This is a genomic window from Paraburkholderia sp. LEh10 (assembly GCF_017814945.1).
Classification (GTDB): Bacteria; Pseudomonadota; Gammaproteobacteria; order Burkholderiales; family Burkholderiaceae; genus Paraburkholderia.
The window spans coordinates 1-114,169 of sequence record NZ_JAGIPX010000014.1 but is presented as its reverse complement, the minus strand read 5'-3'; the positions used below and the strand labels follow the sequence as shown (position 1 = coordinate 114,169).

Genomic DNA, 114,169 nt, shown 5'->3' with positions numbered 1-114,169 from the left:
GTATCGATGCAGCAATACGAAGGCCGAACCGCTGTCGTGCATTGATGGCGCGGGCTACTCGCCGTGCTCGTTCAGCTTGAATCCCGACGACGACGGACCATACGAGAACGGGTGAATCAGCAAACGCACGTCGTACTCGCGCAACGCCGAAAGATAGGACGGACCGTGGATGATGGCGGGCGACGGCGTCGACGCCCGATGCCGGTCGCGACGCTCCGGCTGCGTGAGAGCCGAATCGAAGTCGGAAGGCGTGCTGGCGAGTGCGATGATGATCCCGCTGCCTGCGGGGCCGTTCGCGCGGGCCGAATACACGCCGGCTGCGCTGAACGCGGCCATCCACGCTGCTAGCAGAACGACGTAAGATTTCATTTGCGACGGGACCGCGTGAGTCTGATGCCGGCGTGCCGTCTGCGCACGATGCGCCGATCCGCCGCTGTAAGTCGATATTAGTCACGCGATGACCTATTTGCAAACCACCCGACATCAGGAGTCTCCCCATGGCAGCACGTCCCACCGCTGCGGTCCAAGCCCCGACCAAGCAGGATCTGGAGGCGATGTCCGAGTTCCGGTACCAGTTGCGCCGCTTCCTGCGGTTTTCCGAAGAGGTCACGCACACGGCAGGCGTCACGCCGTTGCAGTATCAACTGATGCTGCATGTGCAAGGCATCGCGGGCCGCGCGTGGGCGACGGTCGGCGAACTCGCCGAACGTTTGCAGGCGGCGCCTCACGGCACGGCGGCGCTCGTGTCGCGCTGCGAGTCGGCGGGGCTCGTCGTGCGCAGGGCGAGCCGCAGCGACCGCCGGCAGGTTGAAGTGCATCTGACGCCGAAAGGCGAGCGGCTTTTGCTCAGGCTGGCTACCCTGCACAAGTCCGAAATCCAGGCGTTCGGCTGGGCGTTCAACGGCGAGGCCGAAAGCGCATGAGTTCCGTTTTTGGCGCCGCGTGCGTTGCGGCGCGATATGGCACGGCATGACCTATCGCTGAACGCCGACGCGCGGCCAGGTGAGCCATCAGGTGAGCTCTTCGATCATCAGCCGCGTGGCGGGCGACAGCGCGGCGCCGCGCCGCGTCACGATGCCGTACGGCTCCGTGCGTGAACGCACTTCGATCGCCAGCGGCCTCGCGAGATCGTGATCGGCGAGCAGGAGCGCCATGTCGCGTGGCATCAGGGAAACGAGCGTCGGATCGCGCTGGAGCATCAGCACGGTCGTCATCGTCGATGCTGTCTCGATGGGATGAGGCGGCACGGGCAGCCCCGCTTCCTTGAACTCGCGCTCGAACAGGCCGCGCAGCGGCATGATCCCCGGGTACACGATCCAGCGGCTCGACGCGAGATCCGCGAGCTTCACCTGCTTCGCACCCGCGAGTGCATGCCTGGGGCTCGCGACGATCGCAGCCGGCTCGTCGCGCAGTTCGACATAGTCGTAGTGATCGGGTTGACGCGCGACGGTCGTGCGGCAGATGGCCACGTCGAGCCGTCCCTGGTCGAGCAGCGCGAGCAGGCGCGCGCTGGTGTCTTCGACGACTTCGACGGTCAACGTAGGCTGGCGCTTGCGCAGACGCGTCAACGCGTCCACCAGCACGCCGGACACCGCGCCCGTGATCGCGCCGACCGCGAGCCGTCCACCCGAGCCTTGCAGGATGCCCGCCATTTCTTCGCGCAGATGCGCGACGTCCATATGAATCAGTCGCGCGTAGCGGACCACGCAGCGCCCGAGCTCGTTCGGCTGGATGCCTTGCGGCGAGCGCATGAAGAGCGTCGCGCCGAACGTCGCTTCGATCTCGCGCAGCGCCTTGGTCGCGCCGGGCTGCGTGAGCGCCATCTCGTCGGCGGCGCGGTGAAGCGATCCGTGTTCGTCCAGCGCGATCAGAAGGCGCAGTTGTTTGAGGCGCAGACGGGCGACAATCGAATCGACGTTCGGCAGCATAAATCGTGAAGGAGAATGGCTCAACGGTTCAACAGCGGGGACGCGCCGCGCGCAAGCCGCGACGCTTTTTAGAGGCGTGACCAGTCGTCAGCGCCCGGCGGCGCGTCGAAGGCTTCACACTCTGAGCTTTTCCATCAGGAAGTCCACGAAACAGCGCACGCGCGACGACAGATGGCGAGCGTGCGGGTAGAGCAACACGAACGGCCGTGTGCACCCGCCGTACGGCGTGAGCACTTCGCGCAGCGTCCCGTCTTGCAGGTCTTTTTCGACGACGAAGCGATAGGTCTGGAAAAGCCCCGAGTCGTGATGCGCAAGCGTGGCGCCCGCGAGTGCATCGCCCGACGTGCTGCACCCGCCTTGCGTCGTCATTTCGACGTCGTCGCCTTCGAGCCGGAACAGCCACGGGAGGTAGCGGCCCGTGCTCGGCAGCGCGTACTGAATGCACTCGTGATGGGCCAGATCGTCGGGCGTCTCCAGCTTGCCGGCCGATTCCAGATAAGCAGGCGACCCGACCACGACCAGTTCGGCATCTTCGAGCTTGCGCGCGATCAGGCCCGAGTCGTCGGGCGCGCGGCCGCGAATGGCGAGGTCGAAGCCTTCGTCGGCGAAATCGATATTGCGGTTGCTCAGATGCGTTTCGATGGTGACACCAGGATAGAGCTTGCGAAATTCGGCGAGCAACGGCAGCACGCGATAGTGGCTGTACGGTGTCGGCATGCTGATGCGCAGCACGCCCGTGGGCGTGCTCTGCTGCCCGGTCACTTCGCGCTCGGCATCGGCGAGTTGGGCGAGCGCCTGACGGCACTGCTCGAAGTAGCGGCGTCCCGCGTCCGTCAGTCTGATTTGACGCGTCGTGCGCACGAAGAGCCTCACGCCAAGGCGAGCTTCGAGGCGCGCGACGGAACGGCTCACGGCTGCGGGCGTCACGCCGGCGGCCGTCGCCGCGTCCGTGAAGCTTTCCAGTTCGGCCGCGAGGCAGAATAGTTCGATGCTGCCGAGGAGTAGGTCTTCGAATTGACGCTGCATGGCTTGTCCATCATCGGCCCGTGCCGGGCGCGTTGCCTGATGCACGGGCACGCGCTGCCGCAAAACGCAAAATGTGGCGCGGCGCAATGGCCGCGCGGCGGGTGCGGACAGCATATCAGGTCTGTCGCGCGTTCTGCGCCCGAGCGACGCGCGCGCAGCGCACGCCGCTCAGCTTCGACAGGCAATCGCCAGCGCGTTCGTCACGCCAACTGGTATTTCTCGCGGACCAGATGGCCGATGCCGATCCTGTCGAGAATGTCCATCGGAACGAGCAAGGTCACGCGCACGGTGCCGGGCAGCCGGCTGATCTCGATCGAGCCGGCGATCGTCGCGCGATTGAGCACCTCTTCATAACGCAGGCCCGTCACGGCGGCGGCGCGGCGCAGACCGTTCTCCGTGGCCTCGTTGAGATTGATGCCGCTGCCGATGAACGTCACCGGTCCATTCCGCTCGATCTCGTGCTGGCCCCATCGCGCGCCGAGCTCGGCCACTTTCTGCCGCTGCACGGCGCTCATCGGGCGGGCCATCGGCGGCAGATCGTCGAGGTTCTGCAGCAGGATCGGCCCTTCGAGCGTCAGGTTCCTGATGACCTCGACGGTGAGCTCGGTTTCGCCGGAGACATCGGTTGCATGACCGGCGATCTCGCCGTTGCCCTGCTGCGCGTGCATGTCGCCGAGGTAGACGCCCGCGCCTGGAACCTTGACGGGGCAAATGACGATGCAGCCTTCGCGCACGGAATTCGTGTCCATGTGCCCGTCCGTCTTCGCGGCGTGCAATTCTTCCGTGGTCATGCTGAAGCGGTGCGGCGCGCCGACGAGATACCGGCCGAAGTCGGCGCAGTTGTGTGAGTCGGGCAGATCGCGCGACGGCGTGGTGCCGATGTTGCCGAGGAAGGGCCTCATGTGCGCGCCGACGCCGGGCATGTCGGCGCGCGCCATCGACAGGATCGAATGCTGCGCCGCCAGCTCCGGCAGCGCGGACATCGCCGACGCTTTGCCCGCGAGGCGGTTGCCGACTTCCTGGTTCACGGTGAGGCTCACGCCGTTTTCCTGATCGAGCACGATGACATAGCCGTGCCTGAACTGAAACGCGCTGACTTCGGCGCCGCAATGATCGCAGCGAATGGCCTCGGGGCCGATGCCTTCGACATGGCTGGCGGGGTGCTCGGCGCCGCAGGACGCGCAGAACTTGGCGACGAACGGATCGCCGTGATACCGGCCCTCGACGAACTTCATCACGCCGGAGGACGTCGCGTGCGACGTGACGCGCATGCGCTGGATTTTCAGCGCGACGGCGTCGCCGACTTGCGCGCCTTCGATGGCGACGGGCTGCGTGACCTCATGGCCACCCTGAAACGCGGGCGTGATCATCGGCCCCCAACAGCCCGGCGGCGTGCCCGCGATCAGCGTGCCGCCATCGGCGAGCGGGCCGAGCATCGGTTGGCTCGGGCCGAGAATGCCGTTCGTGTAGGAATCGACGCGAAGGCGCTTGACGGGCAGCGTATTGTTCTGTGCGTCGGTGTGGGTGATCGTCATTGTCAATCTCCATGTCTATCGTGAATGCGGGCGTATCCGGGGTCTGTGTTTGCCGCGCGGTCTGCGCAGCGTTCATAACCGCTGCGGCGGAATGATCGCGATATAAATCGCATGCGATTAAAGCGCGCTAGCCGAATCATACGCATAGTGCCGGCCGTGTCAATCCTGTGCGATACAATCGCGTGCGATATATATCGGCGGAAACGCCGTGTGAAGGCGTGCGTCGACCGTGTTTTCCGCTCCGGAATCAATCCGGCGAAGCTGCGCGCGGCGGGCAATAATTGCGTCTGCCCGCAACCGTGTCCTGGGCGCGGCTCTCAGCCGTTGCCCTGGAGACAACGCGCCGTGAACCTCGTTGCTGTTGGTCGCGGCGTCGATTATCTGTAGGCTTGGCGGCATCGGCTTGGAAACCAGGAACCAGGAGTTCAAATGCTTTTACATCTATCGACATGGGCAGAAATCGAGCAATACCTGAAGCGTAGCCGTGCGATCGTCGTGCCGATCGGCTCGAACGAACAGCACGGCCCGACGGGCCTGCTCGGCACCGACTGGCTGTGCCCCGAAATCATCGCGCGCGAAGCCGAGAAGTCGGCCGATATCCTGATCGCGCCGACGTTCAATATCGGCATGGCGCAGCATCATCTGGGCTTTGCCGGCACCATTTCGCTGCGGCCTTCCACCTTCATGGCCGCCATCGGCGACTGGGTCCGCTCGCTCGCGGCGCATGGCTTCGAGAAGATCCTGTTCCTGAACGGACATGGCGGAAACATCGCATCGATCGAGGCCGCCTTCTCCGAGGTATATGTCGAGGCGAGCTTCGCGAAGCGCCGCGCCGGCTTTGCAATGAAGCTGTGCAACTGGTGGGATCTGGAAGGCGTCGGCGAACTTGCGCGCAAGCAGTTTCCCGAAGGCCACGGCGTTCACGCCACGCCCTCGGAAATCGCGATTACGCAGTGGGCATTCCCCGACAGAATCAAATCCGCCGACTACTCGCCGAAAATCGCACCGTCCGGCCCCATCCGCGAGGCGCTCGATTTCCGCGCCCGCTATCCCGACGGACGGATGGGCTCGGACCCGAACCAGGCATCGCCGGAGAAAGGCGGCGAGCTCGTGAGGCTCGCGGCATCGAGCCTCATTCGGGAGCTGGCTGCATTCAGCAGCGAGCCGCTGCCTGCATGATGCTCAAAGCAAAGCGGGGACGCGTGGAACAACGCGTCCCCGTTTGCCTGTTACGCGGCCGCAAGGCCGCCATCGACGAGATAGATCGCCGCGGAAAACGTGATGATCGACAGCACGGTACTGACGAGAATCGAAGTCGCGGCTTCGCTCTGATACGCACCCGCCTCGTTCGCGAACATCGCGGGAATGGTCGCTGACGGCAGCGCGCAGAGCAGGATCATCTGTTGAGCGTAAAGCCCGTGAACACCCAGCATCACGGTCGCTGCGAACATCAACGCCGGGTGGATGAACAGCTTGAGCCCGAGGTTGGCCCATACTTCGCTCGACAGCTTCAGCTTCACCGACGACATAATCAAGCCGAGGCACAGCAGCGACACGCCGGGCGTTGCCTTGCCGAGCAGATTGAATGCCTCTGCGAGCACAGGCGGAAACTTGATCTGAAGCAGCGAGCAGACGATGCCCAGCGCGGGCGCCCACATCAACGGACGGCGCACCGCGCTCCTGACGCTCGCCACGAACGCCTGAACGCCGCTGCCTTTGCCGCTCGCGACCGTCAGCAACATGGTCGTCAGCGGAATCATCAACAGGCTTGCGATCAGATTCAGGATCAACACCGAGTAAATGCTGCCTGCGCCGAACATCGCCTGCAGGATCGGAATGCCCATGAACGCCGCATCCGGATAGCCGCAGACAAAACCCTTGAGCGTCGCCGCCTTGAGCTCGCGATGCCGCCACCAGCCGATCAGCAGCGCGGCTGCATACATGCCCATGATGCCGATGAACGTCGCGACGATCAGCTTGATATCGAACAACTGCGCGCGCGGCGTGCTCGCCATGCCGACCAGCAGCAGCGCCGGAAAGATCCAGCCGAGCACGAGCCGGCTGATCAGCAGGCTGTCCGAGTGATTGAGACGTCCGCGCTTGCCCGCTATGTAGCCGAGCACGATCACGAAAGCAACGGGTAAAAGGGGACCAACGATCCTGTCCAACATCTCCTGACTCCTGGTTTTGTTATGCAATTGCCGCGAGCGGCTTTCCTTCGCCGCTCGAAGCGCGGTTAAAGATCGATGCGATAGTCGCGGATCACGTCGGCGTTCGGCTCGATGCCGAGCCCGGGGCCTTGCGGCACGTCGATGCGGCCGTTGCGCGGGATGATGGCGTCGCCATACAGCTGCGCTTCGAGATCGAAATAGCGCCATTCGACCAGCGCCTTGGGGCCGCCGAGCGCCGCGCTTGCGTGGACGCTCGCCAGCAGGCCGGGGCCGTCGTAGAACGTGTGGACCATGACGGTGACGTTATGGGCGTTTGCAAGTGCAAACACCTTTTGCAGTTCGGTGATGCCGCCCATCTTCGCGGGGCTGGGCTGAATGAAATCGACGGAGCCGGCTTCGAGCATGTGTTGAAAGTCCATCAGCGTCGAAGCGTTTTCGCCTGCTGCGACGGGAATGCCACCTTGCTTTCTCACGGCCGCGAGACCCGCATGGTTTTCCGGCGGCCACACGGGTTCTTCGATCCATCGCAGATTGAACGGGCGAAGCTTCTCGGTCATATCGAGCGCTTCGCGGACCGTCCATGGGCAGTTCACGTCGAGTGTGATTTCGATGTCGGGGCCCGCCGCCTCACGCGCGGAGCGGACGGTCTCCACATCGACTTCGTGCAGTTTCAGATGCCGATAGCCGCTGCTTACCGCGCGCTGCACGTTGACCCGGACCAGTTCGGGGTCCGCGTAGCGGATCAGGCTCGCGTAGCACGCCAGCGATGTGGCGTCGCTTCCGCCGAGCAGTTGATGGATCGGTTGGTTCGCCGCCTTGCCGGCGATGTCCCACAACGCGATATCGATCGCCGACAGACCGTAGATGAACGCGCCGCTGCGGCCGAAGACGTGGAATTTCTTCTGCAGATCGAGCATCGACTTCTCGCGCAGCGCGACGTCGCGGCCGATCAACTCCGGCGCCAGGATCTTGTCGATGACGAGCTTGACGGCGGGAATCGCCGTAAAGCCGAAGGTTTCACCCCATCCGACCGTGCCGTCGTCAGTCGTCACCTTGACGACGAGCGAGTCGACTACCTGCAGGTCCTTGGGACCCCACACGCCACCCGCCGACTGTCCTCCCGTCGTGAACGGGACACGCAGTGGGATGGTCTCGATGCTGGCGATTTTCATCTGGATGTACCTCAGTCGGATTGCGAAGCAGGCGATCGAAAGCCGCCTGTGTGCTTCGCATGGTATGAGACATCCGGTTGTACTGCAAGTGAACAACTTGTACTTTTTTCGAAATACAGCTGAGCGCCCGGTGCGACAGACGTGGCCAACACGCGCTTGAACGGGCGCTGATGGCCCGAAAGCGGCACGAATGATGGGAGCCACCAGCCGATCCGGATGTAGAATAAGAAGACAAGGAATAGGCAGAGGCGACCATGAGCGAACTGAACGTGCGGCCAGTTGAACGGCGGCCCCATCTCGCGGAACACATCACACGTTCGCTGAGCGAAGAGATTGCGTCCGGGAGGCTCAAGCCCGGCGATCGTCTGCCTACCGAACATTTCCTGTCGGAGAATTTCGGGGTCAGCCGGAATGTCGTTCGAGAGGCGATTGCGAGCCTTCGCGCGCAAGGGCTGATCGAGTCGCGCCAGGGGATCGGCGCATTCGTCGCGGCGGCGCGCCAGCCGTCGGAGCCGCTGCAAACCGTGAGCCCGCAGTTGCTCGAAGGGGACAACACGATCCGCAACATGTTCGAGGTGCGCGCTGCCCTCGAAAGCCAGGCCGCCGCGCTCGCAGCGGCGCACATGACGGCGCGCAGGCTCAAGCCGATCCAGGACGCCGTCGAGCGGATGCGCTACGAAGGCGCCCCGACCGCGGACACCGTCAACGCGGATCTGGACTTCCATCGCGCCGTGGCGGCCGCTGCCGGCAACGACTATCTCGCGACGATGATTCGCACGGTGCTCGAACCCATGCGCCCGCTGATCGCGGCGAACTTCGCGCGGCAAGGTCCGATGTTCGGCAATATCCCCAACGCCGCGCGCGCAGAACACGAGACGCTCATTCAGGCGTTCATCGACAAGAATGCCGCCGCGGCGCGCGAATTGATGGGGCAGCATATCGTCAGCGCTGCGTCCCGTTTCGGCTACGACATTTCGTTTTTCTGAATCCGCGCGCTGTTGTCGCCGCGCAGGTTGTTCTACAACCTGAGTAGCTCATACGCACTTACACGGTGTAAAGAGTGATTTGCGGCACACGCTGTTCATTGCCTCACGCCTCACCTCTATAGTCGGCGCTCAGTCAGCGGCTCGAGCAAGGCGACTTGCGCCGCGCGACGCATTGAAGATTCGCGCGTGCAGCAAGGCCGCGCGCCCAGCTACTTGAAGGTGGAACAGCGTATGAAACTGATATTTGTCGGCGATCCGATGTGCTCGTGGTGCTACGGCTTCGGCAAGGAAATGAGCGCGATTGCCGCGAGCATGCCGGATCTCGAAGTGCAGGTCGTCGTGGGCGGCATGGCGGCCGGGTCGACCCAGATACTCGACGATGCAGCCAAGCAGTTCAGGCTCACGCATTGGGCTCGCGTCGAGCAGATGAGCGGCGCGCAGTTCAACCGCGAGGCGCTGATGGCGCGCGAGAACTTCGTCTACGACACGGAGCCTGTTTGCCGCGCTGTCGTGACGGCACGGATGATCGCGCCTGACAGCGATCTGCCAAAGGTGTTTCGCGCATTCCAGCGCGCGTTCTACGTCGACGGGCTCGATACGACGGATGGCAAGGTGCTCGCTGAGATCGGCGCGCGGGCTTTGGCGGCGCAAGGTTACGACAGCAACGCTGATGCGTTCTTCGAAGCCTGGGCTTCGGACGCCGCAATCGATGCCGCGCAGCAAGACTTCGCACTCACCCGCCGTCTGGGCGTGCGAGGATTTCCGACGCTGTTCGTCGAAGTCGATGGGAAGATCGGGCAGCTGAGCTCCGGCTATGCCAAGGCTGCGCAGATCACGCAGGCGCTCAAATCGTTGGCGGCGTAATCTGGCGGGTCGCGTCCAGCATCGACGCACTGATGTTTCCCGTGCGGAATGAGTGCCTGTCATTGTGGCGCGATGGGCAATATCGACGGTGCGGGTTGCGCCGTCGAACGCGTGCGATCTGTTCCGGACGCTCAAGAGTGTATTGCCTGCGTCAGGCTTGACCCATCGTTCGCTGAAAAACATGATCTGTCGTATAGATACCGTGCGAGAGGTGCGGTGCGGAACAGGCGTTGAACGTGCACCTATGCGATCGCCTCGATCGCCGGCATGGTCTAACCGATTTGACGAGGACACGACATGAGCAATCCTTCAGAAGGCAGGCGGCTGTTGAGCCTGCTCGGCATCAGCAAGCCGATCATTCAGGCGCCGATGGCGGGTGTCAGCACGCCGGCGCTTGCGGCGGCCGTATCGAACGCGGGCGGCCTCGGCTCGCTTGGCGTGGGCGCGATGAACGCCGAGGCGGCGCGCAAGACGATCAGGGACACGCGCGCATTGACGGGCGCTCCGTTCAACATCAACGTTTTCTGCCATACCCCTGCAGTCGCGGATGCGAAAGTCGAAAGCCAATGGTTGAAGTGGCTCGCTCCGCAATTTGCGCAGTACGGCGCGAGCCCTGCGGAAAAGCTCAACGAGATCTACACGAGCTTCGTCGAAGACGGCGCGATGCTCGACGTGTTTCTGGAAGAGAAGCCGGCTATTGTGAGCTTTCATTTCGGCTTGCCTTCGAACGAGGTCATCAACGCGCTGAAGGGCGCCGGGATCAAGCTGCTGGCCTCGGCGACCAATCTGGACGAGGCGAAGGCCGTCGTCGATGCGGGCGTCGATGCGCTGGTTGCACAAGGTATCGAAGCGGGCGGCCATCGCGGCATGTTCGATCCCGAAGCGTTCGACGAAGGCGTCGGCACGTTCGCCCTCACGCGTCTGTTCGCGGAGAAGTTCGATCTGCCTTTGATCGCGGCGGGCGGCATCATGGACGGCGCAGGCATCGCAGCCGCGCTCGCGCTCGGCGCGCAGGCCGCGCAACTCGGCACCGCGTTCGTCGCGTGCCCTGAAACGTCGATCGACGATGGCTATCGCCGCGCCATTCTCGGCGATCCTGCTTACCACACGACGTTGACCTCGGCGATTTCGGGCCGTCCGGCACGCAGCATGGTGAACAGATTTACGGAACTCGGCCGGAGCGCGGATCGTCCGGCGACACCCGCCTATCCCGTCGCATACGACGCCGGCAAAGCGCTGCACGCGGCGGCCAAAGCGAAGGGAGAATTCGGCTTTGGCGCGCAATGGGCAGGCCAGGCGGCGGCGCTGGCGCGTTCGCTGCCCGCGGCCGAACTGGTCGCGCAACTCGACGCCGAACTGGGCGTCGCCATTCGCCGTTTGCAGCAGTTCGCGTCCTGACGTATCGAAGCCGTCGATGACGATGCAAGCCATTGGCGGCGGCGCCAATGGCTGCGTCGTCGTTGCGCATGGCCGATCAGACCTGTTGTGTCGCACGGACAGCAAGCACGGACAGCGAGCGCGCACAGCAGACGAATGCACATGGAAGAAGGAACGGACGGGCGTCCGATGGAAGATCAGAACGCTTATGCAGTCAATGGCGGCGCGGCGCGTACGGCGGACGCCACGTTGCTGTCGATCAACATCGGTTGCGTCAGGCCGCTGGAAATCGGCAAGGCTTCGGGTGGCCTCGTCGTCGAGTCGGCCATTCGCAAGCGCTCTGTCAGCACCGCGAGCGAGGGCGCCGTCGTCGAGGTGAAGAAGCTGGGTCTAGCCGGCGACGAACAGGCGGATTTGAGCGTTCATGGCGGACTCGACAAGGCCGTCTATCTGTATCCGTTCGAACACTACAGGTGGTGGCGGCAACGGCGCATCGAAGCCGGCGTGCCGGACGCGGACAGGCCGCTGCAATTCGGCGCGTTCGGCGAGAACCTCACCACGCAGGGCATTTTCGAAGCGGACCTGTGGATCGGCGATACGCTGGTTATCGATCAGGTCAGGCTGCGCGTCGAGGCGCCCCGCAATCCCTGTTTCAAGCTGAATGCCGTCATGGGCTACAGAAGGGCCGTCAAGCACATGTATCTCAGCGGATACGCGGGTGTCTATCTCAGTGTCGTGCAGCCGGGATACATCCAGGCAGGCGCACGCATCGACATCGCGCCGGGACGCAGAGAAGAGCCGATAAGCGGTGTTCTCGAATGGCGGCGTATCAGGGCTCATCGAGAGCCTTGATTTCAAAGCCGCAAGCGCGCACAACGGCAAAGCGCGGAGAATCCGCGAGATTCTCCGCGCCGTGAACCGTATCGTGCTGCTTCATCGCGCGATAGCGCTCAGTCCGACTTCTTTGCCTTCTGCCGCCGATACGCTTCGACAGGCAAACCGCCCCATCCCCAGTTCTCGGTCTCGACTTCCTGGATGACGACGAACGTCGCTTCCAGAGGCTTGTTCAGCACATTGAGCAGCAGCTCGCTTGCGCCCTTGATGAGTTGAGCCTTTTCTTCCGGCGTCACTGCGCTCGTGCCGGGCTTGTTTCCTTCGCGGGTAACCTGAATCGTGACGATGGGCATGGGAATCTCCGTGATGTCGTGCGTATGAGGCGCCGTTGCCGGCGCCGCGTCATGCTTAGTGGCCTGCGCTCTGGCCGCCGTCCACGTGCAGAATCTCGCCCGTCACGAACGCCGCGGCGTCGAGGTACAGCACGGCGTCGACGATATCGCGCATCTCGCCCATATGGCCGACGGGATGCAGCGCGCCCAGCGCTTCATGGGTTTGCGGCGCGTGCATCGGCGACTTGATGATGCCCGGCGAAACAGCGTTCGCGCGGATGCCCGTCTTCGCGTATTCGATCGCGAGCGACTTTGTCGCGGCATTCAGCCCGCCCTTGGTCAGCGACGCGAGAACCGACGGCACGCCTGAAATCGCGTGGTCCACGCGGCTCGTCGTGATCTGGACGACGTGGCCGCTCTTGTTTTTCTCCATCTCGGCGATGGCGAGCTGCGTGATATGGAAAAAGCCGTTCAGGTTCACGTTCAGAACGGCCGCATAGTCTTCAGCCGTGTACTGCGTGAAAGGCTTGGCGATGAAGATGCCAGCGTTGTTGACCAGCGTGTCGACGCGCCCGAAGCGCGCGACGGCTTCGGACACGGCGCGCTGGGCCACGGCGCGATCGCCGATGTCGCCGGCGATCGAAACGACGTTCGGATCGTCGGAAGGCTTGATGGACCGCGCGACAGCGACGACGCGATAGTCGCGCTGACGGAAACCCTTGACCAGTTCCGCGCCGATGCCTTGCGATGCGCCCGTGACGATAACGACTTTCTGCGAATTGCTCATGATTGACCTTGTATCGAGTTGATCGGCTTTGTGTCGGGATCGACAGCGCCGTTAGGTCGTCAATCTAGGCTTCCTCGACCCGATTGCGTACACCCACAGTAGACAAACAGTTGTGAGCGGCGGGAACAAATGCGCTTGCGGCACAGGCGTGGCTCGTGCGACGTGCGGCGCCCAACGGCAAAAAGCCGGCACCCGCAGTCGGGCGCCGGCTTTGTCGAAACACGACAGACGGTCGGATCGAACGGCTAGTCGTTGGGCGGAAAGTACGGCAGCACATCGCGATGAAGCTCATCGAGGATCTGCCTGTAGTTGCGCGGCGTCACGCGCGGATTCAGCGCGACGTGCGATACGCCGAGCTCGCGCGCCTCATCGAGAAAACCGCGCAGCGCGCGGCTGCCGATCGCGAAGCCGCCTCTGATGCGCTTGAACGGAAAGTCCCGGCGCGGATGAAGGTAGAGGAAACCGCCGAATGCGAGCGGCCTCGCGCGATCGTCGTCCGATGCATCCGGATTGGCTCGACGGTTCGTCTCCCGCCATTCGCCGACGAACGCCGGCAGATCGCCGGGCTCAGGCACGAAGCCGAGGTATCCGTCCATATGGGTGGCGATCCAGTCGAGCGTCTGTTGCGAACGCCCGACGGCAAGGGTGGGGACCCTGCCGAACAGCGGCTTGGGCAGCATCGTCAGCGAGCCGTCCGAACGTCCGAAGCGCGGCGATTCGAAACGCGGAAAATCCACCTCGCTTGCGCTGCGATAGACCGCGTACGCGTCCCGGAAGCGCTCGCCGCGGCTCGCGAAGTCGATGCCGAACACGGGATATTCGGAAGGCCGGTCGCCGGACGACATGCCGATCACGATGCGCCCTTGCGTCAGACGATCCAGCGTATTGATCTGCTTGGCGAGCATCAGCGGTTCACGCATCGGCAGAACGATGCCTGTGGTGCCCAGCGTAATGCGCTCGGTCGCCGCCGCGAGTTGCCCGATGTAGATCAGCGGCTCGAAGATCTGGCCGGAATCGCCGTATTGCGGATCGTAGAACGGAATGTCGCGTGCCCACAGCGCGGCGACGCCCGCGTCTTCGGCGCGCTTCGCCATCTGCAGATGGTCGTTCATGGTCGGATGAGGCGACGCGGGATGTGTTTCGAGCGGCAGGATCAGGCCGACCGTGAGCGCATCGCGCCGGAAGATGCGGTTGTAGCCGCGATGAGCTTGCAGTTCGAACGGAGGCCGCTCGACGTGCTGATCGTGAAAAGGGATTGCCATGTCCATAACGTTTCTCCAGTGGCGTTCAGGTTACGGACTTGCGCCAGCAAGAAAAACACAGGGCCGCTAACAACACTTGATACACAGCGTCAATAGCGGCGCACCCGAGTCACGACTGATTTCACTCGCGGTGATGGCACGCATCATCAATCATCATTTTACTTGATCGACGCACGCTCCTATCGTTGAACGAAACACGAAGAGCGCATCGGGCAGCCCTCGAAACGCGCCTACTTTCGTCACGAAAATACAGGAGACAACGTGGTCCAAACGACTGCAATTCATAGCGTCCGCTTTTCGCCCGCATTCGCACGGCTTGTCGCGCGCCGGCGCAGACTCGTCGCGTGCCTCACCTTGGGCACCTTGTTGCCGTACTACGCTTTCGTGCTGGTTGCGGGGTTCGCGCCGAAACTACTTGCACTGAAGCTTTTTCCCGGCAGTGTCATCACGATAGGCTGGCCGCTGGGTGGACTATTGATCGTCGGCACATGGATTTTGACGGGCATCTATATTCGTCGGGCAAACGGAGAGTTCGATGAGCTGACGGCTCGCCTTCTCGCGGGAGACGCCCAATGAAACGATTCATCGGATTCGCAGCCTGCCTGCTCGCGGCGGTCGTCGCGCACGGCGCATTCGCCGCAGAGGCGTTCGAGAAAGCGCAGAAGCAGCCGCTCAACGTCACCGCGATTGCGATGTTCCTGGTATTCGTCGTCGCGACACTCGGCATCACGTATTGGTCCGCGTCGAAAACGAAGTCGATGAAGGACTTCTACAACGCCGGCGGCGGCATTACCGGCTTTCAGAACGGGCTGGCGCTGGCAGGCGACTATATGTCGGCGGCCGCGCTGCTCGGGCTGACCAGCATGATTTTCTTCAATGGCTACGACGGCATGCTTTACGCGGTGAGCTTCTTTGTCGCGTGGCCGCTGCTGATGTTTCTTTTCGCCGAACGCATCAGAAACCTCGGGCAGGTGACGATCGCCGATATCGCGTCGTTCCGGCTGGACCAGCAAAGAATACGAACGCTGATGGCATTCGGTTCGCTGACGGTCGTGTGCTTCTATCTGGTCGTGCAGATGGTCGGTGCAGGCCAGCTCATCCAGCTTCTGTTCGGTGTTCAATACAACTACGCGGTCGTGGTGGTCGGGGTTCTGATGGCCGTCTATGTGACGTTCGGCGGCATGGTCGCGACGACATGGGTGCAAATCATCAAGGCCGTGCTGATGTTGTTCGGCGCGAGCCTGCTGGCGATACTCGCGTTGGGCCAGTTCGGCTTCTCGATCAACACCATGTTCGAGCAGGCCATCGCGACGCACAAGAGCGGAATCGGCATCATGCTGCCCAGCAAGCTCGTCGCCGATCCGTTTGCGATGCTGTCGTTGTCGGTGGGGCTCGTCTTTGGCACGTCGGGTCTGCCGCACATTCTGATGCGCTTTTTCACGGTGCCGGATGCAAAGGAAGCTCGCAAGTCCGTGTTCGTCGCGACGGGTTTCATTGGCTACTTCTTCCTGATCGTCACGCTGCTCGGCACTGCCGCGATCGTGATCGTGGGCCGCAATCCTGCGTTCTATGAGGGCGGAATAGTCGGCGGCAAGCTGATTGGCGGCGGCAACATGCCCGTCATGCATCTGGCGAAGGCAATGGGCGGCGATCTCGTGCTGGGCTTCCTGTCAGCCGTGGCCTTTGCCACCATTCTGGCCGTCGTCGCCGGGCTGACGATGGCGGGAACCTCGGCGATTTCGCACGACCTGTACGCGATGGTGCTCAAGCGCAACCAGGTCGATTCCGCGAAGGAAAAGCGCGTGTCGCGGATTGCATCCGTCGCGATTGCAGGCGTCGCCATCGTGCTTGGCATCGTGTTCAAGGATCAGAACGTCGCGTTTCTGGTGGCGCTGACATTCAGCGTCGCTGCATCCGTCAATTTTCCGATTCTGACGCTGGCGATTTACTGGAAAGGCCTGACGACGCGCGGCGCGCTGATAGGCGGCATCGCGGGGCTGGTCAGCGCGGTCGGCATGGTGGTGCTTTCTCCCGCTGTGTGGGTGAAGGTGCTCGGGCACGCAAGCGCGATCTTCCCCTACGACTACCCCGCCATCATTTCGATGACGATCGCCTTCTTCTTCACGTGGATCGGATCGGTCACCGACCAGGGCGCGAGAGCGGCGAACGAACGCCAGCAATTCGACGACCAGTTCGTGCGCGCGCAGACGGGCATCGGCTCGCCACGCACAGCGAGCCACTAGGCCGCCGATCAACCGTTACCGATGGGGATGAAGATGTCGAAGCTGCAAACGTCGCATATGACGGACGCCCAGCAGGGCGGCCCGCGCGCGCAGACCAGGTTCCAGCTGCGTGACAACGGTTTGGGTTTTTCGCCGATCACGATCGTGATTCACTGGATCGTGGCGGCACTGGTGATATCGATCATCGCGATCGAAATCGTGCTGTCTGTTTCGCCCGGTACGGAACTCACGAAGGTATTGAACCTGCTGGGCGCGCTTCTGTTTCCGATCTCCGTCTATCGCTTCTGGGCGCGTGTCACGTCCTGGCATCCGCTGCCCGTTGGCGCGCCGAATCCCGTCGAGGTGATCGTCAGCCGTTCGGTGGCGGCTGCGCTGGCTCTCGCGATGGTGCTGCTGCCGATTGCAGCGTGGCTCGCGAAGTCGGCTGCGGGTCAGCTTATCGCGCTGCCAGGCGGATTGATCATTCCCGCGCTGATGCGGCCGGATCAGCAGGCCGCGCAGATCTTCGAAGTGCTATTCAGGATCGGCGCGACGCCGTTTCTGCTCGGATTGGCGCTGCATATTTTCGGCGCTTGCAAGAACCATTTCGTGCTGAAGAACGACGCCTTGAAACGTATGCTTGGCAAACGCGTGGAGCTTTGAATCATGAACAGAACGAGTGTTGAATTTGGCGGAAATGCCGTCACGCAACTGTGCGGCGTCAGGTATCCGATCTTCCTCGCGGGGATGGCGGCGATCTCCGGTCCCAGCCTCGTCGCGGCTGTCGCCAATGCCGGCGGCATGGGGACGCTCGGTGGATTGCGCTTGCCGCCGCTGGCATTGCGGCGCTGGATCAGGGAAACGAAGGATCTGACGGACAAACCATTTGGCGTGAATCTCGTGCCGTCGTTTGGCGGACCGGATGTATTCGAAGCGCAGTTTCAAGTGGTGATGCAGGAAAAGCCGCGCATGCTGTCGCTGTTCTATGCGGAGCACTATCCGCAGATGATCTCGCGTGCGAAAGATGCCGGCATGGTGGTGATGGTTCAGGTAGGGTCGGTCGAACTTGCGCGTCAGGCGATCGCGCACGGCGCCGATATCATCACGGCGCAAGGCAGCGAAAGCGGCGGCCACCTGAATCGCGGCACGATCGGACTGCTTTCGCTGTTGCCCGCGCTGATCGACGTCGCTCAAGGCCGGCCCGTGCTGGCGGCGGGCGGCATCACGAATCGCGATGACGTTCGAACCGTCATGAACATGGGGGCGGGCGGCGTGCTGGCCGGCACGGCGTTTGTCGCGTGCGACGAATCGAACGCGCATCCGCTCTATAAACAGAAGATCGTCGAGGCGACCGTCGACGACACCGAGTACCGCACCGGCTATTCATTCGGATGGAAATACGGCACGCCGCATCGAGTCATTCCGAATCGCGACAAGTGGAACCTGTTGCGCTTCATGGGCGGCGGCGCGCGAGCCATCGACAAGCCGAAGATGGCGCAAAAGCTGTCGCTGTACGCGGGCCAGGGTGTCGGCAAGATCGACCGGGTCATGTCGGCGGCCGATCGAGTGGAAGAACTGGCCCAAGGTCTCGGCGACGAGCGTGAACGGGCGACGGCTAATCCGGCAGCAGGACGGTTCGACGGACTTCAACTGCGCTATGCGTAGCGCGCGTTAATACTCGTTGTTAAGACGGCAGTGGATGAACGTTGGTTCATCCACTGCCGTCTTCGTTGTGACCCGTTTGCCGCGTTAGTGCACGCTCGCGCTGGACTCCGCGGCATCGATGCATCCGAGCGTGGGCGTCAGCATATCGGCAGCAGGCGGCGCGGACACACCGACTTCGATTGCGCATTGCTCGTGTGAGAGATCGAGCAATGCGGTGAGCGCGGGCGTCACAATGGAGTCTTTGTTGCGGATAAAAACGGTTTTGACATGAGCGTATTCCTTCGGAAGCTCATGGCAATGAACGGACTGACGCGTGCCGTGGCTTTCCGCCACCGATCTCGGCAGCATCGTGATCCCCATGCCTGCCGCGACGCACGACATGATGCCGTCCAGCGTCCCGAGCTCCATCACCTGACCTGGAATGATGCCCGCCTGATAAAACCAGTGCTCGAGTGTGGAACGATAGAAGCAACCGGCCCTGAACACGAGTACGGTTGTTTGCGACATCTGGCGCGTGAGGTGGGACAGAGAGCCGAATTCGGTGCCGCTCACGAGGACCAGTTCTTCCTGAAAGATCTCTTCCTGATACAGCGACGAACTCTGGTGCATGCCGCCGACAAACGCGCCGTCGAGACGATGACATTCGACGGCCTTGATCAACTCGGCGGTCGTTCCCGTCATGAGGGATAACTGGACCTGTGGATAGGACTGGTGGTACTTCGCGAGTATCTTCGGCAAACGGATCGCGGCCGTCGTCTCCATCGAGCCCAGACGCAGCAGTCCTCTTGGCGATGCATTGTCGAGCAGCGCGCTGCGGCTTTCGTCCGTCAACTGAAGAATACGTTGTGCGTAACCGAGAAAGATCTGCCCGGCCGACGTCAGCACCACCCCGTTCTTCTGTCGGATGAATAGCTGCTGATTCAACTCTGCTTCGAGCTCCTTGATGCGCATCGTGACATTCGACTGAACATTGTGAATCTTCTCAGCCGCTGCCGTGAAGCTGCCATTTTCCGCCACTGCACAGAACATTCTCAGATGCCGCAGTTCCATCGCGCGCCTCGCCGGATCACTTCGAATGATGAAGATTCAGGCTAGCATGTTCCGTATGACGATGGCCTTGCGCGCGATGACATAACGGTGGGCATCGTTGACGCGGTGGAAAAAGAGTCCTTCGGCACTGGTACGGGCGCGAATGCTGCTGTGGCCGTCATGCCGTCTTCATTCTGGAAGCACGATTGCGTGCGCGGTCGGGCGGCTTGCTCTGCGCGCCGCAAAGCATTGCAGAAATGCTTGTTTGCGCGTGCGCCAGCGGGCGACTAGATTGGATGAATATCCGCCACGAGCAGAGGCGCATCATGCCATCCAACCTCACATCGTTATGCCGCCGGGCCGTGTCGCGGCCGTTCAATGCCGTGCGGCGGCAATTGCGTGCGGGTCGCGCATCCGGTGCGGCAACTGACAAACGCGCCGATCCAGAAACGGCGCCACATGACGATCCCGAGCGACTCGAACGTATCGCCGCGTACGCGCGCGCGGGCTACTTCAACATCGGATACACGCTCGAAATGTTTCATGTAGCAGGGGAAGTCGCGCCGGAATAACGCACGGCGCGGTATCGAGTGACGTCCTTCCGGCGGGCAGTCTTTGATCTCGCCATAGCTGTCTTCCTGTTCAGGTCGAAGCCTTCTGGCCGCATCAACGAACACGATATCGTCCTGACGCGCCTTACGTCGCCCACTCGCGATGGCGATTGCCCGTCACGCTCCGCATGCCCCAAAAAAAAAGCGCACGACACATGCCGTGCGCCGCGACAAAGGAAGGGCAGGGTAGGAGGTGTGCGCCTTCATGCCGCCAAGCGGCGGACGCGTCATCGGTGGCGCGCCCGCTTCCGGGGCCGATGTCACGTCTGTAAATCATCGGCGTCGGCAGAATAGCGCAACGCACCCCCTCTATATATTGGCTCGACGCGAAAACACATACCGACTGGCGCGAACAATCAGCCAAACCCCTGTCAGCAAAGCGATTCCGCGTGATAGTGCGGACTTTGCCCCAGCGCGGGGCATGAAACCACTTGACCATATAGATTTCATCTGTAATCTAACGCGATTTAGAGTTTAAGCGACATCTAAAGTATCGGCTCAGACGTTCATTCGCAACGGGGCGATGACAACACTATGAGGGTGATTGCAGGTGGATACGAAAACAAGACTGGACGAAGACGCGATCACGCGCCGCGGCCAACGTACGAAGGCGAAAGGTCGTGCGAGAACGTTGGCCGTCGTGGCTGCGATCGCGGTCGCGGGCGGCGGCGCGTGGTTGCGTCACACACATGTCGGCAATGATGGCGTCGCCAATGCGCGCCCGGCGCCGCCCCGAGAGGTGACGGTGAGCCGGCCACTCGTTCGTGAACTCGACACGCGCCTGGGCTTTCTCGGCCAGTATTCGGCCGTGGATCAGGTGGAACTGCGCGCACAGGTCGGCGGCACGCTCACGGGCATTCATTTCAGGGACGGCGACATCGTCCACAAGGGCGATCTGCTGTTCACGATCGACCCCGTTCCCTACGAGATCCGGCTGGAGCAGGCGAAGGCGCGGCAACAGACGGCGTCGGCGCGACTGCTGCTCGCGAAACAGGAGCTGGCGCGCGCACAGGAACTGGAGCGCAACGACGCGGGCACGACCCAGAACGTCCAGCAGCGCGCGTCCGAGCTTCACGCTGCGCAGGCCGCACTCGACGATGCCGACGCGCAAATCCGCGACGCACGTTTCGATCTCGACCACTGCCGCATCGCCGCGCCGTTCACGGGGCGCATCGGCAGGCATCTCGTTTCGGCCGGCAACCTGGTCGCGGGCAGCCGCGCGGCAACGAGTCCGACGACACTGCTCGCGACGCTCGTATCGCTCGATCCGATCTACCTCGACTTCGACATGAGCGAGGCGGATTACGAGTCTTTCCAGCGCTATCGCGGCGACGCCAAAGGTCCGCTCGCCAATCGCGTCGAACTCGCATCGGGCGACGCCACGGACTACACGCGGCAAGGCACGCTCGATTTCGTCGACAACGTGCTAGACCGTTCGAGCGGCACGATACACGCCCGCGCAACGGTGCCCAATGCCGATCTGCGTTTGACGCCCGGAGAATTTTCGCGCGTGCGGCTCGCCGTCGCGCATCCCGCGCCGATGCTGCTCGTGCCCGACGCGGCCGTGCTGCCCGACCAGTCGGAGCATATCGTGATGACGGTTGCCGCCGATGGCACCGTGGCGCCGAAGCACGTCGAGACAGGCGACATGCGCGGCGGACTGCGCGTGATCCGCTCCGGTCTTTCGCGCGACGATCGCGTGATCGTGGATGGCCTGCCTTACGCGGCCCCGGGAATGAAAGTGGCGACGCGCGACGGTGCGATCCGCTATGACGCACAACCGAACTAGCGGATAGCGAAGCCATGCGTATTGCCCATTTCTTCATCGACCGGCCGCGTTTCGCGACGGTGGTCAGCGCGTTCCTGACGTTGATCGGCCTTGGCGCGATGTTCGTGTTGCCTGTCGCGCAGTATCCCGAGATCGTGCCGCCCACGGTGCAAATCACGACGTCCTATCCGGGCGCGTCGGCGGAAACCATCGCGCGCACGGTTGCGACGCCGCTCGAGCAGCAGATCAACGGCGTCGAGAACATGTTGTACATGAGCAGCCAATCGACGGGAGACGGCCGGCTGACCGTCACGGTCACGTTCCGGATCGGCACTGACCTGAACGTCGCACAGATGCTCACGCAAAATCGCGTACAGGACGCGCTGCCCCGCCTGCCCGAAGACGTGCAGCGTCTCGGCGTGCAGGTGCGCAAGGCGACGCCGAGCATTCTGCTTGCCGTGCATCTGTATTCGCCGGACAACACGCGCGACACGCTTTATCTGTCGAACTATGCGACGCTGCACGTCAAGGACACGCTGGCGCGTTTGCAAGGCGTCGGCGACGTGCAGTTTCAGGGCGCGCGCGAATACGCCATGCGCATCTGGATCGATCCGGACAAAGTGGCGGCCAGCAATCTCACGGCAAGCGAAGTGCTGAGCGCGCTGCGCGCGCAGAACGTGCAGGTGTCGGCGGGCGTTCTCAACCAGCCGCCCGTGCCGAGCCGCGAGGCCTATCAGGTCAACGTCGAAGCGCTCGGACGGCTGACCACGCCTGACCAGTTCGCCGATATCGTCGTGAAGTCGGACGGGCAGGGACGCGTGACGCGCGTCCGCGATATAGGCCGCGTCGAGGTGGGCGCAGCCAATTACGGCTCGACTGCGTTCATGGACCGCAAGGACGCATCGACGCTGCTCATCTATGCGGAGCCGGGCGCCAACTCGCTCGCGGTCGAAAAGGCCGTGCTCGGCGCGATGCGAGGACTGAAAAACGACTTTCCGGCGGGCGTCGACTACAAGATCATCTACGATCCGACCATCTTCATCGGCAAGTCGGTCGATGAAGTGGTATTGACGATCTTCATTGCGATCCTGCTCGTGGTCGGCGTGGTGTTCCTGTTCCTGCAGAACTGGCGCGCGACGATCATTCCCGTCGTCGCGATTCCCGTGTCATTGCTGGGCTCGTTCATCGTTCTGGCGCCATTCGGCATTTCGCTGAACAATCTGTCGCTGTTCGGGCTCGTACTCGCGGTGGGGATTGTCGTCGACGACGCGATCGTCGTCGTCGAGAACGTGGAGCGCAACATGCGCGCGGGCATGTCGCCTATCGAGGCCGCGCATCGCACGATGGACGAAGTGGGCGGCGCGTTGCTGTCGATCGCTTTGACGTTGTGCGCCGTGTTCGTGCCGTCGGCATTTCTGAGCGGCATTTCGGGCCTGTTTTTCAGGCAGTTCGCGGTGACGATCGCGGCTTCGACAGTGATCTCGTGCTTCGTATCGCTGACGCTGAGTCCGGCGCTTTGCGCGGTCCTCTTCAAGCCGCACGACGCGCATGCCGTGGCACGCGAAAGCAGGGCGGCGCGCATGCTGCACGCGGGCTTCGCACGCTTTAATCGCGGCTTCGACAGACTGTCGTTCGGTTACGGCAGTCTCACACGCAGACTCGTGCGTGGGCTGACGGTCGTGCTCCTCGTCTACGTCGCGTTGATCGGCGTTGCGGGCATCGAGTTTTCGCGCATGCCGACGGGCTTCATCCCCGAGCAGGATCAAGGCTATCTGATCACGGTCGTGCAGCTGCCGCCGGGCTCGTCGCTGCAACGCACGGAAAAGGTCGTGCGGCAGGCCGTCGATATCATTCTGTCGACGCCGGGCATCGAACACGTCGCGCCATTTGTCGGGCTAGACGCGACGACGCTGACTGTCGCGTCCAATTCGGGCACGGTGTTCTCGGGCTTGCCGTCGCTCTATAACCATTCGTTGCCTGGCGTCACCGCAAATACCGTCCTCGCGGATCTGCGCAAGCGCCTCTCCGTCATCAAGGATGCGTATGTGCTGACCATTCCGCCGCCGCCCGTGCAAGGCATCGGCAGTGCAGGCGGCTTCAAGATGATGCTGGAGGACCGCGCCGGGCTCGGCTCGGAAGCACTGGTGCGCGCCGCGAAATCGCTCGTCGCGGCGGCTAACCACGACCCGAGCTTCGCAGGCGCTTTCACGCTCTTCAACGCGGGCTCGCCTTCCGTGTTCGCCGACGTCGATCGCGTGAAGGCGCAGAAAGTCGGACTCACACCCACTGATGTGTTTTCCACGTTGCAGGTCTATCTGGGATCGCAGTATGTGAACGACTTCAACTATCTCGGCCGTACATACGAAGTGATCGTGCAGGCCGACGGGCATTTCCGCCGCACGGCAGAGGACATCACGCGCCTGAAGGCGCGCAATCAGGCGGGCGAGATGGTGCCCATCGGCACGGTCGCGCAGTTGCAGGACCGCACGATTCCGTATCGCGTGCCGCGCTACAACCTGTACCCCGCCGCCGAAGTGCAGGGCGTAGCCGCACCGGGCGTGGCGACGGGCACGGCGCTGCATCGGATGGAAGAGCTCGCGCATCAGGTCTTGCCGCAGGGCATCGGCTTCGAATGGACGGAGCTTGCCTATCAGCAGCAGCAACGCGGCACGCCGACGCTCGTCGTGTTCGGCGCGGCCGCGCTGTTCGTGTTCCTCGTGCTGGTCGCGCAGTACGAAAGCTGGAAGCTGCCGCTTGCGATCGTGCTGATCGTGCCGATGTGCATTCTCGCGTCCGTCACGGGCCTTGCGATGCGCGGCATGCCGATCGACATCCTCGCGCAGATCGGCTTCGTGGTCCTTGTGGGGCTGGCGGCCAAGAACGCGATCCTGATCGTGGAGTTCGCGCGACAAAAGGAAGACGAAGGCTCGTCGGCCGTGACGGCTGCCGTGCATGCCGCGCGCACGCGCTTGCGGCCAATCCTGATGACGTCGTTCGCGTTCATTCTCGGTGTCGCGCCGCTCGCGGTCGCGACGGGCGCCGGCGCGGAAATGCGGCAGTCGCTCGGCACCGCCGTTCTGTTCGGCATGCTCGGCGTGACGGGCTTCGGCCTGCTGTTCACGCCTGCGTTCTATGTATTCATTCGCCGGTTCGGCCGCAAGGAGCGTGCATGATGACAAAGCTTATGCACACGCGCGCCTCGGCGCGAAAGAAGAAGGTTGCGCAGCTGGTTGGCTTTTCGTCGGGCTTTTCGCTTGCGTTGACGCTTGCCGGTTGTGCCGTTGGGCCCGACTACGTGCCGCCCGCCGTGCAGTTGCAGCCGTTTCATCATGCGCCCGCCGTTGCGCCTGCCGCGGATGCGCGTCCGGCGGCTTCGCTCGATACATGGTGGACGGGCTTTCACGATCCCATGCTGGTCACGATCGTCGATCGCGCGCTCGCGCAAAACCTCGATCTCGCGGCCGCTTTCGCCCGCGTTCAGCAGGCGCGCGCCGTGGCCGCATCGGCGGGCGCGCAATTGTGGCCAACGCTCGATTTTGAAGGGTCCGCGACGGCCGAGCATCAGAGCCTCGTGAGTCCGACGGGATCGCTGGCGCGCACGTTTCCCGGCTATAGCCGCGACCAGCGCGAATACACGGTGGGCGCGGCGGCAAGCTGGGAGATCGATCTCGCGGGCGGCCTGCGGCGCAACGCGTCGGCCGCCACCAACGAGGTGCAGGCCGCGCAGGCCGAGCAACTGGGCACGCGCGTCACGGTCGCCGCCGATGCGGCCGATGCGTATCTGCAGGTGCGCGGCTATCAGGCGCGGCTCGCCGTCGCGCAGGACCAGATCGACACCGATGCGCGGCTGCTCGAACTGGTTCGCGCGCGACGCCACGCGGGCGCTGCCGACGAGCGCGAAATCGCGCAGGCCGAGGCGCTGCTGAGGCAGGCGAGGACAGTGGTGCCCACGCTGCGCACAGGTCTCGAAGCGCAGTTGAACCGGCTGGATATTCTGATGGGCGCGCAACCTGGCACGTACGCCAGCGAGCTTGGCGAACCGCGCGACATACCGGGCAGTCCGTCCGTCGACGCCAGCACGAGCCCCACGGACGTGTTGCGGCGGCGCCCGGACGTGATCGCGGCCGAGCGGCGTCTGGCTGCATCGAATGAGCGGATTGGCGCTGCGTTATCCGACTACTATCCGAAGCTGTCGCTGTCGGGGTTGCTGGGATTCGACAGCGTGAACGCAAACGACCTGTTCACCGCGCGCGCATTCCAGCCGGCGATCACGGCGGGACTGCGCTGGCGGTTGTTCGACTTCGGCAAGGTGGACGCCGAAGTGGCGTCCGCGCGCGGCGCCAACGCCGAGGCGCTGGCGGTGTATCGGCAAACCGTGCTGAAAGCCGCCGAGGATGTCGAGAATGCGTTTGTCGCGCTGACACAGACTCAGGCGCGCCGCGTCGAGCTGGATGGCGAGGTCGCATCGCTCACGCGCGCCCGCGATCTGTCCGAGCGGGCCTATAAGGCGGGCGCGATCACGCTGACGGATGTGCTCGACGCCGACCGGCAACTGCTCGTCGCTCGCGATGATCTCGACGCGACGCGCGCGGACGCGGCGCGTGCAGCCGTCGCGACATATCGCGCGCTCGGCGGCGGCTGGGCCACGGGCGAGGCGCCTGCAGCCGCCGGTGAACGCTCATTGCAGCAGAGCCTTACGAGCCTCGCGCAGAATCGACGCTGATAGCTGTTCGTCGTTGACCATGCGCGCCAGCGAAAGCGCGCCGATCATCGTCGACACGATGACGAGCGCTTTCTTTTTGGCGGCAGCGGGCGGCAGTTCCGTGAGATGGCGCGCGACGAGATCGACGAAGCGGGTGACGGTATCGGTCGTGGCGTCGCGAACCTCGTCGCTGCCGCGCGCCAGTTCGCTCGCCAGCGCGGCGAGAGGGCAGCCGCCGCCTGCGTCGTCGCGATGATCGGCGGACAGATAGCCGGCGATCGCCGTGTTCATGCCGCGATTGCCCGGCGAATGTTCGAGCGTCTGGCCGAACGATTCGCGCAGCGAGGTTGCGGCCAACTGCATCGACTCCAGCACGACCTGCTCCTTCGATCCAAAATGCTTGTAGAAGCCGCCATGCGTCAATCCCGCCTGCGCCATCAGATCGGCCAGTGCGGTACCGTCGATGCCGTTTTCGCGAAAACGCCTGGATGCTGCTTCGACGATGCGTTGACGTGTTTCGGCTGCTTCCTGTCTGGACTTTCTCATTGGCTTGATGACGTATCGTGAGATTTAGATTTGATACAACATCTAGCTGAATGATGCAAGCGGACTTGCGAGAACCTCGACGCACGCAAGCGGACAGCTTGCAGCGAGTGAATGCTGCTGGCTGCCCGCGTGTCCGCGGCTGATGCTCAAGCGCTTCGCGAGCAGGACTGGAGCATCCGGCGCGCGCTCAGTGCCCGCCAGTAGGTGATGAAGCGTCCGCCGAATACGCCCGCGACGACGCCGGACACGGCAGCATCGGTCAACATGTACATGCCGAGCGACGAAATGTCCGTCGCGGTCGCCGTTTCGACGCCGAGCCAGAATTTGGCGGCGAAGGTCGCGATGATCAGCAGCAACGGCACCACGGAGCCGGGCAGCATGACGGTATTCGCAATCGGATCGACGATGAAACGGCTTCGGCTCGCGATGAACACGCCGCCTGCAATGCCTGCGATTGCGCCCGCCACCCATACGATCACGGACGACCATCCCGCCAGCGGGTCCGACACCAGATGAAGGATGCCCCATCCGGCAAAGATCAGCGGCGTGATGGCGAGCGTCGAAAGCGGGCTCGTGCCGCTGTTCAGCGCCTTGAACCCGCGCGATAGCAGGACGACGAGCAGCACCCAGACCCAGATTGGCGTGCCATAAATGATTTCTGCGGGTGACATGATGATCTCCTTCAGACCTGATGGTTTGTCGACGCGTAGCTAACGTCCGGCTACGGAATGACGCTCATCGTAGTCGCGCTGAATTAGCGAGGAATGAGCGGGTGCGGCCGGGCTTTTCAGGTCGCCGGCCCGGCGTGGAAGCGTCCACGAGCGGCCGTCCGGCGCGAGCGCGATAATCGTCGTATCCGAATCGCGACATCAAGGGCCGTTACATGCGCTGGCTGGCCGTCACGGTACTTGTGCTGCACGCGCTGCTCGTGCTGTTCATCGTCGGCGGGGTGATCGCAATCTGGGCAGGCGCGGCCTTCAGGCACGGCTGGGTGCACAACCGCGCGTTCCGCATGCTGCATCTCGCGGCGATCGGCATCGTCGCGGCGCTGGCCGTACTCGACATACCGTGCCCGCTCACCGTTCTCGAAGACCGGCTGCGCACGGGAGAAGCCAGTCAGCAAGGCTTCATTCAGCGCTGGGTGAGCGACTGGATGTACTACGATCTGCCCGGCTGGGTGTTCGTCGTCGCCTACGTGGCGTTTCTGATGATCGTGCTTCTCACGTGGCGACATATCCCGCCGCGCTGACGCCGCCAGCGCGAGCGCTCATTCCCGCACCGCTGCGCGCGCGGTTACTTGCGGCCGGACCTGCAACGTCAGCGACGCGCACCCGAGCGCCAGGCCCACCGCGCACACGCCGGGCCATTGCCACACGCTCCACGCCCAGATGCCCAGCGATGAACCGGCGGCGCCGCCCGCAAACCGGATCGTCATATAAAGCGTATTGATGCGGCTCATCGCATCGCTCTTGATGCTCATGTTGCGGGCCATGTTCGCGACATGCCCGCTTTGCAGCCCCAGATCGAGAAAGATCACGCCGGCGACGATTCCGCCAATCGTGCCGCCCGCCAGCGCCAGAATCGCGAAGGCCACGACGAAGATCGCGCCGCTCGCCAAGACGACGACGCGCGGATTGCGCGTATCGATCAACTTGCCCGCGCCTGTCGACGCGAGCGCGCCGACCACGCCGACCAGTCCGAACAGCCCCGCGATTTCGCTTCCGTAGCGCGCGTCCATGCTGCGCAGGTGAAACGCCAACGTGGCCCAGAACGCGCTGAATGCCGCGAACTGAAGCGCCGCAATGGCGGATGTCTGACGCACGAGCGGCTCCGCGCGCGTCAGCGTCCACAGCGAGCCCATCAGGCCGCGGTACGTTCCCGTGTAGGTGGGCTGTGCTTTCGGCAGCAGGCGCGACAACACGGCAGCGAGCACGAGCATCGCTGCCGCCGCGAGCCAATAGACAGCGCGCCATCCGACATGCTGGGCGATCGACCCGGAAACCGAGCGCGACACGAGAATGCCGCACAGCAATCCGAACATCACGATGCCGACCGCTTCGCCGCGTTGCTGGGGCCCCGCCAGTTGGGCCGCGAACGGCGTCAACAACTGCGGCGCGACGCTTGCGAGTCCCGTCGCGAAACTGGCCGCCACGAGCCAGGGCAGAGTCGGCGAAAGCGCGATGGCGGCGAGCGCAACCGCTGCCGCGCACAACAACGTGCGCAGCAGCGAACGACGTTCCAGCTTGTCTCCAAGCGGAACGAACAGCAGCAGGCCAAGCGCATAACCCGTCTGCGCGGCCACGGATACCGCGCCAGCCTGCCGCTCGCTGGTGTGAAACGCGGACGCAAAGTCGGCCAGCAGCGGCTGGTTGTAATAGTTGTTCGCGACCACGACACCGGCGGCGGCCGCCATGACCCAGTAGATCGAACGTTGCATCTGCGCGTGCTCCCGTGGCGCTGCGGCGTTGACGTTCATGCTCCCCATTGCAGCGAATGTAGACTATTCCGGAACTTGCCGGTATCCCAGCCGGCCGGCAAGCACCCTTGCTCAATGCGGAAGAGTCGAATCATGGATCGTCTTGAAGCAATGAACGTCTATGTGCGGGTCGTCGAGGCGGGAAGCCTGTCGGCGGCGGCGCGCTCGATCCCGATGTCGTTGACCTCGGTGAGCCGCCACATCTCGGCGCTCGAAGAGCAGTTCGGCGCCCAGCTGCTACGCCGCACGACGCGCAACCTGGCGATGACGGACGAAGGGCGCATCCTTTACGACCGGGCAAAGGCGATTCTCGGCGAAGTGGATGAGCTCGGCAGCGCGTTGTCGGCCCGTCGCGGCAAGTTGTCGGGGCGGCTGCGGATCAGCGCGCCCAACCTGCTGGGCCGGCTCGTGATTGCGCCGCTGCTGCCGCGCTTTCTTGCGCTGCATCCCGATGTTGCCATCGATCTTCTGCTCGTGGACCGCGTCGTGAATCTGGTGGAGGAAGGCCTGCATCTCGCCGTGCGCGTGGGCCGCTTGCCCGATTCGAGCCTCGTCGCGCGCAAGCTCGACGACCTTCAGATGGTGGTGTGCGCCGCGCCCGCGTATCTGGCACGGCGCGGCACACCGCGCACGCTCGACGAGCTGCGCAGCCACGATTGCCTCGTATTCTCCGACGCGCCCGGACCCGTCGACTGGCGCTTCCAGTCCGGCACGGCTCGCGCGCGCATCAACGTGACGGGCCGCTTGTGGATGAACAGCCTCGATGCGCTGGTGTCGGCGTCGATCGAAGGCGCAGGCATCGTGCGCGCGCCGGCGTGGCAGGTCGCGGAACATATCGAGGCGGGACGTCTGCGGCCTGTGCTCGAAAAGTTCGCGCCGCCCTCGACGCCCGTACACGTGCTGTTCGAGCGCACGAAGTTGTCGTCGCCGAAGATCCGGACCTTCGTCGACTATCTCGTCGGGCAATGGCGCAGCGCGTGATCCCGGCGCCTGCGGCCGCGCGCTTGGAGGTGCTTAGGTGCTTCGGGCCGAACGGTCTATTGAACTGCCATCGCGAGTCCGCTGCGCAGGTCGCCTTTACTTGCCGACGCGCGCAGTGTGCCGATTGTCGCGCCGGACAACGTTGCGATCAGCGTGTGAAGCGTGAAGTCCACGTCTTCGGGCGCGATGTTGAAATGCACGCGCACCTTGTCATGCAGTTCGTGGGTGCGGGAAATGGAGACGCCGAGCGGAGAACGAAGCAGCGTCGCGAGATGCACACGAAAGACTTCTGGCGATGTGCCGGTGAGAAACACTTCGAGTTGCACGCGCCGTGCGCGCAGACGAATCACATTGGAGTGCGACCGTGTCCCGTCGTCCGGCGTGAGGTTTCGATCGCCGGAGATCGTAGAGGTTGTGCAGAGCCCATGCTTTTGATTGCCGCCCTTCGCGGTTGTCGAGATGGACCAGGCGTAGTCAATCGATGACACGCCCAGCGACCGATTACGCGGAACTCGTCAAGGACAGCGGATTCACGCTGGCGCAGGTCTCGCGTGTAGTCAGGTTGAAGCGCCGTTGATGGCGGCGCGCAGACTGTCGACCTGAAACGCTGCCGCCGGCTGCGAAAACGGTGCGGCCTCTTGTCCTTGAAATTGCCGGTTACGTCATCCACCATACCGAGGTGCATCGAGCCTTCGTATTCTCCCTTTTGGACGCGGCGCGGTACGGGAATTGCTCAGTAGTGGTGCCCCACAGTCGCAGCCGATAATCCTCGCGGTCCCTCCACCGCACGGGAGACGTCCATGAACCGCAAGCACCGCTTGTTTCCGAGTTCGACGATCTTTCACGACATCGCTCAGATGTTTGTCGTCGTGGCAGTCTGCGTGTCGTGCAGCGGAGGAAGCAGCACCTCCGACAGCGCGGGCGGCGGCGGATCGGGCAGCGCGGGTGGATCAGGTGGCGCGGGTGGCTCGGGCAGCGGGTCGGGCGGTACCGGCGGATCGGGCAGCGGCTCGGGCGGCATGGGCAGCGCGGGCGGCACGGGCAGTGTCGCATCGACGTCAGCCGACGTGCTGACCTACCACAACGACCTCGCCCGCACGGGCCAGTATCTCGCTGAAACGACCCTCACGCCTGCCAATGTCAAACCGGCCACATTCGGCAAGGTGGGCTTTCTCGCCGTCGATGGCAAGGTCGATGCGCAGCCGCTTTATGTCGGCAATCTTTCGATCGGCGGTGTCGCGCACAACGTCGTATTCGTCGTGACGGAACATGCGAGCGTCTACGCTTTCGACGCCGATACCAACGCAATGCTCTGGCAACGCTCGCTGCTCGGCGCGGGCGAAACCACCAGCGACGATCGCCACTGCAGTCAGATCACGCCGGAAATCGGCATCACGTCGACACCCGTCATCGATCGCAAGCGCGGATCGAACGGTGTGATGTATGCGGTGGCGATGAGCAAGGACTCAGGCGGATCGATTCATCAGCGCCTGCATGCAGTCGATCTGGCGACGGGCGCCGAGGCGCTCGGAGGCCCCACCGAGATCGCCGCCACGTATCCCGGCAACGGCGTGAACAGCAGGAACGGCGTCACCGTGTTCGACCCGCAGCAATACGCGGAGCGGCAGGCGCTGGCGCTCGTCAACGGCAACGTCTATCTCGCGTGGACGTCGCATTGCGATCAGGGCATCTACGGCGGCTGGGTGATGGCGTACAGCGCGGATACGCTCGCGCAAACGAGTGCGCTCAACCTGACGCCGAACGGCGCGATGGGTTCGGTGTGGATGGCGGGCGCGGGCATGGCGTCGGATGGCACGTCGCTTTATCTGCTCGATGCGAACGGAACATTCGACACGACGCTGAACGCACAGGGATTTCCGTCGAAAGGCAATTTCGGCAATGCGTTCCTGAAGCTGGGAACATCGCCGAAGCTCGCCGTCGCCGACTACTTCGCGACCTTCGACACGGTCTCGCAATCCGCGAAAGACGCCGACCTCGGCTCGGGCGGCGCACTGGTGCTGCCCGATCTCGTCGACGCGGGCGGCGTCACGCGGCACCTTGCGCTCGGCGCGGGCAAGGACTCGAAGATCTACGTGGTCAATCGCGACGACATGGGCAAGTTCAATTCCGGCGGCAACCTGATCTGGCAGGAGATCGACGGCCAGTTGCCAGGCGGCGTGTTCTCGATGGCGGCGTACTACGGCAACGTGGTCTATTACGGCTCCGCCGGCGACAACCTCAAGGCATTCCCGATCACGGCGGCGCATCTGGCCAGCACGCCCGCCTCGCAAAGCGCGGGCAAGTTTCCTTATCCGGGCGCGACGCCGAGCGTGTCCGCCAACGGCGCGCAGAACGCGATCGTATGGGCCGCCGAGAACGGCCAGGTGGCGGCGCTGCACGCTTTCAACGCCAGCAACCTCGGACAGGAGCTGTACAACAGCAATCAATCCGGCTCGCGGGATACGTTCGGCGCAGGCAACAAATACATCACGCCGATGATCGCGCATGGGCGCGTGTACGTCGGCACGCCGAGCGGCGTAGCGGTGTTCGGATTGTTGTAGGCGTTCACAGGCTGTATCGCGATGCCGTGAACTACTTCAGGAGATCCTTATGCCAACCTATGTCGTGTCGGCGGCGGCTGGCCGCTTGAGCAAAGAGTTCAGGCAGGCCATCCCTTCGGGCATCACGCAATCGCACAGCGGCGCGACGGGCGCTTAGGGATTCTTCGCACAGGTCATCTTTCGGGACATTGCCGATGGCGATCATTTCCTCGGCGCAAAGCCATTGAAGGCGGATCACATCTTCGTTCACGGGCATATCCGTGCAGGCAGGACCTCGGCGCAAAAGCGCCAGTTGCTGGACGATCATGAAGGTGATCGCCGATGCCGCTGCCATCGAGCGCCGTTATATATGGGTATATGTGTCCGAGTTGCCGCCATCGCAAATGGTCGAATACGGCAACGTGCTTCCTGAGCCCGGCAGCGAGGCGCAATGGCTCGAATCGATGTCGGATGAAGACGGGAACTATATGCTCGGTATCGGTTGATCAGAGTCGCCTCGACTGCATTCGATGCAACACGTCACGCATCGGGTGCATGGCTGTGACCGGCACCTCGTCCGCTCGCTGGACGAATCAGCGGTACAGTTGCCGAACCCGCGCGCATCCGCCGATGCTTATGCGCCGACGTTCGAACGCCCTTGTCGAGGAGTGAAAAGTGTCGAAGAAAATCGATTCGCGCCGTCGAGGTCTGGTGAGCGCGGCAGCCTTGCTCGCGGCTGCCCAGTTCGTCGCGCCGCGTTTTGCGGATGCACAAAGCAACACGTCGAAGCGCGCGGCGCTGCCGCCCGTCAAGCCGGGCACTCACACGTCGTTTGCATCGCTCAAGCAGATCGATGCGGGCTTGCTGAACGTCGGTTATGCGGAGCTGGGTCCAGGCGACGGACCCGCCGTCATTTTGCTGCACGGCTGGCCATACGATATCTACAGCTTCGTCGATGTCGCGCCGCTGCTCGCAGCGCGCGGCTATCGCGTGATCGTGCCGTATCTGCGCGGCTATGGTTCGACGCGCTTTCTTTCCGCCGACACGATGCGCAACGGCCAGCCGACGGCGATTGCCTCCGACATCGTCGCGCTGATGGATGCGCTCGATATCCAGCAGGCGGTGCTGGCGGGCTTCGACTGGGGCGCGCGCACCGCCGACATCATCGCCGTGCTGTGGCCACAGCGGTGCAAGGCGCTGGTCTCCGTGAGCGGCTACCTGATCGGCAATCAGCAGGCGGGCATGATGCCGCTGCCGCCGGAAGCGGAGTTGCAATGGTGGTATCAGTTCTACTTCGCAACGGATCGCGGGCGCGCGGGCTATCAGAAGTACACGCATGACTTCGCGAAGCTGATCTGGAAGCTGGCTTCGCCGAAATGGAAGTTCGACGACGCGACGTACGAGCGCAGCGCGGCCGCGTTCACCAACCCCGACCATGTGGACATCACGATCCACAACTATCGCTGGCGGCTGGGTCTCGCGCAGGGCGAGGCGAAATACGAACCGCTCGAGCAGCGGCTCGTGCCCGCGCCCGCGATCGGCGTGCCCAGCATCACGATGGAAGGCGATGCCAACGGTGCGCCGCACCCGCCGCCGAGCGCGTACGCAGCGAAATTTACGGGCAAATATGAGCATCGGACCATCACGGGCGGCATCGGGCATAACCTGCCGCAGGAAGCGCCGCGCGCATTCGCGCAGGCCGTGATCGACGTCGACAGGCTCTAACATCGCGCGCAACGTGGTAAGTGAAGGAATGTCCGATCGACGATGCCGGTCAGCCGCAGTTCGAGCTACGCGCTTTTTTTCACGGTCTTCGTTCTGCGCGTTTGCATCGCCGGGTCCGCGAACAGGTCGATCACCATCGCGCGCAGCCAGCGATTGCCCTCGTCCTGCTGGACTCGCGCGTGCCAGAGCAAATGGATCGGCGCGGCGGGCAACGTCGCGGGCAATTCGCGCAGGCTCAATGAGAACGGCGCTGCCAACTGCAAGGCTAATCGCTCCGGCACCGTGGCAATCAGATCGGTGCGTTGCAAGATGTAGCCGACGCTCATGAAATGCGGCACCGTCAGTCGCACCCGGCGCTGCACGCCTCGATGTTTCAGCCAATCGTCCACCTGACCGTGTCCCGTGCCGGCGGACACCACCACCAGATGCTCGGCTTCACGCCAGGCGGCGAGCGTGAGCGGCGCATCTTCGAGCGCATGGCCGCGCCTGAAAACGCAGACATACCGCTGATCGAACAGGCGGCGCTGATAGAACCCGCCCTTGAGCTGCGGCAGCAGACCGATGGCGAGATCGACCCGGCCTTCCGCCATCTCGTTGCTCAGATTGACGCTCGTGTCGCGAACAGTATTGAGCGCGATGCCAGGCGCCTCGCGCGATAGTCGTTCGACCAGTGCGGGCAGAAAGACGACCTCGCCGATATCGGTCATGCCGATCGTTATCGTGCGCGTGACACGCAGCGGATCGAAACCGGTCTCGGGATTGAGTGCCGCGTGCAGGATCGCGAGCGCCTGAGATACGGGCTCGGCCAGCCGCAATGCGAACGGCGTGGGCACGACTCCGCCGGGCCCGCGCACGAACAGCGGATCACCAAGCCGCCGACGCAGTTTGGCGAGCGCATTGCTCACGCCAGGCTGACTCATGTTCATCTGCTCGGCCACGGTCGATACTCGCCGCTCATGCATCAACCGTTGGAAAAGCAGCAGCAGATTGAGATCAACTTCACTCAGCTTCATGACGCGGATATCCCGGTTCATTGATTTCAGTGATGATGCTGATTCAATCCATTTTATTGTGAAATGGACCTCCAGTGCCGAGAATTCAGACACGGCACACGCATCGGACTTCAGCACAGTATGCGTGCCGCGCCGACTCAAACACGCAGTGTGAAAACTGGAGACACTTCATGGAACAGCTGGATCTGAAGATCGCAATAATCGGTGCTGGCATCGCGGGCCTCACGCTCGCGCTCGCGCTGCGAGAACATGGCGTCGACGCGCAGCTCTACGAGCAGACCGATGAGCTTCGCGAGGTCGGAGCGGCCGTTGCGCTGTCGGCGAATGCAACGCGCTTTTACGAGAACATGGGACTGCGTGCCGCCTTTGATGCCGTGTGCGCCGAAATTCCCGCGCTGATCTATCGGGACGGACGCAACGGCGAAGTGATTGGACGGCATCGTGGCGAACCCAGCTATCGCCAGCAGTTCGGAGGATCCTATTGGGGCGTGCACCGCGCGGACCTGCAGGCCGTGCTGTCGAGCGCGGTCGGCCTCGATCGCATCAATCTCAGCCATCGGCTGACGGATCTCGTGCAGCATCCGGATCGTGTGAGTTTGAGTTTCGCTAACGGTCGGCGCATCGACGCCGATCTGGTGATCGGCGCCGACGGGGCGCGCTCGATCACGCGGCGCTGGATGCTCGGCTACGACGACGCGTTGTATTCGGGCTGCTCAGGTTTTCGTGGCGTGGTGCCGGCCGGACGCATGGATCTGCTGCCCGATCCCGAGGCCATTCAGTTCTGGATAGGACCGCAGGGCCATCTGCTTCATTACCCGATCGGCGACAAAGGCGACCAGAACTTCCTGCTCGTCGAGCGCCATCCTTCGCCTTGGCCGTCGCGCGAGTGGGTCACACCTGCGAGCGAAGGAGAGCAGCTGCGCCTGTTCAAGGAATGGCATCCGGCCGTGGTGCAGATGATCTCGGCGGTGCCCGTCAGCCAGCGCTGGGGCCTGTTCCATCGTCCTCCGCTCGGGCGCTGGAGCAAGGGCCGCGTGACGCTCATCGGCGATGCCGCGCACGCGCTCGTGCCGCACCACGGCCAGGGCGCCAATCAGTCGATCGAAGATGCCGTGGTGCTGGCCGCGCAACTGGCCAAAGCGGGCCCGGGTCGCTGGCGCGACGCGCAGGAGGCCTACGAGCGGTTGCGGCGGGGCCGCACGCGCAAGGTGCAATACGCGTCGATATCGACGGCTGACGTGTTGCATCTGCCGGATGGACCCGAGGCGCAGGCGCGCAACGCCCGCCTTCGCGCACGCGATAGCCTGCTGCACCATCTGGACTGGATTCACGATTTCGACGCGCTCGCCGAGGAGCCGACGGAGCGCCAGGGCGGCACCTGGCTTTGAAGTGTCTTCGACGCTTTTGCGAGTCGACATTCGACGAGCGAAGCGACTGAAGCTGAGCTAGACACGCAACGCCAGGAGTTTGATTCCGGCAATCCCGAATACGACGGCCAGGCATCCTTCCAATGCGCGACGGGTCCGCACGTACATCCTGCGAGCGGAGTCCGTCGAAAATAGTAGCGCATAACCGCCGAACACCAGACATCCGATGGCCGCACAGCCCGCGATTAAAGCACTATGGGCAGATCCCGTGCCGTTCGACGACAGAGCAACAATTGAAACCCAAACGAGGATAGCTTTTGGATTGGTGAGATGGAGCAACGCTCCACGCGAGTAGACGCTCGTCAATGTCGGTGCTTGTTCCACGTTCAGTACGGATGCAGCTGCCGCCGCAAGCGCATTGCGTGCGGATTTGAAGGCTAGCCACAAGAGATACAGACCACCAAATACCTTGACCCCAATGATGAATTGAGAATAAGCGATCAGGGCAGCCGAGACGCCTAGCGTTGCCACCGTCGCCCAAAACATCGACCCCGAGATGACACCGAGTGCGAACATCAACGCCGCTTTCCGGCCGTGACTGGCCGCGATCGACATGATTGCCAGGTTGCTCGGCCCGGGACTCGCGGTGCCAATGAAATACGCTGCGTAGGCAAGTAGCAGGTTTGTCGAGGAGAAGGCGTTTCCAGTCATGTCATGAATCCAGAAAAGGTCGATGCCGCTATCGGCACCTGATGCGTGATGCGGGCACTCGAGCGTCGGTTTCTATATCAACCTCGCCTGCCTCTCCTGGGAACCGGCGGGCGCGTCAGCCCAGTACGCGTTAGCGCTTTCTACTGAGGGGAAGGCGGATTTAAAAGCTTGCTCAACGGCTTCAGTGGGCCGATTGGGAGGAGCGAGAATGTCATCAAGTGCGCTTTCCCCAACGGAAGTGCCTCAAGCATTTCATGCGCTTGATTGACGTCCGTAATGTTCAGGATGAACGCCACCCCAGCCCGGTCTTGCAGTGAATACCACTGGTCAATCTTGCCTTCGAGGTAGAGCTGCGCCGTCTCGCGAACTTCGTTCGGAAGAATGCGTTGGACACGTTGCATATCCGTGCCCGGCGGAAAGGTGCCAATCGCCAATATCTTCGTGGTTGGCGTGATTGGCATCGGAGTGGTTTGCGACATGGAAACTCCAGCAGAAGCGATCAGCACAAAGGCTGTTGTCAAATTGCGAAGAAGGCGTTTCATCCAACGTCCCGCACCGCTATGTCGGCGCAAATTCTGGCCACTTGGACAAACTCGGCCGTGGCAGCAAGCCCGCGCGCGTGAGAGTAGTCGAGGGCGTCCAGTTGCCGTGGTGTGAGCGGGTGATCCTCAGGCAGGAGGACCGAGAGCGCGATCTTCAGCCGCTCGGTCAGGCCATTGGTGGATAGCGTTCGCGTACGCCATTAAGTGCATCGGTCATTGCAAAATCCTCACTCGCGAATTGCTGGTGCCAAGGTATCATCGATTTTCGCGAGCGACTATTCATCACAATGTTGACGGGCCATGAAGCAGAACTTCACAGTCAGGCAGGGCGCGCTGGACGGCGTCGAGGTGTTCCTGAGCGTTGCCCAGCATCGCAGTTTTCGCAGGGCAGCCGCGGAACTCGGCGTGACGCCGTCGGCCATCAGCCAGACGGTGCGTGTACTCGAAGCGCGCATTGGCGCGGCGCTCTTCATACGCACCACGCGCAGTGTCGGCTTGACGGAAGCCGGCGAACAGTTTCTTTCGCGCGCAAAGCCTGCCTTCGAGGAACTGGTCGCCGCCAGTGAGGTTGCGCGTGGATTCGGCCAGCGGCCAGCCGGCTTGCTGCGTCTCTCGGTGCCGCGCGCGGTAATCCCGACTCTGCTTGAGCTGATCGCATCTTTCTGCAAGGCTTATCCCGAGGTGGAGGTCGAGCTTGCCGCGAGCAAGGAGGTGATCGACCTTGCGGCCGAAGGTTTCGATGCCGCTGTCCGGCAGGGGCACCTTATTGCTGCCGACATGATCGCGGTGCCAATGACGCCGCCATTTCGGCTCATCGTTGTCGGCAGCCCTGCCTACTTCGCCGAGCGCAGCCGGCCCCGACACCCGAACGATCTTCGCCAGCACGCATGCTTGCGATGGCGGCAATCCAACGGCGCGCTCGCGCTATGGTCATTCAACGACAACGACCAGGCGATCGAGATCGCCGTATCCGGCCCCCTCATCGCCAGTGACTTTCCCACCACGCTTGGCGCGGCGATAGAAGGCATGGGCCTTGCCCAGCTGCCTGAGCCGCTTGCCGCTGTCGGGTTGAGATCGGGAAAGCTGGTAAAGGTACTGGACGCGTACGCGCCGGTGAGGCCGGGGGTGTTTCTATGCTATCCAGGCCGCCGGCAGATCATGCCGAAGCTGCGCGCGTTCATCGATCATGTGAAGAGCCGGACGGCGGGCGATGGCAAGGTCAGGATGCAAGCTGACGCGAGGCGCGCGAGGTCTCGAAAGAAAGGCTGATGGTCTGCGTGATTTCCACGCGGGAACGCGTTCGACTCGTCCCTGCTGCGTCGTTCTTTTCCGGTTCAAGGCTGCAAAGGCCGATCAATGAGTCATCGAAGGCATCTATAGCTCGCTCGTCAAAGAGATCCAGTCAGACGCAACAGCGCTCCTGTGGTTGTGTCTGGATGAAGCTGAATGCGTATCAAACATTCGTTCGATAAAGCCGACATTGAATTCCGCCACGCCGGCTTTCCGGCGATAAGTTGGACCACGAAACGCCGGGCCGAAGATTTCTGAAAAACTATTGCGTCGAGCGGTTAAATCCATCACCACAATCTGATTTTCACTGCGCGCGCATCATCCTGTTCGGCATCCATCTACATAATTCGCAAGACTCTTCTGCCAAACGCTTCTATTCCGTCTCAATATAAGAAAGGTTTTATTCAATGCGAGAATCTTCTCAGTTTTCAGACCATTCTTTTTTGGGACAATATATTACGATATTCTGATTAAAGCTTCAGAGTGAATATGTACGCAGGCAAGAGCGAATACCAAGGAAACCAAAATATGTGTTTGGTAAAAATCGACTTTTGCGACGCAAGCCATCGTCGCGTCTTGCGAAATGGTCTAAAAGAGTTGTCAGTATGAGCAGAGTTGCGTTTATGTTTCCTGGGCAGGGTGCGTTTTATTCAAATGCCCTGCTTTTTTCGAGATATGCTTATCGTTGCATCGATCCAATCTTGAGAATAATCGAGGCGGTGGCGAAACGCCGTTTGGGTCAATCTTTTCTCGATGCAATGTGGAACGGAGAACCTGCAGCCGCAGATGACTTCCGGGACAAATCCGATCTCTTGCAACTGGTTATCTACGCCATTTCGGTCGCGAACTTCGAAATTCTTCGGCACGAAAGCATCGAACCGGATGTACTGATCGGACACAGTTTCGGCGAAATTGCGGCGCTGGTTTGCGCCGGTGTGTATTCGGTGGAACAGGGCGCGGAGATCGTCTGCGACCGCATCGAATCGCTCGCCGCCGCGGCCCCGCGCGGTGGTTGCATGGCGGCCGTTTCGGCGGCGCCGGAAGCCGTGTTGGCTTCGCTCATGGCGTTTTACGCGGGCCGTGACGATCACGAAGATGCCCGTATTCAGGTGGCTGTCGAAAACCATCGCTCGCAAACCGTGGTATCCGGCCATGAAGACGATATGGCGGCGTTTATCGCGCATTGCGCCGCGCAAGGTATGACCAGCCGGCAGTTGAAATCACCTTATGCGTTCCATCACACCAGTCTCGCGAAAGCGGGTGAAGTGTTTTCGCAACGGCTGAAATCCTATTCGACGAAGGAGCCGCAACGCGCCGTTTATTCCCCGATTTTGAGCCGGTATTACGAGGCATCGGACGTTTTCGGAAATTGTCTAGCGCGGCATTTAACCTTACCGGTTAAGTTCTCCAACGGAATAGGTTTTCTCAGATCTGAAAAATTCGATATTTACGTCGAATGCGGGGCACTCGATGCACTTGGAAAAATAGTCATTCGAATTGCAGGCCCGGGCACGGTCAAAATTTTTTCGGGCGCCCTCGAAGCTCGCGACGAACTCGATCATTTCAGGAAAATTGCGGATTATTTTAAGGAGTTGAATATTGTGAACGCGAATGCCCAAACCAATCTCAATCAACACGATTTCGACGCATTCTGGCACGCTAGCGGTGCTGCGATAACGGCCAGTATCAAAGCCGAATTCGAGAAGTTTTACGGATTGAACAGCCTGCCGAGCCTCGCAACGCAGCCGCTGCGGATGGCCGCGAGCAATCCTGCGGTGGCGGTGGCTGCATCATCCCAGGCGCTCACGAGCGCGCCCAGCGCATCGGTCGCTCCCGCGCCAGCTACCCAACGCGTCGCGATCACCCGCGACCAGCTGTTCCACGAACTCGTGGCGATCTACGCGCAAGCGATGGAATACCCGGTCGAGGTCTTCACCGAGGCAGTCGAACTGGAGGCCGAGCTTGGCATCGATTCGGTCAAGCAGACGGAAATCATCCAGCGCATCAGCAAGCTCTACGGGCTGCCGCCGCTGCCGGCGGGTTTCCGCTTCGGCGACTTCAAGGCGATGGGGCAGATTGTCGATTTCGTGCACGCGCAACTGGACGTGTCGGCGGTCGCCCGTAACTAGGGCGCGCATTCCCAGTCGTGTGGCGGCCGCGGCTGCCTGCGCTATGCGATGTTTTTTCGTGGTCGATCTGGATAGTAGGCGTGCAATGTCAAGCTACAGTCTGAAAGGCAAGTTGGTTCTGGTGACGGGTGGTGCGAAGAATGTCGGTAAGACGATCTGCCGGCGCTTCGCCGAGCAGGGCGCTCATGTCATTGTGAATTTTTTCCATTCCCTCGACGCGTCGAGAGAGACCGTGGCGGAGTTGCGGGCGCTCGGCGCCACAGTCGACGTAATCCGTGCGTCGGTGGCCCAGCAAGGTCAGGTCGACCGGATGTTCGACGAGATCGAGACGAAGTACGGCCGCCTCGACATCCTGGTCAACAACGCGGCGTCGGGCGCGCTGCTTGGCGTCGGCGAGATCGCCTCCGAACATTTCGACCGCGCGCTCGACACCAATCTGAAGGGAGCGTTCTGGTGCGCGCGCCGTGCGGCGGCATTGATGGCGCGCACGGGCGGCGGCTCGATCGTCAACGTGTCGTCGGTCGGCTCGACGCTGGTGCCCGCCAACTACCTGGTGGTCGGCACCGCGAAGGCCGCGCTCGAATCGCTGACGCGCTATCTCGCCGTCGAGTACGCAGCGGACAACATCCGCGTCAACAGCGCGTCGTCGACGCTGATCGACGGCGACGTCGCGCGGCAATTCCCCGATGCCGACAATACGCGCCGCTCCAGCATCGCCGCGACGCCGCTCAAGCGCCTGGCAACGGCTGAAGATCTCGCCGACGTGGTGCTGTTTCTCGCCTCCGATGCGTCGCGCTGGGTGACAGGCCAGGTCGTCACGGCCGACGGCGGTCTGTCGTTGTGCAGCGAGGGGCTGTCGCCGCGTCCGCAGTGGGCGACCGAGAGCGCACCGTCGCCCGCGACCACGGCCGACGCGAACACGGCGGCGTCGCAACCCGGTGACCGCGCGGCGCAAGAGATGCAGAACAGCAACGGCCATAGCGCGAGCGAACACCTCGACGCGGGCGACGACGCAATCGCCGTCGTCGGCATGGGTCTCGCCGTGCCCGGCGCCAACAGCCCGCAGGAATTCTGGCGCGCGCTGCTCGAAGGCCCCGAGTTGTTCGGCAACGTGCCGCCCGAGCGCTGGGACTACCGCTCGTTCTATTCGGCGGATACATCGGCCGAAGACAAAAGCTACCAGTCGCGCTCGGTGTTCATCGACAGGTTCAACCCGACACCTGCTCTGCAATCCGAACTAAACGGGACGGACGGTAACCAGCGCGAACTGACCACGCTATGGCTGCGTCATTCGTTGTTGCAGGCGCTCGACGGCGTGCGCATCCGTCACGGCGATCGCACCTCCTTCCTTGTCGGCTATACCGCCGACGGCAGCCAGCATCTCGAGGAAGGAATGGTGCTCGCCGCCACGCGGACCCGTCTGCGCAGCGTGCTCGACGTAGCCGGCGTGTCGCCCGCGGAGCGCGACGCGTGCATCGCGCACGTCGACGACGTGCTGAACGCGCGCTACACCCGCGGCGGCGCGGGTCTCGCGGAGTTTTTCCCGCACCGCGTCGGCCTCGACGCGATGAAGGGCATCCTGCCCGACGACGCCGAATACATGATGGTCGACACCGCGTGTTCGTCGTCGCTGTACTCGGTCGACCTCGGCATCAAAGGGCTGCTGCTGGGTCAGCAGGACGTCGTCGCGTGCGGCGGCGCATTCGCGCTCGCGCCGCGCGGCTCGATCCTGTTTTCGAAGCTGCACGGCCTATCGCGTAGCGGCGAAGTGCGCCCGCTCGACGAGGCGTGCGACGGCGTGCTGTTCGCCGACGGCGCCGGTGTCGTGATCCTGAAGCGCCTGAAGCGCGCGCTGGCCGACGGCGACCGTGTGCTCGGCATCCTGAAGGCGTTCGGTTCGTCGTCCGACGGCAAGGGCAAGGCGATTTACGCGCCGAACGCGGAGGGCCAAGGCATCGCGATTGACCGCGCGTACCGGCAGTCCGAAGTGACGAGCGAGCAGATCGACTGGGTCGTCGCGCATGCGACAGGTACGCCGGCCGGCGACCTCGCCGAATTCCAGAGCCTCAGGGAATCGCTCGGCCAGCACCGGCCCGTGCATGTGACCTCGAACAAGTCGCTGGTGGGGCACACCGGCTGGGCAGCGGGCGTGGTGTCGCTGATCCAGGTCCTGCTCGGCCTGCAGCACGACTGCATTCCGCCGCAGCACCGCTTTGCGAATGCGCCGCAGGAATTCGATCTGGCCACGACCGGGCTGACGATTCCGACTCGCGTGGTCGACTGGCCGCGCGAGGCGCACCGCGCACGCGCCGCGGCGGTGTCCGGCTTCGGTTTTGGCGGCACCAACGGCCACCTCGTGATCAGCGAGTACCGGCCCGATCTGCCCAGCGCGCCATCCGTGCGGCAACACCGCAAGGCGCCGCTCGCGATCGTCGGCTGGTCGGCAAAATTTCCGGGGCTGGCCGACGGCGACGCGGTGTCTGCGTGGCTGCGCGGCGAGGGCGCGGCACCGCAGGCGAGTTTCGGCCTCAACTACCCGCTGCCGAGCTTCGAGCGTGTGCGCATGCCGCCCGCGGTGCTGCGCGCGCTCGACCGTTGCCAGCTCATGTCGCTCGACGCCGCGCACGATCTGCGCGACAAGCTGCAGTCGTTCTGGAACGCGCATCGCGACACGATCGGCATCGTGATGGGCCACATGGGCCCGACCCGCAACGCGGCACTGTATGCGAGCCGCTGCTATCTCGACGACATCGAAACGGCACTGCGCGGCGCGCCCGGCACCGCGAAGATTCGCACGATCGACACGGCGCTTGCCGGCTTGCGCGAGAAGACCCGCAGCCTCGTGCCGCCGACCACCGAGAATTCGTTCCCCGGCATGATGCCGAACGTGATTCCGGCGCGCGTCGCGAACTATCACGACCTGCACGGGATGAACATGACCGTCGACGCCGGCCATGCGTCGACGCTCGCCGCGTTCGAAGTGGCCGCGCGCTTTCTGCATGGCGGCGAGCTTGACATGGTGATCGTCGGCGGCATCAACGGCAACGTGGCCGAGGAAGTGCAGCCCGCGTTCGACACCGCATTGGCCGAAGGCGTCGTGCTGTTCGCCGTGACGACGCAGGCGCAGGCTGAGGCGGCCGGCTTGCCGGTGCTCGCGTGGGTCGAGACGGACAGCGCGAACGGCAACGACGCGACCACGGCGCTCGCGCTGTGCGATAGCGAAGGGCGTGCCGTCACGTATGCAGGCGCCGACGCTGCCGTATCGGTATTGAGCGCACTGGTGCGCGAAGAAGCCGTGGCCACCGTGTCGACGAGCAATCCGGGCGATCGTGCGCGCTTCTCGTTGCGCCTGATACGCGGCGGCGACGCATCGCCTGGCGATGGGCCGGATGCGACAAATCGCAAGGCGTTGGTTGAATCGCACAAACCACGCAGCGCAACGCCGGCTGCATCATCGCAGCGCGCAATCGCCAATGCGGCGGCAGCCGTAGCCGCCGCAGCCGCGCCGGCCATCTTGCGGCAAGCCCTCTACCAAAGCACCGCCGCTGCCGACGGCGAACCCCTCGGCATCAAGCGCTACCGCATCGAGTTGCAGGACATGCCGTGGCAAGCAGGCGCCGAGCCGCTCGAGTTCCTTCCCGCGAAGTGCGTGGTCGTGACCGACGCACCGCAGCTGCTCACCGGCCTCGCGTCGTTGCCGCGCGATCTGATCGTGCTGTCGACGCAACCGCTCGCCGAAGCGCGCGAGGGCTGGCATCACGTGCAGTCGCGCGGCGAAGAGGCGCTCGCCAACCTGTTGCACGACGACGTGCAGCACGTCCGCGTGCTGAGTTCGCTGCGCGTAAGCACGCTGGTTCCACGTCAGGTGCCGCAACCCGCGCCCGAACTGCTCGCGCTGCACGATCTCGCGTTCCTCGCATTGAAGCGCTGCCACGATGGCGTCTCCCAGCACGGCTCGTTCATCGCGCTGCTGCTCGACGCCGTCGCGGATACCGTGCTGCATCCCGAAGCCGGGCTGTTCTCCGGCCTGACGAAGGCACTCGCGATCGAACTGCACGACACGCGCTCGCTCGCGGTCTTCACGAGCAGCACCGTAATCGGCGAGGCAATCGCGCAGGCCGAACATGAGAGCGGCGCGCTGCATCTGCTGCCCGTGGTGGTGCTGAGCGGCGGGCGCCGCCTCACGACCCGCGTGACGGAGTCCGCCGGCGAACTGCCGGCCGACCGGCTCGCGCGGCTCGGTCCCGATTCCGTGGTGGTCGCATTCGGCGGCGCGCGCGGCATCACCGCCGAGTTGATGAAGGCGGTCGCGGCTCACTATCGCCCGACGCTTTATCTCGTCGGCAGCAGCCGTCTGGACGACTATCCGCCCGAGACCTTCGCCGGCAGCGACGAGGATTTCGTCAAGCGGCGGCCGCAATATATCCGCGAGCAGAAAGCGCAGCATCCCTCGATGCCGCTGCCGCAGATCATCAAGTCATTCGAGCGTCAGGTCGAGGTGCGCGCCGCGCATCGCAACATCGAGGCGATGAAGGCGCATTGCGGCGCCGAGCGGGTCCACTATCTGCGCGCCGACGTGTTCGATCGCGCCAGCGTGCACGCGGCTGTGGAGCAAATCACAGCACGCGAAAGCCGCATCGATCTGGTGGTCAACGCGGCGGGGCTGAACCGTTCGGCGTCCATCCCGGTCAAGGCCTACGACGATTTCGTCGCCGTGCGCGACATCAAGGTGCGCGGCTACTGGAACCTTCGCGAGGCGTTCGCCGCGAACCCGCCGCGCGCATGGTGCAACTTCGGCTCGTTTATCGGCCTGACGGGACAGTCGGGCGAAACCGACTACGCGTCCGGCAACGACTTCCTCAACACGCGCGCCGCGTACCATCGCGCGGTGCTCGGCCACGACGAATTCACGATCGGCTGGACCTTGTGGCGCTCGGTCGGACTCGGCGCCAATCCGGTGACGCGCGCGTTCCTCGAAAAGAGCGGGCTGTTCACCAGCATGCGCACCGAAGAGGGCGTGCACCATTTCCTGCGCGAACTCGATCTGATCGACCGCGCGGCCGCATCGGTGCATCTCGGCGTGCCCGAGAAGCGCGCAATCGAAGCGCATCTGCCGATGTTCTTCAAGGCGCCTCAAGCGAGCGCCGCGAGTTCCGCTGTCGCCAGCGGTCGCGCGGGCGTCGGCGTCGGCGACTTCTATCTCGGCCGCGAATTGCAGCGCGACGCTCAGAGCGTGACGTTCGAACGGGTCTTCGATCTGCAGACCGACGCGTATCTGCAGCATCACGTCGTCAACGGTTTTGCGACGCTGCCCGGCACGTTCGTGCCCGAACTCGCCGCCGAGGCCGCGCTGAAACTGATGCCCGGCCTCAAGGTGGTCGGCTTCCAGGACGCGGCGTTCCATCACTTCCTGCGTGTCTACGACGCACGGCGAAGAGGCGTGAAGCGCATCCACGCACAGATCGTCAGGCGCGATGGCGAACTGACCACGCTGCAAGTGCGGGTGACGGGCGACGTGCACGCGCCGGGCGGCCACCTGCTGGTGCGCGACAAGCTGCACTTCGAGATCAAGGTGCTGCTCGCGCCCGTCCATGAGCCCGCGCCGGGCTGGGCACGCTGGCCGGACGCGGGCCATACGCCGATCGCCGATCCTTACCACTTCTCAGCGGCGCCCGTGCATCTGAGCGGGATGTTCGTGTCCACCACCGAAACCGGTTCGGCGCCGCCCGGCAAACGCGCGCGCTACCAGCTCGGTGTGGCCGCCGACGACCCGGTGTTCTCACGCTTCGTGGTGCCGAGCATCATGCTCGATGGACTCGCGCGCGTCGCGGTGCTGAACTACGTCGCCGACGACTACATTCCGCTCGCCGCGCCGATGACAATCCGTCGCATCGATATCTACGAGGACGGCAACGATTGCCAGCTGGCGAGCCGCTATGACCGCATCGATCTGTATGCGACGCCGCGCGAGTTCTCGCTCGAAGGTGTCGGCTCGCGCAACCGCTTCGTCGCGGTGCGCCCGGATGGCCGCATGCTGATGCAGATGAAGGACGTGTCGGGTGTGATCGTCGGCTACGTGCATCGCGATAGCGGCGCGTATGTGTCGAAGGCCGACGTTGACGCGCTGGTCGCCGCGCGCGCCATGCCGAATCGGGTGCCGGCATGAAGACCAAACGGCTCGCACCCGGCCCGCGCGGCAGCTTCGTGATGGGCAACCTGGCGGAGTACAAGCGCGACCCGGTCACGATGCTGCTGAAGCTGCAGCAACAGTACGGGGACATCGCGCGCAACCGGCTCGGCCCGTTCCTCACCCATGCGCTCGCGCATCCCGAGCACGTGCAGTACGTGCTGCAGGAAAACCATCGCAATTACGTGCGCGGCCGCTTCTACGAGAACTTCAAGCTGTTCTTCGGCGACGGCCTGCTGACTACCGACGGCGAGTTCTGGCGGCGTCATCGTCGCGTGGTGCAGCCGCTCTTTCACCGCAAGCAGGTGGACGAGCACACGACGGCCGTCGGCGAGTCGGCGCTCGCGCTCGTGCAACGCTGGGGCGACCTGCCCGACGGCCAGCCGATCGAAGTGGTCGAGGAAATGATGCATCTGAGCCTGGGCATGCTCGGGCTGATGGTGTTCAACACCGATATCTCGTGCTTCGCCCGCCAGGTCGGGCCATCCGTGCGTTTCGGTATCGCGGCGATGATGCCGCAAGGCAATCTCAACGACTTCATCCCGCGTTGGCTGCCGACGCCTTTCAATCGCCGCATCGCCGCGGCGCGCCGCAACATCGACGTGATCGTCGCGAAGATCATCGAGGATCACCGCGAAGGTCATTGCGACGCGAGCGACGTGATTTCGCTGCTGCTGAACGCGCGCCATCCGGAGACCGGCGAGCCGATGACGCCGCGCGAGGTTCACGACGAAGTGATGACGGTGTTCCTTGCCGGTCACGAAACGACAGGCAGTGGGATGGCGTGGGCACTGTATGCGCTCGCGCAACATCCCGGCGTGCTGCGGCAACTGCGCGAAGAACTCGATGCGCGGCTCGGCGGGCGCGCACCGACGCTAGAGGATCTCGACGCGCTGCCGTACCTGACCCAGGTGGTCGACGAAGTGCTGCGCGTGTATCCACCGATCTGGGGCTTCACACGCGATCTGATCGATGACGACGAAATCGGCGGCTTTCATATTCCGGGCGGCTCGTCGGTGTTCATGTCGCCGTACGTCACGCATCGGCACCCGGCGTTCTGGCGCAATCCGGACGCGTTCGATCCCGAGAACTTCGCGAGCCACGCGCCGAGTCCGCATCGCTTCGGCTACTTCCCGTTCGGCGGCGGCATGCGCAAGTGCATCGGCTTTCAGACTGCATTGCTGCAGATGCGCGTGCTCGTGGCGGTGGTCGCGCAGCACGTCGATCTGAGCGTATTGCCTGGACATCCTATCGAACGTGGAGCGCTGATTTCACTGCGGCCGTTGCAGGGGATCCGGATGGTTGTCAAGGCGCGGCGGTGGGAGAAGGAGCGGGTAGGGCGCGCGGTCGATGCTGGTGGTTCGAAAGGAGAGGCTGCGGCTGCCGTCGTTGCGTGCGCCGATGCGGCGGCTCGTGCTTCTGCTTCGCACGCCAGACGCGTGGATGACACGCCAACGAGTTTGACGCCGCGAAACGAAGCGGCGAGCGGCTGCCCGTTCGCAACACCGGCCGCCGCACCGCAACCGGCCGTCACGGGGAATCCGGCCGTCACGGGGAATCCGGCTGTCGCGGGGAATCCGGCTGTCGCGGCGAATTCGGCCATCATGGGGAATCCGGCCGTCACGGCGAATGCGGCCGTCACGGCCAATCCGGCGCCCGGTTCTGCAGTTGCCGCTGCGCGTGCGAGCGCCGCCGACGTAACGGCCGCGGCAGCATCGGTCAATCTCGGCGCGCCAACCTCTTCCCCGTCGCCCGAGGCCGCGAGCACCGTCCCCGCTTCCCGCTTCACCTGGTTTGCGTCCGAAATCGACGCGGTGCCAGCGACGCCCGCACCTGAACTCGGCGGCAAGCGTGTCGTGGTCGTCAACGGCCGGCCTGCCACCGCGGAGCGTGTCGCGGTCGCGTTGGCGCGCGGCAGTGCGCGAGTGTCGGTCTTCGCGCCCGGCGACGCGGAGCCGCTCGAAGCGGCGCGGACGCTGGTGCGAGAGGCGGGCCCATTCGACGGTATCGTCGACCTCGGTCTCGAGCGTGCGTACTCGCTGGATGCCGCCGCCGCATGGGAAGCGCCGATGCGAAACACCGTCGCGATGCTGCAGGCGTGTTATCCGAACTGGGAAGTGGAGGACAACGCATCGCGCCTGTTCTACCTCACGGTGACGTGGATGGACGGCCTGATGGGCTACGGCGAGAGCGCTGCCGGACCGCTCGTCCAGCCGCTCGGCGGCCTGTGGGCCGGTCTCGCCAAAACGCTGCCGCAGGAAATCCCCAACTGCAACGTGCGCGTGCTCGACGTCGGTCCCGACGATACCGCGCGGGCCGACAGGCTGATCGTGCGCGAGCTGTATCGCTGGGGTTTGTTCGAAGTCGGCTATCGCGCGGGACGACGCTACACGCTACGCGCGCGCCGCCACGAATTGCCGGCGCCGCCGCCCGGCGCAGCAACCTTTTTGAAGCCCGGCGACACGGTGCTGTTTTCCGGCGGCGCGCGCGGCATCGGTCTGCTGTGCGCGAGCGCGCTCGCCGAGCGCTACGGCTGCACGGTGATCGTAACCGGCCGCGACGCGTTGCCCGACGGCACCGAAGCGTGGATGACACTCGACGACGCCGGCTTCCGTCGCTACGGCGAAGAGCAGTTGCGTCTCGCGACCCGTGAGCGCACACCGAAGAGCATTCGCGATCAACACGCGCGGCTGCGTCGCCGCCGCGAACTGAAGGCCGCGCTCGATGCGATCGCCGCGCGCGGCTTGCCGGTGCACTACCGCGTCTGCGACGTCACCGACGCGGCAGCCGTGCGCGCGTTGTGCGACGAATGGCGCGGCACGCTGCGCATCGTGATCCATAACGCGGGTGTCGATCGTCCAGTGCGGCTGACGCAAAAGAGCGCCGACGCTTTCATCGATACGGTGCGCACCAAGGTCGCCGGCTTCGCGAACCTGTGCGCGGCCGTCGCCGGCTCGCCGCGTCTCGTGCAGTTCTGCAACGTCGGCTCGCTGACGGGCCGGTGGGGCGGCATGACGGGCGAGACCGACTACGCGGCGGCCAACGACGCGCTCGCGCGCCTCGGCCTGTGGGCACATCGTCATGCGCTGTCGTGCAGCGTGAAGACGCTGGTGTGGCCGACGTGGGAAGACGTCGGGATGATCACGAACTTCGCGGTCACCAAGCGCTACATCACACCGATGTCCGCCGACGAAGGCGTGCGCCACTGGCTGCGCGAACTCGCGAGCCGCGACAGCGGCGAAGTGATGTTCATGGGCGAGGTCGGGCCGGCGCTGACGCCGGTGCAGATCAAGGGCTTCGCGCCGATCCTCGCATTGCCGAACATCGCCGAGCTGGCCACGCGTCATCACCATGCGGGCGAGCCGCAGCGCTTCCGGCCGTTCGGCGGCTTCGCGACGCGCTATCGGATCGACCCGGGCGTCGCGCCGGTCGCACTCGCGTTTCGCGTCGACGGCCGTCATGCGCTGCCTGCGGCGATGCTGATCGAGCATGCCTGTTCGGTCGGCACGTGGGTGATGCCGGCGACGCCGGAGCCGCAGCACCTGGAGGCGCTGACGAACGTCGTGATCGGTCTGCAAGCGTTGCCGCTCGAATACGACCGGGACGTCGACACCTGCGGCGAAATAATTCTGCATACAGAAGCAAACGGTTATCTGCGCGACGAATGCTGGCATGTCGATGTGCGTTGCACGCATGCTGAAACGCGCGCCGAACTGTTGGGGCTGACACTTGTTTACCGCGCGGGCCCGGCGCCTGCGGCGGCGGCGCGCATCGCGTGGCCCGCGCGCGCGTCGCTGGGCGCGGCGACGCTGCCGCCGTCGTCGGGATTGACGTGGAACGCGCATGTGCTGCCAGCGGCCGACTGGCAGGCGCCGCTCGACCCCGCCAGCGAGATCGTCCGGATTGGCCGCGTCGCGTGTGCCGATGCGTCCGACCTGTGGGCCGTGCCGTTGCCGCCCGAGTTGCGGCTGCCCATCAATCACGTCGAGAACATCCTGCGCGCGCTCGCGGCCGATCAGGCACGCGAGCGCGCGGCGACACCCTGCGTGTGGCGTATCGGGCAGATCGCGTGCGGCGCTCTACCGGCGGCGAGCGCCGCAGCCATTGTTCAGTACCGCGACGGTCATTTCGATGTCGTCGATAGAAGCGGGCAACTGCTGCTCGAACTGCGCGACATGACGTTGGAAATGGCGAAGGCGGCCGAGCCGCGCGAGCCTGTCAAATCGCGCGAGCCGGCCGAAAACGCCGCCGCGCACGCTGCCTAACCCTCGTACACCCAGCAAGAAAGGACCCGATTCGCTATGACCCAGCGGGATTTCAGTTCGCGCTATTGCATCATCGGCGCAGGGGCGGCCGGTATCACGGCCGCCAAGAACCTCGGCGCGCAGGGCATCGCGTTCGACATCATCGAGCGCGAAGACGACGTGGGCGGCACCTGGTATTTCGGTCGCGACAGCAGTGCGATCTACCAGTCGGTGCATATGATCAGCTCGAAGACGTTTTCCGAGTACACCGACTTCCCGATGCCGGCCGACTACCCGACCTACGCGCGCGCCGATCAGGCGCTCGACTATCTGCGCAGTTACGCGCGGCGCTTCCGTTTATACGAGCACATCGAATTCGGCCGCTGCGTATTCGAGATCAAGCCGGTGGCGGGGAGCCCGCTGTGGGACGTGGTGCTCGATCGCGGTGAAGTGCGCCGCTACAAGGGCGTGCTGGTCTGCAACGGCCATCTGTGCAAGCCGCAGATGCCGGCCTATCCGGGCCACTTCGACGGTTTGCAACTGCACTCGGCGCAATACAAGACGCCCGACGTGTTGAAGGGCAAGCGCGTGCTGGTGGTGGGCGCCGGCAACTCGGGCTGCGACATCGCGGTGGAAGCGGTGCATCACGCGCAGGCGGTGTTTCACAGCACGCGGCGCGGCTACTTCTACTGGCCGAAGTTTCTCTTTGGCATTCCGGCCGACCGTTGGGCGGAGTGGCCGCTGAAAATGCGCATGCCGCTCTGGCTGCGCCGCTTCGCCGGCGAGCGCCTGCTGCGTCTGACGACGGCCGGGCAGCCGGAAGAGTACGGCCTGCCGAAGCCCGATCATCGGCTGTTCGAATCGCACTTCATCATCAACTCGACGCTGTTCTATCACCTCGGCCACGGCGACCTGAAGGCCAGGCCCGACGTGCTCGAACTGTGCGGCGACCGCGTGCGCTTTCGCGACGGCAGCGAGGACCGCGTGGACGTGATCGTCTATGCGACTGGCTTCGAGCTGAGCTTTCCGTTCATCGATCAGGCGTATCTAAGCTGGAACAAGAGCCAGCCGCAGCTGTACCTGAACATGTTCGACGCGCAGCATCCGAACCTGTTCTTCATCGGCCTGTTCCAGACCTCGACCGGCAACTGGCCGCTGATGGACTACCAGTCGCAACTGGTCGCGCGCTATCTGCGTGCCCGCGACGCCGCGCCCCAGCAGGCGAAGCGGCTCGACAAGCTGATCCGCAACGACCGCTCCGACTGGAACGGCGGCATCCAGTTCACGCCGACGCAGCGCCACTCGATCGAACTCGAGCATTTCGCGTACCGCGCGCAACTGAAGCGCCTGATCCGCAAGCTGCCGGGCGCGCCCGCCGCGACCGCGATGCCGCCGCCGCTCACGCGATTGGGCGAGGAGGCGACGCAAGCATGAGCGATTTGCCTGTCACGAACGCGGTCTGGATCGAACGCGTGCACGAGAGCTACCTGCTCGACAGCGTTCGCATGACGGGGTCTCGCCGACGTGTCCGCGCGGATCGCGCGAAACGCGGCGCGTCGTGCAGCGGCAAGACCACGCTGCTGAACATGATCGACTGCGTCGATCGGCGCGGCAGCGGGCGCGCGGTGATCGCCGGCGAGGACTCCGCGTTGCTGTCCGACTCTTTGATCAACGAGTTTCATTCACGACATCGAGGAGAGATCGAATGAACGAGCGCATCGTAAACCAGCCCGCGATGAACGCAGGCACGGCCGGTCGGCGCGCATTGCAGGTGGCGACCGTGATCCTCGCGCTCGTGCCGGTCATCACTGGCCTTGTCGGCATGATGGGGCTTGGCGACCCGCTCTATGGGAAACTGCTCCTGCCGCATGACGCGACGCTCGATAGCAACCTGCGCTTCTATGCGGGCGTCTGGCTCGGCCTCGGGCTGGCGGCGTTCTGGATCGCGCCGCGCATCGAGCGCGAGACCGCGTTGTTTCGCGCGCTGTGGCTGATGATTTTTATCGGCGGCATCGGGCGGCTCGTGTCGCTGGTCGCCGTCGGTATGCCGTTTGCGCCGTTTATCGGCTTCACCGCGCTAGAAGTGATCGGCGCGCCGCTGTTCGTCTGGTGGCAGCAGCGCGTCGCGCGTGCCGCGGCCGCGCGGCGGTCGTAAGCGCCCGACCCGGGTATGTCGTCGCGCACTAACCTGAGAACAGCTTCGCATTTGTGCACGTCATTGCGTGTGTCGTCATTGATTGTGACGCCACGCTTGGGCCGGTACGAGGCACAAATGGCCACGAATGCAGGCCCCGGCAGTTCTGCGGGCCGCGCAGGGACGGTGCACATCGAGGCGTACAAACAGGACCCGATGAACAGTTCTGGCTGTCTCGCTTTGCCAGGGACATAGCATGCGCACGCAACACGTTACGTGGTGGAGTGCTGGTGTCGAAACGCTTTCGGCGCAGGCATTCGAAGAACTCCAATGGGTTTGCAACAGTGAAGAAAGGCGGCGTTCGGAACGTTTCATATTCGCGCGTGACGGGCGTTCGTACCTGGCCGCGCACGGATTGCTACGCTTCGCACTTAGCGCCGCAAGCCAGCTGTGCGAGCCGGATCAATGGAGGTTCATCACAGGTACGCACGGCCGTCCCGAGCTGGAAGCGGGTGTAGGCGGAGCGTGGCGCTTCAACCTTTCGCACTGCGCTAGCCGGGTGACATGCGTGGTGTGTCTGGAAGTCGATTGCGGAGTCGACGTCGAGCCGCTTGGGCGCAGCATTTCGAGCCCGGAAATGGCCGCGTATTGCCTCGCTCCGTCGGAGCAGCGTGGCATGAAGGAACTGGCCGATGCCGAACGCAAAGCCGAATTCGTCCGGCTATGGACGTTGAAGGAGGCATTGGCGAAAGGAGTGGGCATGGGACTTCGTTTGCCGTTCAATGAACTGGAGTTCGCATTGAGACCGTATCCCGTGGTTCTTGCCGCGCCGGCGCAGGCAGCGGGACCGTGGTGGCTTGCCCAGCATGTCACGGACGATGGGCACGTGGAGTCGCTCGCATTGCGCGTCGATCCCGTCTGTGCAGTCGAAGTTTCCCGTCTCGAATGGCAAGGCTCCCGGTCGGTGCAATGCCGGAGCGCGCCGCTCGCCGCATAGAGGAACACGTAGCAACCCACGTTTCGTCAGGCGAAGGTAAAAGCAATCAGAAATTCAAGGATAGCTTCCGCATCTATTTCGCACACTGATGCTGACCCGGATTTCCGGACCCATCAGCGTTGGAAAAATCCGGCATGATGCAGAGGCTGCGGCGAGAAGATGATGCCGTGGAGAAGAGCAGGTACACCGACGAGCAGATTGCCTGCACGCTGAAGCAGGCCAGGCTGGGTACGCCCGTAGCCGAGGCATTCCGCTTGAAATGACCAGCACACTCCGTTTTAAAGATCCCTGGACCATTGTCGTTAACTGGAAAGTCAAGGTAGTCTCGACAAAGGCATGGTCCATGCGGGCGCACGGGACGCGAGCAGACGGCCCGGCCCGATCCGGGCAAATCCGGCGCGGCAGCCGTCCGGGTGCTTTTCCACGGTCGCTACACAAAGACAGCGGGCGGGCGCGCAAAAATTGTCGGCGAGCCCCTTCAAAAGATGCTGTGAGCATGTCGGAGACTTCGCTTGGCCGTTCGTATTTCAACTCCGTTGCGGGTGACGCTGTTTATCGTGATCGTATGCGCGCTGCTGATTGGCAGTGACGTATTGCGCAGCGTCGAGTCGCGGCAGGACCAGATGGAGGAAATGTCCGTCGCGACGGCGAACCTCGCCCGCGCGATGGCGCAGCACGCCGACGACACGATCAAGCAGGCCGATACCACGCTCGTCGATATCGTCGAGCGCGTGGAGCATGACGGCACGGGCCCCGCCGCGCTCGACCGCCTGCACCAGCTTTTCGTGCAGCGCGTCGCCGGGCTGCCGCAGTTGAACGGCCTCTTTCTCTACGACCGCGACGGCAACTGGCTTGCGAACTCGCAGCCGGCGCTCGCCAAGAGCTTCAACAACGCCGATCGCGAGTACTTCATTTACCACCGCACGCACGCGGAGCGCGGCCCGCACATCGGTGCGCCCGTGCAAAGCCGCTCGACGGGTAAATGGATCATTCCCGTGTCGCGGCGCATCGACGGCCCCGACGGACAGTTCGCCGGCGTCGCGCTCGCGACCATCGACATCGACTTTTTCTCGCGCTTTTACGAGAGCCTCGATATCGGCCGCTATGGCGCCGTCGCGCTCGTCGCCGACAACGGCACGATGATCGTGCGCCGGCCATTCGAAGCGCGCTTCATCGGCAAGAACGTCACCGACACGATGCTATTCAAGGTGCACCGGCAATCGGGCGCGACGGGCCGTTTCGTGTCGAAGTCGTCGCAGGACGGCGTGACGCGGCTGAACAGCTTGCGCAACCTTGGCCACTATCCGCTCTTCGTCGCGGCGGCGCTTGCGCAGGACGAAATCCTCGCGCCGTGGTGGTCCGATACGGCATGGCACGCGGCGGGTACGACGGTGCTCGTGGTGATGCTCGCGGTATTCGGCTTGCGCCTCGTGCGCAACGCCAATGCGCGCACGCGGATCGAACGCAAGCTGGCCGCGAGTCTCGAAACGACGCGCGCGATCCTCGACACGGCCGTGAATCCCATCATCACGCTCGACCGCACGGGCGTGATCCTGTCGCTGAACCCGGCTGGCGCAAAGGCGTTCGGCTACACGGAAGCGGAGATTGCAGGCAAGGACGTGCGCGTGCTGGTGTCGGGCACCGTCAACGAACTCTTCAACCGCTATGCCGCGCAGTTCGCGGGACATGGCGCGCAGGACGGACGGGAGATCGTCAGCGAGTGCGAACTGGCCGGCTTGCGCAAGGACGGCAGCGTGTTTCCGGCGCATGTGTCGACGGGCATGATGATGACGGGCGGCGAGCGCCGCCTGGTCTGCGTGATCACCGATATGTCCGTGCAGATTCGCGAGCGCGCCGAATTGTCGGAGGCGCGCGACCAGTTGCTGCTCGCGGCGGACATTGCGGAGCTCGGCATCTGGTCGTGGGAATTTTCAAACGATGCGCTGCGCTGGAACCCGCGCATGTACCAGATTTTCGGCTATGCGGCGGCGCCCGCGGACGGCCTGCGCTTCGAACACTGGCTTTCACGCGTGCACGAGGATGACCGCTCGCCGACGCTCGAAAAACTGGAGGCCGCGTTTGCGGGCGACGCCGCGCAGCGGCATGTGCATCTGCCCCTTTACCGGATCGTGCTGCCCGATGGCGAGGTGCGGCACATTCAGACCACGCTGACCGTCCAGCGCGATGCGGCGGGCAACCCGGTCGGCATGACGGGCGTGAATCACGACGTCACCCGACAGCGCAATATCGAACTGCGGCTGCGCGACGCCAAGCACCAGGCCGATGCCGCGAACGCCGCGAAGTCGGCGTTCCTCGCGAACATGAGCCATGAAATCCGCACGCCGTTGAATGCGGTGCTCGGCATGCTGGATCTCGTGCAATCGACGGGGCTCAACGAGCGTCAGGGCGGCTACGTCGTCAAGGCCGAGACGGCGGCGAAGTCGCTGCTCGGACTGCTGAACGACATCCTCGACTACTCGAAGATCGACGCGGGCAAGCTGCAGCTCGACGCCCATCCGTTCGAGATCGAACCGCTGATGCAGGACCTCGGCGTGGTGCTCGCCGGCAACCAGTACGACAAGGAAGTCGAAGTCCTGTTCGATATCAGCCCGGATCTGCCGCCCGTCGTGATCGGCGACAGCTTGCGGCTGCAACAGGTGCTCGTGAATCTCGCGGGCAACGCGCTCAAGTTCACGATCAGGGGGCAGGTCGTCGTCAGCTTCACGTTGCTGTCGCGGCTCGATACGGGCGTGCGCGTGCGCATCGCCGTGACGGACAGCGGCATCGGCATCAGCGAGAAGCAGATCACGCAGATATTCGAAGGCTTCAGCCAGGCCGAAGTATCGACGACGCGCCGCTTCGGCGGAACGGGCCTCGGCCTTGCGATCAGCAGGCGCCTCGTCGAGCTGATGGGCGGCAAGCTGGAAGTCGCGAGCCAGCTCGGCAAGGGCAGCCGGTTCTGGTTCGACATCAATCTCGGCGTCGACGCGGACGCGCCCGCGGCGGGCCTCGATCTGTTTCGGCCAAGCGAGCGGCGGCTGCGCGTGCTCGTCGCCGACGACAACGGCGTGGCGCGCGAAGTGCTGTCGCGCACGGCGCGCGCGCTCGGCTGGGAAGCGGACGTGGTGCCGGGCGGCATTTCGGCCGTCAAGCTGATGAGCGCCGCCGAGCGCGAAAACGAAGGCTACGACGTGATCCTGCTCGACTGGCGCATGCCCGATCTCGACGGCCTCACGGCGGCGCGGCGGATCGACGAAGCGCGCGCGGGGCGCGCCGCGCCCGCGATCATCATGATCACCGCGTACGGCCATGAAGTGCTGGCGGCGGCGCAGGAATCCGATAACATGCCGTTCGATGCGTTCGTCACGAAACCTGTCACGCCGCGGCAGCTCGCGCAGACGGTGCAGCGTGTGCTGACGGGGCACAAGGCATCGCCCGCGCAACCGGCGGCGCGCGCGGCGGGCGGCGCGGGCAGGCTCGCCGGTCTGATGCTGCTGGTGGTCGAGGACAATCCGCTGAACCGCGATGTCGCCGAAGGTCTGCTGAGCCGCGAGGGCGCGCAGGTCGTGCTGGCCGAGAGCGGGCTCGAAGGCGTCGAAAAGGTGCTCACGGGCACGCGCGTGTTCGACGCGGTGCTGATGGACATGCAGATGCCGGATGTCGACGGGCTAGAAGCGACACGCCTGATTCGCGCGCACGCACGCTTCGCGGCGCTGCCGATCATCGCGATGACGGCGAACGCGACGCGCGCGGACCGCGATGCGTGCGTCGCGGCGGGCATGAACGACCATGTCGGCAAGCCGATAGATGTTGCGCATCTGGTCGGCGTGTTGTTGGCGCATGTGCGACGCGCGACGCCGCCGGCAGCGCAGGCGCGTGCCGGCGCGGCGCGCGCGGCGGGCGATCTGCTCGAACCGAAGGAGTCGATCGTCGCGCGCTTCGGCGGCAGCGAGGACCTGATCCGCAAGGCGCTCGGCGTGTTCGTCGGCGAGATGGAGCGGCATCTCGACGACCTGCGCAGCGAAGGCGGACAAGGCGGCATCGGACGTTGCGCGGCGATCCTCCACGCGCTCAAGGGCAGCGCCGGAACCATGGGTGCCAGCAAACTCGCCGATGCGGCGGCGGCGCTCGAATTGCGTGTGAACGCGGCGCACGGCGATAACGCGACGGCGCGCCTGTCGTCCACCGAGGTGGACGGGATCGAACGGCTGTTGCTCGATAGCGTCGCGCAGCTGCGCGTCGTGTTCGGCAACAGGCGGGACGCGCATGCCACCGACGCCGCGCAACTGCAGGCAGACGAATATCGTGCGCGGCTCAGCCGGCTGCTCGAACGCCTGGAGTCGTCGAACATGGAGGCGCTCGATCTTGCCGAAACGCTCGCGCCTCATGTGCCGACCGCGCTGCAGCCGCGCTTTCACCGGCTGCTTGCCGAGATCGAGGCGCTCGACTTCGTGACGGCGGCCGCGAGCACGCGCGAAATGCTGGATCAACTCACATGCTAGAGCGCCTGCCCGGAGACTGGCCACACCCGTTCGCGCTGCGTCCGAAACTGCTGATTGCGGACGATCAGCCCGTCAACGTGCGCGCGCTGCATGCGCTCTTCAAGGATGATTGCGACGTGTTCATGGCGACCAGCGGCGAGCAGACCATCGAACTGTGCCGCAAGGTGATGCCCGACCTGATCCTGCTCGACGTGATGATGGAAGGCATGGACGGCCATGAAGTGTGCCGGCGTCTGAAGGCCGATCCGCTGACATACACAATCCCGATCATCTTCGTGACGGCGCAGACCAACGAGGCCGATGAGGAATACGGGTTGTCGCTCGGCGCCGTCGACTTCATCACGAAGCCGATCAAGCCGGCGATCGTCCGGGCGCGCGTGCGCGCGCATCTTTCGTTGAAGATGCAAGGCGATATGCTGCGCTCGATCGCGCTCGTCGATGGGCTTACGGGAGTCGGCAACCGGCACAAGTTCGAAGAAGATCTCGACGCGAGCTGGCGGCACTGTCTGCGCGATTCGTCGCCGCTGTCGCTCGTGATGGTCGACGTCGACTATTTCAAGCGCTACAACGACCGCTATGGTCATCAGGCGGGCGACCGCTGTCTGCAGGCGATCGCGCAGCGTCTGACGCAGACGCTGCGCCGCCCTTACGACACGGTCGCGCGATATGGCGGCGAGGAGTTCGCGTGCCTGCTGCCGAATACGCCGCTCGACGCCGCGCATGGCTGACGGCGTGCGCGCGCTCAAGCTCGAGCATCTCCATTCGGGCTGCGCTGAGATCGTGTCGATCTCAGCGGGTGTGGCAACGTTGATCCCGACGCCTGATGCGCAGCCCGCCGAACTCGTCGATGCCGCCGACCGGCAGCTTTACGAAGCGAAGCATGCGGGGCGCGCTCGCGTGGCTTCGGCGATGAGGCCGGTAACGGGGTAGTTCTCTGCCGATCGACTGACGGCAGCACGGATGCAAAGAATCGGGCAATGCGATTCCTTGCATCGGTGCTGCGGATCATGTTTGCGCGCATCTATCGCTCTATCGGTCTATCGCTCTATCGGTCTATCGGTCTATCGGCGATGGCATGGGTATCCGGGCGCTGCCACGCGGGTTGTCGCGCGTTAGCTCGACAAGGAAGTCAAGAAAAGCTCTCGTCTTCGCCGGCACGTGATGTCGCGATGGATAGTAGACGTATAAGGGATACCGCTCATCTGCCCATTCGGGAAAGAGATCGATCAATCGGCCGTCGGCAATCAGATGCTCGGCGCCGAGCCGAAGCATTTGCGCAATCCCGGAACCGGCGAGGCATGCGTTGAGGAGCGCACCGGGATCGTTGACCGTCAGACGCCCGCGGGTGTCGACCACGATGCGCTTTCGCTTGCGATGAAACTCCCATTGGAACGGCTTGCCCGTCTCCGGATTGCGAAATTCGAGGCATCGGTGGCTGCGGCTTTCAAGGTCCTCGGGTTTCGCCGGGCGGCCCCAACGAGCGATGTACGATGGCGCAGCAACCGTGACGACGCCGGTATCGAGCAGCTTTCGCGCAATCAGAGTGGATGCTCTGGGTTCGCCGAATCGTACGGCGAGGTCGAAGCCGTCCATGACGAGATCGCCAAGACTGTCTCGCCCGATGAACTCGATTTCGAGGTCGGGGTGCGCGTCCATGAACGCGTCAAGCTGTTGCCCGAGAATGGTCCGGTAGAAGACGGGATCCAGATTGATTCTCAGCTTTCCGCGCACAGCCGACGCTCCACCTGCCGCGGCAGCGGCCGCTTCCTCCAGCCCCGCGAGATGCGGCATGACCTGCTCGTAAAAACGACGGCCCTCTTCCGTCAGCGAGACGGAGCGGGTCGTTCGGTAGAAGAGCCGGATCTTCAGCCTCTTTTCCAGCCTCGCGATCGCCCGACTGACGCCCGGCGGCGACATTCCTAGCGCTTCCGAAGCGGCGGCGAACGTCCCCGCGTCGACGACGGCGGCGAACACGCCAATGCCACTGGACAGCTTCTCGCTACTGGATCTCATGGGTCGCGGGTTGAATGCGAGTGACCGATCGCGATCGATCAGCCGAAGGCCAACGCTGCAATGCCAGCACGGGACGGCAGCGCTGGAAACCAAAATCCATCATGCCTTACTGGTGACACGTTGTCATTTATCTAATGCCATTCATGTCATTTTGTTTCGATGGGCGCTTGTCCAGAATGCACGTCACGAAAGATGTTCCGTCCCGCCGATCGGACCGTCGCCGCCTTCTGAACGGTGCGTCGAGCCTGCTGGCCGTCGCGACGCCTGGCGGGTTTGTGATGCCCGCTTCGTGAATCGCTACGGACAGTTCGAGCAGGCGTTTTGCGACGGTTTGCGTTGCGCCTGAGCGAACCGCCACCCGCACATCGGCGCGGCATCACCGTACACATCCACGCATGGAGAAAGCAAGCAATGTATGCAATCACAGGAATCACAGGTAAGGTCGGCGGCGCATTGGCCCGCGAGCTTCTGGCGTCTGGTCAGCCGGTGCGTGCAGTCGTGCGCGACGCCGCGCGGGCCAGTTCGTGGGCAGAGCGCGGTTGCGAGCTTGCGACGGCCCGCATGGAGGACGCTTCGTCGCTCGCTGCCGCGTTCGAGCGCGCGACGGGCGTGTTCATCTTGCCGCCTTCAGAGTTCGATCCGGCGCCGGGGTTTCCCGAAGCGCGCGCGGTGATCGATGCCGTGTACACGGCGATTCTGAAGGCGCGCCCTGAAAAAGTGGTTTGCCTGTCAACGATCGGCGCACAGGCCGGACAGAGCAATCTGCTCACGCAACGCACGCTGATGGAGCACGCACTGCGGGAGCTGCCGATGCCGGTCGCATTCCTGAGGCCTGGCTGGTTCATGGAGAACGCCGCATGGGATGTCGCGTCCGCACGTGACGATGGCGTCATCGCCAGTTACCTGCAGCCGCTCGACAAGCCCGTGCCGATGGTCGCGACGGCCGACGTAGGCCGCGTTGCGGCCGAATTGCTCCGGCAAACATGGAGCGGCGTGCGGACCGTCGAGCTCGAAGGCCCGCGTCGAGTGAGTCCCAACGACCTCGCGTCGGCCTTCGCCCGGGTGCTCGATCGCCCGGTGCGCGCGGAGGTTGTCGACAGGCAGAACTGGGAAGCGCTGTTCCGCTCGCAGGGCATGAAGCATCCACTGCCACGGATGCGGATGCTGGACGGATTCAACGAAGGCTGGATCGATTTCGAAAGCGATCCCGAGGAGGTCGTTCGCGGCCGGGTCGAACTCGGTAGGGTTCTGAGCGAGATCGTGTCGCGGCCGGCCTGACTACTCGCAGGGCCGTGGAACCGGTGCGCACAAGTCGGGGGCACGCTGATTGCGCAGTTCATTGTCAAGCAGGCGGCGAATCGCCTGCGCCGACATTCCATTGCAATCAAGGAGGTACGGATCATGAACAAGGCAACGCGTGCATTGATCGCGGCCGTCGCCGCGCTCGCGCTGTCGGGCGGCGCTTATGCACAGGCGGGCGGAGGATCGGCCGGCGAAGGTTCGTCGAGCCACGGCAGCACGTCCAGCCCGGCCACGAACCAGATGAATGATTCAACGAGCGGCTATGGCACGCCTGGCGCCACCAGCTCGGATAGCGGCATGAGCGCCGGGTCGACGAACCAGGGTACGCAGACGACCCCGAACAATAGCTCGACGCCCGCTCCAAAGACCAACAACACGCTGGCGACGCCATCCGTCGTATCGCCGGCCAATGCCGGCCAATAAACAGCGTCTAAGGATCTCGACGAATAGATCCATGCTGCTGGGCGCGCGGTTGAACCGCGCACCCGTGCTGCGCTGTACCCGCCGTTGCTTGCGTCGCAGTCTTCGAGTGCTTCGAGAGAAATGAAGTTGGCGGTGTGAGGGCCTTACGTGGGCGAAAAGACAATCGCTCCACGGTCCTCGAAATGCGTGAAGCTTCGAACAAACCGGTATTTCTGCCCGTCGATTTCGATTCGGTTTGAACCGGAACGGGTCATTTTGAGAATGTCGCCCGCAATAAGCGCGGCTATTACGCCAAAGTACTCCCACTGTCCCTGATCTTTAGTGGCGTCGCCGATATACATTGCGCAAAGGTTGTCGCACCTTTGCATCATGATGACGCTGCCGCTCGCATCAAGAGAAAGCTCAAGATACTGGGCCAGCGTCGAGAGCGCCTCGGTGGTCGCCATGTGCATTCTCCATGCGCCTGCGAGGGTCATGCCCTGTCATGTACGACGATCGCCGGATTGCCACTGGCACGATCCGCAGTGCGTCTCGAGCCATTCCGTTGCCCAGTCGGCGGCGAAGCGGATCGCGTCTTCCCGGAGATCGAAGCCGGCCAGATCACCGCTTAGATGGACATCGTACTCACGCCCGTCGTGGTCACTACAACTGATTCGCGCATGGGCAATATATTCACCGTCGGCCCGGCGCGGAGTCGGATCGATACGAAAAGCTGCCGGATAAGCATCCATCTGTTTCTCCTCACCGCATGCTGCGGACATGGCCAGCGCCCGGACAGCGGGCACGAGACCGATTCGACCCGCGCCCGATATGCTTCCGATCGCGATCAGGTGGCACGGGTTCGGGCAATCGCTAGACGCAGCCGTTCGCGTCTCAGCTTGTACCGACGCAGTTGCGCCTCCAGAAATGTCAACGTGTCATGACGCGGGATGATCGTCGTGCCCGTCGCCACGCGCTCATCGATAGATAGCCGACAAGTGTTCAGTTCTCTTTCGCGGCGTGCAATTTCTGTCTCCACACTGCGATGCTGCATGATCAGATCGTCGAGTTGAGACATGACACCTCATGAGATAAGTAGTTCGAATATTCGAATAACGGTGCTACATGGGCCGTTGCTGAACCCAACACCTATGATGTGCGCGCGACCCGGGCGCGCGCCGGGACGCGTTTGCAAACGCAGTTCGAAAAGAGCGATGGCGTGCCGCTGCTCGCGGATCACATAGACGAAGCGATCGTCGAAAGGCCGGAATGAACCGCTTCGCTACTCACCATCCCAGATGGTCTTGCCCGGCACGCATTTGTCGATGAGCAGCTCGCCGTAAGCAGTTGAGGCGCGCCTTGCGTCGCCCGCACTCAGAAACGGCGCGTCGACATGCAGCCGAAAGACGCGGCTTCTGGCGTTGAAACTGTCACCATCGGGCTCCCTGATCCGAACGGCCGCGTCGAAGCCCTCATCATAGTCGGGGGCGAAGCCGGGCCGGGTGGGCACGTGCAGGTAAACAAGCGGATGAACTTCCAGTCCCTTGTAAAGGTGAATAGCGTCTGCCATAGATACCTCTATTTCGCCGCGTGACGCGGCACGGTCTCGGGAGGCTAATGGCAACCGGTCGTTATCACCCGACCCTATTCGCGCAGAAACCCGGAGCCGCCGTTGCGGCGGCGTGAACGCCGACTGTACCGGGCGTTCCAACGCGAACGCGGGTATCGGCTAACAGACTCATACTACGCGCAATGCTGGTCCGCGTCGCGAAATCTTTCAGCATTGCCCAACGGGAAATTATCGCTCTCGTCAGACGGGTAACTCTTGCTGATTGAGACCGAGCGTCGGGTGGTTTGACCGCATAAGAGCTCAACGTATATGTGCCCGCGCGACACTCGCCGCCGACGGATTCGCTTCATACTTCGTCCTCCGCGAATACGCTGTGCTCGGCAAGCACTGCGTCCTTGTCGACGCACTGCACATGCCAATGCCCTGTAACGCGTGATTCGCTTTCGCCTTCATTGCAGCACAAGAGTGCCTCGCCCGATTCGCCCTCGAACGGGCCAGGGTCGGCTTCCATTGCGAGACCTTCGAGGATGAACACGGGGCGCGCGTCATGCTGACCGCAGACTAGCGTGCCGCGGGCATCGACTCGCAAATCTCCCCATTCGGGAAAATGGAGACCGTTATGACCTTCGCGAGACCACTTGTGCGTGTCGTAGTCGAGCCAAAGAATAGCGTAGGCATTGGGGTCGATGCGATTAAATGTGTCGAGATGGAGCGTGATGCGCATGAGATCCTCCGATCGTGTTCGTGGCTTTTTGATCTGCCACAGTCATCGTTGACATATCAACTATAGAGTCAGATGAAAGCTTCGGTATGCGTCAGGGTGTCGCCAATGCCCGTTTAAATCGTATCGTCTGAAGGTTCATGCTTAAGCGAGACGTCACGGTTTGCGCGACTTGCAATCGGGTCGGAGAACGGCATAGACGGCGTCGGCGCGTTCGAATGAATCTAGACAGACGCTGATTTTCAGCGAAGGTTCCTTAACCAGTCGTATGTAAAGTTTTTGCGTGTGTAACCAGTCATTGAGACATGACCCACTCAATCAGTTTGTGGGCATCTTCAGCGGAGAGCGGTCCGCCTCGCTCGGGTGGCAGGGGCATGGCAGTATCCCCCCAGTGCGCCCGGCCGCCCTTTCTTAGCTTGTGTTCGAGCATGCTGGCCGCGTTGGGCACATCGCGATACCGATCCGCGATCTGATGAAACGACGGCGCAAGAAAAGGCGCATCGGATGTATGGCAGAACATGCAGTGCTGTTGGTCGACGAGTTCGGTTGGTTCGTTCGGGTGCGCATCGGCAGCGTTCGCATGAGTGAACATCAGGGACGCGCACGCGAATAGTAAGCCTGAATGTGTACGGGCCACGGCAAAGACTCCTTGATGGCTCTACAAGCTGGTTAATAGTTGGACTTCATGCTGAACGGGTTGCGATCGTAACGGGCGGAGAACGACGAATGAAATACAGGAATCAATTCACTGCATCCGACAGAGGGCGTCTCGGCGCATGATTCACATACGGCCCGCGGCCAACGCGCAGTAGCAACTGCGGGGTGCCGTTGACACGCAACAGAACCCTGAGCCGCTCGCGCAGCGTGCCGACTTCGATCGGTTGATTGAGGTATGAAGCAGTCAGACCCTCGGAAGCCGCAACCAGCAGCATCCGTTCGAGCGCCTGCCCCGCAGCTACCCACGCTTCGCGGTCGTCGCGCATCGTTGCGATGCAAACAAGCAGCGGCGACCCTTCGACGAGCCGCTGAGGTGTAGCAGGGGTTCCGGCACCAACGTCGAATACGCGAACAACCGACGTGAAGAGAGGCACGGCAAGATCGAGCAGGCCACCAACTGCCGTCCCATACGCTGGCATGCCGTCTCCGAGCCTGCGTGGTGAATCCAGCTTGCGAGTTCGCGCCGAAAACGCGGATCTGCGAACTGGATGTGATCGGCTTCTGCGATGAGGTCCGCGATTGCCTGTCGTGACGATCGCGCGTCCACGCAACTGGCCATCGCACCTTCCGCATCGCACGCGCCGACCAGTTTCGTTTGCAGGGCTTCGGCGACGGGCTCGTCTGCGAATGGCGCCCGAGTTGTTACGCGCTTCTTCATGGACTCGAAAAGACCGGCGAGGTCTGCATCGCGCCGACCGTTAGGCGATACCTTCAGGTGAGCGACGATGTCGGGATCCGTTTCCGACGGAAACAGCGTAATTGCGTAGCCCAGTCGAAAATAACTCAAAGCTACACGGAGATTGAAAAGCGCCGCACCACAACTGATCAGTAGCTCGCGATCGAACGGATCGACAACGGGCAATGCACGCAGGCGATCGGCGCATACCTGCACGGTGTCGTGATCGACGATGAATCGCCACGGTTGGGTGTTGTGATTCGAAGGGGCGAGCACGGCGTATTGCAATGCGAAGCGCAACTGCTGCTCGATCAACGCGGAGGCGTCGAAAAGCCGTTCGTCCGGCTCCCATGCCGATTGGGACGTAGCATTGTTCATCTGGATTTCCTTGCTCGATCCGAAGAGGGATCTTTCCCTATCCTGGCATGCAAGGTCGATACACCCTTGAGGCAAGTCAAACGTCTCATGTCGAGAGGTCGCTTGATGCAGGTCAAGCGCCTTGAATGATGCGCGGCTAGATTGTGAACGGCGGGTTCGGCTATTCATTTGAACAGCGCAGCCCGGAGTGGCATTGTTCATGAAGCGGGAAGTCGAGCCCGTGGCACCGTTCGCTTTTTTGCGGCGCGTGATTGGTCCTGAATCGTCTGCGTCAGCCGGTCAGACCGCTTCCATAGGAGCTTGACATGCAAACAGGACGTGTGGCTTTTGTGACGGGCGGGATGGGAGGACTTGGGGCTGCAATCAGCAGGGCGTTGCACGACGCGGGAATCGTCGTGGCGATGTCGCACTCGGCGCGAAACAATCATGTCACGACCTGGCTGATGGCGGAACGCGATTCAGGCCGCCATTTCCGTGCGTACGAGGCCGATATCGCGGACTTCAATTCATGTGAGCAATGCGCGAAGCGCGTGCTCGACGAACTGGGGAAGGTGGACATCCTGATCAACAACGCGGGCATCACGCGCGATATCACGTGCTCACATGACAAAGGCAGACTGGGACGCAGTACTGCGGACCGATCTCGATGGACTGTTCAACATGACGAAGCCGTTCCTGGCGGGCATGACAGAACGTGGTTATGGCCGTATCGTCAATATCGGCTCGGTGAATGGATCGCGAGGAGCGATTGGACAGACCAGCTATTCGGCTGCCAAGTGCGGCGTCCATGGCTTCACCAAGTCACTGGCGCTGGAAGTCGCGAAGCGAGGCATCACAGTCAACACGGTATCGCCGGGTTACCTGACGACAACAATGATTCAGGCGGTGCCTCGCGACATCATGGAAACAAGGGTTCTTCCACAGATACCTGTTGGACGACTCGGACGTCCTGAAGAAGTCGCCGCGTTGGTCGCATTTCTCTGCTCTGATGAGGCTGCGTTCATTACGGGGGCCAACGTGGCGATCAACGGCGGAATGCATATGGAGTGATTCCGACGCTACGTGCCCTTCCAGCATAGGGTCTGAATGCAATATCGGAACATGGTTCGACGTTTATTTGCGCGATGGATAACAGTCTCGGCTTTTTTAGAATCGGTGGCGTAGAACCCCACGACAATCCGCGGGCGATACGCGCGTGGCGCCATATTCGCTGGTTCTTGTGCGCATGGAGCCTGCTGGCCATTCCTGCCTTTTACATCGAGCTCACTGCGACAAACGATGTTGCGCTTGCCGTCGCTCGAATTCTCTATCTGTGCATGTTTGCGGGTTTCGCTGTTTCACTCCTTTGGGTACTGCACCTCAGCAAGAAGCCGAAAATGCTGCTTTCGCATAATCGATTCGACATCGTGGTCACGATGGGTGCTGCATTCAGCGCGGGTTGGGGCGCGCCGCCCTGGCAGACGACGGAATGGGTGCTTCGATTGTTATTCGTGAGCCTGGTCGCGGTGCGGATCGGATTGTCGCTAAAAGAGTTCTTTACGCCGAACCGGCTTGTCTGGCTGCTGGCCGGCGGCGCTGCCGTGCTGGCAATGGCAGGTGCAGGCTTTCTATGGCTCGAGCCCGGAGTACATTCCTATACCGACGGGCTTTGGCTTGCCTTTGAAAGCAGTGCAACCGTTGGATATGGCGACATCGCCCCAACCACGCCTGCCTCGCGTGTGTTCGCCGTCTTCGTCGTGCTGCTGGGCTACGGCATGTTATCGCTGGTCTTCGCGAGCATTGCGGCGGCGTTCATCGGAAAAGAGGAAAGGGCGCTGCGACGTGAAATGCATCGGGACATCAAGCATCTGAACGACGAAATCGCGCGACTGCACGCGGAGTTTCGCGCGATGCATGAAACGATCGCGCAGTCTTCCGATAAACCTCGCGGGGCCTGTCGCCCGGCTTCCGGGGCGGATATGCCGTAATGCCGGTTGCCGGGCAGCGGATACTTCCACTTCGCACGTGATCGGAATCCGCGAAAGTTGCGATATGAGCGGGAAAGCGCGAAATACGGCGCGAGTTCAAAAAAGCGTTGCGCTGCCGATGCACAAGAAAGGGACGGACGCGGTCCTCTACTGCCTGCTTCCTGATCGGATGGTCAAGCCCGTCTGCTGTATTTCGCGCGCCTGACTTCGCCCTGCTCGCGCGCAATGTCCTGCGCGGCGTTTTCGATCTCGCGCCAGAACGCGCACAGGCTCGGGTTTACGGCATCACGCCACCGCGAGCCCGTGAAGAGGTCATAGTGATTGCACCGCGGAATCGTCAGCTGCCGGTCTGGCCGTGCCGGGGACGCATCGCAGATGACATGCGCGCAGTGAGTTTGCTGTGCGCCCGCTATGTCGTCGCGATCGCCCTCTATCGTGCATAGGGGCGTATCGCGAAGCGCTTGCGTCGCCACGCGTCGTCCCGCGACCGACCAGCTCTGGCGTGGCAGCAGATGCTCATGAAAGACCACGCGGATGATGTCGAGGAAATAGCATTCGGCCATATCCAGCACGGCGGCGTATTCGTTCAATGCGCGCAATGCTTGCAGGGCGCCCTGCGCGTCACCCGCGAGCCAGTCTGACCAGTACGTCGACTCCAGACAAAGATGCCGTTCCGGATGCGCGGCGACGATGGCCGCATGCTGGATAAAACCTGGATAGACGCGCCGTCCCGCACCGCGATACGTCGGCGGGACAAGATCGATCACATTGTCGCGAAACCAGTCGAGCGTATGCGATCTCGCGAAGCGGTCAACGAAAGTTGGATTGAGACGGGTATCGATGGGTCCTCCGAGCAGCGAGACAGTGGCAAATGGCGTCTGCCCATTGCTGGCGAGCAGCGCCGCGGCGGCGAGCGCCGGAACGGTTGCCTGGCAGACGGCGACGACATGCACAGGCGATCCCTGCGCCCGCGCGGCACATATGAAGCGTTCGATCGCCAGCACGTAGTCGTCGAGCGAAAGTAACCCTGCTTCGCGCGGCACATCGCGCGCATCGGCCCAATCGGTAATGAAGACGTTGCGCTCTTTGAGCAACGTTTCGACGGTTTCTCGCAGCATGACTGCGTGGTGTCCGGCGAGGGGCGCGCAGAGCATGACGGGCCATTTCCCCGCTGGCTCGGGCGCGATGCGCGTGAACTTGCGCAGCGTGCCCGTGGGTAACGATTCGACAACGGTTTCATCGACGGCTATATGGCCACCGTTGCTGAAAACCGAATGGATCGCAAACGGCGGGGCCTGCTCGAACGCGCACGTCGATCTGAGCAGCCAATGGTTGAACGCGTGCGCCGGGTTCTCCGCCATGGACAATGGCGCGCCCGTCAATGGCCCGGAGCCGCATACATCCTGCTGTCCTCCAGTAATGGCGCGAGTCAAGCGCCGGTGTGCATCGATGAGGGCGTACCACATGAATGACTCTGGCCTCCGTCAATAGCGCAAATGGCGTTGCCGAACTGGCTGGAACGCAGCCGTTTCGTGAATCATCAGCGCCTGCAATGCGTCGGGACTGGCGCCGCCTTCAATTGCGTGCGAGATCGTGGATGAGCCGATCGCATCGCGCGTCGCAGCAAGATCGAAGCTTGAGGATACATCGCGTGCGGTGTCGCGCGATAGACACGCCGAGGCTGCCAGGTTCGCTTCCGGTTGTTTCCGGATGATGCCCGCAACCGCATACGAGCAAAGCGCGCAAGGTCGCCTGCCGTCGCTCAAGGCGACGGCCGCATTGTGCAAGCTCGGACTGGCGATGCCATAGACGGACAGGTAGACACCTCTGGCGCGCGAAGAGGCGTCGGCGGAATGACGACGGGATGCGCGCGCGGGCGGGATGGCGACCACAGCGACAACGACAACCAGGCGGCTGCGCAGCACAGAGCGGCGGCAAGCCCCTTATGGGCGCGTCTCGTGCGCACGGACGGCGGGCGTGTCACGCCCGCCGATCAGGCGGCCCAGGACGCCTGGTGTGACATCGTCGACCATCAGGAAACGGGGTAGCGCCAGCAAAGGCGAGGACCCGTCGAGCCGGCGCGCATTCAGCGTGAAGCCTGCCAAATAACCGAGACGGCCCGCGATACGGATCACGTCGTCATCGTATATCCCAAAGGGCCACGCGAGCATGTCGACGTGCACGCCGATTTTGGACTCGATCATCTTGCGCGAATGCTGCAGTTGATCCGTTGCGAAACTCTCGAATTCGGCGGGCGACTCGCGCCGCCGTTCGACGTTGAAATTCGGGTGCCACCCGCTATGCGACTGCACATCGAACAGGCCGCTCGCGTGCAGGGTGCGCAATTGGGTCCAGTCAAGCGCATAGGAAGCGTTCGAAATTGCCGACGGACAGACGAACAGCGTAATGGGCAACTGTTCGCTCAGCGCAATCGGCAACAGCCGTTCATAAACCGACTGATGGCCGTCGTCGACGGTTAGCGCAATAGCTTTGGGTGGTAGTGTCGCGCCCGGCTCCCGCAGCCAGGCGACGATCCGCCGTAGCGGCACGATGGCGTAGCCGTGCTCCTTCAGGAAACGCAGATGCGCTTCAAATGTGGCGACGCGCACGGTCATCGAATCGTCGGCTGCGTCCGAAAAGCGATGGTAGACAAGAATGGCGACGGCTGAAACGGCCTCGTGGGACCCCGGCGTTGCGAATGCCGCCGGCGTTGCTGACAGCGCGGCCGCCACCAATAGGCATGCGAACAACAGCAGCCAGGCGGCGCGCCCGTACGACGCGCCCGTCGCTGCGCGCATGCGTGAGTGAATGCAGGCATTCATGGGAACTCCCGGGAAATCGCGTTCTGAAGCGCTGTGCGCGCCACCTTGACGGAGTCGACGATGCCGCGCTCGATCACGTCGAAATAGTCGTCATGGGCGGCTTGTGCGCGCTCCGCCTGGACTGACTGATGCCGCTCATTCTTCACAACTGAAATGGACTGTCTGCGTATTTGAACCATCAGGCGGGGCGATCGGCTTGACCTGAATCAACGGGGCTACGGCGATGCGACGAACAGCGAAACGTCTTCATGGATTGCGAGTGATTGATCGACATCAACCGCTATGCCGCGCTATCGACGATGCTGAATCTGTCATTGGTTGACTGATCTGGAGGACACGATGAAATCGGATGAAGCGCTGTCGCAGGAGATTGAACAGGTCTTGCATCGCGAACGGCCCATCGCTGCCGGACAGATCCGCGTTCACGTACACAACGGCGTCGTCACGCTCACGGGTACGATCCCCAACGTGATGCAGAAGCAGGCAGTCGAAAAGGTGCTGCAGAGTGTCGTCGGCTGGCGCGCACTCGTCATGCAACTGACCCTGCCGCCCGCGAGTGGTTACGTCAGATCCGATGAGATGCTTGCTGCGCGGATCGTCGGGACGCTGTCGCGAATGACGGATCTGCCTCGCGACCGCGTGCGTGTGGAGACGGAGCGCGGCTGCGTAACGCTTACAGGCTGGGTTGATACAGAGACGCAGCGGCACGCGATCGAGACGTTGGTCGGCAACATGGAAGGCGTTGTCGGCCTGAGCAATCGGCTCGCCGTATGTGAGCCGCCCATCGATGACGTCGCCGCGCAGATCACGCTGACGCTCAGTAAGCGTTTGCAACGGGGAAGCGAAGGCATAACGGTCGATACCGATAACGGAGTCGTGACGCTTTCCGGCGCTGTCGGCTCGCCCGATGAGAAGCGCGCAGCGTGCCTCGCCGCGTCGCAGGTGCAGGGCGTACGCCAGGTCGTCGATCGGTTGAGCGTCGCATGAGAGCGGGGCCGCGGGGAACCTTTTGATCTGCGGTCGCTGTCGCGCGACCTCGCGAGCAATCGCGTCGTTGCGGCCTTGGTGCGCCGCATGGACGCCGTGATCCGGCTTTGGGGCAGTCAATTGGGCCATGACATGGCCCGCCTACTTCAAGGAGAAGTGCAATGAGCAATCTGACGCGTTTTGACCCGTTCTCGCTCGATCCGGTCGCGGATCTGTTTCAGGGCTTTTTCCGGCCGATGCGTTCGACGGCTTGGACGCAGGATGCCGAACTTGCATCGATGAAGATCGACGTGACGGAAAGCGACAGCGGCTATTCGGTGAAAGCCGAACTGCCAGGGGTGGACAAGAAGGATATCGATGTTCAGATCGACGGACGCCTTGTTCTGATCAACGCCAAGGTCGAACGAAACAAAGAAGAGAAGGAAGGCGAGCGTGTGATTCGCCGCGAACGGTATTCGGGTGCGTTCAGCCGCTCGTTCTCGCTGGCGAGCGAAGTCGACGAAGCCGCTGCAAAGGCCGAATACAAGGACGGCGTGCTGTCGTTGAGCCTGCCGAAAAAGGCGCCGGCCGATCACAAGCGTCTTACGATCGGCTGATACAGGTTGTTCGCCGGCCATTGACCCGCGCACGACTGCGAGGCGGATTCAAAGGTCAGCACGTTGTGTAACGGTCATGGTCGATTCCACCACCCACGGAAGGATGCTCTCACCGATGCATGAGAGCATCGCTTCCACCACGTGGTGGTGAAGTTATGTACCAGATCCGGTTCATTCAACCGCATCGTGACGCGGCTTGCGAGACCAGTAGCTGATCAGCAGGACGGCACCGGCCATGCCGCCGAGGTGCGCGAAATGCGCAACGCCCGGTGCATCGCGCGACACGCCCAACAACAGTTCGACTAGCGCGTAACCGGTCGCAAAGAGCCAGGCGGGCATCGGAATGGGCGGGAACAGAAGGACCACTCGCCGCTTTGGAAAGATCAGTGCATAGGCGACGAGGATGCCAAATACACCGGCAGACGCACCGATCGCCGGGTGGGCATCGCCAGCAGGCGTCAATGCCGTGAGCACCTGAGCGATCCCGCCGCACACCACGCTTGCGACGTAAAGCTTCAATGTCCTGCTCGCCCCGAGCGCACGCTCGACCTCGCTGCCGAACATGAACAACCCGAGCATGTTGAACACGAGATGCGCGAGGTTCGCGTGCAGCACGCTATACGTAAGCAGTTGCCACAGCTGAAAAACGGGTGCATCGGCAGTCGCCGGACGAAGAGGCCACAGGGCAAAGCGATCGATCAGCGAAGTCGGGCCAGCGGCCTCGATCACGAATGCCAGCGCGTTCAGCACAATCAGAAAGAGGATCATGTTATGGCGACCTCGCGAGTGCGGGCAGGCAGATACGACACGGGTCAGGTTACTGCCGCGAACAGGTATGCGATTGATCTGCATCAGCCCGCCCGCCTTGTTGCGGGTTGAAGCTTTACATGGGGTGGCTTGTGGCACGATTCACTTCGAGGAGATGGGTGATGAAATCAGACCGGCAGTTGAAAAAGGAAGTCGAGGAGGAACTCGAATGGGATCGCGCCGTCACTGCGACGGACATTGGCGTCGAGGTGGCAGATCGCGTCGTCACGCTTTCCGGGCATCCGCCGAGCTTTGCGGAAAAGCTCGCAGCAGAAAAAGCAGCGCATCGTGTGGCGGGCGTGAAGGCTGTTGTGGTGGAAATGCAGGTCCGGTTGCCGCAGAAGGACGAGCGCACCGATGAAGACATTGCTGGCGCCGTACACGCGATTCTGCACTGGACTGTCAGCCTGCCCGACGATTCAGTGAAGGTTCGGGTGGAAAAGGGTTGGGTAACGCTGACGGGGGCGGTCGATTGGGCGTACCAGAGCCATATCGCCGCGCGTGCTGTCAGCCAGATGCGCGGCGTGCGTGGCGTCGCCAATCGCATCGAGGTGCGTGGCGATATCGCCTCGGAGGACATCAGCGGAAAGATCGCTCAGGCGATGCAGCGGCATGCCGAACGCGAAGTCAAACACATCAGGGTCGATGTCAAGGATGGAACGGTGACACTGACGGGCAAAGTCGGGTCTTACGCGGAACGTGCGGTCGCGCGAGGGGCAGCCTGGAGCGCGCCCGGCGTGCGCGCGTTGGTCGACGATCTCGTCGTCGAATGAAATGTGATGGGTCGCACGTGCGCCCCGGAAACGAGGCGCGGTATTGAAGAAAGGGAGTGTGCTAACGAGGTAATCGACGCAACGTTGGCCCGCCCTGTCCAGACGAGATTCCAGAGGCCTGAAGCGAATCCTCTGTTGATTGCATTGGTGGCTGCGTGCACGGCGACGGCACGGGCGGGTGCCGTCGCAGATATCTGTCTACTCCGTCGCACTCATCGCTTCGCTGCTACGGGCGAGTAACACGGGTGTGTTCGCGAGCGGGACCGTACGCGCAGCGACGCTGCCAAGAAGCCATCGTGCGAGTCCGCGCCGGCCGTGCGTGCCAAGAACGAGCAGATCGCCGTTCCACTCTGTAACGTCGCGCACGATCGCGTGCGCAATGTCGTCGCGCATTCTGTGCGTCTTGAGCAAGCCTGTTTCCGCATAGCGACCTTGATCGGCGCAGATTTGCGCTGCGCGCTCGAGCGTGATAGTCCCTTCGTCGAGAAAAACGGCCTCCAACTGGCGGGTGGAGGCGCTTTCAAACAGATGCATTGCACGATCCACAATGTAGATCGCGCGCAAGCGGGTGTCTGGCGTCGCTATCGAGAGGCCCGCTCGCAGTGCAGAAAGCGAACAGGCGCTGCCGTCCAGCGCGAAGATCATTCGCTCGGGCGGCCTGTCCGTGGGAACATGCGCATTCTCCGGCACGAGCAGCAAAGAGCAGTTCGCTCGTCGCACGACGGGCTCCGATACGGTGCCTTCGACCCAGCGCAGCAGTCCATGATGGTGTCGCGCACCCATCACGATCAAGTCTGCCTGCCAGTCAGATGCGGCGTCGAGCAGAGCTTCCGTCGTATCACCATTGCTGACGGAAAGATCGACAAGGCCGGTTTCAAGATCAATACCCGCAAACATGGCCTCGATCTTGTTGAGCACGGTGCGGGCATCGGCCACGATCTCTTCCCGCGCGGCGGCGAGAAAGCCTTGCGTCGTCGCGCCGAGCGGAAAGAGGGTACGCGGGTTCTGCGCGACCGTCACAAGTTTGATCTTGGCCTGATGGGCGAACAAGGTCCTTGCATACTCGGCCGCCCGTACCGACGCTCCGGAGTCGTCGATGGCCAACATGACACGCTGAAACGCGCAACCGGACGCTGTCTGGACCATAGTGCTTCTCCGCTCGCTCTGATCGATAAGTTTGACATATTCATTCTCCCTTCGCAAAACCGCGGCCAATTGATCGTGATCAACCGTCACGTGCAACGTGCCGAGTGCGCGGTTTGGACAGTCAACTGTGCATTAGCGAGTCGAATACGAGCTGACGCTCAATCCTCCCATTGTCGTTTTATTCTTCGCGTAAACCCCGCTAAAAGAATTCACCTGCCGTAAGAAGCCGGTAAGCGGGCGCTTTTAACGTACTACCGAGCGTACGAAAAAGAACGACGCGTCCACGCCGCTTGAGCGCGGGCATTGGACTTACATCCCACGATGGGATGCCCAAACGAATCTGGATTGCCGATCGTTCCGGCCCCGTCCGAACGACGGCGCTTTTTCAGGCAGCGAAAGTTACTCATGCAGGAGACGGAGATGGACCTGAAACTCGCAGACAAAATCAAATCGAGCGCGACATACCGCGAACTGGTGCGAAAACGCTCAAGGCTCGGATGGACTTTGACCTCGCTCGTGCTAATCGTGTACTACGGCTATGTCCTGCTGATCGCGTTCGACAAGGAGCTACTCGCGGCGCAGATGGGCTCGGGCGTGATGACGTGGGGCATGCCGATCGGACTGTTCGTGATCGTGTTCACTGTGGCGATCAGCGGCTTTTACGTGCGTCGCGCCAACAGCACCTACGATGAACTCACTGACAAGATCAAGCGGGAGGCCGCATGAAGGCCCGACAACTTCTCGCCGCAAGCGCGCTGTTCGCCGTTTCGTCCCGTTGCTTCGCTGCCGGCGCCGATCTCGGCCAGGCGGTCAAGCAGGCAACCAACTGGACCGCGATCAGTATGTTCCTCGTGTTCGTGATCGCGACGCTCTTCATCACCAAATGGGCCGCAAGAAGGACGCGTTCGGCGGCCGAATTCTACACGGCGGGTGGAGGCATCACCGGCTTTCAGAACGGCCTTGCCATTGCGGGGGACTTCATGTCAGCCGCATCGTTTCTCGGCATCTCGGCCGCTGTCTATACAAATGGATATGACGGTCTCATCTATTCAATCGGTTTTCTGGTGGGCTGGCCGATCATCACGTTCCTGATGGCCGAACGGCTGCGCAATCTAGGCCGCTTCACATTCGCCGACGTGGCTGCCTACCGCTTCAAGCAAGCTCCGATACGTGCATTTGCCGCGTCGGGCACGCTCGTTGTCGTCGCGTTCTATCTGATTGCGCAGATGGTGGGCGCAGGACAGCTGATCAAACTACTGTTCGGCCTCGATTACTGGATCGCGGTGGTGATCGTCGGTGCGCTGATGATGGTGTACGTGCTGTTTGGCGGGATGACGGCGACCACCTGGGTGCAGATCATCAAAGCGTGTTTGCTGCTCGCGGGTGCGTCGTTCATGGCATTCATGGTGCTCTGGCAATTTCATTTCAGCCCCGAGGCGCTTTTTGCAAAGGCCGTCGATGTGCACGAGAAGAAGGCATCGATCATGGGGCCCGGCAACTTCATCAAGGACCCGATCTCGGCCATCTCATTCGGCATCGCGCTGATGTTTGGCACAGCCGGTCTTCCGCACATCCTGATGCGCTTCTTCACTGTTCCTAACGCGAAGGAAGCGCGCAAGTCGGTGTTCTGGGCGACCACCTGGATTGGATACTTTTACATCCTCACCTTTATCATCGGCTTTGGCGCGATCGTGCTCGTGAGCACCAATCCCGTTTTCAAGGACGCGGGTGGCAAGCTCCTCGGCGGCACCAACATGGCGGCCGTGCATCTGGCGAGTGCTATCGGTGGCAACGTGTTCCTCGGTTTTATTTCGGCCGTTGCCTTTGCCACGATCCTTGCAGTCGTGGCGGGTCTGACGCTCGCCGGTGCATCGGCCGTGTCGCATGACCTGTACGCCACCGTGTTCAAGCACGGCAAGGCTTCCGGCGCGAGCGAGCTGTTCGTTTCTCGCGTCACGACTGTCGTGCTGGGTATCGTTGCCGTCGTGCTCGGTATCGTGTTCGAGAAGCAGAACATCGCATTCATGGTTTCGCTGGCTTTCGCGGTGGCCGCCTCCGCGAACTTCCCCGTACTGTTCATGTCCGTGCTCTGGCGCGGCTGCACGACGCGCGGCGCAGCCATCGGCGGCTTCCTTGGGTTGCTCTCCGCGGTGGCGCTGACGGTCCTGTCCAAGGCGGTGTGGGTCGATGTGTTCCACTTCGCGAATGCACCGTTCCCCTACGCGTCGCCCGCGCTGTTCTCGATGGCGATCGGGTTTGCCGGTATCTGGGTCTTTTCGATCACCGACAAATCCGCTCGTGCACGCATCGACCAGGCCGGTTTCGAGGCACAGGCCGTGCGCTCGGAAACCGGCATCGGCGCGGTGGAGGGCGCCAGCCACTAAAACAGATGTTGCTCACCCGGCGGGGGCGAAATCGTTACCGGGCAATAGCACACCTATTGCTGCGTGCAACGGTCGTCCCCGATCTTTCGCAACAGGCACGCTTGCATGTGATGTCGCCAGTGCAGTCACATGCGCAACGCTCATTTGCGCCCCCGTGTTCCAACGTATTCGCCCCATTCGTCTGTTCGTAAAGGACGTCGGGCGACCGGGCCAGCAGCACGGGCCTCGCGTTGCCCTCGCCAGACTCGCCAGGCGATCGCAGGATCGAGCAGCGACGAAGGCGGGATCATCAGGTTGACTACGTTCAGAAACGCAGTCGTCAGCGTGCTGTCGCGTGTCGCGGCAACATGAAGCTTGCCGATGTACCAGTTGATGAAACGCAGCATCGATGACCGCGCGCCCTCGACATGCGGATTGCGCAGGTCGTTGCCAACCGCGATGTCCCATGGAATGTCGACGATTTTCGTAGCCGCCCTGAAGAACCGCCGCGCAAGCTCGTTCGAGCCCGCGTGCAGGAGGCACTGTTGCAGCGTGAGCGCCTCTTGCGCGGCGACCGTCATGCCCTGCCCGTAGACCGGGTTGAAGCTGCAGATAGCGTCACCGAAAACGAGGTAGTTGCCGGGAAAGCGTGCAAGCTTCTCGTACCGCCGGCGCAAGCTATAGCCATAGCGATAACGCCTGTAGTCGCCTAGCGGTTCCGCGCTGGCGATAACGTCGTGAATCTGCATGGTCGGCAGCGTCGCCAGATACGCGAGAAAGCCCCGGTCGTCGTCGGGTGCCTCGTCGCCGAGAAAGCCGCCCGTACTGACGATCCAGCTGTCGCTTTCCTGCGCGAGCATCGCGGCATTGCGCCAGTTCGGCGCGCTAGCGGCGACGACGATGCCGAGCTTGCCGTTGAGATCGGTCGGCCGGCGCCGATAGGTGCGGCTCATGTAGCCAATGCCGATCTCGACCCGCTCGATAGCGGGAGGCAGATAGCCGAGTTCCTCTAGCCACGTCGCGCTGGACGAGCCGCGGCCAGTCGCATCGACGATGAGGTCCGCATTGACGATCTCTTCCGGTCCGCCCTCGACACGCATGCGTACACCCGTCACATGCTTGCGAGCGGAGTCGCTGGCAAGACCTCGCACAGCGCAATCCGGCATGGCGCGCACGTTCGGCAGTTTCAGCAGCCGTCGCCGCAGATTGCCTTCGAGCACGGGACGGCTCGCCAGCAGGCCGATCAGGTCACTCTTGCCATTGGCAAGCGTGACGTTGCGACCTATCCAGAGCACATCGTTGGCGACATCGCCAAGCAACCCTCCGCTTTGCGTAACGACCTCGTCGTTATATCCGGGGAACAATTCTTCGATTAGCTGGCTCCCGCGCGCAAGAAGCCCATGGGCGTGGCGACCCTGCGGGACGCCCTTGCGCGGTATGTCCGCTGACGGAAACGCATCGCGTTCGAGCACGGTGACGGTGGTATAGAAATCCGATAGCACGCGGGCGGCTAGCAGCCCACTCATGCTGGCGCCGATCACGATCGCATGCTTACCCAGGTTCTTCATGGCAGTCCTCCAGCGCGATCCGCTGCAAGGCGTGCAGCGACGATCGTCTGTCGTGCATGTTAGGATCGGCTCGTCCCCTGAGCGTCCCCTGGACGCCGTCAATGAGGCCCGCGACGATGGCTCTGTTCAGCGTACGGACGCTTGGATTTCCCGAGATACGTCAGGACGGCGGGCCGTGTCCGCTGGCCTTGCGCAAGGGCCTGGCCCTGCTGGTCTATCTGGCGGAAGCAAAGGGCCCCGTCGGGCGCGACGTCGTTGCTGCCATGCTGTGGCCGGATAGCGGCGAAGATGTGGTACGGGCACGTTTGCGGCGCCTGATGTACCGTCTTCAGATCGCGCTTGGCGATGACGTTCTCATTGCTGACCGCTCGACGGTTCGATGGTCATCAGCGATCGACCTGCAAGTCGATTCCCAACTATTCGAGCAAGCGTGCGACCGCGGCGAGTTCGAGCGTGCGTGCCGCGAATATTCCGCCGACTTTCTCGATGGTTTTTCGCCGGGCGATTGCCCGCAGTTTGAAGAGTGGGCTTTCTTTCGCCGTGAGGCGTTGCGGGGTCGCGCAATCCAGGCGCTGGAGCGGGTGGTTCACGACGAGCATGCGGCTGGCAGCTACACGGCTGCGGCGGCGCATGCCGGCCGTCTCGTTGAGCTGGACCCGCTCAGCGAAGTATACGGTCGGCACCTGATCCGCAATCTGCTCCTCGCAGGAGACCGCGCCGCGGCCGAGCGCCATTTCGAGGCCCTGACGCAGCGCCTTCGCGATGCGCTCGATGTGGCGCCCGAAACCGAAACCCGCGCACTGCTGAACGCCGGCGCGACATTTCCCATCGAGGCCCCGCCGACTCGCTACATCAGCGGCGGTGGCGTCCATCTCGCGTTTCAGACTTACGGCACGGGCAGCACCGACGTTCTGCTGTTGCCCGGTTTCGTGTCCCATGTCGAACGGGTTTGGGAAGAGCCCCGCTGCCGGGCGTTCCTGTCCTCGCTTGCCGGGATGGGTCGTCTCATTCTGCTCGATCGCCGCGGGATCGGGCTTTCCGACCGCGTCGGCTTCAATCCCAGTGCCGAGGCGACCGCACAGGACATCGGTACCGTACTCGATGCCACCGGCAGCCGCCGGGTTGTGCTGTTCGGCGCGTCAGAGGGCGGACCGCCATGTATCAGGTACGCCGTCGATCACCCCAATCGTGTCGCGGGCCTCATTCTGTTCGCCTCGTTGGCGAAGGGAAGTGCGACGCCCGACTATCCGCACGCGATGCAGGCTGCCCAGTACGACGTCTGGCTGCAGCAGCTTGTCGCGGACTGGGGCGGGGCCGCTGGCATCGAGACATTCGCGCCGAGTCTGTCTGGCGACCCTGTGGCGAGAAGCTGGTGGGCAGGGTTGCTCCGCTCCGCGTCGAGCCCGGGAGCCATCAAGGGTGTGCTCGAAGCGTTGCGCGATATGGACGTGCGTCCTCTGTTGGGACGAATTTCGGTTCCGACCTTGGTGCTCCACCGTCGCGGCGACCGCGCCGTTCGTATCGGTGCGGGCCGGCATCTCGCCAGCCACATCGCGCGGGCGCAATTCGTCGAGTTCGACGGTGCCGACCACTGGGTCTTCGCGGGCGACCAGCGCCCCGTCATGGCTAGCATCAGGCAGTTTGTCGGCAGTCTCAAGGCATCCCGATGACGGCAACGGTGCCGATCCCGGCTTCTCTGCCGTCAATCGCCGACCGAAACGGACTCGAGTTTCCCTCTCGCTAAAAGGCAAGGATTCTTGTCTTTTAGCGGAGCGCGAGCGTTCGGCGGCGGTCAAGACGCCAGCTTCAGGCGCGGGCAGTCGCCTCAAGCAGCGTTTGCAAGCGTTCAGGCCCTGCCGCAATCGCATGAAGGTACATGGTGATCGAAAAGTGAACCATCGGACCCACATCGACGCGCACGTCCGTTCTTGGCACACGACTGCTGAGGATGAGCGTCGCAAGCCCGTGCTCCATCGCCCAGGCACCGTGACTCACAAAGGGCATTGATTCCGCAGTCCATCCGCATTCCATGGCATAAGCCGCGATAGCCCCGGCGAAGTCAGAAAACGAATCGTTAGCAACCCGAAGTAGTTCAGGATACGCATCCCGATCAATGATGCGTGGTCCAACCATCAGAGCGAATACACCCTTATGCGCATCGGCGAACTCCACGTACGCGTTCAACATCCGATAGGCAACGGTCAGCGAATCGCCCCCCGCGCTGATGATCCCGCGACGGATGCCGGCAAGCTCTCGAAACCCGTCGGCTGCAAGGGCAGCGAGAAATTCGGCCTTGTCCGAAAAGTGACGGACGGACGCCGCCGAGGACACGCCGACCGCTTTGGCCAGGCGACGAAGACTCAATTCGTTGGGTCCGAACGTTTCGAGCTCGTATCGACCCTGTGCAATCAGGGCGTTGCGGAGATCACCGTGATGATAGGCGCTGCTAGTGGCGCGGGATGCTTCTGACGACATTCAATGGGCCTCTCGAAGAAGTCTTGATAGCCGAGGCACGTGCCGGGTCTCGTTATGGATTTTGGCAGGCACTCGTTACCCCAATTTTACCAAGCCGAACAACGGCGGAGCCGGACTGTTGGTTCGAGTCAGCCGGGTGGGAAAACCCCTATAACGGAGATCGCCCGCAATGTTACCATTGCAAACATCGCAACCTTGAACGGAGTTGAAATGAGCAACGAGATTCTCGCGGTGGACGTTAGAGGCAAGGTCAGTGTTCTTACGATGAAACACGCTCCGCACAATCTGATGGGCCCCACGATGTATCGGGCGCTGCTTGCCGCTTTTGCTGAAGCGGTCGAACGCGGGTCGCGGGCCATTCTGCTGCGCAGCGCGCTGCGTCACTTTTCGGCAGGCGCTGAGGTCAACCTGTTCCCCGAGCGCGTCACGAAGGAGGGCAAGGGCCTGATGGACCCGGTCGAAACGTTGCGTGCGTTCGAAACGCTGCCTATCCCGATCGTCGTTGCCGTCAACGGCGTTTGTCTCGGTGGCGGCTTCGAGGTTGTGCTGGCGTGTGACTACAGCGTCGTCGCGGAGTCGGCAAAGATTGGTTCAGTGGAGGTTGCGCTGGGGCTGCATCCCCTGCTGGGCGGCATCCAGCGGCAGGTTATGCGTGCGGGGCCCGCCCGGGCGAAGGAACTTGCGATGCTTGGGCGCCGTTACGACGCGGCCACGCTCGAGCGTTGGGGCCTCGTGAATCTGGTCGTGCCTGACGACAAGCTCGACGAGGTTTCATTCTCGATTGCCGAGGAGTTGGCAAACGGGCCGACCGTCGCTCATGCCGCAACGAAGCGACTCGTGTCGATTGCGCTCAACGAAGGCGTTGAGGCCGCCGACAAGGCGATGTTCGAGGTGCAGAAGCCCATGTGGGCATCGGCGGACCTGAAGCGGGGACTCGACTCGTTTTTCCAGAGCGGTCCCGGGCTCGCCGTCTACGAGGGAAACTGATCATGCCGGGTCCTCTTTCAGGTATCAAGGTCGTCGACTTCTCCCGCGTGCTCGCAGGTCCGCTTTGCGGGCGCACGCTTGCCGACCTCGGCGCCGAGGTGGTGAAGATCGAGCCGCCTCGCCCCGACGTGACGCGCGTGTCGTTTCCTTCCGTGGACGGCATGTCCGGGTACTACGCGCAGCAAAACAGCGGCAAGCGAAACGTGAGCATTGATCTCAATGTACCGAACGCACGAGAACTCGCGCTGCGGTTATGCGACGAAGCCGACATCGTCGTGGAAAATTTCCGGGCCGGCACGCTCAAATCATTCGGACTTGACTACGAGTCGTTGAGCAAGCGCAATCCGCGCCTGATCTACGTCTCAATCACGGGTTATGGACAGCGAGGGCCGTGGGCTTCGCGGATGGCCTATGCTCCGACGGTGCAGGCCGAAGCCGGTTTCACTCATCGCACCTTGACGCACTTCAAGGGCTATGACGGCCGCTCGCGCACCGATGCGTTGTCTCATGCCGATGTATACGCAGGTTTGCAGGCCACGATCGCTGTTCTCGCGGCGCTGCGCAAACGGCAGGTCACGGGGCGCGGCCAGTACATCGACGTCGCGATGGCGGCTGTGCTGCTTTCTGTCAACGAGCGCGCGCATATCGACATTGCGGGCATCGATACAGGTGCTGAGCCAGGCGCGCTGGGCGCGGCAGAAGGATCGCATTTTGTCGGCCCGCGCGGAGAAGAGTTCGTGGCGGCGCAAAGCCTTATCGGCAGCATGACGTTCCCGAACTACCTGCGCGCGATGCGGCGGCCCGATCTGCTTCGGGATCCGCGCTTCTGCACGGCGGAGCAGCGGCTGCAAAACTACGATGCGTTGCACTCGATCATTCAGACGTGGATGCTGTCGTTCCGGGATCTCAAGTCGCTGGATGCTCAATTGGATGAAGCGAAGATCGCAATTGGCGAAGTCCGGACGCTTAACGAAATCGCCAATACGGAATGGGCACGGCAATGGGGCGCAGTTCAGGAAGTATCCGACCGGCGGGGTGGCACGTATAAGCTTCACGGCTATCCGTGGCGCTTTTCGGATGAGACGCTTGGGCCTCGGGCCGAACCCGCGTTTCGCGGCGAGCACAACGTCGACGTTTTTCGCGAGGCGGGCCTTTCGGAAGACGAAATCCGGCACGCGATTTCCAGTGGCATGCTTTTGAGCGCGGTGCCGGCGGACGCGGACATCGCGCCCGGCGATTCTACCGGGTCGAACTGAAGTTAACCACTGCGTCCTGTCGCGGAGCGCCGGCTGATGCCGAAGCAGAACTTTTCGCCATGCGATGCTGATATCGGTTTTTGGATAGCGCTTTTAGTAGCACGACATATCGGAGTACTTATTAAGAAGTGAGCCGGGAAGCTTATCTCAGAGCTTGCCAGCGAGAGCGGCCGGTCCTTCAACAACGGATCTTCTTCCGTAATCGAAGTGACTCGACCCAAGCGTTTTTCACGGAGAACCTGATGCCGTACCAAACTATCAACCCTGCTACGGGCGAACTACTCGCCAGCTACGACGACATATCCGACGAGTCGCTCGAAGCGAAGCTTGCAACAGCGCATCGTGCTTTTGAAACCGACTGGCGCCGCCGTCCCGTCAACGACCGGGCGCGGATTGTGTCGCGCGCCGCAGCGCTATTGCGTGAAAATGCCGACGAATACGCGGGCTATCTGACGCTGGAGATGGGAAAGCGCAGCGGTGAAGCGCGCAAGGAAGTCGAGTCGGCGGCGAATATTCTAGACTACTACGCAAAGCATGCGCATGCGTATCTGCAACCACGTCCGCTCGCCGAAGTGCCCGGTGCGGCCGTGCACATCGAGCCGATCGGCGTGCTACTCGGCATCGAGCCGTGGAATTTGCCGTACTACCAGATTGCGCGAGTGGCCGGTCCGCAGTTGATGGTGGGCAACGTGCTGCTGCTCAAGCACGCCGAAAATGTGCCCCAATCGGCGCTGGCCTTCGCGCGACTGTTCGAGCAAGCGGGTGCGCCCGAAGGCGTATATACGAATCTGTTCATCTCGATCGAGCAGGCCGGCCGCGTCATCGACGACCCGCGTGTCCAGGGCGTGACATTGACAGGCAGCGAGCGCGCGGGCGCCGCCGTCGCCGAGCGTGCGGGACGCAATCTGAAGAAAGTCGTGCTCGAACTGGGCGGCAGCGATCCGTTGATCGTGCTCGACGATGCGCCGCTCGATTGGGCGATCCAGAGCGCCGTCGTGGGCCGCACGTTCAATTCGGGTCAACTTTGCGTCAGTTCCAAGCGCATCATCGTGGTCGGCAACGCACGCGGCGACGCGTTTCTCGAAGGCTTCGCGAAGCGGATGGCAGCGCTCGAGACCGGCGATCCCACTGATCCGGCGACCGCCGTCGCCCCTGTCTCGTCCGAGCGCGCGCTCAATCTGCTTCTGGAGCAGATCGATCGCGCCACCTCGCACGGCGCGCGTGTCGTGTGCGGTGGCAAGCGCGTCGAGCGTCCGGGCTTCTACCTCCAACCGACCGTTCTGACGGACATAACGCCGCAGAATCCCGTCTTCGCCGAAGAACTGTTCGGACCCGTTGCCGCGTTCCATGTCGTCGAAGACGAAGCCGCTGCGATTGCACTCGCCAATGGCACGCCGTACGGTCTCGGCGCGTCGGTGTTCACCGCGGACACCGGGCGCGGCGAACGGGTCGCCGCGCAGATCGACAGCGGCATGGTGTTTATCAATCAGCCGTTCGGCACGGCGGCGGAACTGCCGTTTGGCGGCGTCAAGCGTTCGGGCTTTGGTCGAGAGCTTTCTCTGCTCGGCTTCGATGAGTTCGTCAACAAGAAGCTGATCAGGGTTGCGCCCGTCGGGACGCCGCCGTTCGGTCCCGTGCGGGCCGCCTGAACCGTCCAGGACGCGCCATCCGCTTGTGATCGTTCCGATCACGTGCAACGCACACGTGTGGCGCCCCGATTCATTTTCGATTTGACCCGACACTATGGCAAACAAGACGATCATCAGTTGCGCGCTTACTGGAAGCGACGACACCCCGCGGCTGAGCCCCGCGGTGCCCATCACGCCCGAACAAATCGCCAATGAGGCCATTGCCGCATGCGAAGCCGGTGCGAGCATCGCCCACATTCACGTTCGTGACCCCGAGACGGGCATGCCAAGCACCGAGTTGTCGCTTTACAGAGAAGTCGTTTCGCGCATCCGCGAGAGCGGGTGCCCGATATTGATCAATCTGACGACGGGCGCCGGCGCACGTTTCGTCCCCAGCGACGAAGACCCGAACCGGGGAAGCGAATTGAGCACGATGATGACGCCCGAGGCCCGGGTGCGGCACGTGCTTGAATTGCGTCCGGAAATCTGCAGCCTTGATGTGGCTACGATGAATTTCGGCAATCGGGCATTCGTGAACGTGCCCGATCATATCGTCAAGATGGCAACCTTGGTGGAGGAAGCAGGCGTGAAGCCGGAAATCGAGGTTTTCGATCTCGGGCACTTACGTCTCGCGCGCAATCTGATCGAAACGCGCGGGATTCTGCAAAACCCGCTGTTCCAGTTATGTCTTGGCGTGCAGTGGGGCGCATCCGCCGATACGGAGAGCCTTCTTGTGATGAAGAGCTATCTGCCCGAGAACGCACGTTGGTCGGCGTTCGGCATTTCGCGCGCACAGTTTCCGATGGTGGCTCAAAGCGTGATTCTTGGCGGGCATGTTCGCGTCGGCCTCGAAGACAATCTCTATCTTGGCAAGGGGGAACTTGCACCCGGAAACGCAGCGCTGGTTAAACGTGCGGTCAGTATCATCAAAAGCATCGGCGCAGACGTGGCTACCCCCGACGAGGCTCGCAGCATACTCGGCCTTTCCCCTCGTCAATAGAGTGAGTCGACGTCTTAGTATCGTCAAATGGTTCTTTAACCGAGGAAAGTGAAATGGCAAAGGGATATTGGGTGGCAGCGTATCGAGCGATTCATGACGCCAGCAAGCTCGCGGCGTACGGCGCTCTTGCTGGACCAGCGGTGAAAGCGTTGGGCGGGAAGTTTCTGGTGCGAGGCGGCGAGGTCGTTGCGTTTGAAGCGGGCCTGAAGGAGCGGACCGTCGTGGTCGAATTCCCGAGCTACGAGCAAGCGCTTGCCGCGTATGAGAGCGAGGCTTATCAGAAAGTATTGGCCGTATTGGGCGATGGTGCCGAAAGGGACGCACGCGTCGTCGCGGGCGTCGACGACTAAGACGTGCTCCAGAGGCTGCATGGGCCAACCGTGCAGCGTGGCAACGCGGGCGCTTCACTTTCTGCGGAGCAGACATGTTGGAGCGCGGCCGATTGGGTCGCCACGATCTGGTCCAAAGCCTCTTGATGAGCGCTTATCGATTGGTAGTCCTTGCAGTGTAGAGAAGTAAATCTGCTAAACGGTGAAGAGTGGGATTTCCTGCCTCGTCCGGCTACGCAACACAACATGCGGCGACGCCCTGAGGGACCGCGCGGCATCTGATAGGAGACGTTGAATGCAAACCATGCGGGCGCTGGTGGCGCATGCAGTTGGTGAACCGACCGAAGTGCTAGGTCTGGAGACGAGGCAAATTCCGCAGCCCGCATCGGGCCAGGTTCGCATAAGGGTGCAGGCCGTACCCGTTCATGCGAGCGATCTCCACATTCTGCGAGGCCGCTACGGTTTCGCTCCGGCCTTTCCAACCGTGCTGGGCCTGGAATCCGTCGGCATCGTCGATGCGCCAGGCGAAGGCGTCGAGAGTTTGACTGTGGGTCAGCGCGTGATCACGCTGGGTGTGACGGGGACATGGCAGGAATACATCGTCGCCGACGCGGCGCGTGTCGTCGCTGTCCCCGATGCAATGAGCCTTTCTACTGCGGCGCAGCTGATTGCCAATCCGCTGACGGCACTGTTGTTGGTCAAGCACGAACTGGATGTTCAGTCTGGCGAGTGGCTGCTGCAGACGGCAGCCGGATCGACGGTCGGGAAGCTCGTCATCCAGCTGGGCAAGCACTTCGGCTTCAAGACGCTGAACGTGGTGCGTCGTCGCGCCGCCGTCGAGGAGATCCTGGCGCTGGGCGGCACGGCGGTCATCTGTACCGAGGACGAGGATATTCGCGAACGCGTCGCGCAGATCGTGGGCGAGGAAGGGGTGACCAAGGCGATCGACTGCGTCAGCGGCCAGGTCGGCGCAGACGTGTCGCGCTCGCTTGCACCGGGTGGCGAAATGCTGGTCTATGGCGCGCTGTCGACGCATCGGCAGACCAACGCGGACAAATTGACCCTCCCGCTGTTCCCACGGTCGATGATCTACGAGACTAAAACTGTACGAGGCTTCTGGCTTTACCGCTGGTTCACTACGACCCCGGCGGAAAAGATCAGTGCGCTCCTGAAGCAGACCATCGAGCTTGTTGCCAACGACACAATGAGTGTGCCCGAGGGACAACCGTTCAGGGTCGAGGATTTCGCCGAAGCTGTACGGCTCGCCGAAGCGCCCGCGCACGGCGGCAAGCCACTGCTGTTGTTCTGAGGTGCCTGGAGCAACGCAGATGTAAAAAGCTGGCCACGAGAACGCCGCGTTGTGAAGAGCCCTGGTTTTAACCGGCAGCCTATCCTTCGGCTGCCGATACCGCCGCCGCACCGCTGATGTCATGTTCATCTTTTCTCGCAAGAGACCAGGATGTTCTGACATAGGAAACGCGGCATCTTTTAGCATGGAGACAAAAATGCCTTTGTGGAATATCTATCATCCCGTCGGCGCCTACACGGCAGAGGAAAAGCAGGAAATGGCAACGCGCATCGCCGACATTTACATCATTCCTCGCTTCTACGTAGGCGTCCTGTTTCATGAACAGCCGAAAGATTCCTTCTTCATGGGAGGCGAGCCGCGCAGCGACTTCGTAAGAATCAGGCTGGACCAATTCGCGAGACACATCGCCAAGGACCCCGAATGGACAGCGTCGTGGCTGCGCAAGGCGAACGCCGCGATCGCGCCGTTTGTCCAGGATCGAGGCTATCACTACGAGTTGCATGTCGGCGAAACGCCGCGAGAACTGTGGCTGATCGACGGTATTCGGCCACCTCGCCCCGATACGAACGCCGAGAAGAAATGGAAGCTTGAAAACCGTGCGTCGCCGTATGAGCCGAGCGAAGGTTGAATGGGTCGGTTTCGTCTGAAACAATTCGGACGCGCAACTTGACCGCCCGCGGTGAAGGCCGAGCCGTCACCGCGGTTCCCCACCTCGCCGATGACGGGCGACGGCTCCATCAAGCCCTGTTACGCGGCATCGCCTGCAACGTATCGACGATCTCGCGCATCAACGCCTTGCGATCGTCCGACGCGCGCTGCACCATCCCCACGGTACGCAACGTCGGCGGACTGGAGACAGGGATCACGCGCAACATCGGGTCGTTCAGCCAGTTGCCGCGAATCAGCAGCGGCAGCACCGCGACGCCGACCTTCTCGCGCACCAGCGCAACGATGGTCTCGATCGAATTGAGTTCGAGATACTCGTTCACCATCAGCCCGGCCTTCTGCAGCGCCTGCTCGACGACCTGCCCGGTGCGCACGCGCCGGTCGAAACGCAGGAAACCGTGGCTGCGCAGGATGCGCTGCGGGTCGTTATCGTCGATGTCGCGGTTCACGACGAGCATCATCGGCTCGGTGTAGAGCGTCGTCCACTTCAGCGTGTCGGGCAGCGTCTCGTCGGCTCGCGCGACGACAGCGGCGACATCCACCTCGCCGGCCTCGACCATGCCCGCGAGTTCGTCGGAGCGCGCCGACAGCAGCCGCACGTCGAGCCTCGGGTGTGCCGCCTTGAGCCGCGCCACGGCCAGCGACAGCGCGCCGATCACCGACACCACCGCGCCGATCGTCACAGGCCCCTCCATTGCGTCCGAAGGCTTCGCCTCGAGCTCGGCGAGCAGATCGAGAATCTGCTCGACCTTCGGCCAGATCGTAAGGCCGTGCTGCGTGAGCGCGATCTGCCGTCCCCGGCGGTCGAACAACTGGCGGCCCAACGCCGCTTCGAGCCCGCGCATCTGCAGGCTCACGGCCGCCTGCGTCAGCGCGACCTTGTCGGCGGCCGCCGAGAACGAGCCGGTGCGTGCAACAGCCCTGAAAGTCTTCAACATGCGAAGCGTCGGCATCGTCGGCTCCAGGTGCGCCCCATGGGCGAATCATGAGAAAAATTTAAGCATCGAAAAGAAATATTAATATTTTTTGTACGAGTCACGCCAGATAATCGTTTTCATCACGATCTGCGGGGACGGGCGACACGATGCGGAGCAATGCGGCATGACGGATGCAGAACGCCGACGGGTTCTCGATGTACGGGGCTTCTCGCTGAAGTTTTCGGACGCGCCCGATGTGCCGAACGTCGTCGATAACGTCTCTTTCCAGGTGCACGCGGGCGAGACGTTGTGCATGGTCGGCGAGTCGGGCTGCGGCAAGAGCGTGACCTCGCTTGCGCTGATGGGGCTGCTCGCGAGCCCGCCCGCGCGGCGCGTGGCGGGCACCGCGCATTTCGACGGCGAAGATCTCTTCGCGTTGTCCGAGCGCGAGTTGGCCGACATTCGCGGCAACCGCATGTCGATGATCTTCCAGGAGCCGATGACGTCGCTGAATCCCGCTTATACGGTCGGCGAGCAGATCGGCGAGAGCATCCGGCGGCATCGCGGCATCAGGCGCGCGCAAGCCCGCGAAGAGGCGCTGGAGATGCTGCGCCTCGTCCATATTCCCGCGCCCGAAACGCGGCTCGATGCGTTCCCGCATCAGTTGTCGGGTGGCATGCGCCAGCGCGTGATGATCGCGATGGCGCTCGCGAACAGCCCGCGCCTGCTGATCGCCGACGAACCCACCACCGCGCTCGACGTGACCATCCAGGCCCAGGTTCTGTCGCTGGTGCGCAACCTTCAGGCTCAAACGGGCACCGCGATGCTGCTGATCACGCATGATCTCGGCGTGGTCGCCGAAGTCGCGGATCACGTCGCGGTGATGTACGCGGGCAAGATCGTCGAGTACGGCACGGTCGCCGATCTGTTCGACGATCCTCAACATCCGTACACGATCGGTCTGATGGGCGCAATTCCGTCCGTCGGCAAGCGCGAAGGGTCGCTCGCGACGATACGCGGCTCCGTTCCGTCGCCCGAACAGATGCCGCGCGGCTGCCGCTTCGCGCCGCGCTGCCCGTTCGCGGAACAGCGCTGCATCGACGCCGTGCCGCCCGACCGGACGCTGGCAGGCGAGCATCGCGTGGCGTGCTGGGTCGCGCCCGTCGAGCAGCTTGTCAAGCCCGCGCAGCAAAAGGAGCTGACATGAAGCCCGGCATGCGGCCTGACACCCGGCCCGATGCGCGGCCTGATACGCGGCCCCGCGTCGCGACGCCGATCATCGAGGCAAGCGCGCTCACGAAGCGCTTCGGCGGCGCCAGGCATCTGTTCGCGCGCACGCCTGCCGTGCATGCCGTCAACGACGTGTCGTTCGCGGTGCAGACGGGCGAGACGTTCGCGATCGTCGGCGAATCGGGTTGCGGCAAGTCGACACTCGGACGCCTGCTGCTGCGCCTGATCGACTCGACGCAAGGCCGCGTGATCTATCAGGGCGAGGACATCACGCACTGGCAGGGCGCGAAGCTGCGCCGCTTGCGCCGCGAGATGCAGATCATCTTCCAGGACCCGTTTGCGTCGCTGAATCCCGGCATGACAGTCGGCCAGATCATCGGCGAGCCCGTGGCGTTTCACGGACTCGCGCGCAACGCCACGCAGCGCCGCGAACGGGTCGCGCAACTGCTGTCGAAGGTCGGCTTGCAGCCCGCGTATGCCGAACGCTATCCGCATGAGTTTTCCGGCGGACAGCGTCAGCGTATCGGCATCGCAAGAGCGCTGGCGGGCGAGCCGAAGCTGGTCGTCGGCGACGAGCCCGTGTCGGCCCTCGATGTCTCCGTGCAGGCGCAAGTGATCAACCTGCTCGAATCGCTGAAGGCGGAACTCGGTCTCACGCTGATCATGGTCGCGCACGATCTCGCCGTGATCCGTCACATGAGCGACCGTGTCGCCGTGATGTATCTCGGTGAGATCGTCGAACTGGCGCGGGTGGACGAACTGTTCGATACGCCGCTGCATCCGTACACGCAGGCGCTGCTGCGCGCGATACCCGCGAGCAGTCCGCACGAGCGCCGCACGAAGCCCGCGTTGCAGGGCGATCTGCCGAGCCCGACGGCGCCGCCGCCCGGCTGCCGCTTTCATACGCGCTGTCCGCATGCGAAGCCGCGCTGCGCGCAGGAGCGCCCGCAAGCCGAAACGCTGCCGGGCGGGCGGCAGGTCACATGCCATTTCTGGCGCGACGTGCAGAACGCGGGCAGCGGCGCGCCGCTCGTCGCGAGCGTCAGCGCGAAGCTCAACGAGCGCCTTGCGATTTACCGCGAGAAGCAGGCGGGATTGACGGCCGAAGCAAACCGATAGTCACTCATCTGATGGCAACCCGAACCGCAACAAGGACACAACGCATGCGAAGAATGTTGATTGCCGCCGCGCTCACGATGAGCGCCTCCGTCGCGATGGCCCAGAGCACCATCCGCATCGGCCTGCAGGACGATATCGGTTCGCTCGATCCCGCGCGCAGCGTGCAGTTCGTCGACCGGATCGTGTTCGCGTCGCTGTGCAACTCGCTCGTCGACGTCACGCCGGATCTGAAGATCGTGCCGATGCTCGCGACCTCATGGACCACCGGCGCGGACGGCAAGTCGATGACCTTCAAGCTGCGTCAGGGCGTGAAGTTCCAGAACGACGAGCCGTTCAACGCCGCCGCCGTGAAGGCGAACCTCGACCGCTATCGCAGCCTGCCGACCAGCAACCGCAAAAGCGAGCTTTCGTCGGTCGATCATGTCGATGTCGTCGACGACAGCACCGTGAAGATCGTGCTGAAGCAGCCCGACGCCGCGCTGCTCGCCACGCTGTCCGACCGCGCGGGCATGATGCTCGCGCCGAAGACGCTGGCCGATCCCGCGAGCGTCGCGTCGCATCCCGTGTGCTCGGGTCCGTACAAGTTCGTGCAGCGCGTGCAGAACGACCGCGTCGTACTCGAGAAGTTCGCCGGCTACTGGGACGCAGAGAGATATCCGATCCAGCGCGTCGTGTTCCAGCCGATTCCCGACAGCACCGTGCGTCTGGCGAACCTGCGCTCGGGCTCGCTTGATATGCTCGAACGACTCGCGCCTTCGGACGTCGCCGCCGTGAAGAACGATGCGAATCTGCAATTCAAGCCGGTGACGGGCCTCGGCTTCTACTACGTGACGTTCAATATCAACAACGGTCCGCGCGGCAACAATCCGCTGAAGGACAAGCGCGTGCGTCAGGCGTTCGAGCTTGCGATCGATCGCGACGCGATCGATCAGGTGATCGGCGCCGGCATCTTTCCGCCCGCCAACCAGGGTATTCCGAAGTCGAGCCCGTACTACAACGCGTCGCTGCAGACGACGAAGCGTGACGTCGCGAAAGCGAAGGCGCTGCTGAAAGCGGCGGGCAACGAGCATCCGACCATCGAATTCGCGTATCCGAACAATACGGTAGCGAGCCAGGTCACCCAGATGCTGCAGGCGATGCTCGGCGAAGCGGGCATCACGCTGAAGCTGCGTCCGAGCGATTACGCAACGGAGCTGAACGCCGGACACAGCGGCGATTTCGAAGCGATGTACACGGGCTGGTCGGGCCGCGTCGATCCCGACGGCAACCTGCATCAGTTCAACACCTGCGCGGGCAACCTCAACTACGCGCACTACTGCAACCAGCAGGTCGATTCGCTGCTCGACGCCGCGCGCACGAAGCTCTCGATGGCCGAGCGCAAGGCGGACTACGACGCCGCCGGCAAGATCCTCGCCGATGACGACCCCATCGTCTATATCTACGCGCAGCCCTGGCCGTTCGTGCTGTCGAAGAAGGTGCAGGGCTTCACGCCGTCCGCCGATGGCCTCGTGCGCCTGCGCGGCGTGTCCGTCAAGGGCTGAGCGCGATGCTGGGGATCATCGCCAATCGCATGCTGGTGGCCGTGCCGACGCTGATCCTGGTGTCGATGCTGATCTTCGGCCTGCAAAAGCTGCTGCCGGGCGACCCGGTCCGCGCGATGGCGGGCGAGGACCAGGACCCGCAACTGATCGCGACGCTGCGCGTCAAGTATCACCTCGATCAGCCGGTGCCGACGCAGTACGCGCTATGGATGCGCGATGTCGCGCACGGCGATCTGGGCGCGTCGCTGCGCACCGACGTGCCCGTGCGGTCGCTGATCGCGCAGAAGCTGCCCGTCACGATTCAGCTCGCGGTGATGGCGATGATCCTCGCGATCGGCATCGGCATTCCGGCCGGCGTGATTTCGGCCGCGAGCCGCGGCGGGCCGCTCGACTACGCGGCGAATATCTTCGCGTTGTCGGGCATGTCGATACCGAACTTCTGGCTCGGCATCATGCTGATTTTCATCGTATCGGTTCGCTGGCATCTGCTGCCGTCGTCGGGCTATGTGCCGCCGGGCGACGACTTCTGGCTCAGCATCAAGACGATGCTGATGCCCGCGTTCGTGCTCGGCGCGGCGCTCGGCGCGCAACTGATGCGCCACACGCGCAGCGCGATGCTCGGCGTGCTGCGCTCCGATTACATCCGCACTGCGCGCGCCAAAGGACTGCTGCGTGGCGCCGTCGTCGTCAAGCACGCGTTCCGCAACGCGCTGGTTCCCATCGTCACGGTGCTGGCGCTGCTGTTCGGCGAACTGCTCGCGGGCGCTGTGCTGACGGAGCAGGTGTTCACGATTCCGGGCTTCGGCAAGCTCGTTGTCGATGCGGTGTTCAACCGCGATTACCCCGTCGTGCAAGGCGTCGTGCTCGTCACCGCGCTCGCGTTCATCGTCGTGAACCTGTGCGCGGACGTGCTCTATATTCTTCTCAATCCCCGGCTGAGGCGCAGTTGATGGCTACTTCACCCGATGCACGATCCGTATCGGCTGCCGCCGTATTGCCGCGCCGCAAGCGCCGCGGCCTCGTGCGCTTCATGCGCAATCGGGCGGCCGTGTTCGGCGCGTTTCTGGTCGCGCTCGTCGTCGTGATGGCGGTGTTCGCGCCGTGGCTCACGCAGTACGACCCCGTTCAAGCAAGCTTCATGACCGTGCGCCGGGCGCCGTCTGCTGCCCACTGGTTCGGCACCGACGAACTCGGCCGCGACGTGCTGAGCCGCCTGTTGTACGGCGCGCGCGCGTCGTTGCTGGCGGGCGTCGTGTCCGTCGGCATCGCCGTCGTGCTCGGCGTGCCGCTCGGGCTCGTCGCCGGGTACTTCGGCAAGCTCGTTGACGGCGTGATTTCGCGCGTCGCCGATGCGCTGCTGTCGATCCCGTTCCTGATTCTCGCGATCGCGTTGAGCGCATTCCTCGGGCCCAGCCTGACGAACGCGATGGCCGCCATCGGCATTTCGGCGATGCCGCGCTTCATCCGTCTCACGCGCGGACAGGCGATCAGCGTGAAGGCCGAAGAGTATGTGGAAGGCGCGCGCGCGATCGGCCTCGATCATGCGCGCATCATTCTGCGCTACATTCTGCCGAACGTGCTGCCGCCCATCATCGTGCAGGCGAGCCTCACGGTGGCGAGCGCGATCATCGCGGAAGCGAGCCTGTCGTTTCTCGGGCTCGGACAGTTGCCGCCCGCGCCGTCGTGGGGATCGATGCTCAATACCGCGAAGGACTTCGTCAGCCAGGCGCCGTGGATGTCGATCTTTCCCGGCATCGCGATCTTTCTGGCCGTGCTCGGCTTCAACCTGCTCGGCGACGGTCTGCGCGACGCGCTCGACCCGCGCGAGTCGTGATTGATGACGCGGCTGCCGCTTGCGGCGGCCCGCCGTCGAACCCAGCAACACCAACAGAGTGACAACATGACCCGTTTCAACTGGCAGAACCCTTATCCGACGCTGCGCATGCCCGTGTTTGCGCGCAACATCGTTTCGACTTCGCAGCCGCTTGCCGCGCAGGCCGGCCTGCGGATGCTGTGGAAAGGCGGCAATGCAGTCGATGCCGCGATCGCGGCGGCGGCGGCGATTACCGTCGTGGAGCCGGTGTCGAACGGTCTGGGCAGCGATGCGTTCGCGCTCGTGTGGGACGGCAAGGCGTTGCACGGGCTGAACGCGTCGGGCGTCGCGCCTGCCGCGTGGAGCGTCGATTACTTCCGGCGCAAATACGGCGAGCGCGACGGCCTTGCCACGCAGCCCGTGCGCGGCTGGGACACGGTGACGGTGCCGGGCGCGATCGCAGGCTGGGAAGCGCTGCATCGCAAGTTCGGTTCGCTGCCGTTCGCGGACCTGATGGAGCCCGCCATCGAGATCGCCGAGCGCGGTCATGCCGTCGCGAGCGTCGTCGCGCGCAAATGGGCTGCCGCCGTGCCCGAACTGAAGAACCAGCCCGGTTACGCCGATACGTTCATGCCGCGCGGCCGCGCGCCCGAAGTCAGCGAACTCGTGAAGATGCCCGGTCACGCGAAGACCTTGCGCATGCTCGCCGAACAAGGCCCGCGCGCGTACTACGAAGGCGAGATCGCCGAACGCATCGCGGCGTTCTCGCGCGAATGCGGCGCGGCGATGACGCTCGACGACCTGCGCAACTACCGGCCCGACTGGGTCGAGCCGATCGGCAAGAACTATCGCGGCTATACGGTGCACGAGATTCCGCCGAACGGACAGGGCATTGCCGCGCTGATCGCGCTCGGCATTCTGGAGCAGTTCGACGTCGGCTCGCTGAAGGTCGATGGCATCGAGTCACAGCATCTGCAGATCGAGGCGATGAAGCTCGCGTTTGCGGACGTCTACCGCTATGTCGCCGATCCGCACTCGATGGAAGTGACGCCCGCTGAAATGCTCGACGACGCGTATCTGAAATCGCGCGCGAAGCTGATCGATCCGAAGCGCGCGACGCAGTTCGGCTTCGGCATGCCGAAGGCGGGCGGCACGATCTACCTGTCGGCGGCCGACGAGCGCGGCATGATGGTCAGCTTCATCCAGTCGAACTACATGGGCTTCGGTTCCGGCGTCGTCGTGCCGGACATGGGGATCGCGCTGCAAAACCGCGGCTGCGGGTTCTCGATGGACCCGAAGTCGCCGAACGTCGTCGCGGGCGGCAAGCGGCCTTTCCACACGATCATTCCCGCGTTCCTCACGCAGCAGGTGGACGGCAGGCAGGAAGCGGTGATGAGCTTCGGCGTGATGGGCGGCGACATGCAGCCGCAAGGGCACCTGCAAACCGTCGTGCGGATGCTCGACTACGGCCAGCAGCCGCAGGCCGCGTGCGACGCGCCGCGCTGGAAGGTGAACCGCGACTTCTCGATCGATATCGAAGCGACGCTCGATCCGCAGACGGCGCGCGCGCTCGAAGGCGTCGGCCACACGATCAAGTCGATCGACGATCCGTACATGGATTTCGGCTCGGGCCAGTTCATCTGGAAGCTCGATCGCAACGAGCCGGAGCGCGGCTATGTCGCTGCCAGCGACAGCCGGCGCGACGGTCTCGCAGCGGGTTTCTGAGCGCACGGAAAGCGGCGAAGGCGTTCATTCCTGACCATCGTCTTCGCCGTTCTTGCGCTTGCCGCCCCGCCCCGCTTTTTCCACCGCCAGCCAGTATTCGCGCATCGCGCCGATGCGCTTCTGGTCCGCGTGCACCGACGCGATCGCGTTCTTCACGCGCGCTTTCAGCACGGTCGGCTGCGCGTATTTCAGCACGCTATCCGCGACGCCTTTCAGCAGCGCCTGTTCGTAGTCGGTGTCGTTGTTGGCGTCCTCCGTCATCAACAGGATGGGCACGCCTTCGAGACGCGGCTCCCGCTTCAACGTCGCGCACAGTTGCGGGCCTGTCGTGTCGGGCAACTCGGCGTTCACGAGGATCACCGTCGGCAGGCTGTGCCGCGCGCGCTCGAAACCCTCAGCGCCAGTCGTCGCGCTGGTGCAGCGGCCAAGGTCGTGCAGCAGATCATGCAGCGGGCCGAGTTTCGCGGGATCACTCTCGATGATCAGAATGTTGTCGGGCAACGCGCCGAGCGTCGGCGGCAAGAACGAGCCTGCGCGAAAGCGCTCGGACTGGTTCAGCATCTTCAGCCGCTTGCGCAACTGCGTCTCGACGCGCGCGCGCAGTTGTGTCGCGTTCAGCGGCTTGGTCACATAGTCGGATGCGCCGAGCCTGAACGCGTCGATTTCCAGCGCGGGTGCGTCGTGACTCGTGACGAAGATCACAGGGATTTTCGCGAGCTCGGCGTCGGCCTTCAGGATCTCGCAGAAGTCGAAGCCCGTCATGCCGGGCATGCTCGCATCGAGCAGGATCAGGTCCGGCGTGGACTGCCGCGCGAGCAGCAAGCCCATTTCCCCCGACAGCGCAAAGCGCCGTTCCCCGTAATCTGAAAGCATGTCGCTCATGATGCGCACGGTCGCGACGTCGTCGTCGACGATCAGGAGCTTGAACTTGTACGCTGCCATGTGTTGCGTAGCGCCTCGGAATGAAATGCCCGGCACAGCGTTCATGCACGCCGGCTGCGATGATGAAATGAGGTCCCTGGCCGAACTCAAGATTAGGCGGAGTTTCGCAAAACGGGCAATAGCGATTTCCCGATACTCGTTGCAAATGCATGTGCGTCCCTTCGACATGCACGGCCATGTTACGCGCGAATGTCAAAGTGTTCGGATTTTTCTGCCGATCACTTCACGCGTTTCGGCATGAGTGTGCGATGACGGGACCACGCGCGCGTTGTACGGCTAAAAGACGGACTTGCGCGATACCGTCTAGAATCGCGGGGGCGTCGCTTGCCGAGGGCGCCGGGCATCCGCGATGCGCGTCGCTGTTTCAACGGGCGGCGTGCGGCCTGGATGCGCGTGATCGATGCTTAAAGGACCGCTGCCGTGTGGCATTTCCCCACCGCTCTTCCGCCGTCGCTCGGCCCGTGGGCCGTGTTTCTGAGCGTGCTCGTCACGCAACTGGGCGTGCCCGTTCCGGCCGCGCCGATGCTGATGCTCGCCGGGACGATGGCGGCGGTGGGACAGGTGTCCTACGCGGGCGTGTTCTGCGCGGCCGTCGGCGCGACATTGCTCGCGGATTCACTGTGGTTCTTCGTCGGACGTGTGCGCGGGCGGCGTCTGCTGAATGGGCTGGTGCGCTTCTCACTGTCGCTCGATACATCGCTGCGCGTGGCGCGCGGCGTCTTCGAAAAGCACGGCGCGCCGATTCTCACGCTCGCCAAATTCCTGCCCGGCCTCGGGCTCATCTGCGCGCCGCTGCTCGGCACGACAGCGATCGCGCCGGGCGTCTTCCTGCTCTGGGATGCCGTCGGCGCGTCGCTGTGGACGGGCACGTATCTGATCGGCGGCGCGGCGTTGCACGATGAAATCGTGCAGGCGATGCTGCTGGTGCGGCATAACGGCGGCACGATCTTCGATGCATTCGCCGCGATCTGCGCGACCGTGCTGTTGTATCGCTGGATACGCCGCATACAGTTCCGGCGCAAGCTCGCGGAGAGACGCATCAGCCCCGAACAGCTCGACGCGATGATGCGTTCGGATGCGCCGCCTCTGATCTTCGATGCAAGGCCGCGCAGCGTGCGCGATAAAGAGGCTTATCGGATCGCCGGCGCGTATCCCCTCGACCTCGACTCGCCCGACCAGCTGGACCCCGCGCTGCTCGCGCATTCGATCGTCGTCTACTGCGTGTGTCCGAACGAGGCGACGGCCAGACACATCATCGAGCGACTGCATCGCAAAGGGATTCATCATGCGCACGCATTGAAGGGCGGACTCGACGCATGGGAGAAACGCGGCTATCCCGTCGAACCGCTGCCTTCCGACTTCTACACATCGCTCAAACGTCTCGCCGTGGCCGTGCCGGAAGACGAATACACGGTCCGCGCTACGATGCCGGGCTGACGCGCTCCGGCTCCGCGCTCGCGGGCGGCGGGGTTCGCCGCCGTGCGGAGAGCGCCGCCCCGGCGACATATTCGCCGTTTTTCGACGCCGGCCGAGCGCCCGGAAAACGGCTCAAACGCCCGCCCCGCAAGCCTCCGAGGGCGGTGACATACGGTGAAATAACTTCCGCATAGCCTGTAACGGCGCCGATGCTTAAAGTTCGCATATCGGATGCGATGCATTGATCGAACTGTCCACCGCAGACGATACCTCCCGCCACAACCGTCAATGGCATCGTCATGGAATTCATCACAAAACTGGTCCTTTCGTTCACGGGCTTCGTCGTCGCCGTCTCGATGATCGAAGCAGTCGTGCTTAGCCGCAGGAAGAACGCAGCCACACCATTTGCGTGGTACGAGGTGTGGATTTCTCTGTTCGACCTGACCGTGCGCAGGCTGCTCGCGCTGCTGCCGCTCTCGCTCGCGACGCCTCTTTTCAGCTTCGTCTTCGACCATCGCATTTCCAACGTCGAGATCAATAGCGTGCTGATGGTGTTCGCGCTCTTCATCGGACAGGAGTTCTGCTACTACTGGTATCACCGCGCGTCGCATCGCGTGCGCTTCTTCTGGGCCACGCATGCCGTGCACCATTCGCCGAACCAGTTGACGCTGTCGACGTCATTCCGTCTCGGCTTGACGAGCAAGCTGTCGGGCGCGACGCTCTTCTTCGCGCCGCTCGTATGGCTCGGCGTGAAGCCTGAAGTGGTGATGCTGACGATCTTCCTCAACCTGATGTATCAGTTCTGGCTGCATACGACGTGGATTCCGAAGCTCGGCTGGTTCGAATACGTGTTCAACACGCCGTCTGCCCACCGTGTTCACCACGCATCGAACGTCGATTACCTCGATGCGAACTACGGCGGCGTGCTGATCATCTTCGACCGGCTGTTCGGCACCTACGTCGAGGAGCGCGCAGATGAACCCTGCGTCTACGGTTTCGTCACGCCGACCACGTCGCGCAATCCGTTCGTCGTCGAGTTCGAGCACTGGGCAACGCTGATCCGCGACGTCGTGAAGGCGAAGAACCCGTGGATCGCGATCAACCACGTGATCCAGCCGCCGGGATGGCTTCCGGATGGCGGCGGCGAAACGACGGAAGAACTGCGCCGCAAGAACCAGCCGGCGCGCACGGAATGCGAGGCCGTCAACGGTTGATACGTTGGCAAGACCTGGCGGCAAGACCCAGCGGCAACACCAAGCGGCAACACCCAGCGGCAACACCAAGCAAAGCGAGTCATCGGCGACGATGGCTCGTTTTGTTTCTACCAGCGGAAGAAATGCGCGCAGTGTTCACAGGATCGTACGCGTTAGGTCGCATGTAGTTGAAGTCGACGTGTGATTTGTGCAAACGTCATTGCCGAGTTCGTCTTGGTTTTGACGAGCGTGAATCGAGCGCATCAGCACGTTATAGAGGAGGGGACCAGCCATGAAAATCGCAACAGGAATAGTGGGACTTGCTCTGTCGATCCTGTCTTCGCATAGCTTCGCGGAATCGGTGCAGCCGTTGCCTGCCCTCAATATCGACATCAACGAAACGTCCGTTTCAGGCATTTCATCGGGCGGCTTCATGGCCGTGCAGATCGGGATTGCGTATTCGTCGATCATCAAAGGCGTGGGTGTCGTCGCGGCTGGTCCGTACTACTGTTCGCAGAACGACACGCAGACGGCGATCACGCGATGCTCGTGCACGGGCGAGCCGTACGCGGCGTGTCGGGTATCGGATGGCAGTACTTCCGTGTCCGCGCTGGTTGCGAAGACGCTAGACTTTCATGCACGCGCGCTGATCGACGATCCGGCGAATGTCCGGCGACAGCGGGTCGTCACGATCTCCGGCGCGAATGACACGACGGTGCCTCCAGCCGTCGTGCGGCAGCTCGACAGTTACTATGGCGCGCTGGGCGTTGTGCCCGGCAATCTGTCCGCAGCGTGGCTACCGAACGCCGCGCATACGATGCCGACGTTGAACTACGGCACGGCATGCGGCAAGTCGGAGTCGCCGTTCATCGGCAAGTGCCAATACGACGCCGCAGAGGCGATCCTCGGCTGGATTTATGGGCCCGGCCCATTGACGCCGCGCGCGGGTTCGCGGCCACTCGGCCGGTTCATCAAGTTCGACCAGGCCGCGTTCATACCGAAGGACGGCGAGTTCGCGCCTGGCAGCGCCGGCCTCGACAGCACCGCATGGATCTACGTCCCGGACGAATGCAAGCGCGGCGCGAAATGCCGTTTGCACGTCGCGTTGCATGGGTGCAGGCAAGGGCAGGACTATTTGCCGTTGAAGGGGCCGCCGGGCGGTGGGCTCTACTACGGCACGACCTTCGTCAAGCATTCGGGCTATGACAAATGGGCGGACAACAACAGGATCGTCGTGCTGTTTCCGCAGGCGTTGTCCATTCCACAAGAAAATCCGTTCGGTTGCTGGGACTGGTGGGGCTATACGGACGCGCACTACGCCGACCAGCAAGGTGTCCAGATGCAAACCATTCGCGCGATGATCGAACGGCTGACCTCGGGCGCGACACCTTGAAGGCGAGCGGGGCTTCGTCTTTCAAATCATTGACGTCGGGTGAGCCGTCAGCACGCGGCGGGTCATTGGAGTAGTCTATCGACGAGGCGTTGAAGCTCGGGCGCATCGACGCGCCACGCATGATCCAACCCGAAACATCAATGAGGCCAAGATGGAATATCGTCACCTGGGTGCATCAGGATTCAAGGTTCCAGTGCTGAGTTTCGGCACGGGAACATTCGGCGGTAAAGGCGAGCTCTTTCAGGCGTGGGGTGAAACGGATGTCGCCGAGGCGCGCAAGCTCGTCGATATCTGCCTCGACGCGGGCGTGACGATGTTCGATAGCGCCGATATCTATTCGAGCGGCGCTTCGGAGTCGATTCTGGGCGAAGCGCTCAAAGGGCGTCGCGACAACGCGATCATCTCGACGAAGGCGACGTTTCGCTTCGACGAAAGCGATCCGAACGGTGTCGGCTCATCGCGTTTTCACCTCATCAAGGCCGTCGATGCGGCGCTCAAGCGCCTGCAGACAGACTACATCGATCTGTTCCAGCTGCACGGCTTCGATGCGAAGACGCCCGTCGAAGAAACACTATCGACACTGAACGACCTCGTGCGTGCGGGCAAGATCCGCTATACGGGCGTGTCGAATTTTTCCGGCTGGCATCTGCAGAAATCGCTCGACGTCGCGGACCGCTACGGCTATCCGCGCTATGTGGCGAATCAGACCTATTATTCGCTAATCGGGCGTGACTACGAGTGGGAACTGATGCCGCTCGGCATCGACCAGGGTGTCGGCGCCGTCGTCTGGAGCCCGTTGGGCTGGGGCCGCCTGACAGGGAAGATCCGCCGTGGGACGCCGCTGCCGGCGCTGAGCCGGCTGCATAAGACGGCCGATATCGGCCCGCCCGTACCCGACGAGTATCTGTATCGCGTGGTGGACGCGCTCGATGCCATCGCCGAGGAAACGGGCAAGACGGTGCCGCAAATCGCGCTGAACTGGCTGTTGCAACGGCCGACTGTTTCGACGGTGCTGGTCGGCGCGCGCAACGAGGAGCAATTGCGTCAGAATCTCGGTGCGGTCGGCTGGAACCTCACACAGGAGCAGATTGCGAAGCTCGATGCAGCAAGCAAGGTCAGGCCCGTGTACCCGTATTGGCATCAGGAAGGCTTCGCGGAGCGCAATCCGTTCCCGGTATGAGTCATGCATCAGCTGCCGTATCACACGTATCACACGGGCAGTTGGAGCGGGCCGGCGCAGCCGTGTCGAAGTCACGATGCGTCGGCATTTGCAATGTCTTTTCGACGGCGAAACTCAAGGACGCGCCAGGACGGCGAAAAAGCGCCGCGAGCGCAGTCCCGTAAATGGTCATGAGAGAGGCCAGATATGCCGATGGTGCTTCTTGTAGACGACGATGTTGAAACGCTCGAAGCATGGCAGTCGGTTTGCGAGGCGAACGGATACGAAACCTGTCTCGCACAGGACGGACGCGCGGCGCTGGAAGTGCTTCGTGCGCGTGATGTCGATATCGTCGTTGCCGACTGGCGAATGCCTGTGATGTCCGGCAGCGTGCTCTGCTATCACGTGCGCAACGAGCCGCGCCTCGTGGACATCGTGTTCATTCTCGTATCGGGCGAGCCGAGTCCGCCCGCGTTCGTCTATTACGACGGCTTTCTGCGCAAGCCGCTCGACCCATCCGATCTCCTGTCTGCAATGAGCCGGTTGCTGCTCGAGCGCAAAGCAGATGGGCGGCACCGACGCAATGCATTGCGGTAACGGAGCGTTTTCCGCGAGATGCGCCCGCTGCGCAGCTCGTTCATCTCGCTGAAAGCGGCGCAAGCCTGGTGCAAGTTTGCTGCCATCGCTGTGCTGCGCGCTTCAACGCGGATTATTTTTGTTGCTCCTATGATGGCGACGCTGGTGTCGATCCCGCGCGATCGAATAACAGCACATCATGGAGCCAATAAATGAAGAAATCTTTACTCGCCCTCGCACTTCTTGGAACTTTTACCGCTGCGGCACATGCGCAAAGCAGCGTGACCCTTTACGGCCTTCTCGATACCGGACTCGTCTACACCAACAATCAGCAGGGACACAGCAACTGGCAGGAACTGACCAGCGCGACGCAGAACACCGTGTTTGGTCTCAAGGGGTCGGAGGATCTCGGTGGCGGATTGCATGCCGTCTTCAAGCTGGAGCAAGGCTTTCTGTTGAATAACGGCGCACAGGCTTTCTCCGGCGATGGGTTTGGTTCGCAGGTTTGGGTTGGGCTGCAAAGCGACCCCTATGGCACGCTGACATTCGGCCGCCAGTTTGACGTGATGAACGACCTGGTCGGGCCGCTGACGGCCGAGTTCAACTCGTGGGGCGGTAACATGGCTGCCCATCCGTTCGAGAACGACAATCTTGCGGCGAACTCCGTTGTCGTCAACAACACGGTCAAGTACACGAGCCCCGTGTGGCACGGCGTCACGTTCGAAACGATGTATGGCTTCAGCAACAAGGCCGGCGACTTCGCGAACAATCGCGCCTATGGTTTCGGTCTTTCGTATTCTCAGGGTCCCATCAATCTGGCTGCCGGATACCTGCAATTCAATAACGCGGGCAACCAAGGCGGCGCGGTCACCACCGCCGACACCAGCGCGAACTTCCTGGCGGAACGCCAGCGCATCTGGTCGCTTGGCGGCAACTATACATACGGGCCCGCTACCGTCGGCCTGGTATGGAGCCATACGCAGATCGACAACGTCGCGGGGGTGTTCTCGTTCGGCACGGGAACCTACCTTGGGGCCAACGATGCATCGGCGGGAACGCTCAACGGCTCGTTGCGACTCGACAACTACGAAGTGAATGCGAAGTATGCGATCACGCAGGCATTGAGCGTGTCGGGCGCGTACACGTACACGCATGGCGCGTACAACGGTTCGTCGCCGGGCTGGAATACGGCGATGCTGCAAACCGACTACGCGGTCAGCAAGCGCACCGACTTCTATCTCGAAGGCGTGTACCAGAACGTGCATGGCGCGCCGGCGGACTCGGTCCTTTCGCACGCGATGATCAACACGTTGTCGCCATCGTCGACGGATACGCAAGTCGCCGTGACGATCGGCATGCGTCACGCTTTCTGACGCGCGGACTGTGAAGGCGCATGTCGTTCGGGCATGCGCCTTTTTCTGAATATGAGCGTCGACTTTTATTCTGACGTCTCAGGCAAAAACGTGGATGTTTGAAATAAATACGCACCTGGACGCCGCCGCAATCGCTGCGGGCTGCGCGAACCCGGATTACTCAGACGGGCGCGAGCCGAGCAGGAGAATGTCCACGAGTCGCTTCGCGCTGAGTTGCCAGTCCGGCGCCGACGCCACGTTCGACACGCCGATGAGCGCGCGAAGCAGATCGAGCGGATCGAGATCGGCACGAATGTCGCCGCTCGCTATCGCACGCTCGACGAGCGATTGAATCGCGTTCTTGATCAGCGTTCCGGACGATTCGAACAGCTTCGCCGACCCGCCCACGATCGAATTCAACGCGGGCGCGATGATCTTCTTCGTCGCGATGTAATCGACGAAGAGCAGCATCCAGGCTCTCAGCGCGTCGCGGGGTGGCATCGAATCGCTCAGCCTGCGCTCTTCCGCTGCGAGCTTTTCCACCTCGGCCTGGTACACGCTCTCCAGCAACGCCTCGCGCGTCGGGAAGTGCCGGTACAGCGTGCCGGGCCCGACGCCCGCCTGGCGAGCCAACTCGTCGAGGCTGATGTCGCCGCCTGCTTGTGTAAAAGCCTTCTTCGCCTCTTCGAGAATGCGTTCGCGATTGCGTAGCGCGTCGGCTCTGGGTTTTCGTTCTTTGGGCGTGGAGGGATTCATCGTCAGTTGATGCTTGCAAACGGAGGCTGTCTCCGTTTAATATCTTCGAACCGGAGGGAAACTCCGTTTTATCCCGGGCGGGAACGAACGTCAACCCTCATACAGACGGAGAGGTGCAAATGGCTGAAAACTTTGGTGCAACATCGACGACGGACGAGGTGCTCGCGGGCGTCAACCTTCACGGCAAGCGGATTCTCGTGACGGGCGTTTCGGCGGGACTGGGCGTGGAGACGGCGCGCTCGCTCGCCGCGCGTGGCGCGAGCGTGATCGGCGCCGCGCGCGACCTGCAGAAGGCGCGCCACGCGACGGCGGCAGCGACGCGCGAGGCAGCCGCGGCAGGCGGCAGCATCGAGCTGATTTCGCTCGATCTCGCGAGCCTCGCGAGTGTCCGGGCTTGCGCCGACAAACTGCTTGCGCAAGGCAAGCAGTTTGACATCGTCATCGCCAACGCGGGCGTGATGGCGACGCCCTTTGGCAAGACCGCCGATGGATTCGAAACCCAGTTCGGCACCAACCATCTCGGCCATTTCGTGCTCGTGAATCGGGTTGCGTCGCTGATTCCCAGTGGCGGGCGCGTGGTGATGCTGGCGTCGTCGGGGCATCGCTTCGCGAACGTCGACCTGGACGATCCTGGCTTCGTGCGCGGGCCTTACGATCCGTTCGTCGCGTATGGGCGCTCGAAGACGGCGAACATCCTGTTTGCGGTCGGCTTCGATCAGCGGCATCGCGCGCGCGGCGTGCGGGCCACCGCGGTCCACCCCGGCGGCATACGGACCGAGCTGGGCCGCCATATGGACGAAGGTCGAATGACGGCATTGCTTGAAACCATCAACACTCAGCTTGCCGCTGAAGGGAAGGGCCCGTTTCAGTACAAGACGATTGCGCAAGGTGCGGCGACATCGGTATGGGCCGGGGCCGTCGCGTCCGCCGAAGAGGTCGGCGCACGATATTGTGAGAACTGCCATGTGAGCCAGATCGTGGCCGACGACGTTGTGATTACACCCATCAGCGAAGGCGTTCGAGGTTATGCGCTCGACGGCGAAAATGCGCGCGCGCTGTGGAGCAAGAGTGAAGAGATGGTGGGTGAATCGTTCTGATCCGAACGCCGGGTGACCTGCGAGCGTCTCGCAGGCTTATCCTCGCTTCGAGCCCAAAACGGCGCCTGACTCCGTTTTGGGCTGCGCGTGCGAAGCCGGCTTTTCGTTATTGCGCGGCGACTGCCTCGGAATGTGCGGCGTAGTCTCGGACGCGATCGATTGACTGTCGATCGTGCCGCGAGGCCACGGGGTCGCGCGATCGATCGGAATGACGATGTGCGAATGACGCGCGGTTGAAACGGGCTCGTCAGCGCGAGAGTGCGATGGGATGGCGCAGAAGCGAGGCGAAGCGGCCATGGGCGGGCGATATCTGGGCGAGGCCGTCGGTCGTCTAAACCCTGGGGCAGGCGCCGAAGTAATCCGGCGATCGGCTGAGTGGAGCGAGACTTTGCGCTGCGCCGCCCAATGCGGCGCACGCGGACGCGATGCGTCAGATGTTGACTGTCCTTTCGAGGATCGGAAGCATCTCTGACGGGTCGGGGCGGTGCGTGTAGTCCGGGTTGATTTCGGAGTACAGCACGGCGCCGTCCTGGCCGATGACATAGCGCGCCGGCATCGGCAGCGTCCAGCCTGCGTCGCCGTTGAAAGCGGGCAAATCGTTCTTGAGCTTCTTGTACAGATCGACGAGATAGTCGGGCAGATTGAAGCGCAGGCCGAACGCCGCCGCTGTTTCGTTCCCGACGTCGCTTAGCACCGGAAAGCCGAGTTCATTGGTGCGCACGGATTTGCGGCTGTTGACGGCCGTCTGCGGCGAAATGGCCACGACGCTGGCGCCGAGCGCGTGGATTTGCGGCAGCACATCGTTGATGGCCTGGAGTTCGAGATTGCAGTACGGGCACCAGACGCCGCGATAGAACGTGACGATGACGGGACCCTTGGCAAGCAGTCCATCCGATGACACTTCGTTGCCGTCCTGATCCTTCAGGCGGAAGTGCGGCGCGCGGTCGCCCGCCTTGATCGCGCGAGCCGCCTGGCCGCTCGCGACCAGCTCTGCTGTCGCGCGTTCCATGATCGGATGGATTTCGGGCGGCGCGTTGTACGGCGGCTTGCCCGCCTTGAAATCGGCCTTGAATGCGTCGAGCTTGTCCTGGAGCGACATGATGATTCTCCGTAGATCGATTGTGGATTTCGATTCCCGTGAGGCGAACCGCGGGTTCGTCCTGCGTTCAATCTTCAGAGAAGCTGCGTTGCCCAGGTAGGTAGCCGCGGCGAATAACTTCCATTCTTCGCAGGCATGGCCGACGGGCGAACGAGGTTTCGCTTGCGCTCACGCTCACGCTTACGCTTGTGCTCACGCTTACGCTTGCGCGGCTTGTCGTCGGCGCGCTTCAGTTCGAGGTTGACGCCGCCGCCGATTGCCGAGCCCGTCGGCGACGCGCCATTCAGGAACGCGTTTGCGCCTTTGAACACGTCGACACGTTCGAGCACATCCACCGACACCAGCTGGCGCGGCGTCACGCCGTACAACGCGGGGTGCATCGCGTTCGCCGACACAACGCGCGAGGCTCGACAGGCATCGTTCAGGTTGCCGCTGGAATTCAGGCGGGCGAGAATTTCGCCTTGTCCAATGCAACTCTGTCTCTTCCATGCCATCCATCACAGGTCTTCATGTCTATCCCGTCAAATCTTGCGCGGGCATTGCGCTCCACGAGACGGGTCTGGGCGCCCAAGGATTGCTGTGGGACCGTCACTGGATGGTGATCGATGGCAACGGCCGTTTTCTTTCGCAGCGCGAGTATCCCGTGATGGCGACGATCCGCACGGCACTGTCGGCGCAAACGCTTGGACTGTCGGTCGAGTCGATGCCCGCTACGCTGCAGTTGCCGCTCGCCGTGCCGCGCAGTACCGCGACAGTCCGCGCGAGCGTGTGGGGCGACGGCGTTTCCGCGCTCGACGAAGGCGACGCCGCCGCGCACTGGCTTTCCCAGGTAATGCAGGCGTCCGTGAGGCTCGTGCGTTTCGATCGCGCCCAACCGCGCTACGCGAGCAAGAAGTGGACGGGCGACGCCGATGCGCCCGTCGAGTTCGCCGATGGCTTTCCGCTGCTCGTGACGAACGAGGCGTCGCTGGCCGAGGTCAATCGCCGTTTGAATCTGAAGGGCGCGCCCGCGATTGCGATGGACCGCTTCCGCCCGAACATCGTGTTGAACGGCCTCGAAGCGTTCGATGAGGATTTCATCGATACCGTATCGATCGGCGACAACGACGAAATCCTGCTGCGTCTCGTCAAGCCGTGCTCGCGCTGTCCCATTACGACCATCGATCAGTCGCGCGGCCAGCGGGATGCCGCATGGCCACACGAGCCTCTCGATACGATGGCGGGTTGGCGTGCGGACGCGCGCGTCGATGGCGGGCTGACGTTCGGGCAAAACGCGATCGTGCTCGCGGGGCAAGGGCGCCGGCTCACGGTCGGCGCCGAAGCGCGCTGCGCATGGAACTTCCCAGAGTCGTTCTAGACCCGGCAGGGTGCCTGACCGTCATTCACGACGTGTGTCGTCGTTACGCGCACCATGACAGATTGCGCGGGTCTACGCGGCGTGGTTCGCCTTCGCGCGTCGGCTCCCGATGCATCCACAACATGATCGCGAACGCGATCTCGTTGAGCGATTGATGAAATGGATGAACGAGCGGGGCGAAATTGTTTCGCGTTCGTCAATTCCAAAAGTACTCGATGTCGAGAAAGCCTTTGCTAAAGAACACTCACCGGGAATGGAGGAAGCGCACATTAACCGCATACCCACTCCTTTCAAGAAACTTTTGTGAACCAGACTTTTCTTGACTTCGCGGCTCGTAAGCCGCGCGTAGTCAGTGCTCAAGTAATGCCAAAGAGAACTCCAAATAGGTCACGCCGGCCGGAATGGCATTAGCGACTCTTCGTGAATGTCGGACGAGATTTTCCGTGTCACTGTCGAATAAGCGCACGCGTCGTATTTAGCACCCTTTAGCTTCGACACAGTGCACGCTCTCGCCGCAACACCACGGGCATGGAGACATGTAGATGAACCCTTCCCAGAGCGCTGCGGCACAGGCGGAACTGAATTTCCCGGGATCACTCGCCATCTCGCGCGCCAATGGCGAAAGCACTCACCAACGGCACCGCTTCGGACCTGCCCGCGCGCGTGCAGCAAGGGAGAAAGCGGTGAAGAACATCCCGGAAAGCGCCATATGACGGGCGCAGCGTCGTCGTTTCCGACGAAAGTTCCAGAGCAGGTGGGGGCAGCGAGCACTTTAACGAACGGCACATGCTCGCACTCGACTTGAAGCGTTGCGATCAGTCTTGAGCAACGGTCGGCGCTTCGAGTAGACAACCAAACTCGCGTGCGAATTCGACCGACACGCGCGCATGCACGGCGCCTTGCTTGTCGAAGAACCGCTGCGTCCCTTCAAGCGTGAACACGCCTTCATGCCAGATGCCGGGATGAATGTAGAGACCCTGTGTTCCATCGAAGCGAAAACATACGAACTTGTCTGGTGTGATGTCGTCCCCAGGCAACGCCAACGGAACATAGAACGGGCGATTGTCGAGAGGGAAAAATAGCTGTCCGCCATCCGGGTGGTAGTTTGCGTGCCATAACAACATACGCTCGGGTGCGCGGGTGCTGTCTTCGCGGGCTGCTTCCGGCTCCGTTGCGTAGGCGAGCACATAATGACCGTCCACGGCCTCGTTTCGACCATAGAGAATGTCCCCGCGCCATTCGCTCACGAAGATGCCTTCCGTCGTGCCCGCCTCGTCGCCTGTTCCCGGGTCAATGGGCCTCGATCCCGTCGCCGGCCACTGCACGATTTCGATCGCGCATTCGTCTGGGTCGGCGACCAGCTTGCCAAAGCCTTCAAGCGTTGCAGGCGTTGCATCGACCACGTGCATTGAGACGCGGCGCAGTCCAGCAGGGAGGACGGGGTTGAGGTAGTCAATGTGCTCGGTCATGGGGACAGTTCATGTGAATCGAGGCAAAGAATTTATCACCGAAGGGCACAGACACATCCCGGCCGGCTGCCGTTGGCAACGGCGAGAATCGTCGAAACGATGAAGCGTGGCAACGTGCCCGCGAGCCAGGTCGTGGGCACCATATTTCCTCATCACGCACGAGGCGAGGCGAAATGACAACCGGGGGCGTCGCGATTACGCGGTAGGTATGACCGGTCCGGCGGCCTCGTCAGTAGCAATGCCATTGACCAGGCCATTCACAGTCGATGTTTCGATAAACCGCATGCAGTCTGTTTTACTGGGCTAAACGATGCACAGACAGGCGTTATTCGCGAGCCGTCAATGTCGGTGATGCATCAGATCGACGTAGTGAGTGTCGAGCCATCGGCTTGAGCGCCGCTGGGTTCTGTCCCCGTGATGACGCGCCGCGAGCCACAGCACGACTGCGACGACCAGCATCACGACTGGGCCCATCAGATACGCTATAAGCGTTTCATTCACGGCATCCTCCATCGGGTCATGCCCAACGCACCTGCGGCTCACCCGCAGCACCGTCCCTTCTCGCAAAAAGAGCGTGGCAAGCCCGGAAGTGCATCACGGCTGCCGTCTTCATTCTAGATGAACTAAAAAGGAACTGCTTCCGCAATGTGCTGCCCGAGATGTCGGGCTTGTCGCCGCAGCGGGCGACAAACTGCGGGCTTCATTCAGTCTTCCGGGCCGGAAGATAGCCGTTGAACAATAGCGAGGAAATTGGAAGTCTTTGCAGACATCGCGTTTTCACGCGACGCGATCGCCAACTGTATCGTGATGTCTTTGCCGACGGTGTCGACGTAGACAACGCCGCCGACATGTATCTGGCAAACGGACTCGGGCACAAGCGACACGCCGAATTCGGCCGCGACGAGGTTGACGACGGAAGAGAGCTGCGGCGCCTGTTGACCCAGAAGGGGATCAAACCCCGCGTCTCGGCATGCACCGACGATTACATCATGCAAGGTAGGGCTTGCGTCACGAGGAAGCAACACGAAGGGTTCGTCGGCCAGCGCGGCGAGTCGAACCTTGCGCTTCCTCGCCAACGGATGGGTGGTGGGCAGGACGACCTTCATCGGTTCCGCGGCAATATGATGAAACCTCACCCCGGCTGGCGACTGATTGCCCAATCGCACAAATGCAACGTCCAGACGTCGATCGTTCAACTGGGCCAGCAGTTGAGCGGTATTGCCTTCCGTCAATGTAAGCGACACGCCCGGGTATGACTGGCGAAACTGCCGGATCAGGTTGGGCACCACCGGGTTGAACGCAGCCGAGCCTGTGAAGCCAATGTTCAACTGGCCCGTTTCGCCACGCCCCGCGCTCTGCGCGTTCTTGACTGCGTGCGTCGCGTCGGTGAGCAGGCGCCTCGCGTCGATGGCGAAGGCTTCGCCTGCTTCAGTGAGCACGACGCCATGACCCGTCCGGCGGAACAGGCGTACGCCCAACTCCGATTCGAGCGCGTGAATCTGCTGGCTGAGCGGCGGTTGCCCGATGCCCAGCTTTTCCGCAGCCCGCGTGACGTTGCGTTCCTCCGCGACAGCGAGGAAATACCGGATATGCCGCAATTCCATCCAGATATCTCTGTAAAGTATTTCTGAAATACACGATAGATATTGGACAGCATATCAGTAAGCGGCGAGAATAGCGCACCAGGTAGACGAGCGCGCCCGTAGTCTCGCTTGATCGACGCAAATTCCCCACATCCAGGAAAGACGGCTGCGGCCATCCCGGCCAGACACTCGCGACGTTATTCGTCCGGATGCGGGAGGTTATCGTGGGCTGAATTTTCTTGAGGGGTCTAGCATGGCAGAAGCCGTAAAAAAACCGAGGCCGGAATTCCGGAACATCGGTATCGGGCAGATATTGACG

The 114,169-nt window shown here is 62.9% G+C and carries 103 protein-coding genes and 4 pseudogenes (1 of these 107 cut by a window edge); 66 read left to right on the top strand and 41 right to left on the bottom strand.

The features are described 5' to 3' along the window. Positions 1–45, top strand: the 3' end of a protein-coding gene (locus J8I87_RS14525) for a BspC domain-containing protein (RefSeq protein WP_209932142.1). It extends 378 nt beyond the left edge of the window; 45 of the gene's 423 nt are visible here — the last part of the coding sequence; its start codon lies off the left edge, out of view; its stop codon occupies positions 43–45. 9 nt (positions 46–54) lie between these two features. Here the strand turns inward: J8I87_RS14525 and J8I87_RS14520 are convergent, their stop codons facing one another. Beyond that, positions 55–369 (bottom strand): hypothetical protein, encoded by a 315-nt coding sequence (locus J8I87_RS14520; RefSeq protein ID WP_209932141.1) that lies wholly within the window; start codon positions 367–369, stop codon positions 55–57. Positions 370–497: 128 nt separating this feature from the next. On the opposite strand from J8I87_RS14520, the gene J8I87_RS14515 reads away from it, so the two are divergent. Then, the gene (locus J8I87_RS14515) at positions 498–923 is read left to right on the top strand and encodes a MarR family winged helix-turn-helix transcriptional regulator (protein ID WP_209932140.1); all 426 of its coding nucleotides are present in this window, start codon (positions 498–500) and stop codon (positions 921–923) included. Between the two features lie 87 nt (positions 924–1,010). On the opposite strand, the gene J8I87_RS14510 is transcribed toward J8I87_RS14515, so the two are convergent. The 3 genes from J8I87_RS14510 to J8I87_RS14500 all read right to left on the bottom strand — a co-directional run bounded on the left by J8I87_RS14510 (position 1,011) and on the right by J8I87_RS14500 (position 4,489). Continuing rightward, on the bottom strand, positions 1,011–1,928 hold the full coding sequence (locus J8I87_RS14510; RefSeq protein WP_209932139.1) for a LysR family transcriptional regulator: 918 nt from the start codon (positions 1,926–1,928) through the stop codon (positions 1,011–1,013). 114 nt (positions 1,929–2,042) lie between these two features. Continuing rightward, positions 2,043–2,954, bottom strand: coding sequence for a LysR family transcriptional regulator (locus tag J8I87_RS14505; RefSeq protein ID WP_209932138.1), 912 nt, complete (start codon positions 2,952–2,954; stop codon positions 2,043–2,045). Positions 2,955–3,154: 200 nt separating this feature from the next. Beyond that, complete coding sequence (locus J8I87_RS14500; RefSeq protein WP_209932137.1) at positions 3,155–4,489, bottom strand: acetamidase/formamidase family protein; 1,335 nt, start codon at positions 4,487–4,489, stop codon at positions 3,155–3,157. Between the two features lie 429 nt (positions 4,490–4,918). Here J8I87_RS14500 and J8I87_RS14495 point away from each other — a divergent pair, with 429 nt between their 5' ends. Further along, positions 4,919–5,668, top strand: a complete 750-nt coding sequence (locus J8I87_RS14495) for a creatininase family protein (protein WP_209932136.1) — start codon at positions 4,919–4,921, stop codon at positions 5,666–5,668. Positions 5,669–5,718: 50 nt separating this feature from the next. On the opposite strand, the gene J8I87_RS14490 is transcribed toward J8I87_RS14495, so the two are convergent. Together J8I87_RS14490 and J8I87_RS14485 are read right to left on the bottom strand one after the other, a co-directional pair. After that, on the bottom strand, positions 5,719–6,660 hold the full coding sequence (locus J8I87_RS14490) for an AEC family transporter (protein WP_209932135.1): 942 nt from the start codon (positions 6,658–6,660) through the stop codon (positions 5,719–5,721). Positions 6,661–6,725: 65 nt separating this feature from the next. Beyond that, entirely contained in the window at positions 6,726–7,832 is a 1,107-nt protein-coding gene (locus J8I87_RS14485; RefSeq protein WP_209932134.1) for a mandelate racemase/muconate lactonizing enzyme family protein, read from the bottom strand. A gap of 254 nt (positions 7,833–8,086) precedes the next feature. Between J8I87_RS14485 and J8I87_RS14480 the strand changes: the two genes are divergently transcribed. From J8I87_RS14480 to J8I87_RS14465, 4 genes are all read left to right on the top strand, one after another. Then, on the top strand, positions 8,087–8,818 hold the full coding sequence (locus J8I87_RS14480; protein WP_209932133.1) for a FadR/GntR family transcriptional regulator: 732 nt from the start codon (positions 8,087–8,089) through the stop codon (positions 8,816–8,818). A gap of 231 nt (positions 8,819–9,049) precedes the next feature. Next, positions 9,050–9,682, top strand: a complete 633-nt coding sequence (locus J8I87_RS14475) for a DsbA family protein (protein ID WP_209932132.1) — start codon at positions 9,050–9,052, stop codon at positions 9,680–9,682. A 297-nt stretch (positions 9,683–9,979) separates the two neighbouring features. Beyond that, a complete protein-coding gene (locus J8I87_RS14470; RefSeq protein ID WP_209932131.1) occupies positions 9,980–11,080 on the top strand; it encodes a nitronate monooxygenase family protein in 1,101 nt (366 codons plus the stop codon). 168 nt (positions 11,081–11,248) lie between these two features. Beyond that, positions 11,249–11,911 carry an MOSC domain-containing protein gene (locus J8I87_RS14465; protein ID WP_209932188.1) on the top strand — a complete coding sequence of 221 codons (663 nt, stop codon included), beginning with the start codon at positions 11,249–11,251 and terminating at the stop codon, positions 11,909–11,911. 98 nt (positions 11,912–12,009) lie between these two features. Here J8I87_RS14465 and J8I87_RS14460 read toward each other — a convergent pair whose 3' ends face one another. The 3 genes from J8I87_RS14460 to J8I87_RS14450 all read right to left on the bottom strand — a co-directional run bounded on the left by J8I87_RS14460 (position 12,010) and on the right by J8I87_RS14450 (position 14,280). Beyond that, entirely contained in the window at positions 12,010–12,246 is a 237-nt protein-coding gene (locus J8I87_RS14460; RefSeq protein ID WP_209932130.1) for a 4-oxalocrotonate tautomerase family protein, read from the bottom strand. A gap of 55 nt (positions 12,247–12,301) precedes the next feature. Then, positions 12,302–13,012 (bottom strand): SDR family NAD(P)-dependent oxidoreductase, encoded by a 711-nt coding sequence (locus tag J8I87_RS14455; protein WP_209932129.1) that lies wholly within the window; start codon positions 13,010–13,012, stop codon positions 12,302–12,304. A gap of 245 nt (positions 13,013–13,257) precedes the next feature. Further along, positions 13,258–14,280, bottom strand: a complete 1,023-nt coding sequence (locus tag J8I87_RS14450) for a TIGR03571 family LLM class oxidoreductase (RefSeq protein WP_209932128.1) — start codon at positions 14,278–14,280, stop codon at positions 13,258–13,260. Positions 14,281–14,535: 255 nt separating this feature from the next. Here J8I87_RS14450 and J8I87_RS14445 point away from each other — a divergent pair, with 255 nt between their 5' ends. From J8I87_RS14445 to J8I87_RS14430, 4 genes are read left to right on the top strand one after another with little or no spacing between them, the layout of a single operon-like run. After that, a complete protein-coding gene (locus tag J8I87_RS14445; RefSeq protein ID WP_209932127.1) occupies positions 14,536–14,850 on the top strand; it encodes a DUF485 domain-containing protein in 315 nt (104 codons plus the stop codon). Next, on the top strand, positions 14,847–16,517 hold the full coding sequence (gene actP, locus J8I87_RS14440; protein WP_209932126.1) for a cation/acetate symporter ActP: 1,671 nt from the start codon (positions 14,847–14,849) through the stop codon (positions 16,515–16,517). The genes J8I87_RS14445 and actP overlap by 4 nt, the downstream gene beginning before the upstream one ends. A gap of 33 nt (positions 16,518–16,550) precedes the next feature. Beyond that, positions 16,551–17,159, top strand: a complete 609-nt coding sequence (locus J8I87_RS14435; protein WP_409518758.1) for a cytochrome b — start codon at positions 16,551–16,553, stop codon at positions 17,157–17,159. Between the two features lie 3 nt (positions 17,160–17,162). After that, a complete protein-coding gene (locus J8I87_RS14430) occupies positions 17,163–18,161 on the top strand; it encodes a nitronate monooxygenase family protein (RefSeq protein WP_209932124.1) in 999 nt (332 codons plus the stop codon). 84 nt (positions 18,162–18,245) lie between these two features. On the opposite strand, the gene J8I87_RS14425 is transcribed toward J8I87_RS14430, so the two are convergent. Then, positions 18,246–19,211: a LysR family transcriptional regulator gene (locus tag J8I87_RS14425; protein ID WP_209932123.1), complete on the bottom strand. Its 966-nt coding sequence runs from the start codon at positions 19,209–19,211 to the stop codon at positions 18,246–18,248. Between the two features lie 326 nt (positions 19,212–19,537). Then, positions 19,538–19,867 carry a hypothetical protein gene (locus J8I87_RS14420; RefSeq protein ID WP_209932122.1) on the bottom strand — a complete coding sequence of 110 codons (330 nt, stop codon included), beginning with the start codon at positions 19,865–19,867 and terminating at the stop codon, positions 19,538–19,540. Between the two features lie 484 nt (positions 19,868–20,351). Here J8I87_RS14420 and J8I87_RS14415 point away from each other — a divergent pair, with 484 nt between their 5' ends. The 3 genes from J8I87_RS14415 to J8I87_RS14405 are packed head-to-tail and all read left to right on the top strand — an operon-like array spanning position 20,352 to position 26,292. Beyond that, positions 20,352–21,590, top strand: coding sequence for an efflux RND transporter periplasmic adaptor subunit (locus J8I87_RS14415; protein WP_209932121.1), 1,239 nt, complete (start codon positions 20,352–20,354; stop codon positions 21,588–21,590). Positions 21,591–21,604: 14 nt separating this feature from the next. Next, positions 21,605–24,742, top strand: coding sequence for an efflux RND transporter permease subunit (locus tag J8I87_RS14410; protein ID WP_209932120.1), 3,138 nt, complete (start codon positions 21,605–21,607; stop codon positions 24,740–24,742). Further along, the gene (locus tag J8I87_RS14405; protein WP_245253935.1) at positions 24,739–26,292 is read left to right on the top strand and encodes an efflux transporter outer membrane subunit; all 1,554 of its coding nucleotides are present in this window, start codon (positions 24,739–24,741) and stop codon (positions 26,290–26,292) included. Before J8I87_RS14410 ends, J8I87_RS14405 begins: the two co-directional genes overlap by 4 nt. On the opposite strand, the gene J8I87_RS14400 is transcribed toward J8I87_RS14405, so the two are convergent. Beyond that, positions 26,248–26,817: a TetR/AcrR family transcriptional regulator gene (locus J8I87_RS14400; protein WP_209932119.1), complete on the bottom strand. Its 570-nt coding sequence runs from the start codon at positions 26,815–26,817 to the stop codon at positions 26,248–26,250. The genes J8I87_RS14405 and J8I87_RS14400 overlap by 45 nt on opposite strands. Positions 26,818–26,963: 146 nt before the next feature. Continuing rightward, on the bottom strand, positions 26,964–27,488 hold the full coding sequence (locus tag J8I87_RS14395; protein WP_209932118.1) for a DUF6622 family protein: 525 nt from the start codon (positions 27,486–27,488) through the stop codon (positions 26,964–26,966). A 212-nt stretch (positions 27,489–27,700) separates the two neighbouring features. Between J8I87_RS14395 and J8I87_RS14390 the strand changes: the two genes are divergently transcribed. Then, on the top strand, positions 27,701–28,066 hold the full coding sequence (locus tag J8I87_RS14390; protein ID WP_209932117.1) for a DUF2784 domain-containing protein: 366 nt from the start codon (positions 27,701–27,703) through the stop codon (positions 28,064–28,066). A gap of 18 nt (positions 28,067–28,084) precedes the next feature. On the opposite strand, the gene J8I87_RS14385 is transcribed toward J8I87_RS14390, so the two are convergent. Further along, positions 28,085–29,254: an MFS transporter gene (locus tag J8I87_RS14385; RefSeq protein ID WP_209932116.1), complete on the bottom strand. Its 1,170-nt coding sequence runs from the start codon at positions 29,252–29,254 to the stop codon at positions 28,085–28,087. Positions 29,255–29,386: 132 nt separating this feature from the next. Here J8I87_RS14385 and J8I87_RS14380 point away from each other — a divergent pair, with 132 nt between their 5' ends. Continuing rightward, on the top strand, positions 29,387–30,274 hold the full coding sequence (locus J8I87_RS14380; protein WP_209932115.1) for a LysR family transcriptional regulator: 888 nt from the start codon (positions 29,387–29,389) through the stop codon (positions 30,272–30,274). A 56-nt stretch (positions 30,275–30,330) separates the two neighbouring features. Here J8I87_RS14380 and J8I87_RS14375 read toward each other — a convergent pair whose 3' ends face one another. After that, positions 30,331–30,624: a hypothetical protein gene (locus tag J8I87_RS14375; RefSeq protein ID WP_313064482.1), complete on the bottom strand. Its 294-nt coding sequence runs from the start codon at positions 30,622–30,624 to the stop codon at positions 30,331–30,333. Between the two features lie 450 nt (positions 30,625–31,074). On the opposite strand from J8I87_RS14375, the gene J8I87_RS14370 reads away from it, so the two are divergent. Further along, positions 31,075–32,835, top strand: coding sequence for a pyrrolo-quinoline quinone (locus tag J8I87_RS14370; protein ID WP_209932114.1), 1,761 nt, complete (start codon positions 31,075–31,077; stop codon positions 32,833–32,835). Positions 32,836–32,866: 31 nt separating this feature from the next. Here the strand turns inward: J8I87_RS14370 and J8I87_RS44740 are convergent, their stop codons facing one another. Further along, complete coding sequence (locus tag J8I87_RS44740) at positions 32,867–33,142, bottom strand: hypothetical protein (protein WP_245253934.1); 276 nt, start codon at positions 33,140–33,142, stop codon at positions 32,867–32,869. On the opposite strand from J8I87_RS44740, the gene J8I87_RS44735 reads away from it, so the two are divergent. Beyond that, positions 33,141–33,320 (top strand): hypothetical protein, encoded by a 180-nt coding sequence (locus J8I87_RS44735; protein WP_245253933.1) that lies wholly within the window; start codon positions 33,141–33,143, stop codon positions 33,318–33,320. The two genes, J8I87_RS44740 and J8I87_RS44735, sit on opposite strands and share 2 nt — an antisense overlap. A gap of 169 nt (positions 33,321–33,489) precedes the next feature. Beyond that, positions 33,490–34,539: an alpha/beta fold hydrolase gene (locus J8I87_RS14360; protein ID WP_209932113.1), complete on the top strand. Its 1,050-nt coding sequence runs from the start codon at positions 33,490–33,492 to the stop codon at positions 34,537–34,539. A 65-nt stretch (positions 34,540–34,604) separates the two neighbouring features. On the opposite strand, the gene J8I87_RS14355 is transcribed toward J8I87_RS14360, so the two are convergent. Continuing rightward, positions 34,605–35,552, bottom strand: a complete 948-nt coding sequence (locus J8I87_RS14355; protein ID WP_209932112.1) for a LysR family transcriptional regulator — start codon at positions 35,550–35,552, stop codon at positions 34,605–34,607. A gap of 170 nt (positions 35,553–35,722) precedes the next feature. On the opposite strand from J8I87_RS14355, the gene J8I87_RS14350 reads away from it, so the two are divergent. Further along, entirely contained in the window at positions 35,723–36,940 is a 1,218-nt protein-coding gene (locus J8I87_RS14350; RefSeq protein ID WP_209932111.1) for an FAD-dependent monooxygenase, read from the top strand. A gap of 57 nt (positions 36,941–36,997) precedes the next feature. Here the strand turns inward: J8I87_RS14350 and J8I87_RS14345 are convergent, their stop codons facing one another. Together J8I87_RS14345 and J8I87_RS14340 are read right to left on the bottom strand one after the other, a co-directional pair. Further along, positions 36,998–37,630 carry a LysE family translocator gene (locus tag J8I87_RS14345; protein ID WP_209932110.1) on the bottom strand — a complete coding sequence of 211 codons (633 nt, stop codon included), beginning with the start codon at positions 37,628–37,630 and terminating at the stop codon, positions 36,998–37,000. A 140-nt stretch (positions 37,631–37,770) separates the two neighbouring features. Then, positions 37,771–38,172, bottom strand: coding sequence for a hypothetical protein (locus tag J8I87_RS14340; protein WP_245253932.1), 402 nt, complete (start codon positions 38,170–38,172; stop codon positions 37,771–37,773). 300 nt (positions 38,173–38,472) lie between these two features. Between J8I87_RS14340 and J8I87_RS14335 the strand changes: the two genes are divergently transcribed. From J8I87_RS14335 to J8I87_RS14285, 11 genes and pseudogenes are all read left to right on the top strand, one after another. Further along, complete coding sequence (locus tag J8I87_RS14335) at positions 38,473–39,441, top strand: LysR family transcriptional regulator (RefSeq protein ID WP_209932109.1); 969 nt, start codon at positions 38,473–38,475, stop codon at positions 39,439–39,441. A gap of 626 nt (positions 39,442–40,067) precedes the next feature. Next, positions 40,068–41,591 carry an ACP S-malonyltransferase gene (locus tag J8I87_RS14330; RefSeq protein ID WP_209932108.1) on the top strand — a complete coding sequence of 508 codons (1,524 nt, stop codon included), beginning with the start codon at positions 40,068–40,070 and terminating at the stop codon, positions 41,589–41,591. Between the two features lie 85 nt (positions 41,592–41,676). Next, entirely contained in the window at positions 41,677–47,757 is a 6,081-nt protein-coding gene (locus J8I87_RS14325; protein WP_209932107.1) for an SDR family oxidoreductase, read from the top strand. Beyond that, positions 47,754–52,043, top strand: a complete 4,290-nt coding sequence (locus tag J8I87_RS14320; RefSeq protein WP_209932106.1) for a cytochrome P450 — start codon at positions 47,754–47,756, stop codon at positions 52,041–52,043. The genes J8I87_RS14325 and J8I87_RS14320 overlap by 4 nt, the downstream gene beginning before the upstream one ends. Before the next feature lie 36 nt (positions 52,044–52,079). Further along, positions 52,080–53,456: an NAD(P)-binding domain-containing protein gene (locus J8I87_RS14315; RefSeq protein WP_209932105.1), complete on the top strand. Its 1,377-nt coding sequence runs from the start codon at positions 52,080–52,082 to the stop codon at positions 53,454–53,456. Next, a complete protein-coding gene (locus J8I87_RS14310) occupies positions 53,453–53,731 on the top strand; it encodes a hypothetical protein (protein ID WP_209932104.1) in 279 nt (92 codons plus the stop codon). Before J8I87_RS14315 ends, J8I87_RS14310 begins: the two co-directional genes overlap by 4 nt. 26 nt (positions 53,732–53,757) lie before the next feature. Continuing rightward, positions 53,758–54,177 carry a DUF4345 domain-containing protein gene (locus J8I87_RS14305; RefSeq protein ID WP_209932185.1) on the top strand — a complete coding sequence of 140 codons (420 nt, stop codon included), beginning with the start codon at positions 53,758–53,760 and terminating at the stop codon, positions 54,175–54,177. Positions 54,178–54,412: 235 nt separating this feature from the next. Beyond that, positions 54,413–55,153, top strand: coding sequence for a 4'-phosphopantetheinyl transferase family protein (locus tag J8I87_RS14300; protein WP_209932103.1), 741 nt, complete (start codon positions 54,413–54,415; stop codon positions 55,151–55,153). Positions 55,154–55,272: 119 nt separating this feature from the next. Further along, a complete protein-coding gene (locus J8I87_RS14295) occupies positions 55,273–55,416 on the top strand; it encodes a hypothetical protein (protein ID WP_209932102.1) in 144 nt (47 codons plus the stop codon). Between the two features lie 249 nt (positions 55,417–55,665). Beyond that, positions 55,666–59,655: a response regulator gene (locus J8I87_RS14290; protein WP_245253931.1), complete on the top strand. Its 3,990-nt coding sequence runs from the start codon at positions 55,666–55,668 to the stop codon at positions 59,653–59,655. Further along, positions 59,649–60,585, top strand: a pseudogene (locus J8I87_RS14285) (diguanylate cyclase domain-containing protein). Before J8I87_RS14290 ends, J8I87_RS14285 begins: the two are co-directional and overlap by 7 nt. A gap of 123 nt (positions 60,586–60,708) precedes the next feature. Here the strand turns inward: J8I87_RS14285 and J8I87_RS14280 are convergent. Next, the gene (locus J8I87_RS14280; RefSeq protein WP_209932101.1) at positions 60,709–61,668 is read right to left on the bottom strand and encodes a LysR family transcriptional regulator; all 960 of its coding nucleotides are present in this window, start codon (positions 61,666–61,668) and stop codon (positions 60,709–60,711) included. A gap of 411 nt (positions 61,669–62,079) precedes the next feature. On the opposite strand from J8I87_RS14280, the gene J8I87_RS14275 reads away from it, so the two are divergent. Together J8I87_RS14275 and J8I87_RS14270 are read left to right on the top strand one after the other, a co-directional pair. Continuing rightward, the gene (locus J8I87_RS14275) at positions 62,080–62,946 is read left to right on the top strand and encodes an NmrA family NAD(P)-binding protein (RefSeq protein ID WP_209932100.1); all 867 of its coding nucleotides are present in this window, start codon (positions 62,080–62,082) and stop codon (positions 62,944–62,946) included. 123 nt (positions 62,947–63,069) lie between these two features. Further along, entirely contained in the window at positions 63,070–63,393 is a 324-nt protein-coding gene (locus J8I87_RS14270) for a hypothetical protein (protein WP_209932099.1), read from the top strand. Between the two features lie 143 nt (positions 63,394–63,536). Here the strand turns inward: J8I87_RS14270 and J8I87_RS14265 are convergent, their stop codons facing one another. The 7 genes and pseudogenes from J8I87_RS14265 to J8I87_RS14235 form a co-directional block, all read right to left on the bottom strand. Beyond that, on the bottom strand, positions 63,537–63,839 hold the full coding sequence (locus J8I87_RS14265) for a hypothetical protein (protein ID WP_209932098.1): 303 nt from the start codon (positions 63,837–63,839) through the stop codon (positions 63,537–63,539). A 36-nt stretch (positions 63,840–63,875) separates the two neighbouring features. Next, positions 63,876–64,124 (bottom strand): hypothetical protein, encoded by a 249-nt coding sequence (locus J8I87_RS14260; RefSeq protein WP_209932097.1) that lies wholly within the window; start codon positions 64,122–64,124, stop codon positions 63,876–63,878. 95 nt (positions 64,125–64,219) lie between these two features. Further along, positions 64,220–64,450, bottom strand: a complete 231-nt coding sequence (locus J8I87_RS14255) for a hypothetical protein (protein ID WP_209932096.1) — start codon at positions 64,448–64,450, stop codon at positions 64,220–64,222. 204 nt (positions 64,451–64,654) lie between these two features. Beyond that, positions 64,655–64,942: a hypothetical protein gene (locus J8I87_RS14250; RefSeq protein WP_209932095.1), complete on the bottom strand. Its 288-nt coding sequence runs from the start codon at positions 64,940–64,942 to the stop codon at positions 64,655–64,657. Between the two features lie 346 nt (positions 64,943–65,288). Further along, complete coding sequence (locus J8I87_RS14245) at positions 65,289–65,666, bottom strand: DUF3564 family protein (RefSeq protein ID WP_209932094.1); 378 nt, start codon at positions 65,664–65,666, stop codon at positions 65,289–65,291. A 292-nt stretch (positions 65,667–65,958) separates the two neighbouring features. After that, positions 65,959–66,255: a c-type cytochrome gene (locus J8I87_RS14240; RefSeq protein ID WP_209932183.1), complete on the bottom strand. Its 297-nt coding sequence runs from the start codon at positions 66,253–66,255 to the stop codon at positions 65,959–65,961. 148 nt (positions 66,256–66,403) lie between these two features. Further along, positions 66,404–67,434, bottom strand: a pseudogene (locus tag J8I87_RS14235) (Acg family FMN-binding oxidoreductase). A 305-nt stretch (positions 67,435–67,739) separates the two neighbouring features. Here J8I87_RS14235 and J8I87_RS14230 point away from each other — a divergent pair. After that, positions 67,740–68,484: pseudogene (locus tag J8I87_RS14230) on the top strand (beta-ketoacyl-ACP reductase). A 74-nt stretch (positions 68,485–68,558) separates the two neighbouring features. Then, positions 68,559–69,401, top strand: a complete 843-nt coding sequence (locus tag J8I87_RS14225; RefSeq protein WP_209932093.1) for a potassium channel family protein — start codon at positions 68,559–68,561, stop codon at positions 69,399–69,401. Positions 69,402–69,574: 173 nt separating this feature from the next. Here J8I87_RS14225 and phaZ read toward each other — a convergent pair whose 3' ends face one another. Then, complete coding sequence (gene phaZ, locus J8I87_RS14220) at positions 69,575–70,867, bottom strand: polyhydroxyalkanoate depolymerase (RefSeq protein WP_209932092.1); 1,293 nt, start codon at positions 70,865–70,867, stop codon at positions 69,575–69,577. 477 nt (positions 70,868–71,344) lie between these two features. After that, a complete protein-coding gene (locus J8I87_RS14215) occupies positions 71,345–72,223 on the bottom strand; it encodes a polysaccharide deacetylase family protein (protein ID WP_245253930.1) in 879 nt (292 codons plus the stop codon). A gap of 339 nt (positions 72,224–72,562) precedes the next feature. On the opposite strand from J8I87_RS14215, the gene J8I87_RS14210 reads away from it, so the two are divergent. Then, positions 72,563–73,210, top strand: a complete 648-nt coding sequence (locus J8I87_RS14210) for a BON domain-containing protein (RefSeq protein WP_209932091.1) — start codon at positions 72,563–72,565, stop codon at positions 73,208–73,210. A gap of 161 nt (positions 73,211–73,371) precedes the next feature. Then, a complete protein-coding gene (locus tag J8I87_RS14205; protein WP_209932090.1) occupies positions 73,372–73,806 on the top strand; it encodes an Hsp20/alpha crystallin family protein in 435 nt (144 codons plus the stop codon). Between the two features lie 171 nt (positions 73,807–73,977). On the opposite strand, the gene J8I87_RS14200 is transcribed toward J8I87_RS14205, so the two are convergent. Then, entirely contained in the window at positions 73,978–74,574 is a 597-nt protein-coding gene (locus J8I87_RS14200) for a rhomboid family intramembrane serine protease (RefSeq protein WP_209932089.1), read from the bottom strand. A gap of 161 nt (positions 74,575–74,735) precedes the next feature. On the opposite strand from J8I87_RS14200, the gene J8I87_RS14195 reads away from it, so the two are divergent. After that, positions 74,736–75,386 (top strand): BON domain-containing protein, encoded by a 651-nt coding sequence (locus tag J8I87_RS14195; protein WP_209932088.1) that lies wholly within the window; start codon positions 74,736–74,738, stop codon positions 75,384–75,386. 198 nt (positions 75,387–75,584) lie between these two features. Here the strand turns inward: J8I87_RS14195 and J8I87_RS14190 are convergent, their stop codons facing one another. After that, complete coding sequence (locus J8I87_RS14190) at positions 75,585–76,532, bottom strand: universal stress protein (protein WP_209932087.1); 948 nt, start codon at positions 76,530–76,532, stop codon at positions 75,585–75,587. Between the two features lie 420 nt (positions 76,533–76,952). On the opposite strand from J8I87_RS14190, the gene J8I87_RS14185 reads away from it, so the two are divergent. Together J8I87_RS14185 and J8I87_RS14180 are read left to right on the top strand one after the other, a co-directional pair. After that, a complete protein-coding gene (locus J8I87_RS14185; protein WP_209932086.1) occupies positions 76,953–77,258 on the top strand; it encodes a DUF485 domain-containing protein in 306 nt (101 codons plus the stop codon). Further along, entirely contained in the window at positions 77,255–78,916 is a 1,662-nt protein-coding gene (locus tag J8I87_RS14180; protein WP_209932085.1) for a cation acetate symporter, read from the top strand. Before J8I87_RS14185 ends, J8I87_RS14180 begins: the two co-directional genes overlap by 4 nt. 140 nt (positions 78,917–79,056) lie before the next feature. Here J8I87_RS14180 and J8I87_RS14175 read toward each other — a convergent pair whose 3' ends face one another. Continuing rightward, entirely contained in the window at positions 79,057–80,463 is a 1,407-nt protein-coding gene (locus J8I87_RS14175; RefSeq protein WP_209932084.1) for an NAD(P)/FAD-dependent oxidoreductase, read from the bottom strand. A gap of 116 nt (positions 80,464–80,579) precedes the next feature. On the opposite strand from J8I87_RS14175, the gene J8I87_RS14170 reads away from it, so the two are divergent. Continuing rightward, positions 80,580–82,133 carry an alpha/beta hydrolase gene (locus tag J8I87_RS14170; RefSeq protein WP_209932083.1) on the top strand — a complete coding sequence of 518 codons (1,554 nt, stop codon included), beginning with the start codon at positions 80,580–80,582 and terminating at the stop codon, positions 82,131–82,133. Positions 82,134–82,269: 136 nt separating this feature from the next. Here J8I87_RS14170 and J8I87_RS14165 read toward each other — a convergent pair whose 3' ends face one another. Continuing rightward, entirely contained in the window at positions 82,270–82,938 is a 669-nt protein-coding gene (locus J8I87_RS14165; RefSeq protein WP_209932082.1) for a TetR/AcrR family transcriptional regulator, read from the bottom strand. 210 nt (positions 82,939–83,148) lie between these two features. Between J8I87_RS14165 and J8I87_RS14160 the strand changes: the two genes are divergently transcribed. The 7 genes from J8I87_RS14160 (at position 83,149) to J8I87_RS14130 (ending at position 90,075) form a co-directional block, all read left to right on the top strand. After that, positions 83,149–83,925 carry an enoyl-CoA hydratase/isomerase family protein gene (locus J8I87_RS14160; protein ID WP_209932081.1) on the top strand — a complete coding sequence of 259 codons (777 nt, stop codon included), beginning with the start codon at positions 83,149–83,151 and terminating at the stop codon, positions 83,923–83,925. A gap of 2 nt (positions 83,926–83,927) precedes the next feature. After that, positions 83,928–85,181, top strand: a complete 1,254-nt coding sequence (locus tag J8I87_RS14155) for a CaiB/BaiF CoA transferase family protein (protein WP_209932080.1) — start codon at positions 83,928–83,930, stop codon at positions 85,179–85,181. 242 nt (positions 85,182–85,423) lie between these two features. Further along, complete coding sequence (locus tag J8I87_RS14150) at positions 85,424–86,830, top strand: NAD-dependent succinate-semialdehyde dehydrogenase (protein WP_209932079.1); 1,407 nt, start codon at positions 85,424–85,426, stop codon at positions 86,828–86,830. Between the two features lie 94 nt (positions 86,831–86,924). Further along, entirely contained in the window at positions 86,925–87,809 is an 885-nt protein-coding gene (locus J8I87_RS14145) for a 3-keto-5-aminohexanoate cleavage protein (protein WP_209932078.1), read from the top strand. Positions 87,810–87,862: 53 nt separating this feature from the next. Beyond that, entirely contained in the window at positions 87,863–88,159 is a 297-nt protein-coding gene (locus tag J8I87_RS14140) for a DUF1330 domain-containing protein (RefSeq protein ID WP_209932077.1), read from the top strand. 274 nt (positions 88,160–88,433) lie between these two features. Further along, positions 88,434–89,447, top strand: a complete 1,014-nt coding sequence (locus tag J8I87_RS14135; RefSeq protein ID WP_209932076.1) for a zinc-dependent alcohol dehydrogenase family protein — start codon at positions 88,434–88,436, stop codon at positions 89,445–89,447. Between the two features lie 121 nt (positions 89,448–89,568). Next, positions 89,569–90,075, top strand: a complete 507-nt coding sequence (locus J8I87_RS14130) for a tautomerase family protein (RefSeq protein ID WP_245253929.1) — start codon at positions 89,569–89,571, stop codon at positions 90,073–90,075. 109 nt (positions 90,076–90,184) lie between these two features. Here the strand turns inward: J8I87_RS14130 and J8I87_RS14125 are convergent, their stop codons facing one another. Next, positions 90,185–91,066 carry a LysR family transcriptional regulator gene (locus J8I87_RS14125; RefSeq protein ID WP_209932075.1) on the bottom strand — a complete coding sequence of 294 codons (882 nt, stop codon included), beginning with the start codon at positions 91,064–91,066 and terminating at the stop codon, positions 90,185–90,187. 148 nt (positions 91,067–91,214) lie between these two features. Here J8I87_RS14125 and J8I87_RS14120 point away from each other — a divergent pair, with 148 nt between their 5' ends. The 6 genes from J8I87_RS14120 (at position 91,215) to J8I87_RS14095 (ending at position 98,458) form a co-directional block, all read left to right on the top strand. Then, positions 91,215–92,237 (top strand): ABC transporter ATP-binding protein, encoded by a 1,023-nt coding sequence (locus J8I87_RS14120; RefSeq protein ID WP_209932074.1) that lies wholly within the window; start codon positions 91,215–91,217, stop codon positions 92,235–92,237. An 8-nt stretch (positions 92,238–92,245) separates the two neighbouring features. Continuing rightward, entirely contained in the window at positions 92,246–93,379 is a 1,134-nt protein-coding gene (locus J8I87_RS14115) for an ABC transporter ATP-binding protein (RefSeq protein WP_209932180.1), read from the top strand. Positions 93,380–93,423: 44 nt separating this feature from the next. After that, positions 93,424–94,920, top strand: coding sequence for an ABC transporter substrate-binding protein (locus J8I87_RS14110; RefSeq protein WP_209932073.1), 1,497 nt, complete (start codon positions 93,424–93,426; stop codon positions 94,918–94,920). Positions 94,921–94,925: 5 nt separating this feature from the next. Continuing rightward, on the top strand, positions 94,926–95,870 hold the full coding sequence (locus tag J8I87_RS14105) for an ABC transporter permease (protein WP_209932072.1): 945 nt from the start codon (positions 94,926–94,928) through the stop codon (positions 95,868–95,870). After that, on the top strand, positions 95,870–96,754 hold the full coding sequence (locus J8I87_RS14100; protein WP_209932071.1) for an ABC transporter permease: 885 nt from the start codon (positions 95,870–95,872) through the stop codon (positions 96,752–96,754). Before J8I87_RS14105 ends, J8I87_RS14100 begins: the two co-directional genes overlap by 1 nt. A gap of 66 nt (positions 96,755–96,820) precedes the next feature. Beyond that, positions 96,821–98,458 carry a gamma-glutamyltransferase family protein gene (locus tag J8I87_RS14095; protein WP_209932070.1) on the top strand — a complete coding sequence of 546 codons (1,638 nt, stop codon included), beginning with the start codon at positions 96,821–96,823 and terminating at the stop codon, positions 98,456–98,458. A gap of 24 nt (positions 98,459–98,482) precedes the next feature. Here the strand turns inward: J8I87_RS14095 and J8I87_RS14090 are convergent, their stop codons facing one another. Beyond that, positions 98,483–99,400 carry a response regulator gene (locus J8I87_RS14090; protein ID WP_209932069.1) on the bottom strand — a complete coding sequence of 306 codons (918 nt, stop codon included), beginning with the start codon at positions 99,398–99,400 and terminating at the stop codon, positions 98,483–98,485. Between the two features lie 420 nt (positions 99,401–99,820). Between J8I87_RS14090 and J8I87_RS14085 the strand changes: the two genes are divergently transcribed. From J8I87_RS14085 to J8I87_RS14055, 7 genes are all read left to right on the top strand, one after another. Next, positions 99,821–100,837, top strand: a complete 1,017-nt coding sequence (locus J8I87_RS14085; RefSeq protein ID WP_209932068.1) for a VTT domain-containing protein — start codon at positions 99,821–99,823, stop codon at positions 100,835–100,837. A gap of 278 nt (positions 100,838–101,115) precedes the next feature. Continuing rightward, complete coding sequence (locus J8I87_RS14080; RefSeq protein WP_209932067.1) at positions 101,116–102,030, top strand: sterol desaturase family protein; 915 nt, start codon at positions 101,116–101,118, stop codon at positions 102,028–102,030. Positions 102,031–102,301: 271 nt separating this feature from the next. Beyond that, positions 102,302–103,402, top strand: coding sequence for a poly(3-hydroxybutyrate) depolymerase (locus J8I87_RS14075; protein ID WP_245253928.1), 1,101 nt, complete (start codon positions 102,302–102,304; stop codon positions 103,400–103,402). Positions 103,403–103,553: 151 nt separating this feature from the next. Then, positions 103,554–104,582, top strand: coding sequence for an aldo/keto reductase (locus tag J8I87_RS14070; RefSeq protein WP_209932066.1), 1,029 nt, complete (start codon positions 103,554–103,556; stop codon positions 104,580–104,582). Between the two features lie 186 nt (positions 104,583–104,768). Further along, positions 104,769–105,158, top strand: a complete 390-nt coding sequence (locus J8I87_RS14065) for a response regulator (RefSeq protein ID WP_209932065.1) — start codon at positions 104,769–104,771, stop codon at positions 105,156–105,158. 18 nt (positions 105,159–105,176) lie between these two features. Continuing rightward, positions 105,177–105,353: a hypothetical protein gene (locus J8I87_RS14060; RefSeq protein ID WP_209932064.1), complete on the top strand. Its 177-nt coding sequence runs from the start codon at positions 105,177–105,179 to the stop codon at positions 105,351–105,353. Next, positions 105,350–106,510 (top strand): porin, encoded by a 1,161-nt coding sequence (locus J8I87_RS14055; protein ID WP_209932063.1) that lies wholly within the window; start codon positions 105,350–105,352, stop codon positions 106,508–106,510. Before J8I87_RS14060 ends, J8I87_RS14055 begins: the two co-directional genes overlap by 4 nt. 156 nt (positions 106,511–106,666) lie before the next feature. Here the strand turns inward: J8I87_RS14055 and J8I87_RS14050 are convergent, their stop codons facing one another. Then, complete coding sequence (locus J8I87_RS14050; RefSeq protein ID WP_209932062.1) at positions 106,667–107,245, bottom strand: TetR/AcrR family transcriptional regulator; 579 nt, start codon at positions 107,243–107,245, stop codon at positions 106,667–106,669. A 119-nt stretch (positions 107,246–107,364) separates the two neighbouring features. Here J8I87_RS14050 and J8I87_RS14045 point away from each other — a divergent pair, with 119 nt between their 5' ends. Next, positions 107,365–108,342 carry an SDR family NAD(P)-dependent oxidoreductase gene (locus tag J8I87_RS14045; protein ID WP_209932061.1) on the top strand — a complete coding sequence of 326 codons (978 nt, stop codon included), beginning with the start codon at positions 107,365–107,367 and terminating at the stop codon, positions 108,340–108,342. Between the two features lie 430 nt (positions 108,343–108,772). Here the strand turns inward: J8I87_RS14045 and J8I87_RS14040 are convergent, their stop codons facing one another. Next, a complete protein-coding gene (locus J8I87_RS14040) occupies positions 108,773–109,441 on the bottom strand; it encodes a peroxiredoxin-like family protein (RefSeq protein ID WP_209932060.1) in 669 nt (222 codons plus the stop codon). Positions 109,442–109,515: 74 nt separating this feature from the next. After that, positions 109,516–109,935 (bottom strand): hypothetical protein, encoded by a 420-nt coding sequence (locus J8I87_RS14035; protein ID WP_209932192.1) that lies wholly within the window; start codon positions 109,933–109,935, stop codon positions 109,516–109,518. On the opposite strand from J8I87_RS14035, the gene J8I87_RS14030 reads away from it, so the two are divergent. From J8I87_RS14030 to J8I87_RS14020, 3 genes are all read left to right on the top strand, one after another. Then, positions 109,929–110,798 carry an MOSC domain-containing protein gene (locus tag J8I87_RS14030; protein ID WP_209932059.1) on the top strand — a complete coding sequence of 290 codons (870 nt, stop codon included), beginning with the start codon at positions 109,929–109,931 and terminating at the stop codon, positions 110,796–110,798. The genes J8I87_RS14035 and J8I87_RS14030 overlap by 7 nt on opposite strands. A gap of 154 nt (positions 110,799–110,952) precedes the next feature. Beyond that, positions 110,953–111,105, top strand: a complete 153-nt coding sequence (locus tag J8I87_RS14025; RefSeq protein ID WP_209932058.1) for a hypothetical protein — start codon at positions 110,953–110,955, stop codon at positions 111,103–111,105. Between the two features lie 235 nt (positions 111,106–111,340). After that, positions 111,341–111,511 carry a hypothetical protein gene (locus tag J8I87_RS14020; protein ID WP_209932057.1) on the top strand — a complete coding sequence of 57 codons (171 nt, stop codon included), beginning with the start codon at positions 111,341–111,343 and terminating at the stop codon, positions 111,509–111,511. Between the two features lie 102 nt (positions 111,512–111,613). Here the strand turns inward: J8I87_RS14020 and J8I87_RS14015 are convergent, their stop codons facing one another. From J8I87_RS14015 to J8I87_RS14005, 3 genes are all read right to left on the bottom strand, one after another. Then, positions 111,614–112,267, bottom strand: a complete 654-nt coding sequence (locus tag J8I87_RS14015; protein WP_209932056.1) for an ureidoglycolate lyase — start codon at positions 112,265–112,267, stop codon at positions 111,614–111,616. 339 nt (positions 112,268–112,606) lie between these two features. Further along, on the bottom strand, positions 112,607–112,768 hold the full coding sequence (locus J8I87_RS14010; RefSeq protein ID WP_209932055.1) for a hypothetical protein: 162 nt from the start codon (positions 112,766–112,768) through the stop codon (positions 112,607–112,609). Between the two features lie 203 nt (positions 112,769–112,971). Then, entirely contained in the window at positions 112,972–113,871 is a 900-nt protein-coding gene (locus tag J8I87_RS14005) for a LysR family transcriptional regulator (protein WP_209932054.1), read from the bottom strand. 232 nt (positions 113,872–114,103) lie between these two features. Here J8I87_RS14005 and J8I87_RS44730 point away from each other — a divergent pair. Beyond that, positions 114,104–114,169: pseudogene (locus J8I87_RS44730) on the top strand (succinate dehydrogenase, cytochrome b556 subunit); the annotation flags it as partial.

Coding starts and splice junctions, on each gene's coding strand:
- J8I87_RS14040 (WP_209932060.1), bottom strand. CDS start 109,441: ATGTCGCTCCAGGACAAGCTCGACGCATTCAAGGCCGATTTCAAGGCG.
- J8I87_RS14130 (WP_245253929.1), top strand. CDS start 89,569: ATGTTCATCTTTTCTCGCAAGAGACCAGGATGTTCTGACATAGGAAAC.
- J8I87_RS14370 (WP_209932114.1), top strand. CDS start 31,075: ATGAACCGCAAGCACCGCTTGTTTCCGAGTTCGACGATCTTTCACGAC.
- J8I87_RS14145 (WP_209932078.1), top strand. CDS start 86,925: ATGGCAAACAAGACGATCATCAGTTGCGCGCTTACTGGAAGCGACGAC.
- J8I87_RS14110 (WP_209932073.1), top strand. CDS start 93,424: ATGCGAAGAATGTTGATTGCCGCCGCGCTCACGATGAGCGCCTCCGTC.
- J8I87_RS14270 (WP_209932099.1), top strand. CDS start 63,070: ATGAACAAGGCAACGCGTGCATTGATCGCGGCCGTCGCCGCGCTCGCG.
- J8I87_RS14405 (WP_245253935.1), top strand. CDS start 24,739: ATGATGACAAAGCTTATGCACACGCGCGCCTCGGCGCGAAAGAAGAAG.
- J8I87_RS14350 (WP_209932111.1), top strand. CDS start 35,723: ATGGAACAGCTGGATCTGAAGATCGCAATAATCGGTGCTGGCATCGCG.
- J8I87_RS14185 (WP_209932086.1), top strand. CDS start 76,953: ATGGACCTGAAACTCGCAGACAAAATCAAATCGAGCGCGACATACCGC.
- J8I87_RS14425 (WP_209932123.1), bottom strand. CDS start 19,211: ATGGAACTGCGGCATCTGAGAATGTTCTGTGCAGTGGCGGAAAATGGC.
- J8I87_RS14305 (WP_209932185.1), top strand. CDS start 53,758: ATGAACGCAGGCACGGCCGGTCGGCGCGCATTGCAGGTGGCGACCGTG.
- J8I87_RS14400 (WP_209932119.1), bottom strand. CDS start 26,817: ATGAGAAAGTCCAGACAGGAAGCAGCCGAAACACGTCAACGCATCGTC.
- J8I87_RS14330 (WP_209932108.1), top strand. CDS start 40,068: ATGAGCAGAGTTGCGTTTATGTTTCCTGGGCAGGGTGCGTTTTATTCA.
- actP (WP_209932126.1), top strand. CDS start 14,847: ATGAAACGATTCATCGGATTCGCAGCCTGCCTGCTCGCGGCGGTCGTC.
- J8I87_RS14325 (WP_209932107.1), top strand. CDS start 41,677: ATGTCAAGCTACAGTCTGAAAGGCAAGTTGGTTCTGGTGACGGGTGGT.
- J8I87_RS14345 (WP_209932110.1), bottom strand. CDS start 37,630: ATGACTGGAAACGCCTTCTCCTCGACAAACCTGCTACTTGCCTACGCA.
- J8I87_RS14455 (WP_209932129.1), bottom strand. CDS start 13,012: ATGAGCAATTCGCAGAAAGTCGTTATCGTCACGGGCGCATCGCAAGGC.
- J8I87_RS14255 (WP_209932096.1), bottom strand. CDS start 64,450: ATGTCTCAACTCGACGATCTGATCATGCAGCATCGCAGTGTGGAGACA.
- J8I87_RS14165 (WP_209932082.1), bottom strand. CDS start 82,938: ATGTCGTCAGAAGCATCCCGCGCCACTAGCAGCGCCTATCATCACGGT.
- J8I87_RS14355 (WP_209932112.1), bottom strand. CDS start 35,552: ATGAAGCTGAGTGAAGTTGATCTCAATCTGCTGCTGCTTTTCCAACGG.
- J8I87_RS14435 (WP_409518758.1), top strand. CDS start 16,551: ATGTCGAAGCTGCAAACGTCGCATATGACGGACGCCCAGCAGGGCGGC.
- J8I87_RS14060 (WP_209932064.1), top strand. CDS start 105,177: ATGCGCCCGCTGCGCAGCTCGTTCATCTCGCTGAAAGCGGCGCAAGCC.
- J8I87_RS14190 (WP_209932087.1), bottom strand. CDS start 76,532: ATGGTCCAGACAGCGTCCGGTTGCGCGTTTCAGCGTGTCATGTTGGCC.
- J8I87_RS14380 (WP_209932115.1), top strand. CDS start 29,387: ATGGATCGTCTTGAAGCAATGAACGTCTATGTGCGGGTCGTCGAGGCG.
- J8I87_RS14315 (WP_209932105.1), top strand. CDS start 52,080: ATGACCCAGCGGGATTTCAGTTCGCGCTATTGCATCATCGGCGCAGGG.
- J8I87_RS14410 (WP_209932120.1), top strand. CDS start 21,605: ATGCGTATTGCCCATTTCTTCATCGACCGGCCGCGTTTCGCGACGGTG.
- J8I87_RS14115 (WP_209932180.1), top strand. CDS start 92,246: ATGCGGCCTGACACCCGGCCCGATGCGCGGCCTGATACGCGGCCCCGC.
- J8I87_RS14490 (WP_209932135.1), bottom strand. CDS start 6,660: ATGTTGGACAGGATCGTTGGTCCCCTTTTACCCGTTGCTTTCGTGATC.
- J8I87_RS14045 (WP_209932061.1), top strand. CDS start 107,365: ATGGCTGAAAACTTTGGTGCAACATCGACGACGGACGAGGTGCTCGCG.
- J8I87_RS14310 (WP_209932104.1), top strand. CDS start 53,453: ATGAGCGATTTGCCTGTCACGAACGCGGTCTGGATCGAACGCGTGCAC.
- J8I87_RS14395 (WP_209932118.1), bottom strand. CDS start 27,488: ATGTCACCCGCAGAAATCATTTATGGCACGCCAATCTGGGTCTGGGTG.
- J8I87_RS14515 (WP_209932140.1), top strand. CDS start 498: ATGGCAGCACGTCCCACCGCTGCGGTCCAAGCCCCGACCAAGCAGGAT.
- J8I87_RS14245 (WP_209932094.1), bottom strand. CDS start 65,666: ATGCGCATCACGCTCCATCTCGACACATTTAATCGCATCGACCCCAAT.
- J8I87_RS14195 (WP_209932088.1), top strand. CDS start 74,736: ATGAAATCAGACCGGCAGTTGAAAAAGGAAGTCGAGGAGGAACTCGAA.
- J8I87_RS14430 (WP_209932124.1), top strand. CDS start 17,163: ATGAACAGAACGAGTGTTGAATTTGGCGGAAATGCCGTCACGCAACTG.
- J8I87_RS14120 (WP_209932074.1), top strand. CDS start 91,215: ATGACGGATGCAGAACGCCGACGGGTTCTCGATGTACGGGGCTTCTCG.
- J8I87_RS14340 (WP_245253932.1), bottom strand. CDS start 38,172: ATGAAACGCCTTCTTCGCAATTTGACAACAGCCTTTGTGCTGATCGCT.
- J8I87_RS14025 (WP_209932058.1), top strand. CDS start 110,953: ATGAAATGGATGAACGAGCGGGGCGAAATTGTTTCGCGTTCGTCAATT.
- J8I87_RS44740 (WP_245253934.1), bottom strand. CDS start 33,142: ATGATCGTCCAGCAACTGGCGCTTTTGCGCCGAGGTCCTGCCTGCACG.
- J8I87_RS14320 (WP_209932106.1), top strand. CDS start 47,754: ATGAAGACCAAACGGCTCGCACCCGGCCCGCGCGGCAGCTTCGTGATG.
- J8I87_RS14485 (WP_209932134.1), bottom strand. CDS start 7,832: ATGAAAATCGCCAGCATCGAGACCATCCCACTGCGTGTCCCGTTCACG.
- J8I87_RS14080 (WP_209932067.1), top strand. CDS start 101,116: ATGGAATTCATCACAAAACTGGTCCTTTCGTTCACGGGCTTCGTCGTC.
- J8I87_RS14050 (WP_209932062.1), bottom strand. CDS start 107,245: ATGAATCCCTCCACGCCCAAAGAACGAAAACCCAGAGCCGACGCGCTA.
- J8I87_RS14300 (WP_209932103.1), top strand. CDS start 54,413: ATGCGCACGCAACACGTTACGTGGTGGAGTGCTGGTGTCGAAACGCTT.
- J8I87_RS14495 (WP_209932136.1), top strand. CDS start 4,919: ATGCTTTTACATCTATCGACATGGGCAGAAATCGAGCAATACCTGAAG.
- J8I87_RS14065 (WP_209932065.1), top strand. CDS start 104,769: ATGCCGATGGTGCTTCTTGTAGACGACGATGTTGAAACGCTCGAAGCA.
- J8I87_RS14095 (WP_209932070.1), top strand. CDS start 96,821: ATGACCCGTTTCAACTGGCAGAACCCTTATCCGACGCTGCGCATGCCC.
- J8I87_RS14210 (WP_209932091.1), top strand. CDS start 72,563: ATGAAATCGGATGAAGCGCTGTCGCAGGAGATTGAACAGGTCTTGCAT.
- J8I87_RS14090 (WP_209932069.1), bottom strand. CDS start 99,400: ATGGCAGCGTACAAGTTCAAGCTCCTGATCGTCGACGACGACGTCGCG.
- J8I87_RS14170 (WP_209932083.1), top strand. CDS start 80,580: ATGGCTCTGTTCAGCGTACGGACGCTTGGATTTCCCGAGATACGTCAG.
- J8I87_RS14160 (WP_209932081.1), top strand. CDS start 83,149: ATGAGCAACGAGATTCTCGCGGTGGACGTTAGAGGCAAGGTCAGTGTT.
- J8I87_RS14470 (WP_209932131.1), top strand. CDS start 9,980: ATGAGCAATCCTTCAGAAGGCAGGCGGCTGTTGAGCCTGCTCGGCATC.
- J8I87_RS14015 (WP_209932056.1), bottom strand. CDS start 112,267: ATGACCGAGCACATTGACTACCTCAACCCCGTCCTCCCTGCTGGACTG.
- J8I87_RS14505 (WP_209932138.1), bottom strand. CDS start 2,954: ATGCAGCGTCAATTCGAAGACCTACTCCTCGGCAGCATCGAACTATTC.
- J8I87_RS14390 (WP_209932117.1), top strand. CDS start 27,701: ATGCGCTGGCTGGCCGTCACGGTACTTGTGCTGCACGCGCTGCTCGTG.
- J8I87_RS14500 (WP_209932137.1), bottom strand. CDS start 4,489: ATGACGATCACCCACACCGACGCACAGAACAATACGCTGCCCGTCAAG.
- J8I87_RS14105 (WP_209932072.1), top strand. CDS start 94,926: ATGCTGGGGATCATCGCCAATCGCATGCTGGTGGCCGTGCCGACGCTG.
- J8I87_RS14020 (WP_209932057.1), top strand. CDS start 111,341: ATGAACCCTTCCCAGAGCGCTGCGGCACAGGCGGAACTGAATTTCCCG.
- J8I87_RS14280 (WP_209932101.1), bottom strand. CDS start 61,668: ATGAGATCCAGTAGCGAGAAGCTGTCCAGTGGCATTGGCGTGTTCGCC.
- J8I87_RS14260 (WP_209932097.1), bottom strand. CDS start 64,124: ATGGATGCTTATCCGGCAGCTTTTCGTATCGATCCGACTCCGCGCCGG.
- J8I87_RS14135 (WP_209932076.1), top strand. CDS start 88,434: ATGCAAACCATGCGGGCGCTGGTGGCGCATGCAGTTGGTGAACCGACC.
- J8I87_RS44735 (WP_245253933.1), top strand. CDS start 33,141: ATGAAGGTGATCGCCGATGCCGCTGCCATCGAGCGCCGTTATATATGG.
- phaZ (WP_209932092.1), bottom strand. CDS start 70,867: ATGTGGTACGCCCTCATCGATGCACACCGGCGCTTGACTCGCGCCATT.
- J8I87_RS14175 (WP_209932084.1), bottom strand. CDS start 80,463: ATGAAGAACCTGGGTAAGCATGCGATCGTGATCGGCGCCAGCATGAGT.
- J8I87_RS14240 (WP_209932183.1), bottom strand. CDS start 66,255: ATGTTCACTCATGCGAACGCTGCCGATGCGCACCCGAACGAACCAACC.
- J8I87_RS14265 (WP_209932098.1), bottom strand. CDS start 63,839: ATGGCGACCACCGAGGCGCTCTCGACGCTGGCCCAGTATCTTGAGCTT.
- J8I87_RS14075 (WP_245253928.1), top strand. CDS start 102,302: ATGAAAATCGCAACAGGAATAGTGGGACTTGCTCTGTCGATCCTGTCT.
- J8I87_RS14070 (WP_209932066.1), top strand. CDS start 103,554: ATGGAATATCGTCACCTGGGTGCATCAGGATTCAAGGTTCCAGTGCTG.
- J8I87_RS14055 (WP_209932063.1), top strand. CDS start 105,350: ATGAAGAAATCTTTACTCGCCCTCGCACTTCTTGGAACTTTTACCGCT.
- J8I87_RS14250 (WP_209932095.1), bottom strand. CDS start 64,942: ATGGCAGACGCTATTCACCTTTACAAGGGACTGGAAGTTCATCCGCTT.
- J8I87_RS14180 (WP_209932085.1), top strand. CDS start 77,255: ATGAAGGCCCGACAACTTCTCGCCGCAAGCGCGCTGTTCGCCGTTTCG.
- J8I87_RS14100 (WP_209932071.1), top strand. CDS start 95,870: ATGGCTACTTCACCCGATGCACGATCCGTATCGGCTGCCGCCGTATTG.
- J8I87_RS14150 (WP_209932079.1), top strand. CDS start 85,424: ATGCCGTACCAAACTATCAACCCTGCTACGGGCGAACTACTCGCCAGC.
- J8I87_RS14465 (WP_209932188.1), top strand. CDS start 11,249: ATGGAAGATCAGAACGCTTATGCAGTCAATGGCGGCGCGGCGCGTACG.
- J8I87_RS14520 (WP_209932141.1), bottom strand. CDS start 369: ATGAAATCTTACGTCGTTCTGCTAGCAGCGTGGATGGCCGCGTTCAGC.
- J8I87_RS14155 (WP_209932080.1), top strand. CDS start 83,928: ATGCCGGGTCCTCTTTCAGGTATCAAGGTCGTCGACTTCTCCCGCGTG.
- J8I87_RS14200 (WP_209932089.1), bottom strand. CDS start 74,574: ATGATCCTCTTTCTGATTGTGCTGAACGCGCTGGCATTCGTGATCGAG.
- J8I87_RS14030 (WP_209932059.1), top strand. CDS start 109,929: ATGCCATCCATCACAGGTCTTCATGTCTATCCCGTCAAATCTTGCGCG.
- J8I87_RS14215 (WP_245253930.1), bottom strand. CDS start 72,223: ATGAATGCCTGCATTCACTCACGCATGCGCGCAGCGACGGGCGCGTCG.
- J8I87_RS14275 (WP_209932100.1), top strand. CDS start 62,080: ATGTATGCAATCACAGGAATCACAGGTAAGGTCGGCGGCGCATTGGCC.
- J8I87_RS14225 (WP_209932093.1), top strand. CDS start 68,559: ATGGATAACAGTCTCGGCTTTTTTAGAATCGGTGGCGTAGAACCCCAC.
- J8I87_RS14335 (WP_209932109.1), top strand. CDS start 38,473: ATGAAGCAGAACTTCACAGTCAGGCAGGGCGCGCTGGACGGCGTCGAG.
- J8I87_RS14475 (WP_209932132.1), top strand. CDS start 9,050: ATGAAACTGATATTTGTCGGCGATCCGATGTGCTCGTGGTGCTACGGC.
- J8I87_RS14125 (WP_209932075.1), bottom strand. CDS start 91,066: ATGCCGACGCTTCGCATGTTGAAGACTTTCAGGGCTGTTGCACGCACC.
- J8I87_RS14035 (WP_209932192.1), bottom strand. CDS start 109,935: ATGGCATGGAAGAGACAGAGTTGCATTGGACAAGGCGAAATTCTCGCC.
- J8I87_RS14450 (WP_209932128.1), bottom strand. CDS start 14,280: ATGGACATGGCAATCCCTTTTCACGATCAGCACGTCGAGCGGCCTCCG.
- J8I87_RS14205 (WP_209932090.1), top strand. CDS start 73,372: ATGAGCAATCTGACGCGTTTTGACCCGTTCTCGCTCGATCCGGTCGCG.
- J8I87_RS14005 (WP_209932054.1), bottom strand. CDS start 113,871: ATGGAATTGCGGCATATCCGGTATTTCCTCGCTGTCGCGGAGGAACGC.
- J8I87_RS14140 (WP_209932077.1), top strand. CDS start 87,863: ATGGCAAAGGGATATTGGGTGGCAGCGTATCGAGCGATTCATGACGCC.
- J8I87_RS14385 (WP_209932116.1), bottom strand. CDS start 29,254: ATGCAACGTTCGATCTACTGGGTCATGGCGGCCGCCGCCGGTGTCGTG.
- J8I87_RS14510 (WP_209932139.1), bottom strand. CDS start 1,928: ATGCTGCCGAACGTCGATTCGATTGTCGCCCGTCTGCGCCTCAAACAA.
- J8I87_RS14460 (WP_209932130.1), bottom strand. CDS start 12,246: ATGCCCATCGTCACGATTCAGGTTACCCGCGAAGGAAACAAGCCCGGC.
- J8I87_RS14480 (WP_209932133.1), top strand. CDS start 8,087: ATGAGCGAACTGAACGTGCGGCCAGTTGAACGGCGGCCCCATCTCGCG.